Origin of the sequence: Caulobacter sp. RHG1, from assembly GCF_013181195.1 — a bacterium.
Lineage (GTDB): Bacteria > Pseudomonadota > Alphaproteobacteria > Caulobacterales > Caulobacteraceae > Caulobacter.
Genome location: NZ_SMZP01000011.1, coordinates 1 through 113,714, shown reverse-complemented (window position 1 = coordinate 113,714; position 113,714 = coordinate 1). Strand labels below are relative to the sequence as shown.

Sequence of the window (113,714 nt, the reverse complement as noted above, 5' to 3'; positions counted from 1 at the left end):
CGCTATCCTGGTCGCGGGGACTTTCGCGGGATGCTTCGCGACATACGAGGCCGTGCGACGCCTTCCGGTCGTGCGAGCCCTGTTTGGCCTCAAGGCCTAGTGCGAAATCCGGGGGCGCAGCTTGTAGAGGCCGTGGTCGAACGACTCGAAGATCACGGCCGTCTGCGGATGGCCGACCGGTTCGCCGCTGTCATCGGGCAGCAGGTTCTGCTCGGAAACGTAGGCCACGTAGCTGTTGTCTTCGTTCTCGGCCAGCAGATGGTAGAAGGGCTGGTCCTTGGTCGGCCGGATGTCTTCCGGGATCGACTCCCACCACTCCTCGGTATTGGCGAATACCGGGTCGACGTCGAACACCACGCCCCGGAAAGGGAAGATGCGGTGCCTGACGACCTGGCCGATCGCAAATTTGGCGAGTCTCGAGTTCATGGCGTCAAGGATACCCAGCGCACCTGACTGAAACCTGAACGGTGAGACTTCCGCACCCGGATGACAAGCGGGCGCCTTCCGGCAGGCGAGTGGCATGTTATGGTCGAGTCGAAGTGAGGCTTCGCGATCGTATGCGAGGCCTGCGAGACAGGTAGAGACCATGTCGGAGGCGCCCCGCGCGCCCGGCGCCCCGAACGCGCGGCGCCGGCGGTCTCAGGACGATGCCGCATGCTATGCGGCGCTCGATCTGGGGACCAACAACTGCCGCCTTCTGGTGGCGACGCCTTCGCCGCGCGGATTCCGCGTCGTCGAGGCCTATTCCCGCATCGTGCGCCTGGGTGAGGGCCTGTCGCAGACCGGCCAGCTGTCCGAGGCGGCCATGGACCGTTCGTTGGCGGCCTTGAAGGTCTGCGCCGAGAAGATCCGCCGCCGCAAGGCGCTGCGCGTCAAGGCCGTGGCCACCCAGGCTTGCCGAGGGGCGACCAACGGCGCCGAGTTCGTACGCCGGGTCCACGAGGAAACTGGTCTTAAGCTGCAGATCATCAGCCCGCGTGAAGAGGCCCAGCTTTCGGTCGCGGGCTGCATGAGCCTGTTCGATCGCCAGCAGGATGCGGCCCTGGTGATCGACGTCGGCGGCGGCTCGACCGAGCTGTCGTGGGTCGACCTGAAGGGCGGGGGGCTGGACGCCAAGCCGCGCCAGTTCGCCGCCTGGAAGTTGCCGATCAAGGCCTGGCTGTCGATCCCGGTCGGGGTCGTCACCCTGTCCGAGCTCTTCCCCGAGGGCGAGCGCGGCGACGAGGCCTGGTTCCGGGCCATGGTCGACGACGTGAAGAGCCGGATCGACGGTTTTCCGCACGCCGAGGCCATGCGGCCGATCTTCGAGGAGGGCAGGGCGCATCTGGTCGGCACTTCCGGCGCCATCACCAGTCTGGCGGGCCTGCACCTTGGCCTGCCGCGCTACGATCGCAACGTCGTCGACGGTCTCTGGATGAACCGCACCGACTGCGATGCCGCCTCCGACCGCCTGCTGGGCCTGACTGCCGCCGAGCGGGCCCTGGAGCCCTGTATTGGCGCCGATCGTGCCGATCTGGTGCTGGCCGGCGCGGCGATCCTGCAGGCCGTTCAGGAGCTTTGGCCATGTTCGCGCGTGCGCGTCGCCGATCGAGGGCTTAGAGAAGGCCTCCTGATGTCCCTGATGTCCGACCAGCAGAAGCGCCCGCGCCGGCGCCGTCGCGGCGGCGCATCCAAGAAACCGGTGCCCGCATGAGCGACGAAGAGCCCCCCCGCAAGCGTATGGTCAAGCCGCCGGCCGGCGGCACCGAAGGCGGCCGCGCCAAGCCGGCGCGCCTGAAGACCGCCTATGGCCGCACGCCCAGCCAGCAGGCCTGGCTGGAGCGCCAGATCAACGATCCGTTCTCGGCCAAGGCCCGCGCCCTGGGCTATCGCAGTCGTGCGGCCTTCAAGATCAGCGAGATCGACGAGAAATACCGGTTCTTCAAGAAGGGCGCGAAGGTCATCGACCTGGGCTGTGCGCCCGGCGGCTGGCTGCAGATCGCCGTCGAGCGTGGCGTCACCGACCTTGTGGGCATCGACCTGCTGCCCGTTGACCCGGTCGCGCCGGCGCATCTTCTGGAGATGGACTTCACGGCCGACGACGCGCCGGGCAAGATCCTGGAGCTGCTGGACGGCGCGCCGGACCTCGTGATGTCGGACATGGCGCCCAATACCGTCGGCCACCGCGAGACCGACCACCTGCGTATCGTGGGCCTGATCGAGATCGCCGCCGAGTTCGCGATCGACACCCTCAAGCCCGGCGGCAGCTTCGTCGCCAAGGCCTTCCAGGGCGGCGAGACGGCCGAGGTCATCGCCCGGCTGAAGAAGCACTTCGAGCGCGTCCAGCACTACAAGCCCAAGGCCAGCCGCGCCGACAGCTCGGAGGTGTTCCTAGTCGCGACGGGGTTCAAGGGGCGGTAAGGCTAGGAGAGGTCGGTGATATCCTGCGCGCCGTCCAGTATGCGCACGATCGAGATTCGATCGACCTCGACCCGATAGAGAATGAGGTAGCGGCTGCAAGGCGCGCGCCTGACGCCGTCGGCCTCACGGCCTTCGACGAACTGATACACATAGGGCTGTTTCCCGAGCGTGGCGCATTTGGCTTGCAAGGCTCGGATGACCTTGCGGGCCGCGTTGGGTCTATCTCCAGAAATCCAGACCGCGATCGCGTGAAGATCGCGATCAGCCTGTTCTGAGAAGATGACCTTCATTCCTCGGCGAAGCCAGCTGGGCGGGCCAGCAGAAGATCGAGTTCGGCCTCGACGCTGGCGAATGCATCTTCCATCGATATCGTCCGTCCGGCTTCGAGGTCCGCCAACCCCGCATCGATCGCCGCGTGAAACACTGCCAGCTTGGCTTCACGCTCCTGCACAAGGCGCACGCCCTCGCGCAGCACCTCGCTCTTGGAGCCGTAGCGGCCGTTCTCGATCAGATCGGTGACGGCGGCTTCCAGTTGCGGACCTAGATCGACGCTGATGGCCATGGGCTGTCTCCTGAATCCAATATCTATTATTGGTCGCGCTCAGGCAAGGTTCCGAGCTGTCACACGGCCATCGCAAAATTCCTTGGCGGTTCCCGTCTCCAGCGGCTCGACAACCGGCGGCCTCGCGGCTATATCCGCGCCGCAAAATGGAGACTCCGATGGAGATTCGCGAAGGGCTCACCTTCGACGACGTTTTGCTCGAACCCGGCCCGTCAGACGTCATGCCTACCCAGGTGACGACCGAGACCCGGTTCACGCGTGAAATCAGTCTGAACATTCCGCTCGTGTCCGCCGCCATGGACACGGTGACCGAAAGCCGCCTGGCCATCGCGATGGCCCAGGCCGGCGGCATGGGCGTCCTGCACCGCAACCTCACCAACGAGGAGCAGGCCGACCAGGTGCGCGAGGTCAAGCGCTACGAAAGCGGCATGGTCATCAACCCGCTGACCATCCACCCCGACACCACGCTGGCCGAGATCCGCGAGATCACGGCCCGCCGCAAGATCTCGGGCTTCCCGGTGGTCGAGCGCGGCAGCGGCAAGCTGGTCGGCATCGTCACCAACCGCGACATGCGCTTCGAGGGCGACGCCAACGTCCCGGCCTCGGCGATCATGACCCGCGAGAACCTGATCACGGTGGCCGAAGGCGTCGATCAGCGCGAAGCGCGCGAACTGCTGCGCAAGCACAAGATCGAGCGTCTGATCGTCGTCGACGAGGCCTACCGCGCCGTCGGCCTGATTACGGTGAAGGACATCGAGAAGGCCCAGGCTCACCCCCTGGCCGCCAAGGACGACAAGGGTCGCCTGCTGGTTGGCGCGGCCTCGACCGTCGGCGACGCCGGGTTCGAGCGCTCGATGGGCCTGGTGGACGCCGGCGTCGACGTCGTCGTCATCGACACCGCCCACGGCCACTCCAGCCAGGTCGCGCAAGCGGTCTCGCGCCTCAAGCGCGAAGCCAACCGCGTGCAGATCGTGGCCGGCAACATCGCCACCTACGACGCCGCTCGCGCCCTCATCGACGCCGGCGCCGACGCGGTGAAGGTCGGCATCGGCCCAGGCTCGATCTGCACCACCCGCATCGTCGCGGGCGTGGGCGTGCCGCAGTTGACCGCGATCATGGAAGCCGTGCGCGCGGGCCGCGAAAGCAACACCCCGATCATCGCCGACGGGGGCATCAAGTACTCGGGCGACCTGGCCAAGGCCATCGCCGCCGGGGCCTCGACCGCCATGATGGGCTCGATGTTTGCCGGCACCGAAGAGGCGCCGGGCGAGGTGTTCCTGTACCAGGGGCGCTCGTACAAGAGCTATCGCGGCATGGGCTCGGTGGGCGCCATGGCCCGCGGCTCGGCCGACCGCTACTTCCAGAAGGAAGTGACGGACAGCTTCAAGCTGGTGCCGGAAGGCATCGAGGGCCAGACCCCGTTCAAGGGTCCGATCTCGCCGGTGCTGCACCAACTGGTCGGCGGCCTGCGCGCGGCCATGGGCTATGTTGGCGCGCCGACCATCCCCGAGCTGCAGGAGCGTGCGCGCTTCGTGCGGATCACGGGCGCGGGCCTGCGGGAAAGCCACGTCCACGACGTGATGATCACGCGCGAAGCCCCCAACTATCCGAGCGCGGTCTAAGCGATGCGGATGGCCTTCGAGCTCCAGATGGTGGCGGTGGCGGTCCTGATCGGGATCGTCAACCTGCTGTGGGCGGCCGGCGCCGCCCAGCCCCAGCGGGGCTTGAAGTGGAATGTTGGTCCGCGCGACCAGGCGCTCGAACTGACCGGCATGGCCGGCCGGCTCGAGCGCGCCTTCGCCAACTTCCGCGAGACGTTCCCGTTCTTCGCGGCTCTGGTGGTGATCGACTATCTGGGTGGCCGCCTGGGTGAGATCACCACGATGGGCGCGCTGATCTATGTGATCGCCCGCGCGGTCTACATCCCGCTTTATGCCTTCGGCGTGCCCTATGTGCGCAGCTTGACCTGGGTCGCCTCGATGGTCGGGATCTTGATGTTGCTCGCGGCCCTGGTGGTCTGATGCGCGACGGTGGACGGGTTTCAGCAGCGATCGAGGTTCTGACCGAGATCGAGGCGCGGCATTTTCCGGTCAAGATGGCGCTCAAGCGCTGGGGCGAGGCCGCGCGCTACGCCGGCTCCAAGGACCGGGCGTTCGTGTCTGGCCTGGTGCTCGACGCGATGCGCCGCAAGCGCTCGCTGGGCTGGAAGATGGGCGATACGAACCCACGCGGCGTCATGCTGGGTGTGCTGGCCTTCACGTGGGGCTGGACGCTTGAGCGCATCGCCGAGGCGGCTTCCGAAGAGCACGGCTTCGGCGCGCTGACCGACGCCGAGCTTGAGCGCCTGGCCAATCCAGTGTCGCTGGACGCTGCGCCAGCCCCAGTAGCCGGCGACTATCCCGACTGGCTGGAGCCACACCTGGCGCGCGCCCTGGGCGCCGACCAGGCGATCGAGATGCAGGCCCTGGCCGAGCGCGCGCCGGTCGACCTGCGGGTCAACACCCTGAAGGCCGACGCCGAGCGCGGCGCCAAGGCCCTGGCCCCGATCCACGCCGCACCGGCTGGGATCCTGCCCAACGCCTTCCGCATCCCGGCTCCGGCCGCGGCCGATCGCACACCGTCCGTCGAGGCCGTGCCGGCCTTCTCCAAGGGCTGGTTCGAGGTTCAGGACCTGGGCTCGCAGATCGCCGCCGCCGTAGCCGGTGAGGTCAAGGGCAAGCAGGTGCTGGACTTCTGCGCCGGCGGGGGCGGCAAGACGCTGGCCCTGGCCGCCGCCATGGGCAACACCGGCCAGATCTTCGCCCACGACAGCGACGCCCGCCGCCTGGCCGACACCATCCGTCGCGGCCAGAGGGCAGGGGTCCGCAACCTGCAGATCCGCTCGCCGATCGAGGCCCAGCCGCTAAAGGGCCTGGAAGGCAAGATCGACGTCGTCTTCGTCGACGCCCCCTGCACGGGCGCGGGCACCTGGCGCCGCCATCCCGATGCGAAATGGCGGCTGTCGCCCGACCAGCTGGCCAAGCGCCAGATCGAGCAGGACAGCGTCCTGGAGGACGCCTCGACCTTCGTGAAGGCCGGCGGCCGCATGGTCTATGTCACCTGCTCGCTGCTGACCGAGGAGAACGAGGACCGCGTCGCCGCCTTCCTCGAGCGCCATCCTGAATTCACCGCCAAGCCGATCGCCCTGGACGGCGTCACCCACGTGACCCCCGAAGGCTATCTGCGCCTGACCCCGCATCGCGCCGGAACGGACGGCTTCTTCGCCGCCGTGCTGGAGCGATCCTCCTACACGCCCTGACCGCAATCGACCGACCGCTGGAGCCTTGCCGATGACCACCGAAACCCACCACCAGCGCGTCCTGATCGTCGACTTCGGCAGCCAGGTGACCCAGCTGATCGCGCGCCGGGTGCGCGAGGCCGGCGTCTATTGCGAGATCCATCCGTTCGACAAGGCCGAAGCGCTGGTCGACGCCTATGATCCGTCGGCGATCATCCTGTCGGGCGGCCCGGCCAGCGTGCTGGAAGCCGACAGCCCCCGCATCGGCCGCAAGCTGTTCGACCTGGGCGTGCCGCTGCTGGCCATCTGCTACGGCCAGCAACTGCTGTGCGACGTGCTGGGCGGCAAGGTCGAGGGCGGCCACGCCGGCGAGTTCGGCCGCGCCGAGCTGACCATCGGCAAGCAAAACCCGCTGTTCGAAGGCCTGGCCGATGTCGGCGGTCTGGAAACCGTCTGGATGAGCCACGGCGACCGCGTCACCGCCATTCCGGAAGGTTTCGAGGTCGTCGCCACGTCGACCGGCGCGCCGTTCGCCGCCATCGCGAACGATGAGAAGAAGATCTACGCCGTCCAGTTTCACCCCGAGGTGGTTCACACGGTCAATGGCAGCAAGATCTACAAGAACTTCCTGGGCCTGGCCGGCCTGAAGGGCGACTGGACCATGGCGGCCTTCCGCCAGGAGATGGTCCAGAAGATCCGCGACCAGGTCGGCGACGGCAAGGTGATCTGCGGCCTGTCGGGCGGCGTCGACAGCTCGGTGGCCGCCGTGCTGATCCACGAAGCGATCGGCGACCAGCTGACCTGCGTGTTCGTCGACACGGGCCTTCTGCGCAAGAACGAGGCCGACCAGGTCGTCACCCTGTTCCGCGACCACTACAATATCCCGCTGGTCCACGTGGACGCCGGCGACCTGTTCCTGGGCGAGCTGGCCGGCGTCAGCGACCCGGAGACCAAGCGCAAGACCATCGGTCGCCTGTTCATCGACGTCTTCGACAAGGAAGCCGCCAAGATCGATGGCGCGGCGTTCCTGGCCCAGGGCACCCTCTATCCCGACGTCGTCGAGAGCGTCTCGGCCCGCGGCGGCCCGTCGGCGGTGATCAAGAGCCACCACAATGTGGGCGGCCTGCCGGACTACATGAAGCTGAAGCTGGTCGAGCCGCTGCGCGAACTGTTCAAGGACGAGGTCCGCGCCCTGGGCGTCGAGCTGGGCCTGGCCCCGGCCTTCGTCGGCCGCCACCCGTTCCCCGGTCCAGGCCTGGCCATCCGCATCCCCGGCGAGATCACGCCCGACAAGGTCAAGGTCCTGCAGGACGCCGACGCCATCTACCTCGAAGAGATCCGCAACGCCGGCCTCTACGACAAGATCTGGCAGGCCTTCGCGGTGCTGTTGCCCGTCAAGACGGTCGGCGTCATGGGCGACGCTCGCACCTACGAAAACGTGCTGGCCCTGCGCGCGGTCACCTCGACCGACGGCATGACCGCCGACTTCTTCGAGTTCCCCTGGGAAATCCTCGGCAAGACCGCCACGCGTATCATCAACGAAGTCCGCGGCGTCAATCGCGTCGTCTACGACGTGACCAGCAAGCCCCCCGGCACGATCGAGTGGGAGTGACGGGGCGTCTTTCAGGAGCGTTCGGCTGTGATTGAGAATCTGGCGTAAGTTTCTGAAATAAAAAGTGTTTTCATTCGTTTAGGAGCGCTGGCAATCGCCAGCGCTCTTTTCGTTTGTCGGCACGGGCGACGGCGTTGCGCTGGGGTTGTCCAATTGACCTTAGCGGTTATACCGTCAGCCAATCACGTCGTGACGGCATTTTTTCTCAACTTAACTCTCTGAAATCGTTGTTGAAAGATCGATCTCGGCAGGCCCAAGTGGCCTGACGGCATTTTCGCTCGCTTTCAAGCGCTTTTCAGGGGGCTCGGAGGACCGTCCATGCTGACTGAAAGCAAACTCAAATCTCTGAAACCTAAGCAGAAACTGTACAAGGTCGCTGACCGTGACGGCATTTACGTCACGGTCTCCACCACGGGGGCGATTTCCTTCCGCCTCGACTACCGCCTGAACGGCCGGCGCGAGAGCCTGACGCTGGGTCGATACGGCGCGGACGGCATCAATCTGGTGCGCGCCCGAGAGCTGGGAATGGCGGCGCGGGCCACGGTCCGCGAGGGCCGTTCGCCCATGATCGAGAAGCAGCGGACCAAGGCCAGGGTGAATGACGCCAAGACCTACGGGGAATGGGCCGAGAAGTGGCTCGAGAAAGCGCCGATGGCCGACAGCACCCGCGCCATGCGCAGGAGCATCTACGAGCGAGACATCAAGGCCATCTTCGAAAACCGCCTACTAATCGAGATCGAGCCGCAGGACATCCGGCTGGTCTGCGAGAAGATCGTCGCGCGCGATGCGCCGGCCACAGCGATCCACGTGCGCGAGCAGATGAAGCTCGTCTTCGCCTATGCCCGCCTCTACGGCGAGAAGGTCGACAATCCCGCCACCGATGTGGCCCCGGCCTCGATCGCCAGGTTCGTTCCCCGCGAACGCTCCTTGTCGCCGCGCGAAATCCGCTTGTTCTATCCGCTGCTGGAGCAGGTGCCGACCCTGCCTACCATCCGGCTGGGCATGAAGCTGATCCTGCTCACGCTGGTCCGGAAGAGCGAGTTGACTTTCGCTACCTGGGACGAAGTCGACTTCGTCAACGCCATCTGGCGCATCCCCGCCGAGCGCATGAAGTGCGGCCGGCCCCACAATATCTACCTCTCGCGCCAAGCGCTCGACATCATGATCGCGTTACGCACCTGCGCCGGGAACTCTCCTTACCTCCTGCCGTCGCGGTACGAGGCCGACCAGCCGATGTCGCGCGCGACGTTCAATCGAGTGACCACGGCCATCACCGAACGGGCAAAGCAAAACCAGCAACGCCTTGAGGCCTTCACCGTCCACGACCTACGTAGGACGGGCTCTACGCTGCTGAACGAGGTGGGGTTCGACGCCGACTGGGTCGAGAAGTGTCTGGCCCACGTAGACCGCAGGACCTCGCGGAGGGTCTACAACGTGGCCGAATACGCCCACGCTCGGATCCATATGCTGCAGGAATGGGCCAACATGATCGATGCCTGGGTGGCGGGGGAGAAGTACACGCCCACCCTTCAGCCCTCCGTGACCCATGGGGTCGTTCTGGACCCGGCGGCATGATCGGCTACAACTGGCAGTTCAGCTTCGCAGTTGGTGACCGCGTACGGAGATTGCGTTGAGCGTCACGATCAAAAAAACGGCGGCCTATACGCTTCGGGAAGCGCTCAGGAGCCTCTTTCCAAGGGGTTACCTCGACCACAAGGGCTATCAGACGCGCCTTGAGCTCACGGACACGAAGCGGCTGCCGCCGAAGCTGCACAAGACCTTTGAGAACCCGCCCTATTTGGCGGTGGACCTCTTCGCGATCGCCGGCTTCCTACTTCTCAAAAGTGGTGGCTATCATCATGTCAGTCCCGAAGTCGGTGGGGCTGCTAGCCCCAGGATGATCACCGTCACGGCCGCTCAACGAGAAGCTTGGAAAGCAGCCGGACGCCAGTGGCGAGAAGCGACTGGGGGTGTCGTTCCGCCTCCACCGCCCGAACTCATCGCGGCGTGGGATGAGCTCAAAGAGTGGTTCCGCAACGACCTCTTCCGGGAAAAGCTGCCGTCGGCCAAGCCGCGACCGTGGTGGCCCGCATGCGTCGCGCTGTTGGCGATCGCCGATGAAGCCGCGGCCAATGTCGGGTTTGAAGCCAGTGCGTCCAACGCCCAGGCGTTCACCGCCGACGTGCAGATGCGCAAAGAGATCGCCGCCAATCGCAAGGTCTACACGCTGTCGAGCGCCGACCCCGACCACATCTGCGTCCTGCCCAAGAGCCGTACACCGAAGGTCGGTTGCACGTTGCGCTCGCTCTCGCATCATCTGGCGCTGTTGCCTTCGCGGGGCTTGGCGCGCGCCTATTGGAGTCCGGCCCCGCAGATCAGCGGCGAGAGCGCGACCATCGCCAACGCGCCGTTCAACCTCGTGATCATTCCCTCGCCGTTCAAGGTGAGGGCCGAGGCTTTCAGGGGAACACCGGCGACGGACGCCACTTGGGGATGGTTCCACATCAAGTCCCATTGGTGTCCAGCGAGCGGAGCGAAGAAGGGCAAGGCCTTCAAGGATGGGTTCGAGCCGTTTCTGAAGTTCGTGACCGATGTGCTCGACGAAGCCGCGCGCGACGTGGGCACTGTTCATGGCCTTGTCTTCCCAGAAGCTGCGCTGAGCTACGAGGTGTTTCAGAAGCTTTGCCTCGAACTCCAGCAGCGGCCTGGATTGGAACTCTTGGTGGCAGGACTGTTCGACGCGCGAGACCCGACGGGCGGATACCGCGAGGGCAACTTCGCGGCGATGGCGCGCTTGGACGAGGACGCAAAGGGCAAGAAGAAGTTCGACATCGCTACCCGCGAAAAGCACCATCGGTGGCGCATAGAGAAGTCGCAGATCGACGCCTACGCCTTGGGCTCCGCCCTCGACGCCAATTCAGGCTGGTGGGAGAAGATCGACATTCTCAGCCGCAGCCTCGACGTCTTCGTGCTGCGCGGCGGTGCTACGGTCACGACCTTGATTTGCGAGGACCTCGCGCGCAATGACCCTTGTCAAGAGCTGGTCCGGGGCGTGGGTCCCAATCTGTTGATCGCGCTCCTGATGGATGGACCGCAATTGAAGGATCGCTGGCCAGCGCGTTACGCCACGGTTCTCGCCGAGGATCCGGGTTCGTCAGTGCTGTCGGTGACGTCGAAGGGCCTGATCGCCAGGTCCAACGCCACCAAGCGCTTCCCGGCTTCGGACAAAATTGCATTGTGGCGGGACGACTCGGGTCGCACCGAAGAATTATCGCTGCCCGACGGGGCGCACGGCTTATGCCTTACCCTTCAGCCGGGCGCCGTCAGCGAACGCAGTCTCGATGGACGCCTCAACAGCAACGCGCAGTCCTGGCGGCTGACCGGCATTGTACCCGTGACGGCCACGCCCGATGTCGATATTCTCGCGGGAGAGTGGCCTGGTGGGCTGTAGCCGCGTTACGCGGCTACAAGCTCCTCTTCGTCTTCGTCGACGACCTCAGCTTGGTGGGGCGCCATTTCGGCGGCCACGGCGAAGGCGGCAGGCGACATCGCTTCGAGAGCCTTCAGGGCTTCGCGATTTTGTTCAAGGAATGCGTCGCCATATTCCAACATGTTTGGCTCCTCAATCCCGTGATGGAATCACACTGTGAATTCCAACGTTGAAGACGATACTAATTTGGCCCCTCGTGTCACGACGTACAAGAGCGACCAAACATCCAACGCGATGTTCACGTTGGATGTTGCGAACATAATCCAAGTTGGTGTCGGAACGCGCATTAAATCGGTTTCAAATTTCGTATCAAAACCCTGGCGAAAATAGTTCGTGGCCAACGACGAAGAAGTTCGCGGCAATTTCGAACCGGCGTCGAAGCGTACATGGCGACCGTGTCGACATCGCTGGCGAGGGCCTCGTTCTGATCTACCGGTGAACAGGACGCGTGCGGCGTGTACGCACGTCAGGGCCCTCGGCGGGCTCTGCCGAGTCGTGTGCGGCCTTTTTGCGCTGGGCCAGCCAGGTTTCGATCTCGCCCAAGTCCCACACCACGCAGCGGCGGGTGAGGGGAAAGCGGCGGGGGAACTCCCCGCGCCTCTCCATTTCGTAGATCGTGGTGTCGGCCAGAGGCACCATTTTGCGCAGTTCCGGTCGACGGATGGCGCGGGTGGTGGGCATAGAGCCGAGCGAGCGAGAAGGCGACACGGTATCCTGCGGCATGGCGTACTCCTTCGCCATCAGTAGCCACCGCAGCCGATAGGCCCGCAAGCGTCAGGCCTGCCGGGGCGGGGCCTGGCGTAGAAAGACAGGCATTCGGCGGGCCTTCGGGTTGTAGGGCCTCGGCCGCGATCTCTGGCGAAGGGCCTGTTCAAATTACTCGGCTGGGAGGCTGCTAGAGATCAGGTAACGGTCGCTGATGACCACGGCCGGCACCCACCCATAGCGGACGTTCAAATATCGCCGGGCATTCGCTTAGCTGTGCGCGGGTTGTCGCATTTCGTCTTCCAAGTGTTCCACCAGCCAATCGATGAATACCCTGACGCGGGCGTTTATTCGGCGAGCGGGAGGATAAAGGACGGAGATCGGGTCGGATCCGGCAACCCAGTCGTCGAGCACCCGCACGAGAGCGCCTGAGGTTAGATGCGTCCTTACAGTCGACAGGTAAGTTTGCCCGACGCCCAACCCATTCAGGATCATGTTGACCTGACCAGTGCTGTCGTTCGCCATGAGATCCTTGGCCTCAATCAAGACGCGCTTACCGTCCTTCTCGAACGTCATGGGTTTGGCCTCTCCCGTTGATGCCGAGAAATAGCCGATACATTGGTGCCGCTCGAGAAGACTGGACGGCTCTGTTGGCACGCCATGGCTTGAGAGGTAGGCGGGGCTCGCGCACGTAATACGCTGGTCCTCGTAGATCGTGCGCGCGATCAGCGAAGAGTCCGCGAGGCGGCCCAGCCGGACAACGCAGTCCACCCCTTCGCCGATGAGGCTGACGGGTTTGTCGCTGATGCCCAACGCCACTTGAATGTCAGGGTAGCGGTCACGGAAGTGAGCCAAGGCCGGGATTAGGATCATGTTCGCCATTGAGGAATGCACGTCGATCCGGATGCGACCGCTGAGCCCGCCACCTCGCTGGCGAAGGTCGGCCTCTATGCCCTGGAGATCCGCGAGAATGGCGCCAGCACGCTCGTAATACTCGCTTCCTTCGGCGGTCAGCGACACGGCTCGGGTCGAACGCTGCAGCAGCTTGAATCCGAGATGCGCCTCGAGTTGGGCCAATTGTTTGCTGGCTGTCGATTTCGGCGTGCCGAGTTGCGCTGCGGCTTTGGTCAAGGAGCCGGTTTCGACGGTCCGTAGAAATACCCTCAGCGCCGACAACTGATCCATTTCGCCACCATATGCGCGCCAGTCACATTGTCCACACGTGTGAACACTGACTTCGCGGACGACCGTCTTCCAAGCAACTCAGAAGGGCCTAGCTGAAGGGGCGAACAAGGACGGAGTCCCATCATGCATGATCAAACAGACCGCCATACAACCCTTCTGGATCAGCGCTACGGCAACCAGGAGAAGCCGCAGAACCTTGTCTGGAACCCCGTGGTGGAGATCCAGTTGGCGCACAAGTCAGTCAGGACCTTCCTGCCGGAGGCGCTGCCGGAAGGAGCTCTCGAAACCATGGTCGCAGCGGCGCAGTCTGCATCGACGGGCTCTGCTCTTCATCAGTGGAGCGTCATTACGGTCACGGATGGGGCGTTGAAACAGCGCATCTCAGACACGATCGCCCGCACCGTTCCAACCGACCGCATTCCGTGGATCGAGGAGGCGCCTACCCTTCTGCTCTGGGTGGCCGACTTGTCGCGATCTGCGGCGATTACCCGAGAACGGGGCGCGGAGCCCGTGGTGCACGACTATCTCGACGCCTTCCTCATGGCCACGGTCGATACGTCTCTGGCCGCCCAAAACGCCGCGCTGGCGGCGGAATCCATGGGCCTCGGCATCGTCTTCCTGGGTGTCGTACGCAACGCAGCTCAAGAGATCGCCGAGTTCGTGGGTCTACCGCCCCATACATTCTTCACCTTCGGCATGGCGGTCGGGCATCCAGACCAGTCGCGCCAAAGCGTCCCCAGGCCGCGTCCGCCGCAATCGGTGATGCTGCATGAGAACCGCTACGACTCCGAGGGGTTCAAGGCAAAGCTGGACAGTTACGAGGACGCCTACAGAGCCTTCCGCGAAGGCCAGAACATGCGTCCGCGCTCGTGGCAGGACGCGGTCCACGAGTCGGCGACGAGCATGGCCTACATGAGCGGCCGGGCGGATCTGAGAGACATGGTGACCGCACGCGGCCTCACGCTTCGCTGAGACGCCCCGTCCGGGGGGGGGCAGGGCAGTCGCCGCAGCGACCCGACAGTGATCATGACCTTTTTTTGGATTTATCAAGATGACGACACTCTTCGACAGTTTCGACCTCGCTGGCCGGCGATTGCGGAACCGGATCGCCATGGCGCCGCTGACGCGCGCCAGGTCTCCCGAAAACATCGCGACTGAACGGAACGCGCTCTACTACGCTCAGCGTGCGACCGCCGGCCTGATCATAAGCGAAGGCACGCCCATCTCCCGAGAAGGACAAGGATATCTGTTCAATCCTTCGATCTACACGCTTGAACAGATCGAAGGCTGGCGCTTGACGACGAATACCGTTCACGCCTTGGGAGGAACGATCTTCGCGCAGCTCTGGCATGTCGGTCGAGTGTCCCACATCTCGATCCAGGAAGGCGGCAAGAGCCCGGTCGGACCTTCGGACAAGATTGCGCAGAACGCCTGGAGCTACGCCTACCGGGACGATGGTTCACCGGGCAGGATCCCGGCCTCGCCCCCGCGCGCTTTGACGACGGAAGAGGTTGGCCGCGTCGTTCAGGATTTTGCCCAAGCCGCCGCCAACGCGATCGAAGCCGGTTTCGACGGCGTCGAGATCCATGGCGCCAACGGCTATCTGCTTGAGCAGTTCATGAACCCCAAGGTGAACGATCGGGAGGACGAATACACCGGCGCGACACTGAAGGGACGCCTACGGTTTCCCTTGGAGGTCGTGGACGCGGTGATCGCCCGGATCGGCCGGGAGAAGACCGCGATCCGGATCTCGCCCTATGCGCAGGACTTCGGCATGCCTCTGTACAACGGCGTCGAAGAGACCTACGCCGCCCTAGTTGAAGCCCTAGGAAGCCGCAGCATCGCCTATGTCCATGTGATGGACCATACGGAGGCCGGGGCGAAGGCGCCGGAACCGTCGCCCGTCGCAGCCCGGATAGAGCCGATGCTCCGACAGTTTCGCGGTCAGCTTCCGAACACAGGCCTAATGGTCGCGGGCGCCATGTCTCGCAAACGTGCTGACCGTCTGCTGGCCGAGGGCGTCGTGGACATGATCGTGTTCGGTCGCTGGTTCATCTCGAACCCAGACCTGGTCGCGCGCTTGCAGAACGACTGGCCGCTCGCCGATGCGGACCCGGCGTCATTCTATCCGAACCCCGAAACGCTCAAGAACAGGGATGTCGAAGGCTACATCGACTATCCACCACACTCCATCGCCTAGATTTCTGGTATGAACGTCGAATCGCGTGCCCGCCTTCAACTCTTGTCGGACGTTCAGTTCGACTGCTGACGGGCTATCCGCCTGAGCGACGCGGCCGTTTCCACGCACGCAGCTGCCGCCTCGCGGCCCTTGTTACCGGCGTCGTCGCGGGAGCGAGCCTGAGCCTGTTCGTCGGTGTAGGTGGTCAGCACGCCGAAGGCGATTGGCGTCTCCGTCGCCAGGCTAGCGCTGACCAGGCCCCAGGCAGCGCCGGCACTGATGAATTCGAAGTGCGCAGTGTCGCCCTTGATGACACAGCCTAAACAGGCGACCCCGGCATATCGGCCCGTGCGTGCCAGAGCCTGGGCGATCAGCGGCAGCTCGAAGGCTCCGGGCGCTTCGAAGATGTCGGCGTCTTCGACCGGTGCGCCGTGTTCGGCGAACTCGGCCAGGGCACCAGCCAGCAGGCCGCCGGTGACCTCGGGGTTGAAGCGGCTGATGGCGATGGCGAAGCGTGGAGCGGTCATGCGGAGATCCGGGAAGGCGGCAGGGAAAGGCGGTGGCCCAGCTTGGCGCGCTTGGTAGCCAAATAGTCAGCGCGGTGCGGATCGGGCGGGGCAACCAGCGGCAGGATCTCGCGTACCGTAATGCCCAGGTCTTCCAGCGCTGTGACCTTGCGCGGATTGTTGCTGAGCAGCCGGACCTTGTCGGTGCCCAGCGATCGCAGGATGTCGGCGGCCGCGGCGTAGTCACGTGCGTCGTCGGCGAAGCCCAGGGCGTGGTTGGCTTCCACGGTGTCCAGCCCTTGGTCCTGCAGGGCGTAGGCGGCGATCTTGTTGGCCAGGCCGATGCCGCGCCCCTCATGGCCGCGCAGATAGACCAGCACGCCGTTGCCCGAAGCATCGATCGCCGCCAGCGCTGCGTCCAGCTGGGCGCCGCAGTCACAGCGGCGCGACCCCAGAGCGTCGCCGGTCAGGCATTCGGAATGCACCCGCACCAGTGGCGCGCCGGTGAGGGGGCCGCGCACGAGGGCCAGGTGTTCGCTGCCCTCTAGGCGGCTTCGAAAGGCCCGGACCTCGAAGGTTCCGTGGCGGGTGGGAAGCTTGGCGGCGCCTACCGCCTCGACCGGCGGATCGGTGGCGATCAGGTGCGCGCGCAGCTCGGCGATGCTGAGGATCGGCAGGTCATGGCGGGCGGAGAAGGCGATCAAATCGCCGCCTCGCGCCATGGTCCCGTCTTCGTTCATGACCTCGCAGATTACCGCCGCTGGCGTCAGGCCCGCCATACGCGCCAGCTCCACCGAGGCCTCGGTGTGGCCGGCTCGCGCCAACACCCCGCCGGGTACGGCGCGCAGCGGGAAGACGTGGCCGGGTGAGACCAGATCGGTCGAAGTGGCGTTTGCCGCGACCGCCGCCTGGATGGTCAGCGCCCGGTCGGCGGCCGAGATGCCGGTGTCGATCCCTTCGGCCGCCTCGATCGAGACGGTGAAGGCCGTGCCGCGACGGGTGCGGTTATCGGCGACCATGGGCGGAAGGCCCAGTTGGTCAATGGTCGGAGCGTCCATGGCCAGGCAGATCAGGCCGCTGGCCTGCTTGGCCATGAAGGCCACCGTATCCGCGTCAGCGAACTGGGCGGCCAGAACAAGGTCGCCCTCGTTCTCGCGGTCCTCGTCATCAACGAGAATGATCATGCCGCCGGTCTTCAGGCGTTCGATGGCAACGTTTAGGCGTTCAGGGAGGCGTGGCATAGCCGCTCCACATATTTGGCCAGCACGTCGACCTCGACATTGATCGGGTCGCCGACGCGGGCGTGCTGCAGGTTGGTGTGGGTCCAGGTGTGGGGGATCAGGGTGATCCCGACGGCGAAGCGGCCAGCATCGACCGGCTCTATCGAATTGAGGGTCAGACTGACGCCATTCAGGGCGATCGAGCCCTTCTCGACGCAGTAGGGGGCGAGTGACGCCGGCAGATCGAAGCGGACGCTCCTGGCCCCATCCTCTTGGATGACCGAGGCCAGGCGGGCTTCGCCATCGATGTGGCCCTGTACGAGGTGTCCCGACAGCCGCGTGGCTAGGGTGACGGCCCGTTCCAGGTTGACGAGGTGGCCGGCCACAAGAGTCTTGAGGTTGGTGCGCGCGAGGCTTTCGGCGCTGACGAACACCTCGGCGTCTCCAGTCTCGTCGCTGGCGACGATGGTCATGCAGGCGCCGTTGACCGCCAGGCTTTCGCCCTGGGCTAGATCGGGAAACGCCGTCTGTAAGGTCAGGCGCATGGCCCCGTCGGCCACCGGCTCGACAGCCGTTACCTCGCCCAGGCGCTCGATGATTCCGGAAAACATCGGCTTTAACTATTCTAGGCCAGCCGACGGCTGACGGTGTCGCCGCCCGCGCCCTGGCGAATGATCACGTGCTCGTCCCACAGGCCGGCCTCCAGAAAAGCGGACAGCAGGGTGGGACCGCACTCGACCAGGGCCTCCATGACCCCGTCCTCGGCCAGGGCGGCCAGCATTTCGGACATGTCGCCGTGCAGGCTGGGGGCAAAGCCTCGCTCCCGCGCCGCGTCGAGATAGGCCGGGGCGGTGCGCCCGCGACGATCGAGGATGGCCAGGCGGCGCGACTGACGGCGCGGATCCTCGACGTGCCGGACGGTGAAGAGCGGCGCGTCGGCCAGGATCGTGCCCGAACCGGTGATCACCGCGTCGGCCCGTCGGCGCAGGTCGTGGGCCAGGGTAAGCGAAGTCTCGTTCGTGAAGGTCTTGGCACCGACCGGCGGCAGCATCGAGCCCTCAGCGTCCAGGGCCTGCTTGATCGTCAGCCATGGCCGCGCCTTGGTCAGGCGGGTGGCGAAGGGTGCGATGAGGCGGGACGCTCGGGCGGCAAGTGCGCGTGCGTCGCGGTGATCGAGGTCGATGATTGGACGGGTGGCCACGCCCATGGCCTCCAGCCTCGCCGCTCCGCCGGCGGCCGTTGGGTTTGGGTCGATCGCCCCGTACCAGACCGCCCGAGTGGGACTGGCCAGGATCGCCTCGGCGCAGGGCGGGGTGCGGCCGCGGTGCGTGCAGGGCTCCAGGGAGACGACCAGCGTATGAACGGCGTCGAAGCGTCCTTTGGCGTGGCAAGAGGCCAGTGCAGCACCTTCGGCGTGGGGCCGCCCTGCGGCCTCGTGAGCGGCGACTGCCAGCACCATCCCGTCCGCCGCCAACAAGGCGCAGCCCACCGGCGGGTTGGGCGCGGTGGCGCCGGTGAAGCGGTCGGCGGCGTCCAGGGCTAGCCGGAAGCCGGTCGCGATCTGAGCTGGGGTCGGGGAGGGGGCCGTCATGGGCCGTCTACTAATGACGGGATCGGCCGCGTCTCAAGCAAGCATCGCCAATCTCGCGCCTAACATGTTAGGTGGCATTGGGAATGACGATCGCGCCGTTTTGGCTTAACTGCCCCGTATGATTGACGATGTCAGAGCGCCGCGATGAAGGGGCCGCGCAACAGCGTGCAGCCGCATGGCGCATGGTCGCCGGGGCTCCAGAAGGCCCGACTCTACGAGGCGATCCTGCAGGATATCCTCTTGGGCGATCTCGCCCCCATGCAGGTGCTGGAGGAGAAGGCGCTGGCCGTCCGCTACGCTGGCGGGGTGGCTGGGGTGCGAGACGCACTGGGGCGTCTGGCCATAGAGGGGTTGGTTGTGCGCCGGCCCCGCGTGGGCACTATCGTCGCGCCCCTGGACCTTGCCGAGATCGAACACGCCTTCCAGGTCCGACGCATGCTGGAGGCCAAGGCCGTAGGTCTCGCGGCACGCAACCGTCGCGAGGATGACCTGCCCGGCATCCTGGGCGCCTTCGACGGGGCCGAGGACGCCATCGCCGCAGGCGACTTTAGGGCCATGCTGGCCATGGATCTTGCGTTTCACCGCGCGGTCGCCTTCGCCGGTCAGAACTCGACGCTGGCCCGCTTCGTCGTCAGCCTGCAGAACACCGCCACCCGGTTTTGGGTCTGGCAGATGGAGCGGCAGACGCCCGAGGCGCAATTGGTCGATGTAGGCCTGCACAGGCGGATGGCGGACGCGATCGCCGCACGCGACGTCGTTCGCGCTGAGGCCCTTTGCGAGCAGCTGATCGGCCTCCCGCCCGCGCTTGGCGCTCCAAGTGAAAGGCGCTGCTTTCACTAGTCGGTTGTTTTCGGCGCGCAGCCAAGCAAAGGCAGACTTCCGGAGATGCGCTAACGTCTCCTAACGACCCGTTGCGGACGTTCCGTTCGTGGTGGCAATGTGTCCGCCATGAAGGTTGGGGCGGTAATCATAGGTTTGACGTTATCCGCCACTGTCGCTGCCTGCAGCGATGTGCCGAATACATTTAACGTTAAGTCAAATCGCATGGTGACTTCTGCAGATCTGAGGCTTTGCGGTAAGGAGAAGCGTCTCCATAAACTGGGCGACAGTTTCGTTGGAGCGCAGCGCATTACTTGTGAAGGCGAGGGCCAAATCATCGTCCGGTCTGACCGCGCTCCAGTCACCTGTGTCGTGGGTTACGTGACGCCGGGCGCGGTCCAAGATTTCAGCTTCCTTGTGGAAGCTGGAAGTTGCCGCCCGGTCTAGGCCTGTTTCCCACCCATGGTGGACATGCCATCGCCACAGCTCATGTCCACAACGGGTGGCGGGCGAACCTCAGCGTTCCTGCTGGAGAAAAATTACCCACTGTAAAACGGCGACGAAGGCGAAGACGAAGAAGGCGACCCAGCCCCAAACGGGCAGCGCGCCGTCTTCAGGCGCAGCCGCAATCCCAAAGACCATCGTGACCCACGCAGGAACCCCGACGAACCACATCAGCCAGCGCGACCAGCGCGGCTGAGCGGCCCTGAACCTCGCAGCAAAGCTCATGCAGTCACTCCGGCTACTATCTCTATGGACCGTTTTCAGTAAATAGCGTCGAACGTCCTCGCTGTAGCGTAACGATAGCCGGCTGGCGACTTCCCGCAAGGAGCGCATGCTGGTAGCGTGACGCTTGCCCATCAACGGTCAACGTCCGCCCCCACCCGTTGCGGGCTCACGTTCATTGCGACCCCGCGGGCTGAGCTAACCAAAATGTCCCCAATGAACGGCGTCCCACCATCATCAGGTAGGTCATTGACGTGGAACTGGCGGAAGACTTGGCCAGCCCGCCTTGTTCTGCTGTTCGCTCTCGGTTTCGCCGTCACAGCGTTGCTGTTCTGGGAACAGAAACCCTGGCTCGCTCGTCGGAGCGCTGAGATGGGCTTTATCATCGGCGGGTTAGGCGTCGTGTTGATGCATCGCGCCGGTGCGACCCGGAGGAGCATCGGCAGGCCGAACGGTGACCAAGACTAGGTTGCGCGGGAGGTCGTAACCTTGCTCCCGACCCTGAGCAGACGTGGGTAATTTCAGTGGAACCTGCGCGATTTCGTGATGTCGAACAGCACTAACCCGATGTGCGAAGCCACAGTAATTATCAAAAGGGCTATCTGGATCCATTCCGGCCAATTGAGTGCGCCAGAAAGAGCATATATCGCCGAACCGACCAAAACTACGATGCCACGCCTAAAGAAGCGACGCCGATAGGCAACGTACAGATGATCCATATCGCCCATCCATTCGAACCTGATCATTCCGATTGAAGATGGTGCGAAGTAGTCTTGTAAAAGCAAGAGTGCAACTAACGCGACGAAGTATGCGAGTGCTTCCATGGCGCAGGATACCAAGGCTTAGGTCCGTTCACCACCCTTCACTGACCCTTGCGATGTCCGCTTGCGGGGCGAAGGTCTAGTGTCTGGTTTCGGGCGGTGGCCCGATTTCAGCACCCGGCCCTAGTCGGACATTCAGTCGAACTCGGATATGCGCCGCAAATGGATCGCCGAGGCCATGCCGATGAAAAGGAATTGCGGCTCTAGGTCGGAGCAGGAGAGGATGAACGTGTCGAGATAACCTCGATAGTTTCGCCCGACCCAGCACCAGCCTAGGGCCGTCCCCACGACCGCTTGCATCGGCGCGATCGGAATCCATTCCGCCCCACCGGGGGCAGCCTCCAGCGTTGCGGAAATCTCGTCGCTATCGGGATCGACACGTAACACCAACGCTCGCGCTCCGAGTACAATGGAGACAACCGACCACCGGCCGTCGACGCCGTCGGCGCGCCCCACCACAGCGGTTATGGCCTCGCCATCGATTGCTTCGTAGTCGAACTGCAGCATGGTCTTTTGCTTCATAGCGGCAGGGTAGGCGCCAGTCTGGAGAGTCTGCAAACCACCCTTAGCGGACCTACGGATTGTCCGCTTCGCCGCGATGTCTGCTTAGGCGGCGAGCCTCCAACCGATGTCGGAGAACAGGGTTCTCGCCGAGCGCTTGCGCGCCCAGCTTCACCCGAAATCGAGAGCGCCCGGCGGTCACGCTCGGTCCCGCAGCTTTCGCTGCTCCTACGGGCGCGACCCTGCGGGCAGGCTTTGGCCTGCCGCCGGGCCCTCAACGCCGCTTCCCACCACGCGCGGTGCGCGGGCTCCTGTGCAGGCTTCATTGTTACAGGGCGTCCGCTTCTCGGCCGCGTGGCTTAGGACTCCGCCCTCGGCGCACTTCGGATCGCCTTCCGCCCAGCTTCGGGCGTGATGACAGGCGGGTAGGGCGACAGGGCGCGCCCTGCAGCCGGGTCCCCGCGAAGGCGCCCCTCCGTTTGCACACCCGGTCTCGCCGACGGGCGTCGGGGTCAGGCGAGCTTTTCGCCCTGACCCCGGACCCTGAACTGGAGACCAAGATGACCGAAGCCGAACATGTCGCCGCAATCGCGGCCCTTAACGACGCCCTGCGCGCCGATCCGGGCGCCCGTTGGATGCTGACCCCTGGCGTGCGCGCCATGCCGTTCGCCAAACAGGCCGTCGCCTTCGCCCTGGTCAGCGCCTTCTGCGTGTTCAACGCCGACAACGACCCTCATGGCGAGCGCGACTTCCGCGCCTTCGAGGCTGATGGGCAGCGGCTCCTCTGGAAGATCGACTACTACGATCTCGACATGACCCTGGCCTCGCCCGATCCGGCTGATCCGGCCGTCACCAAGCGGGTCCTGACCTTGATGCTGGCCGAAGAATACTAAGGCCTGGGCGCGGCTGCGCTCTATGGGGGCGGCGGCGGACCCTGGCGCGATGCCAGCGACGCTGGTGAAGGGGGGCGATCTTTCGGGATCGGCCCGCCTTTTTGGCAATCAGAACTGGGCGGTGGGAGGCGATCCGCTGATCGGGACGAGGCCATGGGACGTTGGGACATGTCGGCCGACAGCGCTTTGATGGCGTTCGAGGCGTTTTCCGCGCCCGAATTCTCCATCACGATACCCCCTAAAAAACTCCACGATTTCTCAAAAATTCTTTATGACAAACCAATGGTTGCTCTTGCAGAATTTCTACCTTGAGTAATGATCCCTCCTAGGTAGAGTTTGGGAGGGCTTCATGGCGACGATCAACGGCACCAACGGCGACGACACGCTTACCGGCACGGCAGTAGCCGATATCATCAACGGCCTCGCCGGCAACGACATCCTCAATGGCGGTGACGGCAACGATGTCCTGTCTGGGGGATTGGGCGCGGACGCGTTGTTTGGGGGCGCAGGGACCGACACCGCCGTCTACAGCTCCGCCGTGACGATCAACACCGCGACCGGCGTTCATATCGGCGAGGCAGCTGGCGACACGTTCGATAGCATTGAGATTATTGCCGGCTCCAATTCGACGGACACCTTCGTCTCCGGCGCGGGCGCCGACAACTTCGATGGCGGGGGCGGGACCGATATCCTGAGCTACGCGGCCTCAGATGCGGCGGTGAACGTCAATATCGGCACAAACACCGCGTCGGGCGGCTACGCCCAGGGCGATGTTATCAAGAACTTCGAGCGCCTGGTGGGCTCGGTGTTCGGCGACACCCTGGGGTCCAGCGGCAATGGGCACGTTCTGGATGGTGGGGCGGGGGATGACCTCTACATCGTCAGCGGCGCCGGCGTCGTCGTCAGTGAGGCGGCTGGAAGCGGTGACGACACCGTCCAGACCGCCCTGGCCACCTACACTCTGGGCGTGAACCTCGAGCGTTTGACCTATTCGGGGGCGGGCGCCTTCTCAGGCATCGGCAACAACGACGCCAACGTCATGACCGGCGGGGCCGGCAATGACACCCTTCAGGGCATGGGCGGCGATGACACCCTCTACGGCGGGGACGGCAATGACGTTCTGATCGGCGGCGCTGGCGTAGACAAGCTCTTCGGCGGCGCGGGGATCGACTCGGTCGCCTTCGCGGGCTCGGTCACCATCAACACCGACACCGGCGTACACACAGGCGACGCGGCGGGCGACATCTTCGACAGCATCGAGATCATCCAGGGTTCGGCGTCTTCCGACACCTTCATCTCCGGCGCAGGCGCTGACAACTTCGACTCCGCCGGTGGTGTCGACATCCTCAGCTACGCCACCTCTAGTGCGGCCGTCAGCGTCAACATCACCACCAACACCGCCTCGGGAGGCTACGCCCAAGGCGACGTGATCAAGAACTTCGAGCGCGTGCAGGGGTCGGCCTTCAGCGACACCCTGGGTTCGACGACCAGTGGCCACGTGCTCGAAGGCGGCGCGGGCGATGATCTCTATATCGTTGGCACGGGCGTCACCGTCATCGAGGCGGCAGGGGGCGGCGACGACACCGTCCAGACCGCTCTGGCCACCTACACCCTGGGCGTCAACCTCGAGCGCCTGACCTACTCGGGCGCAGGCGCCTTCTCGGGCCTCGGCAACAACGACGCCAACATCATCACCGGCGGGGTCGGGAACGACACTCTGCAGGGCATGGGCGGTGACGACACGCTCTACGGCGGGGACGGCAACGACGCGCTGATCGGTGGCGCCGGCGCCGACAAGCTCTTCGGCGGCGCGGGGATCGACTCCGTCGCCTTCGCCGGTTCGGTCACCATCAATATGGCCACCGGTGTTCACACCGGGGATGCGGCTGGCGATATCTTCGACAGTATCGAGCTCATCCAAGGCTCGAATGCGGACGACGTTTTCGTCGCGGGCGCCGGAGCGGACAATTTCGACGGCGCCACCGGCTTCGACATCTTGAGCTACGCGGCCTCGGACGCGGCCGTGAACATCAATGTCGTAACCCAGACCGCGTCTGGCGGTTACGCGACCGGAGACACCTTCAAGGGTTTCGAGCGCTTCGTCGGCTCGGCCTTCGACGACACGTTCACCGCCACGACGGCGAGCGCGCCCCTGGAAGGCGGGGCGGGCAACGACACCTACTTCGTCACCAGCGCGGTTGCCCTCATCGAATCGGCTGGCGGTGGCGAGGACAGCGTGGTCACGACTTCGGCGTCCTATACCTTGGGCAACAATCTCGAGCGGCTGACCTATACCGGCACGGTGGCCTTCACCGGCACAGGTAACGCGGAGAACAACGTCATCACCGGTGGGACCGGCAACGACACCCTTCAGGGGCTTGGCGGCGACGACACTCTCTACGGCGGGGACGGGAACGACGTCCTGATCGGCGGAGCCGGCGCGGACAAGCTCTTTGGCGGCGCTGGGACCGATACGGCGAGCTACGCCAGCGCCGTCACCATCAACATGGCCACCGGCGCGCACGCCGGCGACGCGGCCGGCGACACCTTCGACAGCATCGAACTGATCCAGGGTTCGGCTGCGGCCGACATCTTCATCGCCGGCGCGGGCGCGGACAATTTCGACGGCGCGGCCGGAACCGACACCCTCAGCTATGCCGCGTCGGACGCGGCCGTGAGCGTCAATCTCCTCACCGGCGCGGCGTCGGGTGGATATGCCGCCGGCGATACCGTCGTGAACTTCGAGAAGGTCGTGGGCTCAAGCTTCAACGACACCTTCACATCGTCCAACGCGACCCTGGAAGGCGGCGCCGGCGATGATACCTACGTTGTCAGCCACCAAGCGGCGACCATCATCGAAGCGTCCGGCGGCGGCAATGACCTGGTGCTGACCTCGACCGTCTCCTTCACGATCGCCGACAACATCGAGCGGCTGACCTATACGGGCACAGGCGCCTTCTCCGGCTATGGCAACGCTTCGAACAACATCATCACGGGCGGTGTCGGGGTCGATACCTTGCGTGGCCTGGAGGGCGATGACGTCCTGAATGGTGGCGACGGCAACGACATCCTGATCGGCGGCCTGGGCGCGGACGTCCACAACGGTGGCGCGGGGACTGATTTGGTCACCTACGGCGCCGCCGCCGCGGCGGTCACCGTCGATCTTGTCGACGGCGCCAATGCCGGCGAGGCGGCAGGCGACACCTACAGCGACATCGAGAACTTCACCGGTTCGACCTTCAACGACACCTTCGTCTCGGGCGCTGGCATTGACCGTCTCGACGCCGGGGCTGGCACGGCCGACATCATCAGCTACGCAAAGTCGACGAGCGGGGTGAACGTAAACCTCACCACCAAGGTGGTTTCGGGCGGCTTTGCCGAGGGCGACGTGCTGACCAACTTCGAAAGCGCCGTCGGATCCAACTGGAACGACACCCTGGCCAGCAGCACGTCCGGCCACGTCCTGTCGGGCGGCAAAGGCGACGACACCTATGTCGTGGGCCATCAGTTCGTCACGATCAACGAAGCAGCGGGTGAGGGCGATGACCTCATCATCACCACGCTGGCGACCTGGACGCTGGCCGCCAACTTCGAGCGGCTGAGCTATTCGGGGACAAGCGCCTTTACCGGCATCGGCAACGGCGACGACAACGTCATCACGGGCGGCGTCGGGGCGGACACCCTGCGCGGGATGGTGGGCGACGACACCCTGAACGGCGGCGACGGCAATGATATCCTGATCGGGGGCGCGGGCGCCGACCACCTGGTTGGCGGGGCTGGAACCGACACCGTCCGCTACGAAAGCCAAGTGACGGTCGACATGGCGACGGGGCAGCACGAGGGCGACGCCGCGGGCGACACCTTCGATGGCGTCGAGCTGATCCAAGGCTCGACCAGCAACGACGTCTTCATCTCCGGGGCCGGTGCGGACAAGTTCGACGGTAACACCGGCGCCGACACGCTGAGCTACGAGGGTTCCGACGCAGCCGTGGACGTCAATCTGACGACGGGGGCGGCGTCCGGCGGCTACGCGCAGGGCGACGTCATCACCAACTTCGAGCGCGTGGTCGGCTCGGCCTTCGGCGATACCCTGCGCTCCAACACGACCGGCCAGACGCTGGCTGGCGGCGCCGGCGACGACGTCTATTACATCAGCGGCGCCACGGTGACGGTCGAGGAGGCGGTCGGTGGCGGTATCGACACCGTCATGACCACCGGCGGTGCATCCCTGTCGAGCATGACCAATGTCGAGAACCTGGTCTTCATCGGCACAGGTAATTTCAACGGCTTCGGCAACGGCGGCGACAACACCATCACCACCGGCGACGGCAACGACAATCTCAATGGTCGTGACGGCGATGACGTCCTGAACGCCGGCGGCGGCAACGACGAACTGCTGGGCGAAACCGGCGACGACATCCTCAACGGCGGGGACGGGGACGACAGCCTCTACGGCGGCGCTGGCGCGGATCAGCTCAACGGCGGGGCCGGGACCGACACCGCACGCTACCAGACCGCCATCACCATCAACATGCTCACCGGGGTGCATACCGGCGACGCCGAAGGCGACACCTTCAACAGCATCGAGGTCATCCAGGGCTCCAGTCTCGCCGATACCTTCGTGGCCGGCGTGGGCGCCGATGGCTTCGCGGGCGGGGGCGGCGTCGACATTCTGGACTACGCCGCCTCGACCGCCGGGGTGAACGTCCATCTGACGGCCAACACCGCCGCCGGCGGCTATGCCGAAGGCGATACGATTTCGGGCTTCGAGACCCTGATCGGAACAACCTTCGCCGACACGCTGGGCTCGGCGACCGCTGGCCATAGCCTGCAGGGCGGAGCGGGCGACGACACCTACGTCATTGGCGCGACCGGTGTCGGTATCGTCGATACGTCCGGGGACGACACCATCCAAACGACCCTGGCCACCTTCAGCCTGGCGGCCCTCCCGCAGATCGAACGTCTCAGCTACGCGGGTGGCGCCAGCTTCTCCGGTACGGGGAACAGTCTCGACAACGTCATCACCGGCGGTGGCGCGGCCGACACCCTCCAAGGCGGGGGCGGCGACGACGTGCTCAACGGTGGCGGCGGCAACGACACGCTGATCGGGGACGCCGGCGCGGACACCTTCAATGGCGGCGACGGCATCGACACGGTCAGCTACGCCAACGCCACGAGCGCGGTCAGCCTCGACCTGGCGGCCGGGGTCGGCAGCGGCGATGCGCAGGGCGACACCTTCAATTCCATTGAAGGGTTCATTGGGACCGGATACGGCGACACGATCGTCTCCAGCGCGGCGGCCGAGCGGCTGGACGGTGGCGCTGGCCCGGATCTTCTAAGCTATGCGGCGTCGACCGCAGCTGTGAACGTCAATCTGACCACCAATGTGGTGTCCGGCGGCTACGCCGAAGGCGACGTCATTAAAAACTTCGAAGTCGTCCTTGGTTCGGCGTTCAACGACACCCTGACCTCGACCACCAGCGGCCACTGGCTGCGGGGGGGCGATGGCGACGACACCTATGTGATCACTTCCACCGGCATCACGATCACCGAAGGCGCCGGCCAAGGGGACGATCTCATCAGCACGACCCTTGCGAACTACTCCTTGGGCGCCTGGGTGGAGATCGAGCGGCTCACCTACACGGGGAGCGCAGCCTTCACCGGGACTGGCAGCGCCGGCAATAACGTCCTGACCGGGGCCAACGGTAGCGACATGCTGTACGGCATGGCTGGGGACGATGAGCTCAACGGGGCCGGCGGCGCCGATCAGCTCTTCGGTGGCGACGGCGACGACACCCTCAACGGCGGGGCCGGCGACGACATCCTCTATGGCGGCGCGGGGGGAGACGCTTTCTTCGGTGGCGATGGCACGGACACGGTTTCGTTCGCCGACTCGGCAAGCAGTGTCGTGCTAATTTTCGACGGCTTCCAAGGCGGGTTCACCGGCGACACCTTCGACAGCATCGAGATTTTCGCCGGGTCGAACTTCAACGATACTTTCATCGCGGGCGCGGCCGCCCACGCCATTGACGGGGGGCAAGGCGTCGATCTTGTCAGCTACCTTTCTTCGGCGTCCGCTCTAACGATCTCCGTCAGCGGAACGGGAAGCTCGGGGATCGCGGCAGGCGACACCTACGCCTCTATCGAAATTTTCGAGGGGTCTTCCTTCAACGATGTCTTTCTCGGCGGGACAGGCGACGACACCTTCATCGGTGGCGCTGGCGCCGACAGCTTCTTCGGAGGTGGCGCGGGTAGGGATATGGTTTGGTATCTGACCAGCGCCGCAGCAGTCGAAATCGACCTATCCACAGGCGCGGCGTTTGGCGGAGACGCCACCGGCGATAGCTTTGATCATATCTTCGGGATCATCGGTACGAATTTCGCCGACAAATTGATTGGCAACGGCAACGACAACACCCTTGAGGGCGGGGCTGGCGATGACGAGATCCGTGGTGGGGCCGGGAACGATATCATCTTCGGCTATCTCGGCAGCAACACGGGTCCAGTTGGGGCGGCGCAAGCAGGTGCGCAGGCGGATCTGCTCTACGGCGGAGACGGTAACGACCAGATCACTACGTCAGTCGACGACATCTTCAGTATCGCAGATGGCGGAACGGGGAACGATATCCTGACGGTTTACGGTGGCGTGGCCCTCGGTGGGGCTGGCGCAGATCGATTGGTTGGTCTCGGAAGCGCCTATATTCTGGATGGGGGAGATGATGGCGATCAGTTCGAGCTTCGTGGGGCGGGGGAAGCCCATGGTGGAAATGGGGGTGATCGCTACTACGTCGAGACTTCGGCTCGAACCTATATTACCGACACTGGCACGTCTGGAATGGATGTCGTGTACTTGAATACGTTCAATTCCGCGTCTGAGGTCGCTGCGGTCGCTGTAGGTTCAGATCTTTATATTTCGACCTTTAACGACCTGAATGACAACGGGCAGATAGATTCAGGTATCGTCGTAATCGGTTACTTTGGTGCGGGCGGCTCGAAGGCAATTGAGCAATTCTACACGCTAGATGGCATTGGTTTCACGATTTGAGGTTACCCGGCGGCGCTTCGACCCTTGAAGCGCCGCTTTTCTTTTTCCGTAACGCGGCCTGCTAGTTCAGCTGGAAACATTCTGCCCACCGGGTTGGAATTGCCGGTCAGGATTGAGCGTTAGTTCGCCAATCTCTTTAAAAATTCATATAATATAGTGCGTTATGCCGACGACGAGTTGGCTCAATTTTTGCGGGAACCGTGTCGTAGTCTCACGTCACGGTGCCGTCATGAATGTCAGCAACAGGGATATCGCGGTCACGATCCGCGCAAACTATCCGACGCCAGCGACCGCCGATACCGGGGCGGTAGGTGTTCGACTCCAGCCCAAGGAACTTCCGAGCCAATCCCAAGCGCAACGGCGAGAGAGTCGCCCAGACCCGTTCATTGATGCGCACGAGGCGATAGCGCGTGCGCAGGCCAATCGATCATCTTCGGGTATGCGCCTTGGCGACGTCTCTGGCTTCTCCGAAAAGGAGGCGAAGGGTTCTCTCGCCACAATCGAGAAACTCATTTCTCTGGGGGGTGCGGAGCGCTGGGCCGTCAGCGCATCGAATGGTGACCAGAGCACCAACTCTCTGAATACATTGGCAGATTGGTTACGCGAACGCGTGGGGGCAGGTACCACTGACCCATCAGAGGTAAACGCTGGAGCCCTGCTCGACGTCTCTGCATAAGCGTCGCTGGCGGCGGCTAGCGACCCAGGCAGGCTCGGCGCCGCGACGTCCAGAAATCCGACTAGTCGCGGGCATTGCGCAGGCGAACTTCGCGGTCCTCGCGCTCAGCCGTGCCTCTATAGGTCTCGGCGATGGACTCTAGAATCTTGACCGTTCTGGGATAGCCGCGCGCGGCTTTAGCCCAGGCTTGGTAGCGCTCGACGAGCGTCCATTCCTGGGCGCCGCCGTCGTCCATGCCCCGGGATGTGACGCCGCGCTGGTTGAATCGACCAACCTCGACGCCGGTGTCGACATCTTGGTTCTGCGCGCGTTCAATCTCGGCCGCGACGATGACGCCGGGCCAGAATGGCTGGACCTCGTGGGAATTGGCCAGGGCCTGGCCGACATACTGGTCGGTGATCGGGCCGCGGGCATTTTCCCGACCGAGCTGGCGCACCCCGTCGACCCAGGCGGCGAGCGCGGCGGCGTCCACGCCGTCCTCGCCAGAGCCGGGGAGGGTGTCGAACTTCATCAGAAGGCGGAAGCACAGGGTCGCGACGTTGACCTCCTGCTCCGACGGCTCCTCGCGCACCGGATCGCCCTCACCGCGGAAGACGGTTTGGATGAGGCTGAAGAAGAAAAACGGGTCAGTGGCCATCAGGCGTTGCAGCGCCAAGTGGCGCGAGCCGTACTCGATCACCGACAACAGGGAAAATTCCCGCCGGGCGATGTCGTGTGCGTCGGCGTCAGCGGCCTTGTCGAGCGCGTCCAGGGCCCCTTCGACATAGAAGCCGGTCATGGTGTCGGGCTGAACGCGGCCGGCATTGATCTCCAGGACCAGCGTGTCGAGCATGTTCAGGATCAGGGCGGCGGGGACCTGGTCGCGGTGATTGTGGGCGACCCGCAAGGCCGCGCTGCCGCGTTCGACCGCCAGATAGAACAGGATGGCGGCGATCAGATGTTCGAGAGCCACGGATACGGCGGGCTTTTCACGCCAGTAGGCGAGGGCCACTTCGCCGTCGAGATCGATCAGGAACGACCAGGTCTCGGGCGTGTCGGGCCAATGGAAACACACGCTGGCGATATCAGGTGGGGGGGCGCCGAAGTCATGCATCGTACGAACGACGTCGCGCCACGCGATCTGCCGTTCGGGTCTGTCGCGCCAGCTATTGTAGCTGATGCCGCTGAGCATGATGGCGAACGGACGCAGCGCCGGATCGTGACGCGCGGCTTCGAAGAGCTCGAATACGGCCTCGGGCGTTTCCAGGATTTCGACGGCCGCTACGGCCACATCGTAGCTGACCTCAACATTGATACGCGCCAGCGCCAGGATGCCGGGGACACCCAACGCGGCGTGGAGCTCCCTCAAGGCGTCGCGGCGCTTGATCTTAAGGTCGGCCATGGCCTGGTCGAAGTCGTTCATCGCCAGCGGCAGCTCGGTGAACAACGTGCGCGTCGTCACCAGGATATCCTCGACGCCGAAGCGTTGGGTAACCTCCTGATAGGCCCGCAATTCCTCGGCGGGGATCGCCCAGGCCGTCGAGGCAAACGCTTCATGACGGCGCAGCTCCTTGCGCAACGCCTCCCAGATCGCGGCCTTGGCGTCGGCGGGCAGCTGCGGACGCGCCGCGTCGAGGCCCTCGAAGACCTTGGCGCGATACTCAGGGGGAAGATCGGTGAGGCGGCGGATCAGCGCCGTCCAGCGCTCGGCGTCGAGTCCGGCATGGTCGATGAGCAGATCGGCCACGTGGCGCGCACCCTGGCCGACCATGGCGTTGGTCACGTGTTCACTGCGGCCGCCTCCGTCGCGGAACCGTGGGCGTACCGTGGCCAGGGCGGACTCGTGGCGGCCTGGCAAAAGGCTCAGCAGTAGCGTCCAGCCGACCGCGGGGTAGGTTTCCACCACGATCGACAAGGCGTCCTGGCGCTCTTCCCAGGTGGCGTTGGTTCCAGGATTCCAGAGCAGGAAGATGGACCGCAGGGTGCTCTTGGGGCGGTTGGCGTATCGACCGCCCGGGTCGATCTCGGCGAGCCGCGCCAGCACCAGGGCGACGCGCGGGAAAAGCTCACTGGGCCAGGCCAGGGCTTCGAGAGCCCAGAGCACGTTCGAGTAGGGGCCCGAGCGGCCGAAGATGTCGGGGCTTTCGTCAAAAAGGGCTAGGGCCTTGGGCTGTTTCCCCTCGAGCAAGTGCTCGAGGGCCGAGAGGAAAGGGTCGGGGGCGGCCTCCGCCAGGACGATCAGTTCGTCGCGCAGGCTGGCCATCAGCCGGGTGTCCGTCCGCAGGCCCGGCAGATTGCTGATCAGGTCGTTGACGAAGGCCTGAGGCGTCTTGTGCGGCACCGTCAGGCGGGCCTCGTCGTGCAGCATCGCGATCTGCAGCAGCGTCTGGGCCAGACCTTGTCTCAGGAAGTCGCTGTGGGCGTAGCCGTCGTTGTGAGGCGCGAACGGCGCGTCCGAGGGCGCGACCACCTCGGAGAACACGGTGGTGGCGATCTTCTCCAGGCGTTCCAGGTCTTCCAGGGTCAGAAGGCTGCCAAGCTGGATGAAGGCGTCGACGGGCGCGCGCGTCAGCCAGATCGGGTGTTCCTGCTCGATGAACGGATCCTGCTCTGCGGTCAGGGGCTGCAGGGTCCTGAGCAGTTCGAGGTAACTGCCCGGGGCGTTGAGGTCGGCCAGGCGTTCGCGGTCGGGTTCGAGGTTGGCGTTCCAGGCCCCGGCCAGCATGGCCGGAAGCAGGGCGCGTCCCAGCTTGGCCCAGCGCGGCCGCTCGACATTGGCCGAGGCAATCTGGCGTTCCAGGATCGTCACGCTCCGGCCCACGGCCTTGCCCAGCGCCCGGCTCTTGGCGCTATCGAAGCCCATCGTCTCCAGCGCCTTGGCCATTTCGTCGGCGCTCGGGCGGGGCAGGGTGCTCTCGCGGCGGCCCTTCTGGTCCTGGCCCAGAGCCACCACCGTTGGACCGTCGTTGGACAGGAGGCCGGCCAGGCCGACGGCGCTGCCCATGGGCAAGAACACCAGGTTTTTGTAGCCCGCCAGGTCCGCGGCGACCTCCTCGTGCTTCAAGACCAAGGTGCGCGCCTCGAGATGGTCGCGCTCTTTGGCCGGCGCGCGCCGGATGGCCGCGACGGCGAAGGCGATGACCTCGGTGGGGGAGTCGGCCATCAGCGGATAGCGGCCGGGATCTCCCAGCAGCGCCTTCACCAGGTCGGCGGCGGCGGCGTCTCGGCCGGCCAGGAGGACGTCCTCGGTCAGCTGCGGGTCGAACCGGCGAGAATAGGCCTCCCAGAACTCGTCGGTGCTCAGGGCGCCGGACTTGGGGTAGTTGCCGATCACCTCGCGGGCCCAGCGCGAGGCCACGGCCGGGCGCTCGTCCAGCCATGTCTCCAGCTGCGAGCCGTCGATCAGGCGAACGTCCTTCCAGACATAGGCCGCCTTCATCTCGTCGATGAGATCGTGCAGCTTTTCCCTGGGGGTGTCCCAGGTCTGGGGCGTGACGAAGACAAAGCTCAGGTCCTTGCGCTCGTCCTCCGGAATCGCCTTCGAACGCTTGTCGAAGTCGGACCAAGCCTTGGTCGAGATGGTCTTCTCGACCCCAAATTCCCAGATCGAGCGACCGTCCGGTACGAAGGCGCTGGTGGTGATGGTTTCGACCACGCCGTCGAAGCCGCGCACCTTGCCCTTGTCGCCTTCGGGGAAGCGGTAGTGGGAGAGGTTGGTGACCGTGGCGCGGATCAGGGCGCCCACCAGGCCCGGCAGATTGATCGGGCCTTGGGCTGTGCCAGCCCAGGTCTCCAGGTTCTTGGCGTTGATCCACTTCATCGACGATCGCTCCACAATCTAAGCGTGGCCATAGCAGGCCTGTCGCGTACCGGTCGAGATCGCCGGACCCACCTTGAGGTTGCCGGCGTGGTGGCGATGGCCGCGGCCAGATCGTAACCTCGGGGCTGAGGCTTGGGCCACCACCCCACCGGCTGGGGACGACCGGATCTGTCGTGCCGCCCGATGACTTTTGCATCGCGGCGACGACTCGGATTTTGATCCGCGCCGCAGCGAGGATCCGATGACCCCTGACGATTTCACCGCCCTGGCCCTGGCCCTGGGACCGAATATCCAGGCCAAGGCCATCCTCGAGACCGTGCAGTTCCGGGCGGGCGGCAAGGCCTTGGCGACCCTGGGCTGGCCGGTGCCCGGCTGGGCGGTGGCCAAGATCTCCCCCGCGCGCCAGGCCTGGGCGCTGTCGCTGAGTGACGGCATAGCCTGCGAGCCGGGGCGGCGGCGCAAGTCGGGCATCGTCCTGCTGCGTCTGGCGGCGATCAACGAGGCCGTCGCCGCCGAGATCCTGGCTGACGCTTGGTCGTTCGCCCAACGCGTGGAGGCCAAGCGCGCCAGGACGACCGCCGCGCCCATCGTCAGGCCGGCCGCCGCCGCCTGACGGCGTCTAGGCCTGCGACCGCTCTGAGGTCGATCCTTTCACGACGAGCCATCGCCCCCCGGGGGCCGCGCGAGGGACCATCTCTGCGACGGCCGGATTCGGATGGGCCGCGCCCCGTGCTGTTCCAATCCGGCGTTTTGGGTGCTGCAAAAGCCATCACCGCGCGCTGGGCGGCGGACGCCTTTTCTTTCTTCAAGCCGCTTTTCGCGGCCGGGCTTAGGGCTCCGCCCTCGGCGCGCTTCGGATCGCCTTCCGCCCAGCTTCGGGCGTGACGACAGGTCGACACCGCGACAGGGCGCGCCCTGCAGCCGGGTCCCCGCGAAGGCGCCCCTCCGCTTGCACACCCGCGCTCGCCGCTTGGCAGGGTTTCAGGCGCGCCTTGCGCCTGCAACCCAGCCCCAAGGAGGCACATCATGTCCACCTCAGCAGCATTTGCGAGCCTCAAGGCCTCGCGACCCGCGCAGGTCGTCGTGCAATACGGCGAAGTTCGCGACATCCCCCTCAATCGTCTGAAGGCCTCGCCCAAGAATGTCCGCCGGGTCGGCCACAGCGCCGAGGTGATCGAATCCCGCGCGGCCTCGATCACCTACAAGGGCGTCCTGCAGCCGCTCGTCGTCGAGCCGGAGGTCAAGGACGGCCAGGAGACCGGCTACTATCTCGTCAGCGCGGGCGAAGGCCGCCGCCAAGCCTTGCGCCTGCTGGCCAAGCGCAAGGCGCTGGCCAATGGCGCGCCGGTCCGCTGCGTGGTCGACACCACCAACGACCCGGCGGAGGTGTCGCTGGACGAGAATTTCAGCCGTGAACGGCTGCATCCCGCCGACGAGTTCGAAGCCTTCAAGGATATGGCCGAGCGCAAGGGCTACGGCGCCGAGGAGATCGCCGCGCGCCACGGGATCAAGCCCGACGTCGTGCGCCAGCGGCTGCGCCTGGGGGCGGTCGCCCCCGCCTTGCTCGACCTTTACCGCGAAGAGACCCTGACCCTCGAACAGGTCACGGCCTTCGCGGTCAATCCCGACCCTGTCCGCCAGATGCAGGTCTATGAGCAGATGGCGCCGCATAACCGTCAGCCCTTCGCCATCCGTCGCGCCATGACGGAGATGAAGGTCGGCGCCGACGACCGCCGGGTGCGCTTCGTGGGCCTGGACGACTACGTCGCAGCGGGCGGTTCGGTGCTGCGCGACCTCTTCACCGACACCTTCAACACCTACATCGACAGCGGCTTTGGGTTGCTGGGCGGTGAGGTCGCGTTTCTCTCGACCACCCTGGTGGCCATCGATGTGACCCTGGCGGCGCTCTTCTGGGCGTGGTCGCAGGGCGAAGACATCCTGGCCCGGCTGATCAAGAAGACCCTGTACGTCGGGTTCTTCGCCTTCCTGATCGGCAACTTCCAGACCCTGAGCAGCATCGTGATGCGCAGCTTCGCGGGGCTGGGGCTCAAGGCCAGCGCCGCCGGCGCTTCGGCCGAAGACTTCCTGCGGCCGGGCAAACTGGCCGCGCTTGGGATCGAGGCGTGCAAACCGATTTTGCAAGCGGCCGCCGAATTGGGCGGGTTTCCCGGGTTCTTCGAGAACATCGTCCAGATCGTCATTCTTCTGGCCGTGGCGCTGCTGGTGATCGTCGCCTTCTTCATCATCGCCGTGCAGGTCTTCGTAGTGCTGATCGAGTTCAAGCTCGTCAGCCTGGCCGGCTTCGTGCTCGTCCCCTTCGGCCTCTTCGGCCGCACCGCCTTTCTGGCCGAGAAGGTGCTCGGCAATGTCATCGCCTCGGGCGTGAAGGTCATGGTGCTGGCGGTGATCGTCGGCATCGGCTCGTCGTTGTTCTCGGAATTCACCAGCGCCTCTACCGGCCAGCCGACCCTGGAAGAGGTCCTGGCGATGGCCTTGGCGGCTCTGACGCTCCTGGGGCTGTCGATTTTCGGACCCGGCATCGCCTCGGGTCTGGTCTCGGGCGCGCCGCAGTTGGGCGCGGGTGCGGCGGTCGGTACGGGACTGGTGGTCGGCGGCATGGCCATGGCCGGCGCGGCCGCCGCCCAGATGACCGTCGCTGGAACGACGGCTCTAGGCAAAGGCCTGGCTGGCGCGGGGGCGGCCGGTGGCGGTGCGCCGCTGGCAGGCCCGAGCGGTGGAAGCCCGCCATCGCCCTCCGGCCCGCCCGGTCCCTCGGGGCCATCCTCGCCCAAGGGCGGCGGCTCTGGCGAAGGCGCGGCCAGCACCGTGTCGCCCTCCAGGTCCGGCGGTGGCGACACCGGCGGTGATCAGGGCGGCGGCGGTTCGACTGATGCACCCGCCTGGGCGCGCGATCTTCACCAAAAGCAGGCCCTGGCCCACGGCGCGGGCATGGCCTTGCACGCCGTCGGCAGCGGCGATGGATCCAGCGGCGGCGCCGCGCCCAGCCTCAAGGAGGACTGATCATGAACCCCTTCAAGGGATCGGCGCGCTACGGTGCGACCCCTCAGCCGGAAACCCCATACCAACGCGCCGGCCAGGCCTGGGACGATCGGATGGGCGCAGCGCGTGTACAGGCCGCCAACTGGCGGTTGGCGACCCTTGGCCTGCTGGCGTCCAATCTTGCCCTTGGTGGTGGCCTGACCTGGCTAGCCACGCGCGGGTCGGTGACCCCCTGGGTGGTCGAGGTTTCGCGCGACGGTGGGCCGCGGATCACCGCCCCGGCCGTGCAGGGCGCCCGACCCACCGATCCTATGATCGCCTGGACCCTAGCGCGGTTCATCGCCGATGTGCGGACCATCTCCACCGACCCGGTGGTCATGCGCCAGGGATGGCTACGCGCCTACGACTTCGTCGACACCGCGGGCGCGACCGTGCTGTCTGACCATGCCCGTCGTCAGGATCCCTTCGCCCAGGTCGGCCGTGCTCAGGTGACGGTTACGGTGACCAGTGTGGTGCGCGCTACGCCGTCCAGCTTCCAGGTTGCCTGGGTCGAGAAGCGCTACGCCGAGGGCCAACTGGCCGCGACCGAGCGTTGGACGGCGATCCTGACCGTGGTGATCAAGCCGCCGCGCACCGCCGAGGCGCTACGCGCCAATCCGCTGGGCGTCTTCGTCTCGGCGATCGCCTGGTCGAAGGAGTACGGCGCATGACCAGGCGGCGTGACCTCATGGTGGCCGTGGTCGCCGCGGCCTGGCCGCTGGGCGTACTGGCCGCGACGCCGGCCCAGCTGCAGGTTCCGGCCGGGCCCAAGCGCTTCATCTATGATGAAGAGACGGTCTATCCGATCATCGCCACGCCCGGCCGCATCACCGACATCGTCCTGGAGCCTGGAGAAGCCCTGGTGGGCGAGGGCGCGATCGCCGCCGGCGACACCGCCCGCTGGGTGATCGGCGACACCGTCAGCGGCGTGGGCGCCACGCGGCGGGTGCACGTTCTGGTCAAGCCGACGGCGGCGAACCTGGCCACCAACCTCCTGATTAACACCGACCGGCGCACCTACCACCTTGAGCTTCGAGCCTCGGCGCGCACCTGGCTTTCGCAAGTGGCCTGGGTCTATCCGCCGCCGCCGATCGTGCTCGTGGCCGCGCCGCCGACCCCGGCAAACAGGCCGCCGACCGAGCCGTCGGAGCGCCGCATCAACATCGGCTATAAGATCGAAGGCACCCACCCGCCCTGGCGTCCGATCCGGGTCTTTGACGACGGCCGCAAGGTCTTCGTCGCGTTCGGCCCTGGGATCGATGTCTCGGACCTGCCGCCGCTCTATCGCCTGGGCCCGGACGGCAAGACCGCTGAGCTGATCAACTACCGCATCGAGGGCCAGCGTCTGGTCACGGACCGTCTGTTCGACCGCACGGAGCTGCGTCTGGGCGCCAAGCGGCGCGCGATCGCCGTGCGCCTGACTCGTAAGGCTAAGCCTCAGTACGTCATCCAGGAGCCGGCCCCATGAGCGAGGACCGCGACGCGCACGAAAGCCAAGTCGCCAAGACGCTTCGACTACGGACCGCTTCGGCCCCCGTCGCGCGGGTGTCGCGGCGGGCCTTGATGGTGGCTTCGGTCGTGCTGGCGGTGGGGCTTGCTGGGGCGCTGGGTTGGTCGCTGATGGAAAAGCGCAAACCTGCCGAGCGCGAACCGACCTTCACCCCACCTCAGCCGCCCGAACAGGTCAGCGCCTTGCCTGGCGGCTATGTTGGTCCCGCGCACGTGCCGGCGCTGGGGCCGCCCTTGCCCGGCGACCTGGGGCGGCCGATCCTGGCCGCCAGCCGGGCTAAGGCCGGTGGAACGCCCACGATACCGCCGGACCTGATTGACGCCTCGCCGGGGTCGGCCACGACACCGCTGGCGGATCCGCGTCGGGCGGCAGAAAGGGACGCGCGCCAGGCGGCGATCGTCAGCGGTCTCTTCCTGCCCGCTTCGTCGCGCCGGACAGTCACGGCGTCAGGGGCAGCGGTGGCGGCGACGCCGACCGCGGAAGCGAGAGGCGATGCCCGCACGACCAGCGCCGAGCGCCTTCAGGCTCCGGCCTCGCCCTATATCCTACAGGCCGGCGCGATCATTCCGGCGGCCTTGGTTACGGGGCTCCGGTCGGACGTCTCGGGTCTGGCCATCGCTCAGGTGACCCAGGACGTGTTCGACAGTCTCGGGGGCGGCGTCCTGCTGATCCCGGCCGGGGGCCGCCTGATCGGCGAGTACGAGGCCGGCGCGCGCGGCGGACAGACCCGTTTGGCGGTGACCTGGACGCGGCTGATCCTGCCGTCGGGGCGCTCAATCGTGCTGGACAAGCTACCGGGCGCCGATGAGCAGGGCATGGCCGGCCTGCAGGATGGCGTCGATCGTCACGGCCGCCGGGTGCTCGCTGCCGCCGGCCTCAGCACGCTCCTGGCCATCGGAACCGAGATCGGGTCGTCCCGCCAGGATGACGATCTGCTGCGGGCCTTGCGGCGGGCCCGGCGCGACACGGCCAACAGCGTCGGCCAGCAAGCGGTGGGTCGATCTCTCGATCTGGCGCCGACCCTGACCATCCGCCCCGGCGCGCCCCTGCGGGTGCTGCTGACCCGCGACCTGATTCTTGAACCCTATGTCGAAAGGAAGGTCCCATGAGCAAACTGAAGCTTGGTCCCCTGGAGGACGAGACCCCGATCAAGATCACCCTGGACCTGCCGGCCGCCATCCATCGCGATCTGCTGGCCTATGCCCAGGCTCACGCGGCCGAGACCGGCGGCAAGGCGCCCGAACCGGCCAGGCTGGTGGCGCCGATGCTGGCGCGGTTCATGGCCACCGACCGGGCGTTTGTACGGGGGCGGCGTAGGGGCGGGAATTGAACGCCGCCGCTCGTCGCCAGGCTTAGGCGCGGTAAGGGCGATAGTTCTGGCCGGACACGAAGCCGGCCTGGATGACGCCCCATCGTTTGAAACCTGCGCCCGTGCCGTTCGAGTAGACGACGCCGTCAGGCCGAAGGTTCAGGAACGAGGGCCAGGCGATGGGGCGCGGCGCGTTCGGCACAACGCGGATGAGAATCTCTCTGCCGGGTTCCAACGTCTCACGGTCCTGGACATCGTAGCGAGCGCCCCAACCATCCCGGTCAGCCAGGACGGCATGATGCACGGTATGCGGCGTGGAAGGCCGGTAGGGGGCCGCCCTTGAGGCTTGTGCAGTAACAAGCGGACGGTCTTCCCAGCGGCGAAAGTAGAGGTTGCTCATACAGTTTAGGACTTGGTGGGCGTTCAGAGCCTCCACGTCTGACCGTTTGACCAGGTCGACGACGCCTCCGCGTTCAGGAATAGCGTAAACGTCCGCGTCATAGAGCATTGCCAGGCGATCTGGGGAGAGTGGCAGCAGGAAGATCGCACCGGCGCTGCCGGCTCCAAAGCCCCGACCAGCCGTACGGGGGTCTTGCAGGTGCCAACGATTGGTTTCGATGGCCGGATTGTCCGACGTGATGAACGGTGATCCGCTGGAGTTCCGGATGATGCAGACCGCCAGATCGTCGACCATTCGCATGGTGTCGCTGTAGGCCAGCATCGACGAATGAACCGCTTGCCGCGCAGCATCCTTTAAATTCGGCGTAGGCTCAGTTTGGCCGGGGATATCGTACATCGCCAGCAGCATTTTCGCCGCGTTGCGCGACGAGAGCTCCGTCCGCAGATGCTGCAGATAGATAAAGCGCTGGAGAACGATCCTGAGCCGGGCGTCGACCCGGGCGTTCACGTTCAGCATGTCCGGTAACAGCCCTGCGTAGCCGTTTTCGACAGAGTTGATCGCCGATTCCAGCTTTTCGTCGGCGCCATAGAAGTAGTCGCCCGAGCATTGGTTCTTCACCGGAGCGTCGGCGATTGGCGCACTTCGGGGCAGGTTGAAGAGGTTGATGCAACGCCCCTGCCCATCGACCGTGAAGGGCTTGAGATGGCAGCGGGGGACATAGTGCTGATTTTTGTTGTTCGGCACGCGGGAGTCTTAGGCGAATGCCGCGCCAGAGGCGGAACGGTCAGCGGCGCAGCTGGGGCAGTGGGGTGTTTCGGTCTCGTGGATCTCGAACTGGCGGAAAGGGTCCTTGAGCGCCTCGGGATGGTAGTGTCCGACAATCATCTCCGGCGGCAGGTCGACCTGCACAGTGACGGTGAAGTCCAGCTTGGGAATGAAGGTCGGCGCATTGACTGTGACGCGCACCCATTCCTGGAGAAGTTTACGCGCGAACTCTCGCCGGGTGTTCGCCGCCGCTGTTCTGAACGGCAGGTCGACCTCAATCATGGTTGGTACGCCCCGGCGTCGCAAGGCGCGGTGAGCCGAGAAGCCTAGCAGGGCGGTCACCCACTCGCTGCCATAGAGCATGTAGTGGCCGATACGATCGAGTTGTGGCTGGTCATCGGCGCAGACATAGAGACGACCCGTGTCGCGCTCACGGCTGCCCCACTGGGCTAGCTTCTCGTCGATCGTGGGCCTTAGCCAGGCGAGTTCCTCGTCCTCCGCCACCATTCTGCGGACCGCTTCAGCGCGCTGGGTCGGATCGTTCAGGCGAAGTCCATCCCGGTGATAGACGCCGGCGTCGGCAACGCGACAACCGTGGAAACTCCGCAGAACCGCACCTTCCAGGGCATTGGCAAGCAGGTCCAAGGCGGTGTCGATCTGAACCAGCAGCTTTGGGGCAAGCACGACGTCGAGCCAGTCGTAGTCGTCCCAAGGCAGATCCCTCGGTCTCGTACGCTGCAGACGTTCCCACGCGCCCTTACGAAAGAACGGACGGACCCAGTCACCCAGCGGGCCGAACCAGGTCGCGCGATCCTTCCAATGGACAAGGCGGCCCAGCCAAATAGCATCCGCGGACGTGACGGTGGCGACATCCTGCAGCATGGCCGGTCCCTACATCGCCGACCCGTAACCGGTCAGGGCTGGCTTGCGGTCCTCGCGGGTGACCAGGCTTTTGATCCATCCCATCGCCGTCTCGACCACCCACTTCAGCTGCGCCGCGCTCAGCGGGGCAGGGGGCGCTGAACCGCCTCCATGGCTGCGCGGATTGCGGATGTCGCGATAGAGCGCCCGCAGGGCGTCGGCCTCCCAGCGGGCGATAAAGGCGCTGCTGCGCTCGCCGGCCAGATTGTCGATGAAATTGGCCGCGCCGCGCTCCTTGCCGGTCGACCAGCCGTGATCGTCCGACAGGATCTTGATCGCGCTCTCCAGCGCGCACAGGGCGTGGACCACCGCGTCCTGGTCGGTGCGGTCCAGATGTTCCACCGCCGCCTTCATCTCCTCGTCCACGACCCGCCAGCGGGGCGCGGCGACGATCTCCCAGAACGGCGCTGTGGTCCGCGCGGTCGACAGGGCGTCGTCCGCGAGGTGGAGAAAACCATTGTGGTAGGCCAGACCAGTGCGCTGATTGCGCAAACGCTGGTTCAGTTCGGTCAGCGCGGCGTTGAGCGCGCGACGCTGGCTTTCGAGCGACGGGGTCATGGCCTTCGGCGCGGTGAGGCGAAACAAGCCACGCGGTCGGTCGGGCGGGACGAAGGCCGCCTCGCGCGCGGCCACGGTCTCCTCGGCGGCGCGGAACAAAAGCTCCAGCAGGCTGAACTTACGCTTCAGGAAGACGTCGGCCTCGTCATAGGGCTCGTTGGTCAGGCCGCGAGGGCGCACGAGATAACCCCCGCAGGCGTAGGTGTAGTTGGGCAGACCGTCGATCAGCCGGCCCACGCCAAACTCGCGCGCCAACCGGTCATGGACGTTGCGGAAGAACGCCTCGTCCAGACCGAGCGCTGGGGCCAGATCCTCGAGAATGTGGGCGCATTGGATGAAGAACGGCTGCAAGCCGTCCGTTTGAAACTCGAAGAACACCAGCGAGGACCGGTCGTAGCGGGCCTGGAAAATGTCGGTGATCATGAGCGCGCCTCCGCGGCGTGTCGGGCCGCGGCCGGTGAGCCCTTGTACTCGGCGATGAAGTCCGCGGCCGTCTTGGTCATCTGCAGCTCCAGGCCAGGCCGCCGCAGCTTGTAGACCCCGGGAAGGAACATCGGCGCGGTGGCGCGGCGCAGATAGATCGCGCTTTGGAACTCACGGGCGCGCAGCTCGCAATTGTCGGCCCCGCAACGGTCGGCCAGGGCGTCGTCCCAGACCTTGCGCGCCTGTTGCATCAGCGTCTCCTGGGCCTCGGCCGTATCGCGCTGGCGGAAGGACTCGCGCCAGGCCCAGGTCTGCAGCGGCGTCGACAGCGCCAGGAAGAGGACGAGATCCGGAGTAGGCAGCTCTTCGACAAGCCCCACAGCCGCAAGCACCACAAACACCCCCAACGCCAGAACGCGAATGGCGGTGGCGTAGGAACGGCGAAGCTCGACATCGTAGAACAGGCTGCTGCGCTGGCAGATCAGCCGGGCCAGATAGATGGGCGCCTGGTCGACGACCGGCGCGTACCAGTCGCGCAAGCGGCGGACTTTCTTTTGCCGCTGGAACGTCTCGTCAGCCCCATTGATGTCTTCGGGCCGGGGGCGTTCACCCACCGTGAACCCGTCCCACGGCATCTCGAACACCGTGGTGTCGAACACCTCGGAGATCTTGGCCGCGCGCTTAAGCAGCACCTTCTGTTGGCGATCCAGATAGGCCACGTCGGCAATGGTCAGGCCCATGGCCAGCGCCACCGCGTAGGTCTTGGTCTCGGGAAAGAGCAAGGTGGCGATGGCGCTGAGGATGGGGACCGCGACGGCCAGGGCGACCTGGCAGACGACGAGGGCCTGGGCCGTGTCGTAAATGACCGACACGGCCCGCCGCAGCTTCAGCAGATCGTCCTGGTTCTGGCGAACCGGGATGGCGTTCAACGGCGCGTTCATCAGGCGATCACCACATAGAACGGCGCGCTCTGGGCCACCAACTGCTGGTCGCGCTTGCGCACCACGAAGCCCTCGACCGTGTGCACCCCGCGATAGGACAACTGCTCCCAGCGCGCGCTGCCGTCGTTGGACCGCTCGAAACCACCTCGCAGGCAGCCGGCGCGGTTGGCCTCCTGGTCGGTGTTGGTCACCCGCCAGTGGATATCGTAGTCGCCGGCCAGCGGCGTGCCGGTGCTGGTGCGCAGCTGGAACTGCATCCAGTAGTGCTTGGGCAAGGGAGAGCGGCGCTCGCCCTCGACCGTCTCGACCCAGCGTCCGCCACGCCCGTCGTGCAGGCTGGCGGCCACGGTCACGTTGAACGTGGAGGTCGCGGCCACCTTCCAGCGCGGACGCTGCTTGTGGGGCAAGCGGTCGAAGTTGTCGGGCAGGGCGGTGCGACCAAACTGGGCGAAGCGGGCCACCAGGTCGGTCGCCGCGGCGATCGCCGAGTGCGAAGCCTCCTTGAACAGGTCCGCCGACTTGGAGACCGAAGCGGCCCGTTCGATCGCCACCGAGGCGGCGAACTCCTCGCCGAACACGCGCTGCCACTTGCCGATGCTCTCGTCGCGATCAGCCTCGTTATAGGCGTCGTCGATCCACTCGCGGTAGGTATGGATCTTGTCGCGGAAGTTGGCGTACTTGGTGTCGTCCCAGGCCGCGCTGAACACCTCGCTGGTCAGGACCGGGTTGACCACGGTAGGCAGGGTCGGGTTGCCCTGCAGCCAGTCGTCCAGCCGGCCGACGATCGTCTTCAGGGCGGTCGGCGTGTCGGTGAAGGCGCTGGTCGAATACTGGTCGAAGATGTTGATCTGGTTGCCCAGCAACGTCGTCAGCAGCACCGACGGGCAGGTGAAGGTGGTCTTGATGTCGCGCAGGTACTTCAAGAGCCGGGTGACCTTGCGCAGGCCATTGCCACCGGTCCAGCCGTTGCGCTCGATCAGCCAGTTCGTATAGAGGCCCGGCTCGGTCCGCTCGAAATTGTTGCTGTCGACGTTGCAGACCTCAAGGCGCGTGACGCCGTCGCGGTCGACCACGACCGGGGCGATGTCGATCTTGCGCTCCTTGGCGTACTCGATCGTGATGCAGTGGGAGCTGCGCGACACCTTGTCCTTATAGGTGTTGCTCGCCAGGAAGATCGCCTTCAGCTCGGTGATGTAGCGCTTGGCGTCCCAGCCGGCGACCGGCTTGACGAAGACCATCACGTCGGCGTCGAACGGGCGCTCGTTCACCGGCTTGATGATCGTCTTGTGGGCCCAGGACCCCTGTTCGGCCCAGCTCGTGATGGTCGGATCCCAGCTCGATCCGGAAATGAACGTCTTCAACGCCGCGACGCTGCTGTCCAGCTGCGTCAGCCGCGTGGTGTTGAGGTTCACCGTGTCGTTCAGAAAGTCTTTGAAATGCTCGACAAGCTTCATGGCGTTTCCTTCGAAGCGCCCGACCTTTTGTCGGCGCGCTGTCTGTCCTGTCGCCGCGCCGTTGAAGCCGGAGCGGCTTGGTTTCCAAGGACTCGAGATCGCCACGCGAACGCACAGCTGTACGCGCGCACATCGGCGACATAGGATATCGCCGTCGGCTTTCACGAGTCGGCATTCCGGAGGGGGCGACCTCATCGACCGGCAAGTCAGCGGTCGTCCCCCCGGTCCCCGGCGGCCTTAGCCGCCAGATGCTCCAGGATATTTAGATTGGACGTGGGCAGGCCCACTTCCGTCCGGAGCGGCAAATGCTGGCTGAACCCAGCAGGTCACGGACAGAATCATCCCCTCCGCCCGATGAGTATGGGCTGCTTCGCTCAAAGGTGAAGGGGCAGTAAACGGGCTGATGACCTGAATCTGTCGATTCTCGACATGGGTCCATAGGATTCCTACATGTTGTGGCTAAAAGGTCGCTAGGGGCGAGATAGGGTGTGTGCGGCGCCCTCGGCGGGAAATTGTCGTCAGTCGCGCGGATTGCGGCGGCGATCTCGCTCGGCGCGCAATACCTGGCTTCGACTTGAGGTCCGTGGTCGCCGATCTCATTGTGACCGGGCGGCCCGATCGCGGTGGCTCAAGGCGCGGGAGGGGGCCCATGGGCTGGCATCATGACGAGGAGGAGACCAAGGCCGGTTCTCGGCCTTGGCGCGAGCTTGTCGCCTGGCTGGGCTGCCTCCTCGCGGTGGTTATGCCCACCGCGGCCTTGTCGACCCTGGTCCAGGCGGTGGATCGTGACATCTCACCGCTCTTTGGCCCGGCCCTGTTCGTGGGCCTCTTTACGGTCATGGTCCTGATCGTGCGGCCTTGGACGTTCCGCTAGGCAGCTAGACGAGGGCGGCCTGGACGGCCGGCGGCGCGCTGGCGAAGCTGGAGACGGTCACGCCCAGAAGGCGCACGCCGGCCCGCAGGGGATAGACCGAGCGCACCAGATCCCGGGCCAGCTGGCGCAAGGTCGCGGCGTCGACGATGGCGTCGGCCAGCGACCGGCGGCGGGTGGCCTGCTCGAAGTCGGCATACTTGATCTTGACCGTGGCGGTGCGCCCGTAGGCCTGGGCCGTCTCGCACCAGGAAAACACCTTGTCGGCCAGGGCCGCGACCTCGGCCTCGATCCGGGTGGTGTCCAGAAGATCGGTCTCGAACGTGGTCTCTGAACCCGAGGACTTGCGCTCGCGATCGGGATTGACCGGACGCTCGTCGATCCCGCGCGCGACGCCGTAAAACCAGGGACCCGAGCGGCCGAAATGGCGGACCAGCAACTCCAGGCTCTGGCGGTGCAGGTCTTCGCCGGTCTCGATCCCGAGGGCCTTCATCTTGCGCTCGGTGACCTCGCCGACCCCGTAGAACCGGCCGATCGGCAAGCTGGCGACAAAGGCTTGGCCCTTGCCCGGACCAACCACGAACTGGCCGTCGGGCTTGTTCTGGTCGCTGGCCAGCTTGGCTAGGAACTTGTTGTAGGAGACGCCCGCCGAGGCGGTCAGGCCGGTCGCCTCGTGGATGCGCTGGCGGATCAGCCGGGCGGTGTCGGTGGCGTTGCCCAGAGCGGCCTTGTCGGCGGTGACGTCGAGATAGGCCTCGTCCAGCGACAAAGGTTCGATGAGATCGGTGAAGTCAGCGAAGATCGCGTGGATCTGGCGCGAGACGGCCCGGTAGACCTCGAACCGGTGCGGCACGAAGATCAACTGCGGGCATTTGCGCAGCGCCGTGCTGGAGGGCATGGCCGAGCGCACCCCAAACTGGCGCGCCTCGTAGCTGGCCGCGGCGATTACCCCGCGCGCGGCCGGCGAGCCGACCACAACAGGCTTGCCGCGCAGGTTGGGGTCATCGCGCTGTTCGACCGACGCATAGAAGGCGTCCATGTCGATATGGATGATCTTGCGGGGCGGCGACTCCATGGCCCGGCCTTCTATCACGAATGCGAACAAAATTGGAACATTGACGCGTGGCGCTAGGCTCGCACCGTGCGGAAGGTCACCGAGTAGCGCAGGGCCTCGACGGGCGGGATGCTGTGCTGCCAATCCCTGCGGGAGGGGCCAGACATCAGATAGGCCGAACGCGGCTCTGCCTGCAGCGTCGCCCGCGCCCAGCGCTCGCCGGTCTTGCGGCGCAGGCGAAAGGCGCAGGGCGAGAGGAGCGAGACCCCGGCGATCGCCACGGCCGGCGGGCGATCACGATGCCAGCCGATCCCCGCGCCCGGGGCATATTCGGTGACCAGCGCGTGGCGGAAGCTGCTGATGGCCAGGCCGGTGAAGCCGGCGACCTTGGCCAGCAGCGGCCGCAGGAGGTCGGGGATCGGCTCGCCCGTCTCGACCATGTGGCCGTGGGCGTCGCGTCGCCATCCGAAAGCGGCCACGCGGCGATGGCCCAGATAGCCCTCATGCTCATAGGGCTGGAAATCCAGATCCTGGAAGCGACCCACCAAGTCGCGCTCCTCGTCCTCGCCGATCAGGTCGGGCTGGTAGCGAAAGCCCTCGGGCATGGCGGGCGGCGCGGGCGCGAACAGGCTGAGCTGACCGCTCATCGCCTGGGCGCCTCGACTTGGCGGACGGCCCGCCACCAGGACCAGGGAACGCCGGCCACCAGCTCCATTTCGAACCAAGCCTCATCCCCCTCGAAGTCGGGCGCGTGCTCGGTCGACACGAAGGTGACCTGGCTGCGCAAGGCCCGGCGACTGCCCGGGAAGGTGAAATAGAGGGTGCGGGCAGTCGGATCGCCGTGTCGCTCGCGGTGACGGGTCAGCTTCTCGACGGCGCGGCGATAGACGCGCGGCGGCTTGTCCGCAGACGCGATGCGCCCGGGGTGGGAGGAGGTCGGCACGGAGATTTCCTTAATGTTCTCTAATTGTTCTTTTTGGGGCCGCGGAGTCAATCGACCAGGGCGCGAATCTCGGGACCGACGGCCAGATCCCTCGGCCGCTAGCGCAGGGCGCCGTCTTGGGGCTCCGCCCCCAGCGCGCTGCGGATCGCCTTCCGCCCAGCTTCGGCCGGCCTTGCCGGCCTGCAGCCGGGTCCCCGCGAAGCCGCCCCTCCGCTTGCACCCCCGGTCTCGCCGACGGGCAAGGGTTCGAGTGATCGAACCCCTGCCTTGAAGGATGAGCATGATGGGACAAGCTGTTGATGACCTTGGCTTTGGTGTTGTGGCGCCCCGCATCTATGTTGCGTGTCTGGCCGCCTATAATGCTGGCGTTCTGCATGGCGCCTGGATCGACGTGGAGAGCGACGCCGAAGCGGTGTGGGCCGCGATCCGATCGATGCTGGAGGCCTCGCCCGAGCCAATGGCCGAAGAGTTCGCGATCCACGACCATGAGGGATTTGGCGGGGTCGAGATCGCCGAATATGCGGGGATCGCGCGGGTGGTCGAGATCGCGGGCTTCCTGCGCGCCCGTGGGCGGCTTGGCGCCTTGGTGCTGGCGGAGGTCGGTGGCGATCTGGAGGCGGCAGAGACAGCGCTCGAGGACCAGTATCGCGGTTGCTTCTCAAGCCTCGCCGACAGCTTCCAGGAACTGACCGAGGAGACCGTCGAAATCCCGCAGGCCCTGCGGCTTTATATCGATTACGAGGCCATGGCCCGCGACGCGCGGCTGAACGGCGAGGTCTTTACCGTCGAAACCGCGCCGGACGCGGTGCATGTCTTCTGGACGCGCTAGGCGCGCGTCACGACCGTGACCATCGCGGCGGCCAGCAGCGCCACGGCGGCAAGGGCGGTCCAGCCGGCGGGGGTGAGCAGGCGGGGTGTCGGGCGGAGGCGAGGGGGCATGGCCCAAGGATAGGGCGGGGCCTGCGGCGACGCTAGGCCTCGTCAGTTAAAGCTAAGCTCTACCTCTATGGGGTGGCGCCGGGTTTGGAAATCAACCTATCGTGAAGCTTGACTATTCGAAGCGGGGCATGACGCATGGTGATGACAGACGGCGAGATCAAAGCCACCTCAAAGCAGTTGTTCGACCAAAGCCGCCAGCAGCGGCAACAGACGACCGAGACCACGCCCACGAACCTGACGGGCCAGATCCTGGCGTTCTGCCAATCTCTGGGAGGCGCGCCGGCGGCATTCCTTCCGGTGACGCCCGACCCCCACGGCCTCTTTGGGTTCTGTAGTGATGGGGTCCGGCTGAAAATCGCGGCTGACGGTGGCGCGCCGGTCTACGGCTGGACGATCTGGGAATGGCCGCCGGCGATCGTCACGGCGGAGTTCCATTGCGTCTGGCGCAGTCCCCAAGGCGATCTCGTCGACATCACGCCCAAACCCGCCGACGAGAAGACCATCCTCTTCGTCGAGGATCCCAGCTACGGCGTGGACTTCGATTTTGACCTGCGCCCGCGCAATCGGCGCGTCCGCATCTACGAACCGACTTTGCCCGATCCTGCGGCTCTGATCGCCGGCTTCTCCGAAACCCAGCGCGCCTACGAGACGCGGCGCGCGACCAAGGCGAACCTGAGCCTTGAGGACTGGCTGGCGCAAAAGGCGCCCAAGGATCCGCTGCCCGACGAGATCGACGCGTTTATCGCCCTGTGCGCCGAGTATGACGTACGGATCGACGCGGCCGGATCCAACGAAATCATCGACACCGACCCGACCTTCAGGGCCCTCGTGCGGCACCGCATGGAGGTTGAGGGGCGCATCCGGACCTGGGCGCGCGCCTACCTCGCCGGCCGAGGTGGCGTGTAGTTTGGTTGCGGCGGGCTTGGCGTCCCAAGCCCGCCGCAAGGCCTAGCCGGTCACGACGTGCAAGGCGTGGCCGAGGACGCAGGACGCCGTCGTCCGATCGATCAGCTGTCCTGTCTGGGCGGCCCTGATGCTGGGCGTCGTGGCGTTGATGAAGCCGTTCAAGTCGTCGGGCTGGCACCGCTTGACCGTGAAGCCGGCCGAGATCGCCGCGGCGATGAATACCCCGTTGGGCACGTAGTTGCCTAGGTGCGCGGCGATCCCCCGGTCGCGCGACAGGCGCTCGGCCTGGTGCTTGAGGCCATAGGTGCTGAAGTCGCGGTTCAGCGTCTTGCGTGGGACCAGTTGGTCGACATAGAGCCGCGCCAGCTCGAACTCGTCGGCCGAAACATCGTGCAGCAGGTCCGCGCGCCACTGCCTCTTCTTCTCCCGACGCACCGCAGCCGTCTCGCGCCGGTCCCAACCCACGCCGAAGCCCGCCGTCGTCAGGTCGGCCTCGCGGTCCATCGCCCGCCGCAGATCAAGCTTGGCTAAGGTTCGGCGCAGAACCCGTTCGTTCGGTGGGTCGCCGCGCGCGGCCAGATAGGCCTGGAACGCCAGGTCGTCCGGTGCGACCAGGACGCCGCCATTGGTCAGCGCCGCTCTCATGGCGGCATAGGTGTTGTAGCCCAGGCCCCGGGCCAGGGCTTCGATGCGGTCGGAGGCGCGCGCGCCGGGCAGGGCGTGGCGCAGGTCTTCTTTCAGCGCCGGCAGCGCCGCAAGGTCGAGAAACGTCTTCATCACAGCCTCAATGATCGGCCGCAGATCGTCGATTATGCCGCGACCGTGCTCATCAAGAGCTGCGGTAGAAAACTGTCTGAAGCAGTGTTTGACCCGACGACTCGTCTGGAACTGCGATCCGCGTTCAATTTGAGCGCCGGCGGGCCAGGCGTCAATGTGGCCTGGCGTGGCGGGGGACGAGCGTCGCTAAGCCTGGATGAGGCCGGCCCACCAATCGGCATAGGGCGTGGTCTTGGCCATGTGGCGATTGAGATCAGGCGCGCCATCGGTCCACCAGACCGGCCCACGCTCGCCCAGGCCAACCTTGGCCGCGTCGACCTGGGCGCGGGCCAGAGCCAGCTGTTGGGGATTGTCGGCGGCCAGGGCCGCGCGCACCGCCCGGCGCGCCGTCATCAAGGCGTTCACCAGCGCCTGACGGTGATCTGGCGGCAGCGCCGGGTTGCTGGCCCGCCACAAGCGGCCACGAACGACTAGATAGCGTCCGTCGGGCGTGACCGGGGCGGCGGGCTTCATCGTCAGACCACGATCCAGGCGGGGGCGTGGTCGCTGGCGCCGTCCAGGCCCCGGACCCACCGGTCGACGCCCGCATCCTGGAGTCGGTCAACCAGGCTAGGCGAGACCAGGAGGTGGTCGATCCGCAGACCCTTGTCCCTGGGCCAGCGCTCGCGCAGATACGACCAATAGGTCCAAGGCGGCGCATCGGGATGGAGTGTCCGCACAGCGTCGGTCCAGCCCTGATCCAGCAGGCGCTGAAACGCAGCCCGGCTTTGCGGCCGCAGCAGCGCATCGTCGCCATAAGAATGGCGGGGGTAGATGTCGGCCTCGGTCGGGACGACATTGTAGTCGCCGGCCAGCACGACGGGCGCGCCGCTGTCCAGCAGGGTCTGGGCATGAGCGTTCAGGGCTTCGAACCAGGCCAGCTTGTAGTCGAACTTGGGGCCGGGATTGGGATTGCCGTTGGGCAGGTACAGGCAACCGATCAGCACGCCGTTCACCGCCGCCTCGATGTAGCGGGCTTGGCTCTTGTCGGGATCGGCCGGCAGGGCGGTGCGAGTGAGAACCGGCGTCATGCCGCGCGCCAGGATCGCCACGCCATTCCAGGTCCGCTGACCTTTCCAAACCGCGCCATAACCCATCTGCTCGAGGGCCTCGACCGGAAAGCCAGCTTGCTCGGTTTTTAGCTCCTGCAGGCAGACGACATCCGGCTGGGCCGCGTCCAACCACTCCAGCAGGATGTCGAACCGGCTGCGCACATTGTTGATGTTGAAGGTCGCGATCCGCACCCAAGCTCAATCGGGTTCAAGCCGAAGGCGTTCCAGCGGGCGACGAGGGCGCTGGGTGGGCGTTCAGCCCGATGGCTTGCGTCAGGCGACATGCGATGGGGTGTCGCAACCCACGCAAACGCTTGATGTAAGTCTATCCAAGGTCTGAAAATCAGACGTTTTCAGTCTTCGCGTCCGCGAAGAAAGACATGATGGGGTGTGATTATGTAACATGTAATTAAATAACGCATTTCGAAGGCCTCATCGTGGCGGTATAGGTTCGGTGATGGCGGCTATGGCTTTCCATGCTCGGGCACTTGGCGGCGAGACCGCTTTGCGGATTTCACGCCGTGGGGGAGCCGTGCGACGCGCCGTCGCCAAGCTCATGGTCATGCTTGTCGCGATGGTCTTTGTTTTCGGCGTCGTGGTCTGCGGTCCAGCCGAGCACGAGGCTATGGAATCCCTGCGCTCGACGGCGCCGCTAACGCTCACCATCGAGGGGAATGCGCCAGCTGTCCTGAAGGACTCTGGAGAACGCCAAGCGCCTGCCAAGAGCACCGCCATTGCCTGCACGGGCCACTGCGTGACCCACGGCTTGAGCCTGCCGACGTCCTTCGCCGCCGAGGCAGTCGCCGTCGCCAGCCCCGCCGACTGGCGGCCAGAGCAAGATTCGCGACCGCTGACCGCGCGCGCCGACTTGCTGGATCGCCCACCTAGGGCCTGACCCGCGCCTTCCGCCGATCGGCGGATTGACCGCGTTTAAGGCTCTAGGGTCCAACCCCCATGCTGTTCGTCCTGCGTGACCGGTCGCCTCAAGCGGCTGCACGCCGGCGCGTTGTGAGACTTCGCGCCTGAACCGCTCTGGTTTCAGCCCCAGCGCCTCATCGCACACCCGATCCTCCAACTGGGCCCCGGTCGCCAGACCCCAGTTGAGGAACCGTCAGCGTCGCTGAGCAGAGCGTCGCTGGTCGGGGCGCCGGCGTGATCTCAGCCCCCTTGCATCACGCCGGCGCTAAGCCTTCCAACCCCGCCGTCGCGCGCAGAGCCTGCGACGGGCGTGACGAGACTGGAGACACTCCATGCAGATTCCCGGACAAGCGGTCCTGCTGCGCATCTATACCGACGACAACGCCTCGGTCGGCGACCGCTCCTTGCGGGACGTCATCGTCCAACGCGCCCGCGAAGCGCGCTTGGCCGGCGCAACCGTGCTGCGCGGCAATAAGGGCTTTGGCGAGTCGGCCCGCGTCCACGAACCGCGCCCCTTCGAGTTCAACGACAATCTCCCCATCGTAATCGAGATCGTCGATGAGGAAGCGCGGTTGCGCGCTTTCCTCCCGGCCCTGGCCGATCTGAAGGACATCGGCCTGATGACCTTCGAGAAGGTCGAGGTGCTGCGCTACGGCGGCCATCGCGCGCAGCCGCACGCCGAGTAGGAGACGCGCCATGTCCGACAAGCTCCGCCTAGCCCTTCCCCTGGTCTTGCCGCGTGACGCCGACGCCTGCGGGGCCTGCGTCTCGAGTCTGATCACCGTGCTGGCGGGGCGACCCGGCGTCCTCGACGCCCATGTCGATCACGAGGCGCCCGGGCAGGGCGTCTTATGCATCCACTACGACGACACCCAGATTGCGCTGGGACAGCTTCGCGCCTTCGTGCTGCAGGCGGGCGGAACGATCAGCGATCGCTTCGGCCACTTCACCTTCAGTCTAGCCAGCACCCTGACCGTCGCCAATGCGCGACGACTGGCCGCCGATCTTTGTGCGCTGCCGGGCGTGGTGACGGCCGAGGTGGCCGCGACAGGGCGCGGCTTTGTCGAATTCGATCGCGAACAAACTAACGAGACCGCTTTGCGCGCGGCCATCCGGTCGGCCGGGGGCAAGCTCCAGAGCGATCAAACGACGACGGGCGCAGGCGTGTCGTCATCCAAGGTCCATGGCCGTGACCACGATGGTCACGCGCATGGCGCTGGACACAAGCATGCCAGCGGCGGCGCAAAGTCGGAAAAGCCCGGCGCCCACGACGGCCACGACCATGGCCAGGATCGGCCAGGATCGGGCCAGGACCACAACCACGCGCATGGCGGCCTGCTGGGCGAGAAGACCGAGCTGATCTTCGCGATCTTGTCAGGGGTGATGCTTCTGGCCGGCTGGTTGATCAGCCTGAAAAGCGACAGTTGGATCTCGCTGGTGTTCTACGGCGCGGCCTATGTCTTTGGCGGCTGGTTCACCCTGACCGAGGCGGTGGAGAACCTTCGCAAGCGACGCTTCGAGATCGATACCCTGATGCTCGTGGCCGCCGCCGGCGCCGGGGCGCTGGGGCAATGGGCCGAAGGCGCGTTGCTGCTGTTCCTGTTCAGCATCGGTCACGCCCTCGAACACTATGCCATGGGGCGTGCGCGCCGGGCGATCGAGGCCTTGGCCGAACTAGCTCCGGAGCGGGCTCTGGTGCGGCGTGAAGGCCGTGTGGAAGACGTCCCGGTCGAGGCCTTGGCGATCGACGACATCGTCTTGGTGCGCCCCAATGAGCGCATCCCCGCCGACGGGGTCGTCGTCAGCGGCGAAAGCAGCGTCAACCAGGCCCCGGTAACGGGCGAGAGCATTCCCGTCGACAAGCGCGCCAGCCAGGAGACCGGCTTGGACTTCGCCAAGGCCGGCGCCGAGCACCGCGTTTTCGCCGGCACGATCAACGGCGCGGGCGCGCTCGATGTGCGCGTGGCGCGTAAGGCCGGCGAAACCACCCTGGCGCGCGTGGTGCGCATGGTCGCCGAGGCTGAGGCGCAACGCTCGCCAACCCAGAGGTTCACAGACCGGTTCGAGAAGGTGTTTGTCCCGCTGGTGCTGGTCTTCGTGGGCCTGCTGATGCTGGCGTTCCTGGTGATCGACGAGCCGTTCAGCGTCAGCTTTTACCGGGCTATGGCCGTTCTGGTCGCCGCCAGCCCCTGCGCCCTGGCCATCTCTGTGCCCAGTGCGGTCCTGAGCGGTGTCGCGCGCGCGGGGCGGGGAGGGGTCCTGGTCAAGGGCGGCGGGCCCTTGGAAAACCTCGGGACCCTGACGGCCCTGGCCTTCGACAAGACCGGCACCCTGACCGAAGGGCGGCCCAAGTTGACGGACGTGGTTCCCGCCGAGGACGTCGAGGACCATGAATTGCTAGCGGTCGCCGTGGCCGTCGAAGCGCTCAGCGACCACCCCCTGGCCGCGGCCATCGTCCGCGACGGTGAGGCCAGGCTGGAGGGGCGACCGCGTCTGGAGGCCACCGATATCAAGAGTCTGACTGGCCAAGGCATTCAGGCCCGGGTCGGCGGGTTGGCGACGGTGATCGGCAAGCCCAAGTTCTTCGAGAGTGGCGAGGGGCAGCGGCCGCCAGAGGCGGTGTGGGCTGATGCCCAGCGCCTGGAGGCGAGCGGCCGCACGGTGGTGATGGTGCGCCAGGGAGAGCGCTATCTGGGCGTTCTGGGCTTGATGGACACCGCCCGGCCGGCGGCCCGCGCGGTGATCCTGCGTCTGCGGGCGCTGGGCATCAAGCACATGGTCATGCTCTCGGGCGACAATCAGTCGGTGTCGGACGCGATCGCGCGCGATCTTGGCCTGGACGAGGCTCGCGGCGGCCTGATGCCGGAAGACAAGGTCGAGACCATCAAGGCCTTGCGCCAGAAGTTCGGCAAGGCGGCCATGGTCGGTGATGGCGTCAACGACGCCCCGGCGATGGCCAACGCCACCGTCGGCGTGGCCATGGGCGCGGCCGGCTCGGACGTGGCGCTCGAAACCGCCGACGTGGCGTTGATGGCCGACGATCTCAACCATTTGCCGTTCGCGGTCGGTCTTAGCCGGCGCACCAGCGCCATCATTCGCCAGAACCTCTGGGTCAGTCTCGGTGTCGTGGCGTTCCTGATCCCGGCGACGATTTTCGGCATGAAAATCGGCGAGGCCGTGATCTTCCACGAAGGCTCGACGCTGTTGGTTGTGGTCAATGCGCTACGCCTGCTCGCTTTCCGCGAGCGCGGCGCCCAGCCCGCCCAGCTGGCCGTGGCGAAAACGATGCGTGCGCCATGACCGGGCCTGATCGTGGAGAGGATCTCGCGACGGCGTTAGCCAGGCGTAGCGTCCGGCGCGCCTGGGTCGATCTCGGGGCGGCGCTGGCGTGCATAGCACTAGCGCTCGTTCTGCTGGGTATCGGTATCGGTTACCGCGCGAGCGATCCGGGTCACCCGGCGCCCATCTCCGCCTCCAGCCGTCAACCCCAGACATCCCACGTCGCCCCTCACCCGGCGTCCGCCCCTTGAGCATCGCCATTCCAGAGCCCCCGCCTGGGCGGCCAACATTGCAAAGGTAGGCCATGATCCTTCAGACTGAGACCGACATCGCAGCGCCAGTGCCGAAGGTCTGGCGCGCTTTGACAGAGTTTGGCTGCTATCCGAACTGGCATCCGCATTGGGAGATTTCCGGCGTGCCGGTGCTCGGCGCGCGCGTACATCTCGGCGTCGGCGTCAATCCCGACAAGCGGGTTAGGATGCGCGCTAGGATCATCGCTCTGAAGGACAATGAGGAACTGGCCTTCTCGTCTGGCGTGTTCTTCGCCAGGGCGCGAGAATACTTCCTGCTGGAGGCGGCTTCGAGCGGAACGCTCCTCTATCATCGCACCGAAATCACCGGGTTGGCGGCGCTTCAGTTTCGCAATCAGGCCGAGCGGGACAAGCTCCAGGCCGTGTATGCGCGGCGCATCGACGCGCTGCGCAAGTATGTCACCGCCGGCGCCGCTCTGAAGCTGGTGAGCCGCGGTCGCCCCCGCACGCGGATTTGATCCAACCGAAGTCTTGATCTGACCTTTCGCAGACGAACTGCGCCAGAAGGTCGCGTGATTTTGTAACATATTTCCTTGCTGCGGCGCGAAAGCTATACGGCTAATCGATGTTGGATTTGAGCACATGGCTGAAGACCTTCGCGGGGGCGCTTATCGCGTGCCTGCTGGTGATCGGCTTGACGGCGCCTTCGGTGCGCGCCGGCGAGTGCCTGGGCGACACCTACGTCGCTGCCCAGCAGTTCGAGGCGGGTGACACGCCCGTCTTCGTCGCGTCCGATCTCGGTGCGGATTCCGACAACCATGGCGCCGGCAAGATCAGTGGTGGGGAAGTCTGCCACAAGGGTCATTGCCATCACGCGCCCGCGCCGGCGCCGCCGACCGGCGCGCTGATCGCTGAGATTCCGCAAGGCAGTGTTCGTCTCGTTCCGCCTGCGTCGACCATTCCGCCGTCGCGGATTCCCGACGGCGCCAAAGAGCCCCCTCGAGCCTGACCCCGGCCGCGCCATCGCGCGCGTGATCGCCATCGTCAGTTCGTAAGCAGGGACTTCCCATGCACTCCCGATATGCCCGGCCCGCCGCCATTTTTGGCGCGGTCCTGGCGCTCGCCGGCCTCGGCGCGCCTTTGCGCGCCGCCGCCGAGCCGCTCACCCTGAGCGCCGCCACCGCGCGCGCCCAATCCCAGTCACCCCTCGTCACCGCCGCCGAGGCCACGGTAAGGGCGGCCGAAGGCCGCGCCCGCCAGGCCGGTCTTATCCCCAACCCCGAAGCGGGCCTGCAGACCGAAAACGTCGCCGGCTCGGGCCAGTACAGCGGTTTTGGTGTGGCCGAGACCACGGCCACGATCAGCCAGCGGCTGGAATTGGGCGGCAAGCGGCGCACTCGCGTGGCCGCGGCCACCGCCGAGGTCGACGCTGCGCGCATCGGCTTCATCATCGCCAAGGCCGACCTCACCCGCGACGTCTCGGTGCGCTACGCCCAGGCCATCGCCGCCGAAGATCGCTTGATCTTGGCGCGCGAGACCGCCGAGCGGGCCCAGGGGCTCTCTCGGGTCGCCGGCACGCTGGTTGAGGCCGGGCGCGAACCGCCGCTTCGAGCGATGCGCGCGGAAGCCGCCAGCCGCGAAGCCGCCGCCGCCGTCGTCACCGCGGAGGCCGATGCGGCCGCCGCCCGCCGCGCCCTCGCCACCCTGTGGGGGGAGGCGGACGACGCGGTTGAACTGACGCGCGAGGCCCCGATCGCCGAACCCGCGCCAGGCCTCATCGACCCGGCCGAAACCCTCGACGTGCGTCTGGCGCGGGCCGAGCGAGAAACGGCGCGCGCCGTCATCGACCGCGAACGGGCCATTGGCCGCCCGGACGTCACGGTCCAGGCCGGTGTTCGCCGGTTCGAGCAGACCGGCGACTCGGCGTTGATCGTCGGCTTCACCGCCCCGATCCCGATTTCGAATCGCAACCAGGGCACGGTCGCGGCCGCGCGCGCCGACGCCACGGCGGCCGAGGCGCGAGAGCGTCTAGCCTTGGCCAACTCGGTTCGAGCGGTCCGCGACGGGGAGGCTTCGTTGCGGGCGGCCAACGCCCGGCTCGAGGCGCTTGAAACCAAGATCGTGCCCCAGGCCCAGACCGCCGTGGACTTGGCGCGTAGCGGCTTCGAAGCGGGCAAGTTCTCCTTACTCGACGTGCTCGACGCCCAGACCGCGCTGACCACTGCTCGCACCGACCTCATCGCCGCGCGCCTCGAGCGCGCCCAGGCGCTGGCCGCGCTCGAACGCGCCGCAGCGCAATAGGAACCTCATCATGAAGTCCAACGATAGAAAGACCCTGTTGACGGCCGTGGCGGTCAGCAGCCTGCTGGCCGCGGGCATCGGCGCTTTCGCCGGTAAGGCCCTGCTGGCCCCCAAGGCGGCCCCGGCCGCTGAAGCCGGCGAAGACCACGCCGGGGAAAAGCCCCACGTCAACATCACCCCCGAGCGCATCACCGCCGACGGCATCAAGCTGATGACCTTGGCCGGCGGCGGTCTCGACGCCGCCGTTCCGGCCCAGGCCACGGTGGTGGCGACGCCCCATGGCGCGGCCACCTTGGCCGCCCGCGCCGATGGCGCGATCGTGCGCATCAACAAGCGCCTGGGCGACCCCGTCGCCGCCGGCGAGGTGATCGCCACGATCGAGAGCCGCGACGCGGCCACCATCAGCGCCGATCGCAGCGCCGCGGCCGCCAAGGCCGCGGCCGCCCGCCAGGCCCTGGCCCGCGAACGCAAGCTGTTCGACGCCAAGATCACGGCGCGTCAAGACCTGGAAGCCGCCCAGGCCGCGGCGGCCATCGCCGAGGCTGAACTGGGGCGCGCCAGCAGCGCCAGCGCCGCCGCTGGCGTCAGCGGCAACGGCCGCACCCTGGCCGTGACCAGCCCGATCTCGGGCCGGATCACCGCCGCCACGGCCACCCTCGGCGCCTATGTGACCGCCGGCTCGGAGCTGTTCCGGGTCGCCGACCCCGGCAGCATCGAGATCCAGGCCGCCTTGCCGGTCGCCGACGCCCAGCGCGTCAAGCCGGGCGACCCGGCCGTGGTCGAGACGGCCAATGGTTCGATCCCGGCCGTCGTGCGCAGCGTCACGCCGGGCCTCGATGCAGAGAGCCGTTCGGCCACGGCCGTGCTGGCCCTGGCCGGTCCGTCGCAGATGCTGACGCCGGGCCAGGCCCTGCGCGCGCGCATCACGCCCCGCAACGCCACGACGGGCGCGAGCGACCGCTTCGCCGTGCCGGACGAGGCCGTCCAGTCTGTCAACGGCAGCGACGTGATCTTCGTGCGCACCAAGACCGGCTTTGAGCCGCGTCCCGTGCGCGTCGGCCGCCGCGGCGGCGGCCAAGTCGAGATCGTCTCGGGCGCACGCGCCGGTGACCAGATCGCCGCCAAGGGCGCCTTCCTGCTGAAGGCCGAACTGGGCAAAGGGGAGGCGGAACATTGATCGGACGCGTCCTCGACCTTTCAGTCCGCTTCCGCTGGGCCGTCATCGCTCTGGTCACGCTGGTCGCGGCCCTGGGCGTCTACAACCTCGTGCGCCTGCCCATCGATGCGGTGCCCGACATCACCAACAAGCAGGTGCAGATCAACACCGTGGCCGGGACCCTGGCCCCGGCCGAGGTGGAAAAGCTGGTCACCTATCCGGTCGAGACGGCCATGGCCGGCATCCCCGGCCTGGAGACCACCCGCTCGATCTCGCGCAACGGCTTCTCGCAGGTGACCATCGTCTTCCAGGAGAAGACCGATATCTACTTCGCCCGCCAACAGGTGGCCGAGCGCCTGACCCAGGTTCGCCAGAGCCTGCCGGCGGGCGCCGAGCCGGCCATGGGTCCGATCTCCTCGGGCCTGGGCGAGGTCTTGATGTGGACCGTGGCCTTCGAGAATCCCGGCGGCAAGGGCGCCAAGATCACGGAAGGCGGCACGGGCTGGCAGGGCGATGGGTCCTATCTCACCCAGACCGGCGAGCGGCTGTCGGATCCCACATCTCAAGCGGCCTATCTGCGCGAGGTTCAGGACTGGATCGTTCGGCCGCAGATGCGCTCGGTGCCCGGCGTCGCCGGCGTCGACTCCATCGGCGGCTTTGAAAAGCAGTTCATCGTCCAGCCCGATCCCACCCGCATGGCCTCGCTGGGCGTGTCTTTCAGTGAACTGGCCAAGGCGCTGGAAGCGGCCAACCTCGCGGTCGGCGCCAACTTCCTGGAGAAGGGCGGCGAAGCGTTCCTGGTCCGCGCCGACGCCCGTGTGCGCACGGTCGACGAGATCGCCAACGCTACGGTCGCCGCGCGCGAAGGCGTTTCGGTGCTGGTGCGCGACGTCGCTAGCGTCAAGATCGGCGGCGCTCTGCGCACTGGCGCAGGCTCGGAGAACGGTGAAGAGGTCGTCGTCGGCACCGTCTTGATGCTGACCGGCGAGAACAGCCGCACCGTCGCCGGCGCCTCGGCCGAAAAGCTGGCCGAGGTCGCCAAGTCCCTGCCGCCCGGTGTGAAGGTGCAGGTCGTCTATGACCGGTCCAAGCTGGTCGGCGCCACCATCAAGACGGTGGAGAAGAACCTGGTTGAAGGCGCGCTGCTGGTCATCGTGGTGCTGTTCCTGCTGCTGGGCAACTTCCGCGCCGCCCTGATCACCGCCCTGGTCATTCCGCTGTCGATGCTGATGACCGCCATCGGCATGAACAAGCTGGGTGTTTCGGGTAACCTGATGAGCCTGGGGGCTCTGGACTTCGGCCTGATCGTCGACGGGGCGGTGATCATCGTCGAGAACGCCTTGCGGCGCCTGGCTGAGCGCCAGCACCACGAAGGCCGCCTGCTGACCCTGTCCGAACGCCTGACGGAAACCCGTGAGGCCGCCCGTGAGATGATCTCGCCCACCGTCTATGGTCAGGCGATCATCCTCTTGGTCTACGCCCCGCTGCTGACCTTCACTGGCGTCGAGGGCAAGACCTTCTCGCCGATGGCGATCACGGTGATGCTGGCCCTGGCCGGCGCCTTCGTGCTGTCGCTGACCTTCATCCCCGCCATGATTGCCCTACTGATCACCGGCAAGGTGGCGGAAAAGGAAGTGGCGCCGGTGCGATGGACCAAGGCGCGTTATGAGCCGCTGCTGCACAAGGTGGTGGCCCGTCCCTGGCCGGTGATCGGCGGCGCCGTGGCGATCTTCATCGCGGCTGTCGTGACCTTCGGGTTCCTGGGCCGAGAGTTCACCCCGCAGCTGGACGAGAAGGACATGGCCGTTCAGGCCCTGCGCATTCCGTCGACCTCGCTGGAGCAGTCGCTGCGCATGCAGCGGCGGATCGAGCGCGTCGTCGCCAGCTTCCCGGAAGTGAATTTCGTCTATTCCAAGACGGGGACCGCCGAGGTCGCCAGCGACCCGATGCCGCCCAACGCCTCGGACGCCTTCATCATCCTCAAGCCGCAAAAGGAATGGCCCAACAAGGGTGAGACCAAGGCCGAGCTGATCGGCCGCATCGAAGCCAAGCTTGAAGGGCTTACCGGCAACGCCTTCGAGTTCAGCCAGCCGATCCAGATGCGCTTCAACGAACTGATCGCCGGCGTGCGTGGCGACGTGGCCATCAAGGTCTATGGCGATGATCTGGACGCCATGAGCCGGACCGCCGAGGAGATCGCCACGGTTCTGCGCACGGTGCCGGGGGCCGCGGACGTCAAGGTCGAGCAAACCTCGGGCTTCCCGACCCTGGACGTCCAGCTCAACCGCGACGCCATCGGGCGCTTTGGCCTCACCGTCGAGGAGGTCGCCGACACCTTGGCGGTGGCGATGGGCGGGCGCGAGGCGGGCCTGGTCTTCCAGGGGGACCGCCGCTTCGACGTGGTAGTCCGTCTGCCGGACGCCAGCCGCAACGACCTGGACGCCGTCGGCGCCCTGCCGGTCATGCTGCCGGCCGGCGCTGGCGCCCGCACCTCGGTTCCGCTGCGCGATCTGGCCCAGTTCAACTTCTCGGAAGGCCTCAACCAGGTCAGCCGGGAAGCGGGTAAGCGCCGGGTGGTGGTCCAGGCCAATGTCCGCGGGGCCGATCTCGGCTCCTTCGTGACCACGGCCCAGGAAAAGATCGACGCGCAGGTCAAGCTTCCGTCCGGCTCCTGGCTGGTCTGGGGCGGTCAGTTCGAGAACCTGAAGGCCGCTCAGGCCCGCTTGGCTCTGGTGGTGCCGCTTTGCTTCCTGCTGATCTTCGGCCTGTTGTTCATGGCCCTTGGCGGCGTCGCGCCGGCCGCGGCGGTGTTCTCGGCCATTCCGCTGGCTCTGGCCGGCGGGGTGTTCGGCTTGGCGCTGCGGGGGATCCCGTTCTCGGTCTCGGCCGCCGTCGGCTTCATCGCGCTGTCGGGCGTGGCGGTGCTGAACGGCCTGGTGATGATGACCGCCATCAGACAACGCCTGGCCACTGGTCTTGCGTTGGAGAAGGCGATCATCGATGGGGCCATGGAGCGCCTGAGGCCGGTGATGATGACTGGCCTCGTCGCCTCTCTGGGCTTCGTGCCCATGGCCCTGGCGACCGGCACCGGCTCGGAGGTCCAGCGGCCGCTGGCCACCGTGGTCATCGGCGGCCTGATCACCGCCACCGCCCTGACCCTGTTCGTGCTGCCGGCGATCTGCCGCTTCGTCCTGCGCAAGAGCGAAAGGAGCGCGGCGACCGAAGCCTAGGTGAAACGCGGCGCGTCGGATCGTCCGGCGCGCCGCCTCTTTTCTTCAACCCCAGAGCGGAGCCATCCGATGAGCAAGCCTGGAATAGAAGGTGGAAGCACGGCCATCGCCGTGTCGGGGCTGCAGGCCCAGAAAAAGCGTATCCAGCTCCTGGCCGAGAATATCGCCAACGCCAACTCAACGGCGCGCACCGCGGGTGGCGAGCCCTACCGGCGGCAGATCCCCGTCTTCAAGGTCGAAGAACTGGGGGACGGCAAGGGCGTCGCCTTGAGCGGAGTTCGGCTGGATCCCAAGCCGTTTCCGCAGGCCTACGACCCAGGCCATCCGGGCGCCAACGCCGCCGGCTACGTCCTGCTGCCGAACGTCAATTCCCTGGCCGAGAGCCTGGATCTCAAACAGGCCATGCGCGCCTACGAGGCCAACCTCAACGTCCTCGAAAACCAGGACGCGATGGACGCCAGCACGCTATCGATTCTGAAGAAGTAAAACCGCAAAGGCTGCTTGCCGCGGTCGTCAGTACGCTTTGACCCTTTTGATCTGATCAACGCGGCGGCCTCTAGGCCGCCCCTGGAGAACCCATCGCATGGGAGCCGGACACGACCACGGAGCAGGCCAGGCCAATGGCCGCCGGCTCGCCATCGCCCTGGCCCTGACCTCCACCTTCCTGGTGGCCGAGGTCGTGGCCGGTGTCGTCTACAACAGTCTCGCCCTGTTGTCGGACGCCGCCCACATGTTCACCGACGCCGTGGCGCTGGCCATCGCTCTGGCGGCCATCAAGGTGGGCCAGCGCAAGGCCACCGAGGACTTCACCTTCGGCTACCGGCGGTTCGAAATCCTGGCCGCGGCCTTCAACGCCATCCTGCTGTTCGCCGTGGCGATCTACGTGTTGGTCGAGGGGATCAAGCGTATCGTCGAACCCGAGCCCGTGCAGTCGCTGGGCATGTTGGTGGTGGCCTCTCTTGGCCTGATTATCAACCTGATCTCCATGCGTCTGCTCTCCAGCCACAAGGATAAGAGCCTCAACGTCAAGGGCGCCTATCTGGAAGTCTGGGCCGACATGCTCGGCTCGGTCGGCGTTATCGCCGGGGCCCTGGTCATCCGCTTCACCGGTTGGCGCTTCGTCGATCCCATCGTCGCCATCGGCATCGGTCTGTGGGTCCTGCCCAGAACCTGGATCCTCCTGAAGGACACCACGCGCATTCTTCTCGAAGGCGCGCCTTCGGGTTTGGCCCTGGCCGGTGTGCGCAAGGTCATCGCCGAAACCCCCGGGGTGGCTGGTGTTCACGACCTGCACATCTGGACCAGCGGCGCCGACCAAGCCATCTGCACCGCCCATGTCGTCCTGACCGAGGGCGCGGACGGCGAGAGCGTGCGCCTGGCGATCGCCGAACGGCTGGAGACCGATTTCGACCTTCATCACGTCACCATCCAGACCGAACGCGTCGAATGCCTGGAAGAAGGCGGCCACACCTAACGGTGAAGATTCTCCTGAGGGGAAGGACATGTATCCAGCCGATATCCGCTCCCTGACGGGCCTGCGTATCGTCGCGGCCGCCTGGGTGTTGGTCTATCATTTCCGAAACCGTCTGGGCCTGGATCTGGAGCGGTTTGGACTGGTGGCCAAGGGCTACCTCGGGGTCGACCTGTTCTTCATCCTCTCCGGCTTCATCCTGACTCATGTCTATCTGCGCGCCTGGGAAGAGGGTCGGTTTCAGTACCGCGCCTTTCTCTGGGCGCGACTGGCGCGTCTCTACCCGGTGCACCTGTTGACCCTGGCGGGCACGATAGCGCTGTGGGCGCTCGGACGTTGGCAGGGCGCCAGTTTTGATCCCATCGCCTTCGACCCGTCCGTACTGCCCCAGCAAATCCTGCTGATCCACGCTTGGTGGACCACGCCGACGGTGCAGTGGAACTTTCCGTCTTGGTCGATCTCAGCCGAATGGTTCGCCTACCTGGCCTTCCCGGCTGCGGCCGTTGCGGCGATGGCGCTGCGCGCCCGACCGGTGCTGGCGGTTCTTCTGGCCGCCGGCCTGTTCTTCCTTCTCGACGCTCTCGTTGGGAGGGGAGGTGGCGACCTGACCCAGATGACCGCCCAAGGCGGGGCGCTACGTATCGTCCCTTCGTTCGCCATGGGTGTGGCCCTGCACCGGCTTGGCCAGACACGATCAATGACCCTGGGCCTCGCCCGGATCGGGACGGGCGCGGCCTTGGCCTGGATCGTCGTTTCGACAAGCCTTGGCCTGGCCGACATTTGGATCTGGCCCGCCCTGGCGGCTTTGATTTTCTGCCTGGCTGAGCGCGATAAATCTGGCCGCGTCGGGATGCTGGCCGTGCCTCTGGCCGTCTACCTCGGCGAGGTCTCCTACGCGGTCTACATGACTCACCTACCGGTCGACATCGCCTATTTCGAACTGCTCGGCCGTCTGCCTGTTCAGCCGGTCGGAGCTCTGGCCTGGGCGGCCTGGCTCGGCGTGATGGTGGCCTGTTTCCTGGTTTCGGTGATCGTCTATCACGCCGCCGAACGGCCCGCGCGGCGCTGGCTGCGAGCCCGCGATCCCTTCGCCCGTCGTCCCCACCCCGGTCAGGCGACGATCTAGGCCAGGATCATCCGTTTTCACGGGCCAACTTCGATAACCCATGCGCGTCGCCGAAGGCTTCGCAAAGAGAGGCTGGATGCCGCCGACCACGACGCCGCATTTCGTAGACCTGTACGTGGGCGCGCGCCTGCGGGGACGACGCAGAAGCCTGGGGCTTAGCCAGGCCCACGTCGCCAAGGCCGCTGGCGTGACCTTTCCGCAACTTCAAAAGTACGAGCGCGGCGCCAACCGGATCAGCGCTTCCAAGCTCTATGCGCTCGCCGCGGTGTTGAGGTGTGGTGTCGCCTGGTTCTTCGAGGGCCTGCCGGACACAGCGCCGGACGCGTCCGCGGCGTCCGCGCCTGGCAATGGGTGGGGCAGAACGGTCTATCCCCTTTTAATGCACCCCGAGGGCCTGGCGCTTGTCAGGGCCTTTCAACCGCTGCCGCCCAATTGTAAGGCGCAGGTTCTGGCGCTGGTCCGCGCCCTCGTCGACGAGGGGAGCTGACGTCCACGCTGCCAACGCCACGCGATTAATTCGCTCTTTGGAAGGCCTGCCCGACGCATTGCAAGGCAAAGGGAATGTCGAATGCCTGGGCCGTCTGTTCTGTAGCCGGGCGCACGGCACCCCCTGTGGGGGAACTGAGCAGGATGGCGACCTGCAGTGTCGAGCATGTTTGTCACACCATCGAACGGCCCGTGCGACGCTGGCCTTGGGCCCGTGGCCCCACCCATGTCCGCTCATTAGCGGCAGCCGTGAGGGAAAGGGGGAGCCAGGGCTGTTTTGCAGGCCGAGCCACGGCCCGGCCTGCAAAGTTCCCACACTTAGAGAGGTGGCGTGCCGGCTTGGTCAGTCCTCCGGCCTGGGCTTGACCTTGGAACGGCGAGCGACGTCGTGGAGCCCGCCACGCGCACGATCTCCACCGAACGACACGACGAACTCTCTGCTTCGTTCGGCGTGGCCGACCGACAGATGCGCCACAAACACGTGGGGGAGGTGAACCTTCGTGATCGACAAGAAGTCGCGTCCGCGTTTTTCGAAGGTGAAGGTTTCGCTTGAGCCGTCCGGGCGAAGCGTCACGATGGTAATGTCCTCGACCTGAAGAAGGCCCAGGAGTGGCTTGACGCGAAACCGCCAGGCCGCACGCCGACGGATGATGTCCAGCCGCAGCGTTCCATTGTCGAGATATATGCAGCGAGTTTCCGGATCCGGGTCTGTATAGAGCGCGGCGATCTTGTCCGCGCGCAGTTGCCAGCTCCAGATCATTGCGCCGATCACGCCACCGGCGATGGCGAAGAAGGCGATGGTGAGCACCCAGGGATAGGTGAAGACGTAGGTCGCGAAGGTGAGGGTCATGCGAAAGCCCCCCCTGTGCTTGGTCGAGCGTGCTGGAGGTGGAAGCGCACGCGTAGGCAGATCCGCGCGAAGCGGATGTTGAATCTCATAGACATGGAGAATCCTCGAACAGGCGGAGCGACAAAAGTCGCGCAGGTCTAGGCAGCGCGTTCGAGAAGAGATCTGGGCGGCCGGTCCTGTGGATTGGCCCCTAAGCCTGGCCGATCGTCGTTTTCCAGCGGGAAGGCCGTGATCGGCGCTTCCTTCCAGGATGGCGTTAATGCGTCCGTCGCCACCCGGTAGAGGGAGCCGCCGTCGGTGTGGTGGTGATGAGCGCCGGGCGGGGCAGGAGCCGCGGTTTGGGGCTCACTCGACGCCTGGACCCTGACGGTCGGAACAGGGGTTACCTCGAGGAGCAATCCAGGCTGCTCCCGCGCGTCCGCGGCAGGATCCGCCAACTGATGTGTCTCGGCGCTCGCGGTTATGTGGAGCTCGGCTCCATGGCTCAGGATGTCCATCTGGGCCTGCAGCGCCACAAGCATCGTCAGCATGGTGGCAAAGGCCACCATCGCTTGCCGAACTGTTTTAGGGAGGCGGAAGGCCACAGCGACTCCGAAAGGAATCCAACGCCGCCATTGTCGCGATTTCGGCCGCCATCGACAACGCCGCAGACCCATAGTGAGGGGGTATAGTGCGATTGGTGGTTTGGCCTGTTGAGCGGATCACCCGATCGGGAGCTTAGACGGGCGTTTCTATGGCTTTGCGCGCTTCGTTGCGCGCATCCTGGAGGATTTCGATACCGCCCTTGACGGCGACGAGGGCAGTAGCCAGGCCCACAAGAAGATCCGGCCAGTTAACGCCCAACCAAAATACCATCGCGCCGGCGATCAGGATGCCGCCGTTGGAGATGAAGTCGTTGAAGCTGAAGGTCGTCGCGGCGCGAAGGTTGACGTCGGGGGCTTCCAGCCGCTGCAGTCGGCGCAGGCAGTAGAAGTTCACCGCAGCGGCGATCGCCGACATCACCATCATGGTCGGGCCGATCGGTTCGCTACCTTGGAAGAAGCGGCGCGCGACGTCGATGGCGATGCCGACAGCGAACACCAGAAGCATGAGGCCCGAGACCGTCGCGGCCCGGCGCTTCCACAGCTGTCCGCGCGTCAGGGCCAGCAAGCTCAGCGCATAGACTGCCGCATCGGACAAGTTGTCGACGCCATTGGCGATCAGGGCGCTGGAGTCGGCGATCACGCCCGTCATGAAGAAGCCGGCCGCGATGGCCCCATTTAGGAGCAGCACGACCCACAGGGTGCGCCTTTCGGCCTGATCTCTCGGCTTGCCCGACGCGGTCATGCTGGCTCCTTGAACGCCTGGGCGAACCGGAACTAAAGCGAGCGATCGTCACCGAGTGTTCCCGGGCGGATCGCCTCAATCTGCGCGGCCTTCTTAAGGGGCTGGGACCAGCGCAGTGTCAGGAACGTGGTCAGGGCCAGCACCACGGCGATGTCGTAGAGGCCATAGCCTACCGCCGCGCCCAAGGCGCCTGTCGCCCACAGGCTGGCGGCGGTCGCAGTGCCCGATGCTCGACCGCGCTGCTTGAGGATGGCGCCGCCGCCGATGAATCCGACACCCGTGATCAGACCTTCCATGATCCGGGCCTGGCCCATGGATTCTCGGCCCAGAACGGCGATGCCGACCAACACGAAGCCGCAGGCGGCGATCGCCACCAGGGGAAAGGTGCGAAGCCCCGCGCTCCGGTCGCCGCGCTCGCGATCCCAGCCCACCGGCAGGGCCAAGGCGAAGGCCAGGGCCAGATTGAAGATGTGATTGGCCGCTTCCCAAAAGCTGGCTGAATTGAAGGTCATCATGCCTGGGGTCTCCGGCGCGTCCAGCCCCTGTGGCCGAGGCCTTTGGGGGCATGTTGCGCTGATCTTTCGAAGCGACAAGGCCTGGCGCCGCGCATACGATCACCGTGTGTAGCGCGGCGGCCTATTCTTCGGAAAACACCAGGAGCGCCACTATGTCGCCGCCTGTGGGACGTACTGTCAGTCAAGCGCGTCGAGCTTCGAATTTCGCCGGCTTTGCGCCCGCCCGCGTCTGGTCTCCCCAAGGAGAATGCGAATGACCGACTCCACCTTTGCTCCGGCCGCCCACCACGAGGGAGGACTGCCTTGCCCGGTCTGCCGGGTTGATCTGGTGATGACCGATCGCCAGGGTATCGAGATCGACTATTGCCCGAAATGTCGAGGAGTTTGGCTGGATCGCGGTGAACTCGACAAGATTATCGAGCGAAGCCTCGCCTATGAGACCGCGCCTGCGCCGCAGGCCGCGCCGGCGCCGCGCCAGCCCGCGCCGGAGCACGGCGGACCATGGGAGAGCGATCACCAGGGCAGCCATGGCGGCAAGCACGGAAGCAAGCATGGCGGAGGGCATGGCGGGGGACGCCACGGCGGACGCCGGGGCTTTCTCGGGGGACTTTTCGACTAGGGTTGGTGTGGTCCGCGTTCTCTCTCGCTAAGCGCTTAAGAGCAGGGCGCCCCGCGTGCTCGTGGCGGTGATGACAACGGCGTGTCGTCCGTCATTGTGTAAGCGTTCGTCCAACGAGTTAGCCATGTGTGGCAAAGATGCGTGTGCGTCCGGCGCGATCGAGAACCAGCAAGGTGCTAAAGCGCTGGCGGGCGCCGTCTGGTTGTTCCATCCCGGGCGATCCCGCCGGCATGCCCGGTACGGCTAGACCCAACGCCTGCGGCTTATCCTTCAGCAGCCTCAAGATATCTGCGGGAGGAACGTGACCTTCGAGCACATACCTGCCGACAATGGCCGTGTGGCAAGAGGACAGCGTCTCGGGAACGCCGTGCTTGGCGCGGATAGGCGCGAGATCATCTCGCTCTATCACGGTGGGCTGAAAGCCGGCGCGCCGCATGTGGGTGATCCACCCAGAGCAACAACCGCAATAGCGCGTCTTGTAGACTAGCAAATTGCGGGTCTGAGCACCTACCGGTGTTGCAGTCAGAGCCGCGCCTGCACCGAGAACGAAGCGGCGAGTAACCATCGACGTCGTCCCTTGAGCGAATGTCATGGAAGGGTCCCAAGGAGCCGGCAAAGCGGCGCGGTGCAAAGAGCTGCCGGTGGCGATAGTTCAGGCCCTTAGCCTTACCCTAGACATAGATCGACGCGGTAGGTTTTGAGGAAAATCAAAGAGGAAAGGCACTGGGAAGCTGGTTGGGAAGCGCTCCGTCGTCGATGGAGCGGAAAATTCCTGGAAGTGCGCCTCTTGGTGAAATCACGCCAAGTTTACCGCCAAAAAAGTCTGTAAAAACAGTCGGTTATTTGGCGGCATTTCTGACGGCGCTTTGGACGGCATCGCGCGAAATGTTCGTGGAAATGTCCTTTTCATTCAACAGCTTGTGCGATTGATTGATGATCGAGTGGGAGAATGATTCAGGCCTCTCCGGCGACGTTCGCGATCTATCGCGGATGTCGCCTAAGTCACTGAAATAATTTGTGATTCTCGCCGCCAAGTATCGACAACTATCGGCGGGCACAGTTTCAAATGTCGTCTAATTGACGGGCCGGAGCGCACCTTGCTCCTGCGCCGGGTCGGCTGGTACCGTCAGCTCACGTCGGGCCTGACGGTACTTTTCCAGCAACAAGCTCCTGAAATCACAAAAGAAAATCGCGATCGGCATCCCGAAAACGAGGTGGCGGTATAGCGACGGATTTTGCCTGCTTTCAGGGGCGCGGAGACCGTCCCCATGCTTACCGACGCGGCTCTCAAGAGCCTGAAACCAAAGAGAAAATCCTACAAGGTGTCCGACCGTGACGGTATGTACGTCGTGGTCTCTTCCGCGGGGGGCATAACCTTCCGCCTCGACTACCGCCTGAACAATCGACGTGAGGACTCTGACCCTGGGTCGCTACGGGCCTGGCGGCGTCAGCCTGCTGAAGGCGCGCGAGCTCGTCATGGAAGCTCGCAGGCAGGTGCGGGAGGGGGTGTCTCCCGCCATGGAGAAGCAGCGGGCCAAGGCGAAGATCAAAGCCGCGAAGACGTTCGGCGAGTTCGGCCGCAAATGGCTGGAGGAGGGGCGCATGGCGGAGAGCACGCGCGCCATGCGCCGCAGTATCTTCGAGCGCGACATCGCCAAGGCGTTCGAGAACCGGCTTCTGACCGAGATCGAGCCGCAGGACGTGCGGGCGCTCTGCCAGAAGGTGAAGGATCGATCCGCGCCGGCGACGGCCGTCCACATCCGCGATCAGATCAACCTGATCTACGCCTTCGCCAGGCTCCATGGCGAGAAGGTGGAGAATCCGGCCAAGGAGGTCAGCCCGTCTTCGATCTGGACGTTCACGCCGCGTGAGCGCGCCCTGTCGCCTCGAGAGATCCGGCTATTCTACACGCTGCTGGAGCAGGTCGCGACTTTGCCGACGATCCGTCTGGGCATGAAGTTCATCTTGCTGACCATGGTGCGCAAGAGTGAACTCCAAGACGCGGTTTGGAGCGAGGTCGATTTCGTCAACGCGGTCTGGCAGATTCCGAAGAGCCGGATGAAGTGCGGGCGAGCCCACAACGTCTACCTGTCGACCCAAGCTCTCGACATTCTGATCGCGCTGAAGACCTGCTCTGGCGGGTCGCGATATGTTTTGCCGTCGCGCTACGACGCCAACGAACCGATGTCGCGCGCGACGTTCAATCGGGTGACGACGTCGATCGCCGAGCGAGCCAAGGCCAATGACCTGGCGCTGGCGCCGTTCACCGTCCACGATCTGCGGCGGACCGGATCGACCCTTCTGAACGAGATCGGCTTCGACGAGGACTGGATCGAGCGCTGCCTGGCTCACGTTGATCGGCGCACCTCTCGGCGGGTCTACAATGTCGCCGAGTACGCGACGCAGCGCCGCCATATGCTCCAGGAGTGGGCCGACATGATCGATGCCTGGGTCTCTGGCCACAAGCACGTCCCGACGCTCAAGCCAACGTTGGAGCATGGGGTCACCTTGGATCCGGCCGCATAGTTGCCGAAAGCGGTAGCGCTACTGTCGGCAGCGCTACCGCTTTCGGCCCGTTGCGGAACTTGATTGTGTCCATAGGGCGGTGACGCACCTGAAGTCATGCTCGACTGCGAACATTCCACCGCGTCACGTCGGCGCCGCTGCGGACACCCGAAGCGGGCTAAATGCGTCTCATTCCACCGTTGATGTGGCAAACTCCGATCGAATCCTATGAACGCCCTGCCGCCACAGCATCCCCCCTTCGACGCCCTTGAGGCGATGGCGCGCCAACTTGAAGCCAGTGGTCGCTACAAGATTCTGCGCCAGTTCGAGCGTAACACTGTCGTCGCACCCACTAATGCCGCGACACTGCGCTGGGGCATCTATCTCGACACCGAGACAACGGGCCTTTCAGCGCAGAAGGACGAGATCATCGAACTGGCGATGATCCCGTTCCAGTACGATGAAATCGGTCAAATCTGCTTCGTCGGTCAGCCCTGGGTTCGGTTGCGCCAGCCGAGTAAACCCATCCCGCCCGAGATCACGCAAGTCACGGGTATCACCGACGCCATGGTCGCGGGCCACGTAATAGATCCTGCTGAGGTCGCTGCTTTTATTGGTCCAGCCGTAATCGTCGTAGCGCACAACGCAGCCTTCGACCGCCCGTTCGTCGAGCGGTTCTGTGAGAGTTTCAAGTTGAAGTCTTGGGCGTGCTCGATGCGCGAGGTCGACTGGGCCGCCTTCGGGTTCGAAGGCACAAAGCTCAAGTATCTGGCCGCCGAGGCCGGCTTCTTCTTCGCTGGGCACCGCGCTGAAAACGATTGCTACGCCGGCATCGAGATCCTGTCGCACACCTTGCCGACAGGCCAGACTGCGCTGCGTCACATGCTTGAGACGGCCCGGACCACGACTTGGCGTATCGCCGCCGTCAACGCGCCCTTCCATCACAAGGAAGCGCTGAAGGCGCGTGGCTATCGCTGGAACGACGGTGAGAACCTGGCGCCAAAGGCTTGGTGGATCGACGTTGCCGAGGACGCCTATCACGCCGAGATGATTTATCTGGCCCAAGAGATTTACGGTTATGATCCGCAGCTCTCCCCGCGCCGGATTACCGCATTCGAGCGGTTCTCGGAGCGGATTTGAGGTGTGGCCGGTCGGGATGACCGGTCACGATTGCAGTGCCCGCGTTTGCGGCCAATCGGCTCAACGCAGGCCACGCCCGAAACGGGCGTCGCCACCTATGCGGGCGAGGTGGACGCGTCTACTGTCGATTAAGCTTCACTTGGACGACCTTGACGTATGCCAAACTGGGCGACCGACGCACCCGACGCCAAACATCTGCGCTTGTTCTTGCCTGGCGAGGGGTGGCGATCCTACGCTGACAGGGTCGGTGGTGACGGAAGAACGGAAGCTGGAAGCCAGCGCCTGATCGAGAGCGCGTTTCTCAACGCTCTGAACGCTACCAATCTCGTCATCTTGACTGGCACCGGCTCCTCATTTGCGGCCAAGAACCCGGTCGGCAAACCCGAACCCGCCGGAATGGCGGCGCTCTGGATCGCCGTCGAAGCGGCGGTCGGCACAGCGACCTTCGAGGAAGTCGGCAAGCGCTTTACCTCCGCCAACGTCGACAAGAACATCGAAAAGCTGCTCACGCTCTGCAAGCTTTTCCTGGAACTCAACGAGACGTCCACCGACGCGACGACCGAGCAGATGCGCAAGTTCGTCGCCGACGCCGAGCGGTGCATTCTGGCGACCGTCGACTTCGTGGACGCGGACACCAACTTGGACGCCCACGCCCTGGTAGTGCAGAAGGTTGGCCGGCGCGGGCACCGTAAGCCGCGCGCCAAGTTCTTTACTACCAACTACGATCTTTGTTTTGAGGAGGCCGCGCGGCGTCACCGCTTCACGATCATCGACGGGTTCTCCCACACCTTGGTGCAGACCTACGATCGTGGGCATTTCGACCACGATATCGTGCGGCGCGAGGCGGGAAAGGACGCTCCCGACTATATCGAGAACGTCTTCCACCTCTACAAGCTGCACGGCTCGATCGACTGGCGGCGCATGCCAGACGGCGAGATCATTCGGTCGCGAAACGACGTGGGCGAGCCGATCTTGATCTATCCACGCTCAAGTAAATACCAGGAGGCGTTCGACGCCCCTTATCTCGACATGATGGGCGCGCTGCAGGCGGCGTTGCGCGAGCCCGACACGGCGTTGGTGATTTCGGGCTTCGGCTTCAACGACGATCACCTCAGCCGGCCGATCCTGTCGGCCATCGAGTCGAACCTTTCGATGCGCCTGGTGATCTGTGATCCGGCGTTTCTGTCGGCCGGCGCCCTGGCCCTGGACGAGCATGCCGTCAACGCGCCGTTGGCGACGACCAACAAGTTCTACGCCGCGTTCCACCGCCTCGCCGCCAGCGGCGACGCGCGTCTGCATCTGATCAACGGGCGGTTCAGCGACATGGCGCACGCGCTGCCCGATCTGATCGGTGAGACAGACCGCGAGCGCCATGCCGCGCGAATCCGTGTGCTGCGTGGCGAGGAGGGCAAGGCGCCGTGAAGCTGGCCAGTCCCGTCAATCCAGATCTTTATCTGGGCACAGTGACCCTGGTGACGGCCTCGCAGGTGCAAGTGAATCTGCCCAAGGCGACCGCGCGCCCAGAGCGGCGCGGTTTGTCGCGGGGTGCGGTCGGAGACTTTGTTTTCGTCGACTGCGATCGCATCAAGATCCTTGGCCGCGTGATCGAGACCCGAATTCCCGATGGTGAGCGGCTCTCGGTCGAGCCTAAGCTTGGGGCTACGATCGAGCCCAATCCAATTGGGCATGTGCAGCTTCTGGCGACGGTCGAGCAGGGAGCAAACACGCTCAAGCGCGGCCTCCCTGCTTTCCCTCGTATCGGTGACAGCGTCTATCTGGCCGATCCAAAGTTGATGGCCGAACTCATTCGAAACGCCGTGGCCAAGCCTGGCGAGGCCACGCTCCGGGTTGGGCGCATCGACGCCGCAGAAGGCGTCGACATTCACCTACCGCCGGAAAAGGTCTTTGGTCGTCATACCGGCGTCTTCGGCGCCACGGGCGGAGGCAAGAGCTGGACGCTGGCCATGCTGTTGCAAGAGCTGAAAGCCAACGGCGGAAAGGCGATCCTTCTCGATCCTACCGGTGAGTTCGTCGACATCGACCCCGTTGACGAGGTTTTCGCCTTCGAAGAAATCCCGGGCCATAAGCACGTTCATTTCCCGTATCGCCGGGTCACGGAAGACGATCTTTTCACGGTCTTCAAGCCTGGCGGGCAGAGCCAAGGTCCGAAGCTTCGCGAGGCGATCAAGAGTCTGAAACTGGTGACCGCCACCAACGTCGTCGCGCCCAACGGCGTCACATATTCCAAGGGTCGGGTGGTCAAACGCGGCAAGCCGCGAGGACCGTTCTACGAAGCCCTAGAGGTCAACGCCAAGGCCCTACACGCACCCCATTGCGATTTCGACATTCAATGGCTGCCCGACCAGATCAAGGCTGAATGCATCTACTCTTCGGATCGTGACAATCCAGCCAACTTCGGCGGTCCCGACAACAACACGCTTAGCTATTGCGAGGCCCTTGTCGCGCGCATCACCACGCAGATCCAGTCGCCGGAACTCCAGTGCTTGTTCCAACAGAAGGGCGTTTCGCTGGTTGACGAATTGGACGCGTTCATCGCCGACGATCAGCGTGGCGTCGCGGTGATCTCGTTCCGTGAAGTTCGCTTCGAGCATCACACCCGGGAGGTGCTGCTCAACATTATCGGACGCCACCTGCTGGCTCTGGCACGCGAGGGGCGCTTCAAGGATCGTCCCTTGGTCGTGATGCTCGACGAGGCTCACCAATTCCTCGGTCGCAGCGTTGGCGACGAGTACGGCAGCACGCAGTTGGATGCGTTCGGCTTGATCGCCAAGGAGGGGCGGAAGTACGGGCTCACATGCGTGCTGGCTACCCAGCGGCCGCGCGACATCCCCCACGACGTCCTCAGCCAACTAGGGACGCTCTTCGTTCATAGGCTCACCAACAAACAGGACCGTGACACGGTCGAGAGCGCCTGTGGTGATCTCGACCGCGGCGCGGCTCAGTTCATTCCCATGTTGGCGCCGGGCGAGGCCGTCGTTATCGGGCCTGACCTGCCCGCGCCGGTGCCCATTTTTGTCACGCCCCCGACGAGTCCGCCGGACTCTCGTGGTCCCGCCTTCCAAGCATCCTGGGCCAGGCGCCGTGAAGCCGTCGCCAATAACGCCCCTGCCGCGCCGCTCGATGATGTTCTCTAGCTGGACGTTGTCGCCTCGTACGCACCGGTCTCGCGCACATGGCAGGGAGAATACTTCAGCGACTTTGCTGGCAGTGGGTCCCTGCACTGAGCTTTAGAGAGTTCGAAAAGCAGTACGGATTCACTTTCGATGTTGAGCCCGGGCCATGCTTCCACCCTTGGGGGCGGCGCTGGCGACATCGTGGCGCAGGTGGCCTGCGATATCCCTCAAGGAAGGCCAGCATCATCGCGCAGCTGGCGCATTGCCGCACGGATCGCCTGCCGATGCTCGTTCATGAACTGCTCGGTGACTGGGTCGCGGGACCGCAGGTATCCAGAGATCGAGGCAATCTTCCCTTGTTTGATGGCCACAGCGTAGGTCTTACGAAGCAGCGCGACCTCGTCATAGAGGTCATCCAGCGCTTCTCGCCATCCGTCCCTCAGGACGTCACTGCGGCCTCCATGAGCCGATTCAAAGGTATGGCGACTGCGACGATCGATGAGTTCGCCCGTGTTGAGGGCGTGCACTGTATCCTCCAACGCCTGTTTGAAATCATCACCGTGCTCATTGTTGATGGGGTCTTGGAAGGCCGGACGATCGAAAGCTCGGGTGACGACATCGATGATCTTGCGGTCCTGGTCGTCAGGCGACCTGATCTGCAGCACGTTCTCGTAGTAGTGGCGAGCTAGTTCATCGTAGTTGTTCAGATGGGTGACGAACTGTTCCCAGAACCAGATCGTCACGCCGCAGAGCTTTAGTGCGGCACGCTCTTCGCTCAATTGGAAGGCGGCCACCTGCAGCTTCACGTCAGCGGAAGCCGTCGTCGCCAGGATGAATTTTTTGAGCCGCCATGGACCCTTGTCGGCTTCCTCGACGGCGTCGCGAAGAGTCTTTGGCGTTAGGGGGCCGCCGGGGCGAGGAAGGCCATTAGCGCCTAGTTTCAGATGGCGCTTGCACTGGATGCCGATCCTAAGGTCGGGAATGTGGACATCCAGGCCGTGCTGCGTTTGGCCCGCTATGCCGACGGTGTCGACGAAAGGCGTGGAGAAAACGCGCTGGGCCGTCGAAGCCGTCAAGGTTTCGAAGTCGGTCCAATTCTGAGGTGGCAGGAAGAACAGTCTGAGCGGAGGCATGGGCCAAGCTTACGACCTTATGCTCTTACCGCCTAGGTTGTTAGCGGCGTCTGGCGGCAGCTATTGATCGTGCGACGGGGCGAGATCGGCGCAACCGAACGTCGGGGCCAGGAGCCCGCTCATCGTTGACGATCGGATCGGCCTTGCGTTTGGCCAGCCAGGCTTCGACCTCGGCCCGGTCCCAGACGACGCAGCGGCGGGTTAGGGCGAAGCGACGGGGAAAGTCGCCGCGCTGCTCAAGATCGTAGATGGTGCTGTCGGCGAGTGGCACGAGCTTGCGCAGTTCGGTGCGCCGAATTGGGCGGACCGGGGCGGTGGGGTGAGTATTCGCCTGGGCGGCGGGGGTTGGATCCGACATGGTCTGCTCCTCTGGTCGACGCGCGATCGTTGGCGATTGTCGGCGGCGAGCGAAAGCGCGGTCTTCGGCGGAGTGGGTCTTGGCGTAGGTGTGGAGGGTAGATCGGAGCCATGGCCATAGGACGCCACGCCGCTGGGCACCGAGTGACAGCAATGCTGGTTGTGCATCGCCACCGCGCTGGCCAACCAGAAACTTCGAGAAGTAAGCCATGGGCCCGGTTCCCAGCGGCTGGCGGATTTCTATTCCCGATCGGTTGCTGATGTTCAGCTCTCGATCGCTTAGTGTGCGAGTTGAAGCATCGCTTCGACACCTCATTGGAGACGCCTCACGGTGTCGTCAGGCGAATGCTCAAGCATATTCCTCCCACGAAAAGCGCCCGGCAGGGCCCGTAGGGGTCTCTGACGGCGAGGTTGTTGCGAGGCCCAGCGCCCTAGGGTCACGGCCAGCAGCAGGGGGCGCCCAAACGTCAAGTTCCTGGAGAGGACCCAATGTCTGCTCCTGGCGCAAAGTGGAGATCGCGGGAATAATCGCACAGGTTGAGCTGGCGGGCCGTAGCCACTTCAGCCATATGACACACGCGCAGCGCCTTGCGCCGCTGGATCCCTACCAATGCGCGTCACCTTCGATACCAACGTCCTCGATCTGGCCTGCCGTCCTGAGCGATTTCCTAAGGATCCTCGGCAGCCCGGCCTGGTTCGGGTGCGTCAAGCACTGGAAGCCGGTGAGATTCACGGCTTCTATCCAGTCACAATGCTGACCATCGAAGGTATCCAGAACCCTGACCGGGCTGGGGTCTATGGCGGAACGAAGACGGTGATCACAGAGAGCCCCCCTGTGATTACCCCGAGCAACGATCTCCCAGCTAAGCTCCGAGCGGAGATCGGCGACGGCAACCTGGAGACCTACAACGTGACGTTGACAGTCACGCAGGACGACCGAAAATCCCTGCACCCCGAGGTCGCAAAACGCGTGGCGGCAGCTAAGGCTCTCGGGGTTCGAGCACTGAGGGCCGTGCCGCGCATTGGCGCATTCGACATTACCGACGAAACGGGAGAGTACTATCTCGCCATTCCTGATGACGATCTCGGTCGTTGGATCGATGCCGCCCATGCTGCTTGTCGCGCCATTGAAGCGCGGGGTGTCGGTTTTGCGCAGGTGAAGGCGCTGGGCGAGCGGCTTGCGATCAACAGTCCCCACGACCTGTGGTTCCGAGCGCTGAAGGAAGCGAAGGACATCCACGAAGAGAATGGGGTGAAGCGTGCCTTCAGCGAGTGGGCTGATGGAGATGCTCTGGGCTCTCACATCGCCTACGGAATCGACGTGTTTTGTTCGGCTGATGTGGGCAACAGCAACGCCCGGAACTCCGTCCTCGATCCTATCAACCGCGCCTGGCTGACGGAGACTTACGGTGTCCGATTCATGACGTTCGATGACCTACTAGCGGTCCTGACCTAGGTGGCGCCACCATGAGGACCCCTCGGTCGTGGCAGACCGATGGTCCTCGCAGCGGTGGATGGAACTCTGTGTGCGCCTCAGCTTTGGCGCGGTCTGCGTGGTAAAACTCGCATCAGCCCAAAGTCGTGTTCCCGAAGGTGCGCCAATGTCCGGTAGTGGCGCGGAGCTGTACCGCACAAAAGACTGTCTGCGGCACTGGGACGACGCGGAGCGACGGGGCGGAGTTGGGCGCTTCAACGAAGATGGAAAGCTGCGAGCGGGGAATGGCCAAGCTCGGAAGCTCGCCGCATAGTTGCCGCATGCCCGGCTTCGCAGATCTCCGGCACCTCATTCGGTCCACCACCCACGACGCGCTCGAAGGGTTGGTGGTCGATCTACTGACGGGCCTGATCCCCCGAGTGGCGCGGTCGCGCCGCCTGGGCGCGTTGGACTGCCTGGGTATTGACGTGTCGCAATACGACGAGTCGACCGACGCGATTACGATGGCGATCCAGTGCAAGGGCTTTGAGCTAGCGATCAGCGAGCAACAGGTCGAGGCCTGCGTCGAAGAGATCCAGAAGTTCAAGCGCGTTGGCCCACCCGTCGCGAGCTATTGGCTGATCGTCAACAAGCGCATGGGCCAGCCGGATCGCGCAACGGTCGAACCCCATCTCGATGACCTGGTCGCGAGCGGTAAGGCGACCGAGGCGAAGCTTCTCGATCTAAACGCCTTCGTCGACCAGCTTCGAATTCTTGCCCGGGATCGCTTGGCCGATTGGGCGACCGAATCCCGGGCGCGGCTGCTCGCAGAGTTCGTCGAGCGGCTGGAAGTCGTCCGCTATATCGCCGACGTCCCGTTTGAGCACCGCGGCGTTGCACGAGAATGGCCCGCCGATTGGACCAACAAGGCCGTACGTCAATATCTGGCCGCGATCCATGCCGAGCATGTTGGAAAGGACCGCTCTCCGCCCCGCTTCCTCTTCACGGCGAGCTTTGGCTTCGGAAAGACCAGCGCCCTGCACGCGATTGCGGAAGACTGGATCGCGTCCGCCGGTCACGTCATCTACGTGCCCGCGGCGCTGCTGTCCGACAATGCTTTTGTCAACGGCGCGGGGCTTACCGAAAGCCTGCTCGAGCAGATCATGCCGTCCGGGTGGGAAGCCCCGCAGCACGTCCTCTTCACGCTTCGCGAGACTTTGCGCAAGGAACTCGCCCGATCACGCGACTGGTTGCTGTTGATCGACGGTTTGGACGAATGCGCCCATTGGGCCGATCCCCAGCGCATGTCGGCGCTCTGGGGTGGCGTCGTGGATCTGGGGCTTCCGCTGGTCGCCTCGATCCGGGACGAACTGCTCCAACTGCGTCGGCAGGAATTCGAGGCGGGGGACGGTCGGTCTTTCGGGCGGCCGTTCTTTGAGCTCGTAGCCTTGGGCGACTGGCCGGACCCCCTGATCGATGAATTCCTGCGCCGCTACGAAGCGGCCCAATCCAGTCCGCCTCCTGCGGCTTTCGAACGCTTCCGACAGCTGGTGCAAAGCGGCGGCTATGTCTCGGTCTATGGTGATATCCCCAGACGGCCCTTGTTTCTGGGCATGCTGGCCCACGACGCATGGCGCGATGCAGAACCCGAACGGGAGTTGCATCGGCTCTACGGCAAGTACCTTCGGCGGAAATTGTACTTGGATCGCCACAGCGCCGGAGCGGCGGCCGTTGTCCGAGCGGGCGAACTCGCGAACCGGCTCGGGCGGGAGGAGGAGGGGGAGCGCCTGATCTTAGCGATGCAGGACGTCGCCAGCGAAATTGCCGCCGCTGGACTGCGGGATGAGGCGGCGGTCATAACGGAGGATCGCTTGAGAGAAATCCTCCGCATGGTCTCGGCGGAGGTCGCGAGGATCGAGGAAATCGCGTTGAACTCGCTGCTGCTTCCGGCCGGCCGGGGCCCTGTTAGTCGCCAACGCATGTTTCGGTTTGCTCACCAGTCGTTTCAGGACTGGTTTGTCGCTCGGCGGCTGGCGATGATGGGAACGCCGTTCGACGCTGAGATCCACAATGACGCCGTACGTGGGTTCGTCGCACGGATGAGCGCGGATCTCGCCACGGGGGGTGTATTGCCGTGAACATGGCGCGGGGCACCGATCCAGACTCGAGGTCGCAGTGAAAATCCGCTGGGCACCGGAAACTCAAAGGCCCGCTTTCCGCCGACGAGCAAGGGTCCGCTTCTGGCGCATACTGCTCGTAACGACAGTCCTCGTGAAGGTCGGCTTGGCGGCGCAACGTGTGTCAGGCGTAACAGTAGTGGATCAGGTCGCGGATCACATGGAGCAGGCCTGAGAGTGGTCCGCCTTCGATCGGCGAGCCGTGGGCGTGACGGTTGCGCATCTCTGCGAGGGTCGGGCGATCAGCCAAGGGGCCGATCTTGCGCAAACGGTTGATGACGCGACCGCCACCGATCAGCGCGGTGGGGAAATCCAACTCGCGAATGCCCTGGTGGGTGACCAGGTGGTCGAGGAGGTCTGAGAGCGGCGGCGTGGCGATCATGCCTGTAGCGGACGGTTCCTTCTTCTTCCTCGGCGGCGACAGGGCTTTGACCAGGAGGCCGAAGCGATCGTTGAGCGCGAGCTCCAGAGCGGTAAACGCCACTATTTCTGCAGCTAACATCACGTCGGCATCGGCCCATGCCAGCAGGTAGAGCTTCTGAGCTCGCCGATATTTGACGCGCACGACGGCGGGTGCGGCGCAGGCGGAATCCAGATCGAGCGCTTCCAGAGCCCGACGCCAAGCGTCGATGGTCGGAAAGCTGGTAAGGGCGGCCGGGCTCGTGGGGCTGGGCCAGAAAATACAAACGCCGCCGGGAACGTCCGCGAGCCATGTGGCGAGTGCGTTCATGGCCTCGTCCGCTTCGGCGAGAGGATCGAACGGCTCAAGCGGGAGGTTGGTCATGGCGCAAGATCGAGGAGCTTGGCCAGGCGGATCCGGAAGCTGCGATCGGTGCGCGTGCCAAGAACCTTTTGGTCGAAATAGAGCGCACAGATTTGTTCGGGCAGGCGTCGGACATCGATCCGATAGACACCGTCCGCGTAGCCGATCATCTGTTCGGTGACGAGGTCGTCGATGATGTCGACTTCCTCATGGGCATCCAGTCGGGGCGCATGGAAGGTTTCCTCCCATTCGCGCAGGAACTCGACGATGTCACGTTCATCCAGGTCCGGCCCGTTCTCAAATGCACCACAGACCAGGGCGATGACGGCGTAGGCCTGGGCAGGCGGCATGTCGGCGACGTAGGATTCCGCCGCTTGAAGCGTACGGTCATCCTGACAGATCAGGCGCGTGGCCTGGATGAAGGTGTCCAGGCCGCCGAGCTGCAACAGGCCCAGTGCTTCCTTGGGTTTGACGATCGTGCAGTTGGCGAACGTTTTCAGGGCCGAGGTGATGCTGCGGATCCGGCCACGATGTTTGGCGGCGTCGGTGCAGAGCACAACGAAATATTCCTCAGTACGGACCGTGTGCATGGCGGTCGCATACTGCGCCTTGAGCGTCTTGAGGACGTCGAGCTTCTCCTTGGCCCACAGCTCGAACTCGTCGTAGCTTTTGATCTGGAGGCCGATCTTGTGCTCACCGTCGTCGGCTCGATAGCGCAGGAGCACATCGATGCCCTCGTCCGAGAAGCCTTGAATGTCGTGGACGTCGGTGTGGTAGCTGCCAAAGACGCCAAGCACGCCCTCCAAAATCTCCGTGAACGAAGGGCAGAGGTCCTTGTCGTGTTTGAAGTTCTTGAACTGGACTGTTTCGGAATCTGTCACGGCATTGCGGCGCAGAAGTTCGGTGAAGATCTCAATTGGCGAGAGTGGATTGGTGATCCGCATCGATCTTGCTCTGGTCTCGTAAGAGGGGCTGGCGTCGCGTGTCGCTGCTGTTTGGGAAGGGCTAGAGGGCGGCTTTGCGCCCGGTCGCGCGGGCCGCGAGCCGCTCGACGGCGGAGGCGGCGTTGAACACCGCGACGTAGTCCTGCTTTAGCCAGCGCTCGGTGACGACCGCGTTGGGCGCGCGCTTTGCGATGTCGAGTTGTTCATCACGCTTGGCGCTGATGTCGGCAATCACGCCCTGTAGGGTCAGGACCGCCGTCGCCAGCTCATGGTCATCGAGGTCGCCCAACCTCAGCTCGGCCAGCACCTTGGCGGCCGTTGCAAATGCCCCTTGGCCATCGAGATTGACGAAGTCCCGCAAGGGCAGGCTGCGACCATCAACGGCTTGATGAATGCGTTCGTAGGTCTGCAGCACCCAGCGCGCAGCCGATGCGGCGTTGTGGATCTTCTGGTGACGTTGCTCTTGGGATTGGCGGCGCAAGTACCGTTCCTGGAGCCAAGCCGCGGCGAACACGGCCGCCGCGGCGAAGATCGCCTGGGCCCAGGCCGCTACGGTCTGACCAAACAGCGAGCGATCCTTGGTCACCGCGCCGACAACGACGAGCGTGGCCACCGCGCAGGCGGCGCCAAGGGCGAGAATGGGGCGAGACGGCTTCCACATAGGTAGAGCTTGGCCCAGATCACGGCGGCTCAAAAGCCCCATCGATGCTGTGTCGCGAGGTATAGGGGGCGGGGGTTGGAAACCTCGAGCAAGTGCAGAGGCCCGTGACTTCAGCGCGCGCGCCGCGATACTTCCGCGCTACGCGGCCCTGATCGCATCGGCTCGCGGCCTATATAACGGCCCCCGCCGCCTACGACGGTAGGCGCCGTCGCCGCGGGCGGCAAGCTCCTACTGGTTTTCGTCTGATGGACCCAGGCCGCCCTGCAATCGCGCCGCCAGGTCTGCGCGGCGCCGGACTTCCTCGAGCAGGCGTTCGAAGGTCGCGGAGAACTCCGAGACGATGGTCAAGGTGTCGAGCCGGCGCAGATCGTCGCCAGCGGCCTGGTCGAAGGTCTGTAGCTCGATCAGGAAGGCGGTCATCAGCTTGTTGTCGGCTACGCGGACGGCGAACTCCGGCGAGCCGATGAGCAGCGAAGTGATCAGGCCGTTGGGGTCGGCGTCGGTCGCATGCGCAAAGCGGTGCATTCGCTCGAAGTTCGGCCGAGCCTGTCCACTTTCGAAGTGTTCATAGGTGCGGACCTGCAGTTCCATGGCGTCGGCCATGTCGCCGACCGTCGCGCCGCGCGCGCGTCGAAGGAGGCGCACCGCCTTCGAGAGCAGGGCGCTCCAGGGCGGCGGATTGCTACTCCCTCTGGTCATGAACTCGATACGGAAAAATCAACCTGGGGGCGACCCTCTCGCGCTTCGTGGTCAGGATCAACGGTCATGTGCGGATGATCCGCCAACGAATGAGTTCGGGCGGGAGGCGCTCAAGGTCTGCTCGAAAACGAAGCTGGTCAAACGATCGCGAATTGTTGTTAGCGATCCGCAAGTTTCTTGCGGTATTTTAGCAAGTATGTGTGGTGAATTATATATTTAATATATTCTCATGTTTCGGTTGTTCGTAGTCTTGAGGGGTGGCTGGACAATTGTGCGTATTTCAGGAGGGGGTATTTGGTGAGGTGAACGGTGGTCCGAGAGCTTGATCCATTCAGTCGAGCGCTGGAGGCGCTGCGCGAACGCTTACGCGGAGGCGATTTCGTTTTGGGAGAGCCCCTTCCGATCAGCGACCTGGCCCGCGAGTTGGATTTGAGTGCAACGCCGGTTCGAGAGGCGCTGTCACGGCTGGCAGGCGAGGGGCTCATCGAGGACCGCCGTGGGCGCGGCTACTTCAGCTGGCGTGTCGATCCGTTGGACCTTGTCGAGCTCTACGACCTTAATCAGCTTCAAGTCGGCGCGGCGCTGACGGTCCTGGAAGGCGCCGAGGCCTCGGGCATCCGCGTGGAGCAGCCGCGTGAAGCTCTCTTGGCCGACCCGGTGCTCTGGAAGGCCGACCCGGTCCGCGCGGGTGAGCGCCTGTTTGCTGTGATCGTGCGAGCTGGCGGTGGTCGAACGCTTGTCGCAAGTCAGGCCTCGCTCGCCGACCGGCTCGCTCCCGCGCGCCGCACCGAGCCGATGGTGCTCACCGGCATGGTCGATGAAATCGGCGCCCTGATCGAGCTCTACGACGCCCGAGAATGGCGCTCACTGACCAGCGAGATTGGCGGCTATCACCAGCGCCGGCGTGCCGCGGCCGGTCACATCGTTGCGCTGATCCGTCGACAAGGAGAGCGGTAAATATCTTGAATATAGACCTTCAATAGGTAGCCTATATCCCTGGTGTCGTAATTGATGAGCGCGGATATGGGCGCTCAAATATTCTAGATATAGTTTGAATGCCTGTTTCTGCGGGCGCTTCCTGAGGTTGTCGCAATCACGCGACGCTTCTCAAGGGAGATCCCGTCATGGGCAAGACCCGCAAGACCAAGCTGATCCGACTGGCCGACGCCAAGCGCCGGACCCTCGGGTTCGACGGCCCGAACGAAGAGACGCTGGTGATCAGTCAGTACGATCTGCCGGCCTGAACGGATCGTGACCGGGCGCGGCGTAGGTGCGCCCGGTCACGTCTTTCGATGCACGGGTGAAGCATGAATTGGTACTGGGGTCCTCGCGTTCACGCGGTCATGCATGGCCGAGATCTTGTCGTCCTAGACGCCGATCGCAACGACTATGTGGTTCTGCCGCTAGCTGAACGCTCGGTTCGCCTGGAGCCGTCGGGTGTGGGAGCCACCATCGATGATGCTGATCTGATCAGTGAGCTCGCGGACGCGGGTCTCGGGACGAGAGCGCGGGGCGCGGACCGTCGGCCGTCGCTGGCTTTGCTGCCCGCTGATGCAGACCTCTACGATCGACCCGACCCCACCGTGTCCGTGGCGTTCCGAGCGAAAATGGCGATCCTTTCGGCACGGGTCTCTGCACGGCTAAATTCGACGCAGCTCTCGACGATCGTGGAGCCGCGGCTGAGCAGTGAGGGGCAGGGCGCGGCGGCTGACGTCATTGAGCGGGCTCTAGTCTTACGCGCCGTTCTGCCTTGGCTCCCATTTCAGGGCCAGTGTCTCTACCGTGCTGCTCTCCTACGCGCCCATCTCAAGAACTTGGCGCCCCGAACTCGCTGGGTGTTCGGCGTTAGCACTTGGCCGTTTGCTGCCCACTGTTGGGTGCAGTTCGATGGCCTAGTGCTCAACGATCGCCTGCTACGTGTTCGGCGCTACACGCCAATCTTGGCGGTATGATCGTGGCGCGAGACCAGTTTGTGGCCCTTGCCTGGCTTAACGGTGAAGTCTCCGGCGCCGGCACCACCGCGATCGTGAGGGTAAAGGCCGATCTCGAACGCGAAGGATGGCGCCTAGCCTATGAACGGCCGGGCTTATGGGTCTTTGGCTTTGGGGATTCCGCAGCTCGGGTTGTTCCCTGGGGAACGCGCGGTGGCGTGGTGATCGGCGATGTGTTCAACGCTGATGGCGACCTTGTAGACGGTATTGCCGAGCTAGCAGGCGATGTGGATCTGGCCACAGCCTCCAGGCATCTTAGCGACCAATACTGGGGTCGTTATGTCGCTCTATTCCCGGCCGTGCAGCGGGACGTTTGGGGTGTCTATCGTGATCCGATGGGCGGCATCGATGCTTTCGGTTTGCGCTATGCCGATGTGGTGGTTGTCGCCTCAAGCCTACCTCACGCGGTGCTGCGCCATTTCACCGACGGTGTTGCGATCGATTGGGTGATGGTGCGCCGGGTAGTGACTGCACCGAACATGGCGCAGACCTGCAGCCTCCTGCTAGGGGTTGAGGCTATCGAACCGGGTGAGTTGATCGCGTTCGAGCAGTCTGGCCCGCAGCGCAGGCGCATCTGGGCGCCGGGCGAGGTCGCGCGGCGTCCGCCACCTTCTGGAGACCTGGAAGGAAAGCTTCGCCAAACTGTCGATCGGTGTGTCGGCGCCTGGGCTGCAGCCTACGGGCCGGTGATTGCCGAAGTCTCTGGCGGCCTGGATTCTTCGATCGTCGCGGCGGCCCTCGTTTCGCAGGGCGCAGACGTGAAGTCGTGGCTCAATCACTTCATCGACGACTGGGTGGGCGATGAACGGCCATATGCGCGGGCTTTGACCGAGCGGCTTGGCGTGGAGCTGACTGAAGTGCCCAGAGCTGAGTTGGTCGTTCGGCCGACAAGTTTCCTTGATGTGGCAGATGGGCCCAGGCCGACCTTCAACGCCGCTGACATCGGCTTCGATGAGGCGATGGGGAGCGCTGCTCGTGCGGCTGGAGCTAGCGCCATCATGACAGGCCAGGGCGGCGACGTGGTCTTCTTTCAGATGGAAACGCCGACGGTAGCAGCCGACCGATTTCGCCGGTTGGGGTTCAAAGGACTGTCTTGGGCGTTCCTGCGAGAGATCGCGGTCTGGAACCAAGTCTCGGTTTGGACAGTCCTGCGCCAAGTTTTCGGCCACGCCCAGAGCGCGAAAGCGTCGTCCCACACGCTCACCTCAGCTCACGACAGGCTGTCTGGTTCAGCGGTGGCGAGGCACACTTGGATCGAGATGGCGGATGGCTTGCCACCGGCCAAACGCCTACAGATCGCGAATCTCGCCTACATCCAGCTAGTAAGGGGGCGAAGTCGGCGGGGACGGGAGGCTGCGGTCCTTCATCCGCTTCTGTCTCAGCCGGTCGTGGAGCTTTGCCTGTCGATTCCTGCAGATCGACTTGTCCAAGGCGGCCGATCACGCGGCCTCGCCAGAGATACGTTTGCCGAGCGCCTTCCCGGCGTCGTCGCCAACAGGCGAACCAAGGGGGACATGACCGCCTTTTACGGCCACGCCCTGGCCGCCGGTCTGGACGAGATAACGCCGTTTCTCCTGGATGGGCGGCTCGTCGCAGCCGGTATTCTGGATCGAGACTTGCTCGAAATCCGCCTTTCTCTTGAGGAATTGGCCCACGTTGGGAGGTATGGCGAAATCTACGGTTTGCTCGCCATTGAGGCTTGGGTTCGGTCGTGGGAGGAGCGGCTGGCGAGGCTATCGCCGCCCGAACTAGCCGTCGGACCGATCAGCGGCGTGAGGAAGGAGAAGACCTCCGACCAGTAGGCACGGATGTTGGCCGGACTTTCGAGCCCATGTGTCTCGCCCCAGAAGGTCAGCAGCTTGGCGTCTTTGTTCTGGCGCCACAGCGCGTAGAACATTTCCTCCATCTGCCCGATCGAGCCCCATTCCTGATCAGCTCCAACGAGCAGTAGCGGGGTTTCGACCGCACCAGCTCCGTAAACAGGGCTGTTACGGATATAGCGTTGTGGGGCGTCCCAGGGCGCTGCGCCTAGATTGCCTTGCCCGGTTTCGCCCCAGCTGTAGGGGACGGCCGCAGGCATGCCGTCCTCCGGCACGCTGCGATAGTGCGGCAGCGCCGTCAGCATATGTGACGTCAGATCCGAAATGCCCATGTTCGCAATTGCCGCTTTGAAGCGGTGCGTGCGCGCGACGGCGATCATCGTGGCGTAGGCGCCGAAGCTATGGCCCATCAGCGCCATGCGGTTTGGGTCGACATGGCCGGTCGCGATCGCCGCGTCCGTTGCATCGACCAAAGCCTGAGTGAAGCCGTCGCTGGGTTCAACCGAAGCGGGGTTCCGCTGATAGGAAGCGTCCAGGACGGCGTAGCCGGCGGCAGTGAGCAGGCTCGTGCTGAACATCGAAAAGGAAGAACTTGGGAGGCCGCCACCGGGGGGCTCTGGTTGATCCAAATTCGGGTAGGTCTTTACGATCAGCGGCGCCCGTTCGTTGGGTTTGAGACCGGGCGGTGTGTAGAGCCAGCTCGTCAGCTCCCGCCCGTTGGGGGCCTTGTGCTTGAGCGGCTGCCGGTTCGGCAGCTCAATATCGGAGAGCCCCGCGTTTAGCGTCAGAAGGGGCACGATGTGGTTGGCTCGGGTTATGCTGATCGTTCGCACGCCATGGTCGTTGGTCGTACTGCTGATCGATCCATGGCGGGTTAGGAGCAGGGGGCGCTCGCCTGGGGCGGCCGGCATGACTGCTTGGTCCACGTGATCGCCGAGCCGTCGAATGACTTGACGATCCTGCTTGCCCGTTCGGATCCAGGCGGCCGAAGTTGTCAGGTTGATGAGCGGGGCACGAGCGCCACCGTCGGTACGGGGTGTGAAAGTTAGGCGAGCCTCCTTTCCAAGCCGCTTGGGGCGGCCAGGCAAGATCCGCCAAACTTCAGCTCCGGCCTGAACCAAGAGCCCTTCGACCGAGGCGGCTGCAGCCGCGGTTGGCGCGGTTGGGATCGCCCTCGTCAGGTTGATCGCCTGGCTGGGCGCTAGCTCAAACCAGTCGGGGCGTTGGTCGCCGGCGCGACGGGCTAGGATGATCGGCGCCTTGCCGTACCAGCCCGCTTGAACGACGCTGTAGCCGAGCTCCCTCACAGGCATGGCGACATCGGCCCTAAGTTGGGTATTCGTCAGGGGCCTGATCACGCCAGTTCTTGCGTTGACCTCCCGCAGATCGCCATCGGCCCAAACGTGGCCTTGGTCACGCGTAAAGACTAGCAGCCGATCATCCTGCGACCAGGAGAGCAGTGTGGGCAGGATCTCCTGAAGTGTCGGTCGGATCGCCCGACCGCTCGACAGCTCGAAGATCGCGACGGTCGGGCGCCGGCCTTCGAAGTCGATCATGCGGGGCGGTGTGGCCGCGTCAGGCTGGGTTGGGATTTCGGCTTCGACCAAGGCGACGAAGCGGCCACTGGGCGATATTTCGAGGTCCTTGAATTGGCCCTTCGCCACGGCCTCAATGTTGCCGGTGTCGACGGCGATCCGCAGTAGGGCTTTCGGTGGTGGCAGGTCCCTCACGCCCGCGTAGCGGCCGCTGCCGATCCGAGTGTAGCTGGCGGCTTCACCTTCTAATGCCGTCGCCCAGTTGGACTTGAGGCGTTCCATGGCTTGGCGTCCGCGACGGATCTTGGCTGGGAGATCGCCGGGAGCGAGGCCTAGTGCGACCAACTCGGTCGCCGAACGCCATTGCAGGCCTGATCCCCACAAGGGGATGTCAGTCGAAAGCCCGAGCCAACGTATCTGGCGATTGGCGAGCGTGACGACGCCGAGCTCCCACAGCTCATCCTTGTGGCGATAGACCGCAATCCGCGCGCCATCCGGAGAGAAGGGACCGATCGTGTATCCCATGCCCTGAATGTCGGGCAGAAGGGGTACTGCGGCGGCTGGTTTCGTCAGGTCGACCAGAAGAGGGCGTCCGCGAGCTGGACCCGAGCCTTGCAGGTAGTCGTACCGACCTGCTTGGTCCAAGGGCTTCAGCGTGTCGATCAGCAGCCAGTGCTCGGTGGGGTCTACCGACACGCCGCTGAACACTTCCAGTCCGACCAGATCGTCCACTGTGTACGGACGCGAGGCGGCGCAGGAGCCAATCAAGACAAGGCCAAGCGCCGCGCAGGACAAAAGCTTGCGCATTACGAAAACTCTGATGCCTTTTAGGGAGGGGGCGGCTACCAGCGCTTGCTCAGCTGGACCGAAACGAACCGGCCAAGCGGGTCAGCGTTGGCCGCGTCATAGCCAACGCCCAAGGCGCTGCCGTAAAATGGCGGGTCCGTGTCGAAGAGGTTTTGGGCGGAGATCGCCAGTCCCAACCCCTTTAGCGATCCGGTCTGGTCGGGCGCGGTCCAAGTCAGCTGCAGATCGATTGTGGTCCAACTGTCGACCCGTTTCGAGGCCGTCGCAGCATAGTCGTCGACATAGTTGATCGTGAGATTGGCGCTGAGCGGACCGCGCGCCCATGAGGCGGAGCCACGCAGCCGCAGATCCACCGGATTGCCCGCCGTGTCGACCAACTCGGTGATCGGCGCTGTCGGGGTCAGGCGGCGCTTGAAATCTAGCAGATAGGTTGCGCTGCCCCCGAGGGAAAACCGATTGGCCTCATAGATGAAGCTATAGGCGGCGCTGACGTCGACGCCACGAACATTGAGCTCGGCGGCATTGACGATCCGCGCATCTATGATCGCCCCGAACGACGTGAGCGGATAGAGCTTGATGCTCGTGTTCGTTGAGGCCGCGACCAAGGCTTGGACATCGGCCAAGTCGCCCGTGTTGCTGGCCGGAACAACGCGTCGAACGAAGGGGGTGAATGCCGGATCAGTCAGGACCTTCTGGAAGTTCTCAAGCACGGGCCTGCCGATACGGTTCTTGAAGCGCGTGTCGAAGGCGGTTGCGTTGATCGTCACACCTTTGGCGAAGGCGGGAGTCCAGTCGAACCCAAAGGTCCATGATCTGGCGGTTTCGGGCTTCAGATCCTTGTTGCCGCCATAGCGAACCACGGCCAGGAGCTGGCCGTTCGGTGCGGTCAAGGTCGACGAGGAGATGGAGCCTTCTTCGTTGACCTCGGTCAGGCTGGGCGCCCGATAGGACTGCCCGTAGGTCCCCCGGATGGAGAGGTCGTGAACCGGCGACCAGAGAAGACCGATCTTCGGCGTCGCGCTGGAGCCGGCGTCTTCATAGTGCTCGACCCGGCCTGCGAGGGAGAGTTCCAAGCGCTGGATGCCGGGCCGAGCATTGCTGTCGCTGACGAGAGGAGCGCGCAGTTCAACGAAGGCGGCGGAGATGTTGCGCATGAACGTGCGGCCGCCATAGGTCGCCGGTGCGTTCGCCGACGATGAGATGCGCACCGCGTTTTTGAACTGCTCCTGACGAAACTGCGCCCCGACTGCGAGCTTCAGGGCGCCGCCAGGCAGGTCGACGAGCGAGCCGTCTAGTTTGATGTTGGCGGTGCCGACGCGGCTGATGGTGTCGATCGTCTGCCAGCCGGATCCGATGAAATCGAGGATGGCGGCGTTGTTGGCGCGGCCGCCGCCGAACGGATTGAAGAACCCGTCTTTGGCCGTACTGAAGGCGGTCGCCGGGTTGTCGGGTGAATTGCCGAGAGCTTCGTTCAGAAACGTGCTGCTGAGCTGACGGGGGAGGGCGAGATAGCTCTGCTGCTGGGCGTAGGCCAGATAGGCTTCGCCGCGCCAGTCGCTCCATAGTCTCGATTCAAGCGCCTGGCTGACGCCAAAGCTCTTTGACCGGCCGGAAGAGTGAGATGCGCCCAGCTCGTTGTAGAAGTTGTAGGCGACGAGTTGGCTGGTCGCTCCGTTGGGCGAGAGGAAGTAGGGGTTGGCGGCCGTGATCTGAAAGATCGACGGCGCCCCCTGGCCGCTGTAGGCGAAGTCTCGACGGGTGAACCGAAGGTCCCCGGCAAGGGTCAGGCGGTCGCTCAGTTCCTGCCGAAAATCCAGGAAGCCGCTGTATCGCGTCTGCCGGGGCAAAGCTGAGTAGCCCTGACGCTGGTTCTGTAGATTTCGCCCGCCTGCTATCAGGTCCGATACGCCCTTGGCCCCCGTGGCGGGAACGGCGTAGGTCGGCACGTAGGCCCCCACGCTGGCGCTGTAGGCCACGATATTGGCCGGGAAGCTGTAGATGGTTCGATAATCGGCGCCGCCGAATGCTCGCAGGTCGGAGGTGGCGGTATAGGGGCGCTTGGCCGATGAGAGCTCGTTGTCCCTTTGGTATTCGAGCGCCAGGAGCAGATGGCCGTGATCCCAGGTGTGACCAGCCGCCTGAGACACCTGCACCTGTTCGGCGCCACCGCGTGTAGCGCCCAGTCGAAGCCGCAGTTCACCACCGTTCCAATCTCGGCGCGGGATCAGATTGACCACGCCGGCCACCGCGTCCGAGCCATACAGCGCCGAAGCGCCGTCGAGCAGGACTTCGACCCTTTGAACGGCCGCCGTGGGGATGGCCGAGATATCGGCGATGTCTCCCCTAGAACCCGAGCCGGCCATCCGACGTCCATTGACGAGCACCAGGGTGGCATTGGCGCCCAGGCCCCTCAGATTGACGCCGCGGGCCAGAGATCCGTTGGAGCCGCTGGTGTCGGCTAGCCCCAAGAGCGCCGTCGGCGACGCGGCGTTGCCGTAGTTCTGGGGCAGGGCGGCCAGCACGTCGGCGACGCTGGCGCGGCCCGAGCGGTCGATGTCATCGCGACTGACAGTGACGATGGGCGAGGAGGGCGAGGCGCCGCGAATGAACGACCCGGTGACGATTAGTTCCGCCAATTCGGTCGTGGGCTCGGCGACGAGACGTTCGGGCTCGACCGCGCTCAGCGGCGGGTTGGCGGCGAGCTGGCCGATACGCTTGAGCACATAGACGCCGGGGCGGATCTGCTCGGCGGCGATATCGCTTTTGCTCAGCAAGCGCCTGAGGCCGTCCTGGGCCGTGAACCGGCCCTGCAGGCGCACGGCCCGGCGCCCTTGGACGGTTGCGTCATCGTAGAGAACTTGCAGTTTGGACTGGTCGGCAAAGGCCAGCAGCGCCTTGTCCAACGGTCCGGCGGGAATGTCGAAGGCGAGCTGTTGGGGCTGCGCGACCACCACGGTGGGCGCGGCGAGAGCGGCCAGCAGGGCCGCGTGGGTCAGGCTGGAGGCTAGGCGGCGACGAAACGGATGCGACATGGCGAGCGGTAATCCCCCTTCGACACCGCTGCGCCTGTCTCAGGACAGGTTTGTATGACGCGGGATGGTGTCGGAGGGGTAGACTTCGAAATCAGGGGGTGACCCTCGCGATCGTGACGATTTTTCTTCAATCAGGCGTCGGGACGTTGACGCAGAAGGATCGAGCCGTCGGGCCGATGCTCGACGCTGAGGCCTCGCAGGCTGGCCACAGCCGCGACCATGGCGTCGGTGTCGGCGCTGTCGAAGGCGCCGGTGAGCGTTTCGATCTGGTCGTAGGCGGGGTCTAGCCGGATGGGTTTTCGGCTGTAGCGGTTGATCTCGACGAGCGCCTGCTGAAGCGGCACACCGCGGAAGACCAGCCGCCCGGTCGTCCAGCTGGTCGCCACCTTGGCGTCGACCTTTTGAACTGGGCCAAGCGCCTGGGTCGCGATGATCTGCTCTCCGGCGGTCAGGAGGCGCGGCGAGGCGTTGTGGCCGTCGCGTACCTCGATGCGGCCTTGCACCAAGGTCACCTTGGTTGTCGCGCCGTCCTCTCGAACCGAAAACCGTGTGCCGATCGCGCGTACGCTCGCCTGGGGCGTCTCGACCAGGAACGGGCGGGCAGCGTCGTGCGCGACCTCGAAATAGGCCTGGCCGCGGGCCAGGGTGATCCGCCGCGCACCCTGGCTATAGCGGACGGTGACCTTGGAATTGGTGTCGAGGCGGACGCTGCTGCCGTCGGACAGTTGAACCAGGCGCTGCTCGCCCACGCCCGTGTCGAAGTTGGGTGCGGCGATGCTGCGCCAGGTGACGTATCCGCCGATGGAGACGGTCACCATGGCGGTGGCCACGGCCAGACCAAAGCCGATCCTGTTCGCACGCCTGGGCGCCTTGCGAGCCAGGGCGGCCTCGAGCGCGGCCTGGACGCCGGGTTGGGTCTTGGCTTGCGCGGATTTGGCCCAGAGCTGTGCGACCTCGTGGAAGGCCTCGTGATTGCCCGGCTGCGCGCGCCAGTCGCGAAACTCGTCCATCGTCTTGGCCGACACAGTGGTCGTGTTCAGACGGGCCAGCCAGTTGGCCGCGGTGGTGGTTGGCGAGCTTTCCAACGTGTCCTCGGGCATGCTCAATCTTTCGCCGCCATCTGAGCGGCCAGAATGGCCAGGGCTTGGGTCAAGAGCGCTTCGACCCGTTTGACCGAGAGGCCCATGTGGTCGGCGGTCTGCTGGTTGGAGAAACCGGCGAAACGGCTCAAGACAAAAACATCCCTAAGCTTTGCCGGCAGCTTTTCGATCAGCTGACCCAAGAGGACCGCTTCGTCCTGCGCCGGTGCGAAGACATGTTCCTCTCTTTCGAGGGTTTCTTCAATCAGGACTGGCGCTGCTCCACCTCGCAGCAACCGGCGGCGGTGGTCATGGACCAGGTTCGTGGCGACCTTCAGCAGCAGGGCGCGCGGGTGCTGGATGACGCCGCGCGCATGGTAGGGCGCAACACGGACGTAGGTTTCCTGCACCAGGTCCTCGGACGTGGCTGGATCGACGTCGTGAAACCGCCTGCGCAACATGTGACCCAGCCATCGCGCGTAACGGCGATAGAGGGCGTCCAGCGTGACCGCGTCCTGAGGCGCTGTCGGGACAGGTTTCCCAACATGCGTCATCGACCTTCTCCCGGGTTCAAGGAAGGGGCGAGCGGTCGAACCCGAGCCCGCGGAAACGGCATGAGAGAGCAGGCCGCGAGACGCGCAGGCGCTCGCGATCGTTCCGCACAAGAACGCATGCCCCCGACGCGGTCGTCGGCGGCCTATGTCACCAGATCTTGCTCAGGGGTTTCCACGCCCCTGCCGAAGCTCGCGCTCCGGCAGGGGAATCGTGACCGATTTGGATTTCGCAGGCAAGCGAACCTTGTTCGGTGCGCGGAAGGAAAAGGGGCGGGGGTGGAAACTCCGAGCAGAACCAGGAGCCCGCGCGTGCCGAGCAGCGCCCATGCCGCCGCGCGAGGCGCGGCCCCTGGCATGTCGGACGCAGGCGGCGGCGCGCGGCCCCGCACAATCAATCTACGGGGCGCGCGCTCGCATCTCAACGGCGACGTCGGCGTCTAGGTCCGTGACGGCAGAAGTCCAGGATAGGGAATGGTGTAGCCGGCCGTGACCGCCGCCTCGTTGGCGCGAGCTTTGAGGACCGTGAGTTCGTCGTTGAGGCGGGCGCTGGCGGTCGGGTCGGGCGTCCCGCTCAGCCCGTCGATCTCGCGCTGTTTGGCGCCGACATTGTTGATGGCGGTGACGTAGGCGGTGTCGGTGGCGCTCCATTCGGGCGTCGGCGCCTTGGGGGTGAGCTTGGCGGTGACGGCGGTGCCGACCTCGGCCGCATGGCTCTTCAGCGCCGCGCCGATCGCCAAGCCGAACTTGTTGGCGTCCTTGATCACCACAAAGCGCAGTTGGGCGTTGGTGGCGCCGACCCGCGGGGCCGTGAGGGAGCCGACTTCCAAGGCGGAGGCCTGGGCAGCCTTGACCTTGGCAGCTTTGGTTTCCTCGGCGACCGTAACCGCTTCCTCGTTCTCCGCAGTTTTGGTCTTGGCGAGCTTGCGCTGTGCCGCGACGAGGGCGGAAGCGGCTTTCTCGGCCTCGGCGTTGGCCGTGGCTGCGGCCGTGTAGACGGCGTTGGTCGCTGACAGGGCAGTATCGGGGCTGCCGGCCGTGGGGCGGGAGGGAAGGCTGATCACGTCATAGCCGGCCAAGGCGTCAACGCCGATCGCCGTGCCTGGGGCAAGCTTGGGCAGGCGGATGCGGCCCACGGCGAAAGGGGCGCCGAGGCTGGTGGTCGAGGCGGCGTTGCCGGGTGTGGCCAGGGTGACGTGGAGTTCGGCGGCGGAAGGCTTGGCCGGCGGCGCGCCGGGCAGGGGGGTTTGGTACCAGACCAAAACCGGACGAACGATCAGGCCGTCGGGCGAGGACCACATCATCGCTTCGACATAGACCGCCGGCGCGCTAAGGGCCCCGACCGAGGCCAGTTCGGCGCTGAGGTTGGCTCCGTCGTCGAGGTGGCGCAGGCCTCGGCCCTGCTTGCGCGACACCGCGTCCAGATCCTTCAGCGCCTGGGCGCTGACCGTGGTGACGGGATTGGCGGCGGTGCTCGGCGCTACCAGGATGAGGCAGGCCTGGGGTGTTTCCAGATCGGCGTTTTTGCGCCCGTCGGCGGCCAGGCGAACCTGATAGGCCGAATAGTGGCCGCTGCCTTCGGCGATGAAGCCCTGCTCTTGGGAGGCTTTGACCAAGGCGTCGCCGGCGGCGTTGATCGCGCTGGTGGCCAGATCGCCAACGACCTTGGCCCCGACCGTGGCCAGAGCCAGTGCGAAAGCTGACTCGCGCTTGTCGGCGTCGACTTCTGCATTGACCGCGTTTGACGGCGTTAGGATGCAGGTGTCGCGCACGAACAGCCGCGCGCTCGACGTCGTATCGGTGCGCTGGGCGTTGGCCAGGCTCGGTGCGGCAAGCACGAGGCCGATGGCCGTGACGGCCAAGGTTGAGATCTTCATGACGGTCCCCCCGGGTGGTTTAGCCGATCCCCTCGGCGCTAGCCGCCAGCGTGATGGAGCTGGCCGATGTACTGCAGGCGCCGGCGTTGACGGTGGCCGGGCGGCTGACGAAACCGATCACGGTCGGCTTGGACTGGCCGGGGGCGAGGCTGAAGATCGGCGCCCCCGAAAAGCCTTCGACGGTCTGGCAGGCCATCTGCAGACAGCCGGGCTTGATCTGGATGACCTGACACAGGCCCGGCTTTGGCCAACGCACCCCGCGTTGCCAGCCGTTAGCGCTGCCTGGTGGCGGCGGGGTGGCGGTGTGGCCGGTGAAGTAGCCAACGACGGTCGCCGCTCCCGGCTTGGACGGCGAAGCCAGGGACAGATCGGCCGCGCCGATCGCCGCGGTCGTGTCGATGGCCACGATCGCCCAATCATCCTTGGTGAGCTTGCCGCCATCCGCGCCTTGCTTCTGGATCGTGGCGGCCAGCGTCCAGGCCTCGCCGCGACCGTCGATCGGATGGACCGTGACCTGGCCGGCGGCGAGATAGGCGCCGCCACGTCCGTCGAAACAGTGGCGAGCGGTGACGATGGTGCGGTCGTTGCGTAGCAGGGCGCCGCAAAAGATTTTGCCGCCGGCTTCGAGCAAGCCGATCGAGCGCAGCGCCGAGACTTGACCGGGCGCCGCGGTCGTCAGGAGGGTCGGATAGGGATCAGCCAATAGTGCTTCGCGTGGAACCGACGCGGCCAGGCAGGCCTGGTCGTAGGTGCGCTGGATCAGGGGGGGCACCGGCCGGCGCGGATAGTAGGTCAGGTAGCTGGAGACTGCCGCCGAGCAGTTCGGATAGGCCGTGTTGGCCGATCGGAGATCGTTTGCGACCTTTGTCAAATCAGGGATCTGGCCGCACTCGCCGGTGGTGCGGTTTCCGCAGAGCTCACGCAGTTGTTCCTTGATGCCGCCCACGATGTCGGCGGCCGCGCCAGGTGATGCGGGGGTCTGGTTGGTCGGGTCTGGTCCGGGGAAGCGGATCGTCCCGGCCAGGAGGTCGCCAAATGGGCGATCAGGGGCATCCAGCCCTGGTGTGATGTTGATGTAGGGCGCCTTGTTCTTGAGATCGTCGAGGGTGACGGGCTCAGCGCCGTTGGGAAGCGTGATCTTCGGTTTGAGGCCCTTGAGCCCGCCCAATGATGCGGGTTTGCCCAGTCCAGTTCCATCACCGGTCGCAGCGATCTGCGAGGCGGCAGGCCCCGCGGCGAGAATGATCAAAGCAGCACAGACGCTTTCGAAGCCTCGGCGCATGACCGTTCCCCCTCAAACTCTCGGTAACGGCCAAGCTAGCACAATATGGTCAAGGTTAACAATCGGGGGTTGGTATTTGAGAATTTACTCTCGCCGATCGTCCGTTGTCTGCGCGCCACCAGCTTGGCTCTGATTCACGAACACAGGGATGGGAATGATCGGCCAAGCGCGACCGGACGCGAGGTCGGGGTGACGGGGGTCATACTCGGGCGAGCCGTGCTCGTCGCGGGCCAGGTCGATATCGGCCAGGCGCCGGGCCGCCGCATCGCGCGATCCGCCGTCCGTGACCATCGCTAGCAGGCTGGCGCGCAGCGCCGCGGCTGGACGAGGGACGATGTCATAGGCGTTCTGCATGCCCTCGTAGGGACGACGCTCGGTGACGGCCTCCTCGATCGCATGCCGGTCGAGAAATCCACGACCGAGCGCGTTTTCCAGCCGAACCAGGATCAGTACGCCGGTATCGTCGGCGCATTCGGCGACGATACCGGCCAGGCTGTCCAGACCGGGAAGTTCCTGGACCCCGTCGAGCCGCCGATAGAGGTAGGCGCGCAGATCCGGCCTTTCGGCGACCAAGCCAGCGATGGTGCGCACCATGTGCCAGTGGTCGCCGGCGTCGCCGAGGTCGGTCCCGTCAGCGATCAGGTCGATAAGCCTGCAATGGGCTGAGTGCGCGTCGAAGGCCAGCACGGTGTCGCGCCACTGGCGCTCTTGGTAAAAGGCCGGATCCTGCTGCGGCAGGGCGAAAAGCACAGCCTCGGTTTCGGGGGACGGCGCCTGGGCAAGTCCGCTGACAACCTCCTCCAGGAACCGGGCGCGACGTTGCGCTTGGGGCAGGTCCGCAACCAGAGCCGGAATCTCGAGCGGGCGATCGACGAAGGGCAGGAGGCGAAGCCAATCTCTCAACGCCCAGGCGTTGTTGTCCGTCAGGATCCAGGTTTGTGTTTTGGCCGCCTCAAAAGTCTCCGCCAGGCCAGTGGCGACATCGTCAAAGGCGATGGTCTCGCCCGAGAGCACCAGGGCAAGCAGTAGGTTGGCGCGGTGTTCGCGCGGCGCCAGATCGATGAGGCTCCGCACGAGCGTGGGCTTTTGGCCATGTGGAAGGCGCAGCGCGATTGTGGCGAGCCTGACGGCCAAGCGTTGCTGGGCCTGGTCGGGATCTGAGGCCAGGATCTGCTCGGCGGCCGCCAGGATGGTCTCGGCCGCTGGGCTGGTCGCCTCGGGGTTGGCAGCGCGCTCGGCGCGCTTGTCGGCGACCCGGGAGAAATCGACGATCGCGAAGTGATGCGGTCGAGGCGGATCGTTGGCCCGACGCCAGATGTCGGCGAGGATCAGGGCCGCCTTGTCGCCGAACTCCTCATCGGTCAGGTAGTCGGCTGCCAGGGTGGCGACATTCGGCGTCCCGATGGCGGAGAGCGCGGTCTGGTAGTCACGAGACAGCGGGCTTTGGGCTTCGTGCAAGACCTCGGACTGACGCCAGCCTGACGCCGCAGCGGCCTCCCGGAAATCTCGGTAGCGCTGAAGTTCGTCGTCGAGCAGCCGCTTGATGATGGGCAAGATTCCGGGCGATGGCGCGGCCGCAGCGAGCTGGGCCAAGCTCGCGGTTTGCTGGCGGCTGGCCTCCGTGGCGAGCATCTGGTCGGCCCAAGTCGCGATCAGCGCCGCGACCGTCGCTGGGACGTCGCTGGTCAGAGCCTGTCCACGCTGCGGTGGCTGAGTCAGTCGTCGCCGGAGCAGATCGGCCAGACGCGACAGCCCCTCGTTGTTTGCGCCCTCGGCACGCGCCATGACGATCGCCAACAGGTGATCGATTGGGGCCCAACTGAGCCGGTCCTGAAGGTCGCTGTATCGACGTGACGCCTCGAGGTCAGTGCGGACGGTTGGAACGGTTTCCAGGTAGGCGTCGATGAGCCGCGCAATGCCGGCCGGGCCAAGGACGGATGTGGCCGCATGGGCGTCGCGGCCATGGTCGCGCGTAGGGCTCAGCGCGAGCGCCAGCAGCGCGTCGTCGTTATCGATATTCAGCTGGGCGGCGGCCAGGATGTCGTCGCTGCCGTAAGGCAAGGGCCTTCCGGCTCGCACTCGCGCCAGGAGGCCTTCGGCCGCAGCCTTCGGGTACATGCGAATGGCGTCATGAACGAGCGAGGCGACGAAGTCGTTGGCGCGCAGGTCCTCGGTGGCGATGATCGCGATCAGGTCGTCGGTGAGGTCCAGGCCAGGCGTTGGATTGACGATCGCGCGTAGCCGGTTGACCAGGCTCGGCGGTTCGGCGGGCAAGCGCCCGCGAGCCCGGGCGATCATCTCGCGCACGCCCTCATGTTCGACGATGTCGATGATGTTGCGATCCGCGGCCAGGGCGATGGTTTCATCAGTCGCGCTGCCCAGGACGCGCGCGACGTGGTTGTCGCCCCGGCGGAACGACAGGGCCTCGACGACGCGGATTTTCACCTGTGGATCGGGATCGGCGATGGCGATGTCGGTCGCCAGGTCCATGCCGTCCATGCCGCTGCGCGCCGCCAGCTCGTAGAGCAGGGTGAGCCGCTGTTCGATAGGCAGCGCGGTGATCCGGGCGGCGGCGTCCGGACCGAGGATCCCAGGCCGGAACCGAACCCGTTGCCGCATCGCCCAGAGGGCATTCTGTCGATCCTCGCTGGCCAGCACGGGCCAGAGGATGTCCTGGAACTCCGGTCGGCCCGAGGTCAGCATGAAGATCAGCGCGCGATCGGTCTGGCCGGGCCGATGCCAGCGCCTGACCCGCGGCTCGAGCGTGGGCGCCGCCAGGACCCAGACCGCGTCGGTCGCGCGGTAGACCATCTCGGCGGCCAGCATCGGGTCGACGTCCCAGGCGGCCAGGATCGCGTTGGCGCAGGCGCGGCGAGCGGCCTGGTCGCCGCGGGCCAGCCGGTCGACCGCGAAGAGGATGGCTTCTTCCCACACCGGCAGATCGAAGACCCGGGCGAGGAGATCGGTCCGTCGCGCAGAATTTTCCAAGTCGTCCAGGATACGGCGCTGCACCCAGCGCGCGGCGTACCACTCCTGGAACTGCTGGTGTTGGAAGGTGAAGCCGGCGCTGTCGCCGCTGCGGATCAGCAAATGGTCGCTGACGAGGGTGTCGAGCACAAGGTTGGGCGCAGGGCGCGCGCTGATCTGGCCGTCGTCTTCCAGCGCCCTGGCGGCCCGGGTGATGCAGGGGCGGGCGTCGGTGTCGGCCAGGGTGGTGTTGCCGGTCGTGGTGGCCGCGACGGCGAGGGCTTCCAGATAGTTCGATTGGAAGCCATCGAGCACAGCGCGAAGGGTCTCGGCGTGCTGGGGCTGGTGCTCATGGGCCGCGACGAAGAGACAGATAACGGCGTCCTTGGTCTCGGGAAACGGCGTGCCGTCGGGCAGGGAGAGCAGGGCGGTCAGATAGAGCGGGATCGTGACCAGATCGCGGACGCCGGCGGTGCGCCAGGCGCGATCGATGAGGTCCACGCCGACTTGGCCGCGCATGGTTCGCGCGATCTTAGCCTGGAGGTCCTCGTTGAGGGGCATGATATCGAGGCGAGCGCCCGAGAACGGCACGTCCAGGGCCTGACGGCGGGTCGAGACGATGAGGCCCAGGGCCGGAAGTTCGGCCTTGAGGTCTTCAACCTGAATCCGGGCGCGCTTGGCGGCGGCGGCGTCCAGCTCGTTCCAGCCGTCCAGCAGCAGCCACACCCCTTGGGCGCCGGCCGCCTCGCGCAGCGCCTGGTCGGACAAGCCGGCGAAGGCGGCGCGCCGCAGGATCGATTCCAGAAGCGTCCCGTCCTGGGCGGCCCATTCGCCAAGGGCGACAAAGAGCGGTGTGCCGGTGGCGTTGGCGAGCAGACCCTCGGCGATCTGCAGCAGGGTTGTCGTCTTGCCCATGCCAGGCGGCGCGACCAGGATCATGTCCTGCAGGGCGGTCCCAGCCTGGGCCAAGGCCTGGGTGGTCAGCGGCGCGTCGAAGCCTTGCAGTTGCAGAGGCAGGGGAAGAGTGGTCGCCGGCCACTTGCCGCCGGTGCGCAAGCGTTCGAGATCGGCCTGGGCCGCGGCTCGAACGCGTTCGGACACCGGGTTGGTGGCGGGCTTGGGGGCGACGAGCTCCTGCGGGTTGTGGCGAACGACGCGATGCCACGAGTCGTCCTCGGCCTGGCGCTTCCAGGCGCGCAGCATCTCCACCGGAAAGGCTGCAGGATCGGAATCGATGGCCTTGCCGTGGTCGCGGCACATCCAGATGCCGTTGTCGGCGGCTTTGCGCTCGTCGGCGGTCTGGGTGGCGTCGTAGCGTGGGCCGCCGGGCGCTGCGGCGCAGATGTGGGCGGCGGTGCCGATGTTGATCTCGCCCTGGCCGTCCTGGGTCGCGCCGATGGTGGGCGCCCGGCAGTTGGGGTCCGAGCAGAGCCAGCCGGCGCGCTTGGCGATCTGCAGTACGATCTTGCTGGAAAAATCGTCGCGCTTGGTCACGTGCTCAGTCAGGCGGCAGATCAACGGGGAGTCGCGTAGCTATACCATCGGACGCAGCTGGAAGAAGCTGATGTTGGCGCAACCACACCCATTCGCGGGCTTGGGTTTTTGCCGGTCGTGGCCGTCAGCGCCCGACTCCCGGTAGAGATTCAAGTCCTTGTGAATCCAGGCGTTGGATCAAGCCTTGCAACCTGAGCTCGAAGCGTGAAACTGGGCCGAATGAATAGGCGTCTCGACCATCTGCCCTCCGCCAAACGGCGTCAGTTGAAATGGGTGGTGGACACCATTCGCGAGGGCTTTGCCGAGGCGATCGCCCAACGGACAGCGCCGCGTCTGCGCGACGGCAAGCTGCTGAAGATCATCCTGTTCGGAAGCCACGCCCGCAACGACTGGGTCTCCGACCCCATCGGCCGCTACTTCTCCGATTTCGATCTCCTGATCGTGGTGGATCACGTCGACCTGACGGATTTCCCCGAGTTCTGGAGCAAGACCGATGGCATCCTGGTGGATGCGCTGATCGCGGGCGATTTCCTCCGCACGCCGGTCAGCCTGATCGTCCACGACATCGACGACGTGAACCAGCAACTGGCGCTGGGCCGATACTTTTTCATGGACATCGTCCGTGAAGGGATCGTGTTGTTCGAAGAGCCGGACCATCCGTTCGCGGAAGCACAGCCGCTGACACCGGAGCAGGCCCTGGACGAAAGCCAGCGCTACTATGAAGACTGGTTCAGTAGCGCGAACGGATTCTTCAAGAATTTCCGTTTTTCGCGGGATGAGGGCGAGGCCAATATCGCTGCGTTCATGCTGCATCAGGCGACGGAACGCTACTACCACGCGCTCTTCCTAGTCCTGACGCTGTACAGCCCGAAGACCCACAACCTTAATCAGCTGCGCAAGCTCGCCGAAGGGTTGGAGCCGTCCCTGGCCGAGATTTGGCCAACCGACACCAAGTTCCAGAAGCGCTGCTACGAGCTGCTGCGTGAGGCCTATGTGAAGGCGCGGTATTCACCGCACTACCGGATCACCACAGCAGAATTGGCGTGGCTGGAAGAGCGGATCGGCATGCTTCGCGACCGCGTCCAGGCTCTCGGCGAGGCCCGGCTGGCCGCGCTGCGCGCCGATATCGGCTGAGAGGACCCGCGGGCGTGGGGGCGATGTTCGAGCCGTTCAACGCCAAGGCCTGTTCGCTATGCGGCTCGACCGCCGAGCCGACGGGGGAGCACAAGCTCAAGGCCTCCCAGATCCGTGCCGAGTTCGACGGCCACAAGATGTTCATCCGCGAGCAGGGCGGGGTAGCTCGACCCGTGCGGGGCCCCAAGTCGCAGGAACTGTGTTTCGACCGGCCGATGTGCGGCCCCTGCAACAACGCCACGACCCAACCTGCCGACAAGGAGTTTGACCGCCTCGTCGCGGCGGCGCGGGCGCTGATCGCCGATGGTCAGGAGCCGGGCCTGGCCCTGATTGATCCACGCTATGCGCCGGGCAGCGAGCCCTACCTCAATCTCTTCCGTTTCTTCGCCAAGATGCTTTGCGCCCACCTCGCCGAGGTCGAGGCGCCGCGGCCAGTGCACATGTCCGCTTTTGCTCTCGGCCTGAACGCGACCAACTGTGTGTGGCTGCAGGTCGATCATGACTGGGAATATGCGCGGGCCAGCGAGGCCTTCGGCGATCACCCCTATGCCGCTCACGGCGGGTTGGTGGTCTACGGCCATATCGCCAGCGGTGAGCCGCGGGCTTTTCACTCGACGGTTTCCATCGGCGCCCTGCGGTTTGTCTTCTGGTCGCGCCTGACCCTGTTCGAACGGTTGGCGCTGCGCTGGCGCCACCCGAAGTTCTTCGCTTGGTGTCGGGCTCAGGTCATCGCCGCCAGCGCCAAACCGATCGAGCACGATCTGATGTTGAAGCTTGGCCTGGGGCGAGACGCCGGCCAAGTAGACCAAGAAGGGTAGGGGCTGGTCATGGATCCGGCGCACAACGCGTTACTCGAGGCGCTGATCACCAGCCCGCGCGAAGACCTACACATCGAGATCAAGTCGTGGCTGGACCTCACCGACAAGGCCCACCAGGCGACCCTGTCGCGCGCGGCGATCGCCCTGGCCAATCATGGCGGCGGGTTCATCGTCATTGGCCTGGCCGACGAGAAGGGCGTGTTCACGCCGGCCCCGGGACGCCCCAAAACGCTCGATGGCTTTGCGCCCGACGTCATCTCCAGGATCATCGCGACCTTCACCGAGCCTGCGCTCCACGTGCTGGTTCACCATGTGCCGTCGCCGATCGGGGTCCATCCGATCATCCAGGTCTCTGGTGGGCACCGCACGCCGATCCAGGCCAAGCGCGGGAGCCCCTGCGGCAAGACGCTCAGCGTCGGCAAGGTCTACATCCGTCGCCCGCCTATCGAGAGCGCTGAGCCGGCAACGGCGGCTGAGTGGCGTGAGCTGATCGACCGCTGCGTGATGGCCGGGCGCGACGCCATGCTGGATGCGATCCGGGGAATCATGACGGGGGCAGCGACGGCGGCCGAGCCCGTGGAGCCCTCCGCCAGCGCCAAGCTGGAAGCCTGGGGCCAGGACGGCATGCAGCGTTGGGAAGCGATCTTGCCGCACACGCCGACCGGCGCCCTGATCCGGCCGCCTGGCCACTATCAGGTTGCATATCGGCTGACACCAGAGCCGGCGCCGCTGGCCAAGCCGCAGTTGCTGGAGGCGATCGGCCGGGCGACGACGCGGTTCACGGGCTGGCCCCCGTGGTGGGTGCCGACCCGCGATGAGCTCCGTCCGTACGTCAAGGACGGGGCGATCGAGTGCAATTTGGCCCAAGGCGACGAGATCACCGCATACTCGGATTTCTGGCGGGTTTCGCCGCAGGGCGAGGCGTTGTTGATCCGCGGTTACAACGAGGATGAGATCCCGCACCGCTACAAGCCGGGCACGGTCTTCGATCTCACCGTGCCGGTCTGGCGGATCGGTGATTGCCTGATGCAGGCCTCCGCGTTCGCAGCGGCCCTGGGCGTTCCCGATGCCGAGGTGAACTTCATGGTCCAATGGCGCGGCCTGGCAGGACGCGAACTGGTGCACGTCCAAGGTACGCGGTTCGTCCATGAGGGGCGGGTCTGCCGGCAGGACGCGTTCGATCACATGATGAGCGCGGTCGCGTCGTCCATCCCCGAGCAGTTACCGGAACTGGTGTACGGGTTCATGGTGCCGCTCTATGGGCTGTTCGACTTCCTGGACCTGCCCAAGGCGCTCGTCGACGATGAACTGAAGAAGATGCTTAGCGGTCGAATCTAGCCAGTCGCGTGCAGGGGCGCAGGCCTAGAACAGAACCTCGCCGACATAGTGGGCGGCCTGGTAGGCCAGGTGGTCGTCGACCGTCAGTGAGACGACATAGCCGCCATCGGCGAGCGGCGTGCGCGTGACCCAGGACCCGCCAGTGTCGGTCAAGGCGGGCATGTCCGGATAGGTGATCTCGAACACGACTTGGCCGTCGGGCCGCGTGATGCGGACATGGACCTTGATGTTCTGTCCGTCGCGTCGCGGATTGAGGGTGAAGAACACACCCTCGTTCGAGACCGCGACCCGGTTGGCGAAGGGGAAGTTCTTGTCGAAGACCTTGAGGTCGTCGGAGGCGACCAGTCTTTCCCGATAGGGGAGGATGGCCGGCCCGGCCTGGTAGGCCAGCGTTTCGCGCTCGGCTTCTGATCGGCAGATGATCCCACGCAGATGCTGGACCAGGGGCAGCGGCGAGGGGCACAGCACCTCGGCGCACCTATGGTCCTTGATCGAGGCGTCGGTGTAGGCGCCTTCGTGATAGACCTTGGCGAAGTCGATCTCGTTGAAGAACGCCTCGTCCTCGCCATCGCGGGCGGCGTTGAGCTGCATGTTGATTTTGGAAAATCGAACGTTGGGCATGCTCAGGATGCTGCGCGCGTCGAGCACGAACATCACCAGGACCGGCGCGTGGCCGTTCTCGTACCGGCAGTCGATGGGCCGGCGGATGCCTTCGATATTGAACTGGGTGGGCGTGCGCGGCCGAAAATACAGCCGGACGAAGTCGTGCGCCCGGTCGCGGTTGTCGATGACGCCGCCGGCGGCGACGTCGCGGCCGCGCACGCCGTTGGACCCGTTGCGCGACAACAACTGACCAGAGTTGATGATCCTGATCGCGTTCTCGAGCGGCGCGTGATGAAACAGCAGCTCAGGCCATAGGCGGCGATGCGGGAAGAACCGGCTGTCGAGATTGCCGGCCCAGCGTTGGATGTGTGCGTCGATGAAGGCCGCGCTCAGGCCCACGACAGCTCCCGCTGCGAGCCTGAGGACCAGTCGGCGGCGGGCGAGGGCGTCTGGCGACGCAGCTCAAGCGCCAGTTCGGGCTGATCGCCAGCCCGGCGCTGGATCTGCAGCGCTCGCACCTGGGGCAAGACGCTCAACAGCGAAAGCAGCGGGCCGCCATTGGTGGTTTCCGACCAGCCTGCTTCCCGCGCGGTCAGGAGGCCCGACTTGAGGCTCAGCCACACGCCGCGCAGGTCTTCGTCGTCTAGGAGCGTGACGCCGGCGGCGGTCTTGATCTCAAGGCTCTCGCCGACCATCCGCGCATGGAACGGTGCATCGGTGGTCATGTCGTGCAGATCGCCGCCGGAAACCGTGAGGGCTTGATCCAGCGCGTTCATGAAGTGGTCGAACGAAGCCCACGGGGTGTCGGCGGTGCGCAGCTGCTGGGAGAGCGCCTCCAAGTGCTCGGGCAGGCCGATGGGCTGTTCGAAATCGTGGATGAAGACGTTGATCGGCAGGTTCGCCAGATAGCGCTCCATCAGCGGGCGCACGTCTTCCCAATCCAGGCCGCCATTGCCGCAGCCCAGGCGCGGGAACGAGATCTGATTGATGCCGCGGTTGGCGTACTCGGCGCGGAACTTGTCCAGTCCCATCTCAATCCATTCCAAGCGCGAGGGATTGCGCCAGTGGACCTTGGTGGGGAAGTTGAGCACCCACTGGTCGCTGCTGTTCCAGAGCCACAGCTTGCCGGGTTCCAGCATGCCCGCGTCGCAGATGCGCTTGTAGGCGGAGAACATCTCCGGGTAGCGATCCTTAAAAGCTTTGGCGATGCCTTTGCCCATCACGCCGACACAGTTGACCGTGTTGACGAGCGTCTGTGCAGGCGAGTCTAGGACGCTGGTGCGACGATAGATCAGCATGGCTTGACGGTATCTCGATTCTCGAAGCAGCGCGTAACAGCGCCCGAGGCACCTTGGCTCCGCGAAAGCCCGGCGGCATCATGCCACAGGCGCGGTGGGGCCGTCACCTGAGGCATAAACGCGTGGCGTCGCGGTAGGGCTGCGCGCCTCAATGTTCTACTTATGTTCTCATGACTTCGAGGTCAAGCTGACCCGCCCCAAGCAGGGTGGGCCTAGTAGGTCGCTGGCCCGAAACCCAGGTCGTAGCTGGCCTGGCGCAGATAGAGCCGATTGATGCAGGTGACCGCGACGCGGCCGTCGGCGATCGGCCGGTCGAAAAGGGCGATATTCTCGACGATCTTGACCGCCTCGTACTCGGCCGCGCCCGCGAACACTCGCGTGGAGAGGCCGTAGATGGTTTCCAGGAACGGTTGGCCCGTGCGCAGCAGGCTGAAGTAGGACGGGAACAGCACGCCATCTAAGCCGGCCCGGTGGGCCGCCGCAGCGATGTCGCGACTGATCGGATAGGAGTGGCTTGCGGCCAGGAACAGCAGGTGGACGGCCATGTCCAGGCTCTCGAACGAGGTGGTCCCGTCATCGATCAGGGCCGTCAGGTCCAGGAGGCTGAGCGGGCGGGTGGCCTTCAGGGTGGCGACGTGGAGCTCGTCGGCCACCGTGACGCGGCACTCATGGATGCAGAGTTCGAGGTCGGCTGAGCCGTAGAGGATCGGCAGGTCGGGCGTATCGAGTCGGCCACCGCCGCAGAATTCGTCGGGTGGACTGTCGTACTCGCCGGGGTCCTGCGGTCGAGCCGCAGCCTTGCGCAGGCGATAGAAGGTCTGATCGGGCGACAGCGTAAATCGGGGATACTCGGCCAGGATCCGGGCGATGATAGGCGCGCGGGTCTGGGGATCCTCCAGCGCCTTCAGGGGCTCGATCTCGCCGACCGCCCAGATGGGCGGGCCGTGGTAGAAGAACCCGATGCCCAGGGTTTGGCTGAGGAGCTGGGCGTCATCGCCGTGCAGCGGGTTCGGATCGAGGCTGGTCTCGACGCGGCTGTTGAACTGGATGACCGAGGCGCCACCGTACTCTGTCTTGACCAGGCTGCCGACCACAAAGAACCGGTGAGCTAGGTGTCGGGCGCGCTCATCTGAGAGCTTGGCGCCGTCGGTCGCTCCGCAATGGGGGCAGGGCTCATCGCTGGCCCAGCCCAACCTGACCGCATCGAGCCGCAGGCCCTCGTTGCGAAAGCAGGCCGAGCATAGAATGGCTAAATCAGCCTGACTGTTCGTTTCGGTCACTGCCAATCTCCCCCTGGTCGCTCAAGGCCAAGTCTAGCCGCGATGCGACGGGATGAGGCTAGGTCGCGCGGGGCTGATCGGCAGAAGTTGCGGTTACGGCCACCGAGCAGAGGTCGTCGCTGTCTATTGGCGACCTATTTTCCAACTATATGCTGGCTCAACGCGGCGTTGTGCAGATCATTGACTGATAGGGTCGCTTGAACGCGGCGTCATCAGGCGGCCAGGCTTAATGTTCGGTCCTGCTCGACATGGTGCTGATCCCGATAGCCAAGGCTTGGCGCGGCGTGGTCCAGACCGTCTGCGCGGCATCAAGCTGCACCAGGTTCGCTATGTGGTCAGCGCCGCCGAGCATCGGTCGTTTCGACAGGCCGCCGCAGCCTTGCATGTCGAGCAGTCCACCGTCAGTCGCCGTGTCCGGGACCTCGAGCACCAGCTGGGAGCGGCGCTTTTCGAACGATCGGCGTGCGGCGTCCGGCTGACGACGATCGGCGAGCGCTTTCTTGTCGAGGCTCGTGCGGCGATGGATCAGCTGGAGGGCGCGGCGGGTCTGGCGCGCGAGTTGGGCGCGGCGGAGGCCAGCCGACTGCGCATCGGCGTCTCGGCGCCGGTGGGCGAGGGCGGTCTGGGCGACTGGCTGCGCCGGGCGCTCGGGGCGTCCGGCGCGCCCATGGTTCAGGTCGCAGAGGCTTCTCCAGCCGAGCTGCGGCGAGCGCTGGACCTTCAGGCGATCGACCTGATCTGCGAGTTCGGCGGTCGGCCCCAGGGCCATATCAAGGCTCATCGGCTTTGGCGCGAAACGCTGATGGTCCTGGTGCGCCGAGACCATGAGCTGGCCCGATCCGAACGCCTGGCGTGGGCCGATCTGGTCAATGCGCCTTTGATCCTGGCGCGGGATCACGCCGGCGTCGTCGAAGATGCGCTGCGGATGCACGGCGCCCGGGGGGAGCAGGCCCAGACGCGTCGGGAGGCGGTCGGTTTGGCGACGCTGGTGAGCTTGGTGGCGTGGGGCCAGGGGCTCACGATCTTGCCTGCGTCCCTGGCCCAAACCAGTCATCCCGAGGTGATCGCCATTCCGCTCGATCACGAGACGGTCGATGTGATGGCGCTGTGGTCCAGCCGAAACAACCGGCCGGCGCTGGCGCGGTTTCTGCGCCTGCTGGTCAGGGGGCAGACGCCCGAGCGCTCATAGGCTCCTGCGCGCCTTGGCGAAGGCCCGGTCGGTGGCGATGAAGCGCTGGAGCATCGGCGCCACCAACTTGGCGGGCTCGACAGGGGGCGTGCCGGTCTCCTTGCTCAGGACTGCCGCGTAGGCCGCCAGGTCGCGGTTCAGGCTCGCAGGGATTTCGAGCGTGATGCGTACGGGCCGGTCGTCTTCGAGGCCAGCGAGCTTGAGCTTCATGGCGTTGGCTCCTTGGCGACGGGATCAAGAACCAGGTCCTCGGTGAGGATGAGCCGCACCGGATGCCCTGGGCGGATTGTCAGCGTGGGGCGCACGTCGAGTTGGCGGCGCACGATCTGCTGACCGGCCTGGTTGACCGTGTCCTGCATGCCGCGTCGCAGGGCCCTGGCGATGTCGCCCTGGTCGTCCGCACCCAGCTCGGCGCCCACGCCCAACAGCGTCGAAAGGCCGGCGGCGCGGGCGATCGCGCCCCAGTGGCTGTCGACTTGGTCCGCCAGGCCCGCAAAGCCCTGCAGGTCCGACGCCGTCTGGCGTGCCAGCCAGATCGAGGCACCGTCGGGAAACACCAGGCGCGTCCATGTGACGTGGATACGCCGTTGACCGAACGCGACCTGAGCATCGTAGGCGCCGATCAGGCGGGCGCCCGCCGGAATCAGGCGGATGCGTCCGGTCACCGTGTCGTGGACGTCGGCGGTGACCTGGGCGATGGCCTGCCCGGGCAAGTCGCTGTTGAGCCCGGTGATCAGCGCCGCGGGAATGATCGAGCCGGCCAGCAGGGTGTAGGGGGAGCTCATCGCGGTGAGTTTGACGGACGCTCGCGCCGGGGGCGGCGTCGCAGCCGGGGTGGCCGATGCGATCAAGGCCTCGGGCGCGGCGCTGAAGATCTGGTTCTGGCTGGCGGCGGCTGGGCTTGAGCGGCCCTGGCCGACATCGGCCAGGATCGCGCTGGTCAGGGCGGCCTGACGGGCCTGCTCGGCGGGCGAGGGTTGTGTCGGAGCGTGGACGGCTGGCGCGGGGGGCGGGGCTGAAGCTGGAACGAGGGCGTCGTCACGGGCCTGAGCCGCTAGGATCGGCCGTCCAAGATCGCCAGGCAGGGGCGGCCCGAGCCTTGGCGTGGCCGCATAGTCCTTGGGCGCGGCGGTGACGGCTTCGGCAGGCTGTCGTGCGTCCGAGGTCGGCGGCGGATCCTGGGGCGCTGGAACATGCAGGCGCGGCGTCAGGGCGAAGGTCAGAGCCGCGCCGACCGCGGCCGCGCCGATCCCGCCAAGGACCGCCAGGCCCTTACGCGAGAGCCGGGCCACGGGCGGAGGAGACCCTCGCAGGCGAAACGCGTCCTGCGCCGGCGGGGCGTTGTCTTCGGTGTCGGGCGGCGTCATCGCGACGTCTCCTGGACCCGGTCGATCCGGACGGTCTTGGCGCCACGTTTGCCGCCCATCCGCAGTTCGGCGGCGTCGAAGAGCTTGTCGACGACCATATAGCCGTTGTGGACGCGGTAGTTGACGAGTTCGCCGCCGCCTTCGGGGCCTCGCACGAACAGCGGCGGCAGCTGGGTCTGAGCGGCGTTCGGCGGGAGGGCGACATAGACACGCTGGCCGTCGTCGAAGGCCAGGCTAGGACGCCAGGCGACCTTGGGTCCGGAGATCCGATAGCCGAACCGCAGGCTGAGCGGATCGAACGGCGTCGCCGTCGCCGCGAGGGGCGCGGCCAGGGCCGGCGCCGGATCGACGCGGAGCGCGATCAAGGCGTCCTCGGGGTATCGCCACTCGACACCGGCCATGTAGCCGCGCGGCGCGGTGCGAAGCTCCAGGCGGTAGGTTCGCCGATCGGTATTGATCAGCAGGTTCGTGGCAAGTCCGGTTTGGGTCGGCTTGATCAGGATGTGCGCGCGGCGCGTCGGGCCCGCGCCGCTTTCGGAGCGGCCGATGATCCAGCGGCTGGTGTCGCCCGCCGCGACGGGACCTGAGCCGGCCAGTTGCTCGCCGGGTTCGAGCGCGATGTCGGTGACCTGGCCGGGGGCGACGTAGACCTGGTAGAGCGCGCCCTGGGTCCAGGCATAGCGCTGGATGGCGCCCAGAAAGCTGTCGGAGCGAGGTTCCACCCGGGCGGCCAAGGCGGCGCTGGTCAGGGTTTCCTGTGTTGGATCGCCCGCAAGCGCAGTGGGCGCGCGCGGCGGCGGCTTTGGTCCGTCGGCCTGAGGCGAGCCGTCGATGGTGACCAAGATGAGCATGGCGAGGGCGAGAGCGTCGTTCACGAGGCCATCTCCTTGGACCAGTCGATCGCGTCGACTGCGACGTTGAGGGGGTTCTTCTTGAGCCGGTCGCGGGTGGGCTTGGGCAGTTTGGTCAGGGTGAAGATCGCCGACCATCGCTCGGTCGTGGCCAGGGCGCCGTTCTGGTAGCGGCGCTCGGTCCAGGCCAGGCGGAAGCTGGTGGGCGAGGCGCGGACCACGCTGGAGACTTCGAGCGAGACCTGGGCCTTGCCGACCTGGATGAATGGCGCGGTTTCGCCGACATAGGCCGTCAGGGCCTTGGCGCCGTTGGGGCTGACGAAGTCGTAGGCCGTCAGCAAGTCGTTGCGCAGGACCACCGGATCGGCCGGAATCGAGCGAACCTGTTTGACGAAACGCTCCAAGCGCTCGGCGATCATGGCGTCGGTCGGCTGGAAATCGGCGATGGCGGGGCCGACGGCGCGAGCCTCGCCAAAGCGATCGACCTCGACCACCCAAGGCACCACCGAACCGCGGGCGTTCGTCCAGACCAGAGCCAGGCTGAGGACCACGATGACGCCGCCCTCCGCGAGGGCCAGGGCCCAGACGCGGCGGCCCGTCACGGCGACGGCGCCGATGCGATCGTCCCAGGCCTGACGGGCGCGGTGATAGGGCGTCTCGGGGTCGGGCGTTCGCCCGTAGTGGCTTTGTGCGCGTCGGAACATGGCGATCACGATCCTTCCGAAAGGTCGACGGAGCCGCCGCCGCCGCCAGCGGCGTCGCCGGAGTTGACTGCGGCGGCGGTGGTGGCCGCGCCATGCGACAGGTGCTGGCGGGTCTGCATGCGTTGAGCCCAGGCTGGTGGGGCTTGGCTGGCGTCGCCTTGGCCGGGTGGTGTGGGCGGGGCGCCGTGTTGGGCCTGGCGCGCGGCTTCGAACCGCGCCTTCAGACCCTGGGCTGCGGCTCGCAGCGGGCTGACAGCCGCGCCGCCGGCGGCCTTGGCCATGCCCAGGACGCCCCCGGTCTGGGCCGCGCCGGTGGCCGCCCCGGCCAGGCCTG

Annotated in this window: 98 protein-coding genes and 4 pseudogenes (1 of these 102 running past the window's edge); 52 read left to right on the top strand and 50 right to left on the bottom strand. The window is 65.4% G+C overall.

All coding sequences use genetic code 11. The features are described 5' to 3' along the window. A protein-coding gene (locus E1H18_RS25360) for an acyltransferase family protein (RefSeq protein ID WP_172274744.1) crosses the window boundary here: on the top strand, positions 1–100 show its 3' portion. The gene continues 1,070 nt to the left of window position 1, outside the view; 100 of the gene's 1,170 nt are visible here — the last part of the coding sequence; its start codon lies off the left edge, out of view; it ends in the stop codon at positions 98–100. Here E1H18_RS25360 and hspQ read toward each other — a convergent pair. Continuing rightward, complete coding sequence (gene hspQ / locus E1H18_RS25355) at positions 97–426, bottom strand: heat shock protein HspQ (RefSeq protein WP_172274741.1); 330 nt, start codon at positions 424–426, stop codon at positions 97–99. The two genes, E1H18_RS25360 and hspQ, sit on opposite strands and share 4 nt — an antisense overlap. Positions 427–586: 160 nt before the next feature. On the opposite strand from hspQ, the gene E1H18_RS25350 reads away from it, so the two are divergent. Both E1H18_RS25350 and E1H18_RS25345 read left to right on the top strand, forming a co-directional pair. Further along, entirely contained in the window at positions 587–1,693 is a 1,107-nt protein-coding gene (locus tag E1H18_RS25350) for a Ppx/GppA phosphatase family protein (protein ID WP_172274738.1), read from the top strand. Continuing rightward, on the top strand, positions 1,690–2,400 hold the full coding sequence (locus E1H18_RS25345) for an RlmE family RNA methyltransferase (protein WP_172274736.1): 711 nt from the start codon (positions 1,690–1,692) through the stop codon (positions 2,398–2,400). The genes E1H18_RS25350 and E1H18_RS25345 overlap by 4 nt, the downstream gene beginning before the upstream one ends. Before the next feature lie 2 nt (positions 2,401–2,402). On the opposite strand, the gene E1H18_RS25340 is transcribed toward E1H18_RS25345, so the two are convergent. Together E1H18_RS25340 and E1H18_RS25335 are read right to left on the bottom strand one after the other, a co-directional pair. Beyond that, the gene (locus tag E1H18_RS25340; RefSeq protein WP_172274733.1) at positions 2,403–2,690 is read right to left on the bottom strand and encodes a type II toxin-antitoxin system RelE/ParE family toxin; all 288 of its coding nucleotides are present in this window, start codon (positions 2,688–2,690) and stop codon (positions 2,403–2,405) included. Next, the gene (locus E1H18_RS25335) at positions 2,687–2,962 is read right to left on the bottom strand and encodes a type II toxin-antitoxin system ParD family antitoxin (RefSeq protein WP_172274730.1); all 276 of its coding nucleotides are present in this window, start codon (positions 2,960–2,962) and stop codon (positions 2,687–2,689) included. The genes E1H18_RS25340 and E1H18_RS25335 overlap by 4 nt, the downstream gene beginning before the upstream one ends. A 158-nt stretch (positions 2,963–3,120) precedes the next feature. On the opposite strand from E1H18_RS25335, the gene guaB reads away from it, so the two are divergent. From guaB to E1H18_RS25305, 6 genes are all read left to right on the top strand, one after another. Next, positions 3,121–4,584, top strand: coding sequence for an IMP dehydrogenase (gene guaB, locus E1H18_RS25330; protein WP_172274727.1), 1,464 nt, complete (start codon positions 3,121–3,123; stop codon positions 4,582–4,584). A 3-nt stretch (positions 4,585–4,587) separates the two neighbouring features. Then, positions 4,588–4,983 carry an MAPEG family protein gene (locus E1H18_RS25325; RefSeq protein ID WP_172274724.1) on the top strand — a complete coding sequence of 132 codons (396 nt, stop codon included), beginning with the start codon at positions 4,588–4,590 and terminating at the stop codon, positions 4,981–4,983. After that, on the top strand, positions 4,983–6,260 hold the full coding sequence (locus tag E1H18_RS25320) for an RsmB/NOP family class I SAM-dependent RNA methyltransferase (RefSeq protein WP_172274721.1): 1,278 nt from the start codon (positions 4,983–4,985) through the stop codon (positions 6,258–6,260). The genes E1H18_RS25325 and E1H18_RS25320 overlap by 1 nt, the downstream gene beginning before the upstream one ends. Before the next feature lie 31 nt (positions 6,261–6,291). Continuing rightward, a complete protein-coding gene (guaA, locus tag E1H18_RS25315; RefSeq protein ID WP_172274719.1) occupies positions 6,292–7,851 on the top strand; it encodes a glutamine-hydrolyzing GMP synthase in 1,560 nt (519 codons plus the stop codon). 318 nt (positions 7,852–8,169) lie between these two features. Beyond that, the gene (locus tag E1H18_RS25310) at positions 8,170–9,426 is read left to right on the top strand and encodes a site-specific integrase (protein WP_172274716.1); all 1,257 of its coding nucleotides are present in this window, start codon (positions 8,170–8,172) and stop codon (positions 9,424–9,426) included. 55 nt (positions 9,427–9,481) lie between these two features. Beyond that, a complete protein-coding gene (locus E1H18_RS25305; RefSeq protein WP_172274713.1) occupies positions 9,482–11,302 on the top strand; it encodes a hypothetical protein in 1,821 nt (606 codons plus the stop codon). Positions 11,303–11,307: 5 nt separating this feature from the next. On the opposite strand, the gene E1H18_RS25300 is transcribed toward E1H18_RS25305, so the two are convergent. From E1H18_RS25300 to E1H18_RS25290, 3 genes are all read right to left on the bottom strand, one after another. Beyond that, a complete protein-coding gene (locus E1H18_RS25300; protein ID WP_172274710.1) occupies positions 11,308–11,463 on the bottom strand; it encodes a hypothetical protein in 156 nt (51 codons plus the stop codon). A 307-nt stretch (positions 11,464–11,770) separates the two neighbouring features. Further along, positions 11,771–12,064: an AlpA family transcriptional regulator gene (locus tag E1H18_RS25295; RefSeq protein ID WP_172274707.1), complete on the bottom strand. Its 294-nt coding sequence runs from the start codon at positions 12,062–12,064 to the stop codon at positions 11,771–11,773. A gap of 252 nt (positions 12,065–12,316) precedes the next feature. Continuing rightward, positions 12,317–13,231, bottom strand: coding sequence for a LysR family transcriptional regulator (locus E1H18_RS25290; protein WP_172274704.1), 915 nt, complete (start codon positions 13,229–13,231; stop codon positions 12,317–12,319). Between the two features lie 123 nt (positions 13,232–13,354). Between E1H18_RS25290 and E1H18_RS25285 the strand changes: the two genes are divergently transcribed. Both E1H18_RS25285 and E1H18_RS25280 read left to right on the top strand, forming a co-directional pair. Continuing rightward, positions 13,355–14,203 carry a nitroreductase family protein gene (locus tag E1H18_RS25285; RefSeq protein WP_172274702.1) on the top strand — a complete coding sequence of 283 codons (849 nt, stop codon included), beginning with the start codon at positions 13,355–13,357 and terminating at the stop codon, positions 14,201–14,203. Positions 14,204–14,282: 79 nt separating this feature from the next. Further along, on the top strand, positions 14,283–15,431 hold the full coding sequence (locus E1H18_RS25280; protein ID WP_172274699.1) for an alkene reductase: 1,149 nt from the start codon (positions 14,283–14,285) through the stop codon (positions 15,429–15,431). Positions 15,432–15,484: 53 nt separating this feature from the next. On the opposite strand, the gene ribH is transcribed toward E1H18_RS25280, so the two are convergent. Genes ribH through E1H18_RS25260 form a run of 4 tightly spaced genes read right to left on the bottom strand, consistent with a single transcriptional unit; the run spans position 15,485 to position 18,727 of the window. Continuing rightward, entirely contained in the window at positions 15,485–15,937 is a 453-nt protein-coding gene (gene ribH / locus E1H18_RS25275) for a 6,7-dimethyl-8-ribityllumazine synthase (protein ID WP_172274697.1), read from the bottom strand. Continuing rightward, complete coding sequence (ribB, locus tag E1H18_RS25270) at positions 15,934–17,157, bottom strand: 3,4-dihydroxy-2-butanone-4-phosphate synthase (protein WP_172274694.1); 1,224 nt, start codon at positions 17,155–17,157, stop codon at positions 15,934–15,936. The genes ribH and ribB overlap by 4 nt, the downstream gene beginning before the upstream one ends. Then, positions 17,133–17,747 (bottom strand): riboflavin synthase, encoded by a 615-nt coding sequence (locus E1H18_RS25265; RefSeq protein WP_172274691.1) that lies wholly within the window; start codon positions 17,745–17,747, stop codon positions 17,133–17,135. The genes ribB and E1H18_RS25265 overlap by 25 nt, the downstream gene beginning before the upstream one ends. Before the next feature lie 14 nt (positions 17,748–17,761). Then, positions 17,762–18,727, bottom strand: a complete 966-nt coding sequence (locus E1H18_RS25260) for a dihydrofolate reductase family protein (protein WP_172274688.1) — start codon at positions 18,725–18,727, stop codon at positions 17,762–17,764. Positions 18,728–18,871: 144 nt separating this feature from the next. Between E1H18_RS25260 and E1H18_RS25255 the strand changes: the two genes are divergently transcribed. Then, positions 18,872–19,567 (top strand): GntR family transcriptional regulator, encoded by a 696-nt coding sequence (locus E1H18_RS25255; RefSeq protein ID WP_172274685.1) that lies wholly within the window; start codon positions 18,872–18,874, stop codon positions 19,565–19,567. Positions 19,568–20,062: 495 nt separating this feature from the next. On the opposite strand, the gene E1H18_RS25250 is transcribed toward E1H18_RS25255, so the two are convergent. Together E1H18_RS25250 and E1H18_RS25245 are read right to left on the bottom strand one after the other, a co-directional pair. Beyond that, positions 20,063–20,275: a hypothetical protein gene (locus E1H18_RS25250; RefSeq protein WP_172274682.1), complete on the bottom strand. Its 213-nt coding sequence runs from the start codon at positions 20,273–20,275 to the stop codon at positions 20,063–20,065. Between the two features lie 953 nt (positions 20,276–21,228). Continuing rightward, on the bottom strand, positions 21,229–21,600 hold the full coding sequence (locus E1H18_RS25245) for a DUF6334 family protein (protein WP_172274680.1): 372 nt from the start codon (positions 21,598–21,600) through the stop codon (positions 21,229–21,231). 554 nt (positions 21,601–22,154) lie between these two features. On the opposite strand from E1H18_RS25245, the gene E1H18_RS25240 reads away from it, so the two are divergent. From E1H18_RS25240 to E1H18_RS26560, 4 genes are all read left to right on the top strand, one after another. Continuing rightward, on the top strand, positions 22,155–22,487 hold the full coding sequence (locus E1H18_RS25240; protein ID WP_172274677.1) for a DUF3768 domain-containing protein: 333 nt from the start codon (positions 22,155–22,157) through the stop codon (positions 22,485–22,487). Positions 22,488–22,640: 153 nt separating this feature from the next. Then, a complete protein-coding gene (locus E1H18_RS25235) occupies positions 22,641–22,799 on the top strand; it encodes a hypothetical protein (RefSeq protein ID WP_172274674.1) in 159 nt (52 codons plus the stop codon). Between the two features lie 37 nt (positions 22,800–22,836). Next, the gene (locus E1H18_RS25230) at positions 22,837–29,532 is read left to right on the top strand and encodes a calcium-binding protein (RefSeq protein ID WP_172274671.1); all 6,696 of its coding nucleotides are present in this window, start codon (positions 22,837–22,839) and stop codon (positions 29,530–29,532) included. Between the two features lie 229 nt (positions 29,533–29,761). Continuing rightward, a complete protein-coding gene (locus E1H18_RS26560) occupies positions 29,762–30,208 on the top strand; it encodes a hypothetical protein (protein WP_206679134.1) in 447 nt (148 codons plus the stop codon). Between the two features lie 61 nt (positions 30,209–30,269). Here the strand turns inward: E1H18_RS26560 and E1H18_RS25225 are convergent, their stop codons facing one another. Continuing rightward, positions 30,270–34,007, bottom strand: coding sequence for a hypothetical protein (locus tag E1H18_RS25225; protein WP_172274668.1), 3,738 nt, complete (start codon positions 34,005–34,007; stop codon positions 30,270–30,272). A gap of 241 nt (positions 34,008–34,248) precedes the next feature. Here E1H18_RS25225 and E1H18_RS25220 point away from each other — a divergent pair, with 241 nt between their 5' ends. The 7 genes and pseudogenes from E1H18_RS25220 to E1H18_RS25195 all read left to right on the top strand — a co-directional run bounded on the left by E1H18_RS25220 (position 34,249) and on the right by E1H18_RS25195 (position 39,886). Beyond that, positions 34,249–34,620: an MmcQ/YjbR family DNA-binding protein gene (locus E1H18_RS25220; RefSeq protein WP_172274665.1), complete on the top strand. Its 372-nt coding sequence runs from the start codon at positions 34,249–34,251 to the stop codon at positions 34,618–34,620. Between the two features lie 413 nt (positions 34,621–35,033). After that, positions 35,034–35,399 (top strand): annotated as a pseudogene (locus E1H18_RS27030) (ParB/Srx family N-terminal domain-containing protein); the annotation flags it as partial. A gap of 318 nt (positions 35,400–35,717) precedes the next feature. Beyond that, a complete protein-coding gene (trbL, locus tag E1H18_RS27025; RefSeq protein WP_370526599.1) occupies positions 35,718–37,028 on the top strand; it encodes a P-type conjugative transfer protein TrbL in 1,311 nt (436 codons plus the stop codon). A gap of 2 nt (positions 37,029–37,030) precedes the next feature. Further along, on the top strand, positions 37,031–37,717 hold the full coding sequence (gene trbF / locus E1H18_RS25210; RefSeq protein ID WP_172274659.1) for a conjugal transfer protein TrbF: 687 nt from the start codon (positions 37,031–37,033) through the stop codon (positions 37,715–37,717). Then, positions 37,714–38,514 (top strand): P-type conjugative transfer protein TrbG, encoded by an 801-nt coding sequence (gene trbG / locus E1H18_RS25205; RefSeq protein ID WP_172274656.1) that lies wholly within the window; start codon positions 37,714–37,716, stop codon positions 38,512–38,514. The genes trbF (E1H18_RS25210) and trbG (E1H18_RS25205) overlap by 4 nt, the downstream gene beginning before the upstream one ends. Then, positions 38,511–39,665: a TrbI/VirB10 family protein gene (locus tag E1H18_RS25200; protein WP_172274653.1), complete on the top strand. Its 1,155-nt coding sequence runs from the start codon at positions 38,511–38,513 to the stop codon at positions 39,663–39,665. The genes trbG (E1H18_RS25205) and E1H18_RS25200 overlap by 4 nt, the downstream gene beginning before the upstream one ends. Further along, entirely contained in the window at positions 39,662–39,886 is a 225-nt protein-coding gene (locus tag E1H18_RS25195) for a DUF2274 domain-containing protein (RefSeq protein WP_172274651.1), read from the top strand. Before E1H18_RS25200 ends, E1H18_RS25195 begins: the two co-directional genes overlap by 4 nt. 22 nt (positions 39,887–39,908) lie before the next feature. Here the strand turns inward: E1H18_RS25195 and E1H18_RS25190 are convergent, their stop codons facing one another. Genes E1H18_RS25190 through E1H18_RS25170 form a run of 5 tightly spaced genes read right to left on the bottom strand, consistent with a single transcriptional unit; the run spans position 39,909 to position 45,327 of the window. Further along, a complete protein-coding gene (locus E1H18_RS25190) occupies positions 39,909–41,009 on the bottom strand; it encodes a DUF4238 domain-containing protein (RefSeq protein ID WP_172274648.1) in 1,101 nt (366 codons plus the stop codon). 9 nt (positions 41,010–41,018) lie between these two features. Next, positions 41,019–41,912 carry a hypothetical protein gene (locus E1H18_RS25185; protein WP_172274645.1) on the bottom strand — a complete coding sequence of 298 codons (894 nt, stop codon included), beginning with the start codon at positions 41,910–41,912 and terminating at the stop codon, positions 41,019–41,021. 9 nt (positions 41,913–41,921) lie between these two features. Beyond that, entirely contained in the window at positions 41,922–42,932 is a 1,011-nt protein-coding gene (locus E1H18_RS25180) for a hypothetical protein (RefSeq protein WP_172274642.1), read from the bottom strand. Beyond that, positions 42,929–43,873: an S-4TM family putative pore-forming effector gene (locus E1H18_RS25175; protein ID WP_172274640.1), complete on the bottom strand. Its 945-nt coding sequence runs from the start codon at positions 43,871–43,873 to the stop codon at positions 42,929–42,931. The genes E1H18_RS25180 and E1H18_RS25175 overlap by 4 nt, the downstream gene beginning before the upstream one ends. Beyond that, entirely contained in the window at positions 43,873–45,327 is a 1,455-nt protein-coding gene (locus tag E1H18_RS25170) for a cyclic GMP-AMP synthase DncV-like nucleotidyltransferase (RefSeq protein ID WP_172274637.1), read from the bottom strand. Before E1H18_RS25170 ends, E1H18_RS25175 begins: the two co-directional genes overlap by 1 nt. 649 nt (positions 45,328–45,976) lie before the next feature. Between E1H18_RS25170 and E1H18_RS25165 the strand changes: the two genes are divergently transcribed. After that, on the top strand, positions 45,977–46,201 hold the full coding sequence (locus E1H18_RS25165) for a hypothetical protein (protein ID WP_172274636.1): 225 nt from the start codon (positions 45,977–45,979) through the stop codon (positions 46,199–46,201). 4 nt (positions 46,202–46,205) lie between these two features. Here E1H18_RS25165 and dinB read toward each other — a convergent pair whose 3' ends face one another. From dinB to E1H18_RS25150, 3 genes are read right to left on the bottom strand one after another with little or no spacing between them, the layout of a single operon-like run. Then, complete coding sequence (gene dinB / locus E1H18_RS25160) at positions 46,206–47,273, bottom strand: DNA polymerase IV (RefSeq protein WP_172274633.1); 1,068 nt, start codon at positions 47,271–47,273, stop codon at positions 46,206–46,208. 53 nt (positions 47,274–47,326) lie between these two features. After that, complete coding sequence (locus E1H18_RS25155; protein WP_241736201.1) at positions 47,327–47,899, bottom strand: alpha-ketoglutarate-dependent dioxygenase AlkB; 573 nt, start codon at positions 47,897–47,899, stop codon at positions 47,327–47,329. Beyond that, positions 47,896–48,195 (bottom strand): hypothetical protein, encoded by a 300-nt coding sequence (locus tag E1H18_RS25150; RefSeq protein ID WP_172274631.1) that lies wholly within the window; start codon positions 48,193–48,195, stop codon positions 47,896–47,898. The genes E1H18_RS25155 and E1H18_RS25150 overlap by 4 nt, the downstream gene beginning before the upstream one ends. A gap of 283 nt (positions 48,196–48,478) precedes the next feature. Here E1H18_RS25150 and E1H18_RS25145 point away from each other — a divergent pair, with 283 nt between their 5' ends. Both E1H18_RS25145 and E1H18_RS25140 read left to right on the top strand, forming a co-directional pair. Then, a complete protein-coding gene (locus E1H18_RS25145) occupies positions 48,479–49,024 on the top strand; it encodes an antirestriction protein ArdA (protein WP_172274826.1) in 546 nt (181 codons plus the stop codon). A 245-nt stretch (positions 49,025–49,269) separates the two neighbouring features. Beyond that, entirely contained in the window at positions 49,270–50,040 is a 771-nt protein-coding gene (locus E1H18_RS25140) for a hypothetical protein (protein ID WP_172274628.1), read from the top strand. A gap of 42 nt (positions 50,041–50,082) precedes the next feature. Here E1H18_RS25140 and E1H18_RS25135 read toward each other — a convergent pair whose 3' ends face one another. The 3 genes from E1H18_RS25135 to E1H18_RS25125 form a co-directional block, all read right to left on the bottom strand. After that, positions 50,083–50,817 (bottom strand): hypothetical protein, encoded by a 735-nt coding sequence (locus tag E1H18_RS25135; protein ID WP_172274625.1) that lies wholly within the window; start codon positions 50,815–50,817, stop codon positions 50,083–50,085. Positions 50,818–51,003: 186 nt separating this feature from the next. Continuing rightward, positions 51,004–51,330, bottom strand: coding sequence for a hypothetical protein (locus E1H18_RS25130; protein ID WP_172274624.1), 327 nt, complete (start codon positions 51,328–51,330; stop codon positions 51,004–51,006). Between the two features lie 2 nt (positions 51,331–51,332). Then, complete coding sequence (locus E1H18_RS25125; protein WP_172274621.1) at positions 51,333–52,100, bottom strand: exodeoxyribonuclease III; 768 nt, start codon at positions 52,098–52,100, stop codon at positions 51,333–51,335. Between the two features lie 340 nt (positions 52,101–52,440). Between E1H18_RS25125 and E1H18_RS25120 the strand changes: the two genes are divergently transcribed. From E1H18_RS25120 to E1H18_RS25065, 12 genes are all read left to right on the top strand, one after another. Beyond that, positions 52,441–52,803 carry a hypothetical protein gene (locus E1H18_RS25120; protein WP_172274619.1) on the top strand — a complete coding sequence of 121 codons (363 nt, stop codon included), beginning with the start codon at positions 52,441–52,443 and terminating at the stop codon, positions 52,801–52,803. Positions 52,804–53,158: 355 nt separating this feature from the next. After that, the gene (locus E1H18_RS25115; RefSeq protein ID WP_172274616.1) at positions 53,159–53,512 is read left to right on the top strand and encodes a DUF190 domain-containing protein; all 354 of its coding nucleotides are present in this window, start codon (positions 53,159–53,161) and stop codon (positions 53,510–53,512) included. A 10-nt stretch (positions 53,513–53,522) separates the two neighbouring features. After that, entirely contained in the window at positions 53,523–56,126 is a 2,604-nt protein-coding gene (locus E1H18_RS25110) for a heavy metal translocating P-type ATPase (RefSeq protein WP_172274614.1), read from the top strand. 283 nt (positions 56,127–56,409) lie between these two features. After that, on the top strand, positions 56,410–56,874 hold the full coding sequence (locus tag E1H18_RS25105) for an SRPBCC family protein (protein ID WP_184719113.1): 465 nt from the start codon (positions 56,410–56,412) through the stop codon (positions 56,872–56,874). A 107-nt stretch (positions 56,875–56,981) separates the two neighbouring features. Beyond that, the gene (locus tag E1H18_RS25100; protein WP_172274610.1) at positions 56,982–57,365 is read left to right on the top strand and encodes a hypothetical protein; all 384 of its coding nucleotides are present in this window, start codon (positions 56,982–56,984) and stop codon (positions 57,363–57,365) included. Positions 57,366–57,424: 59 nt separating this feature from the next. After that, on the top strand, positions 57,425–58,657 hold the full coding sequence (locus tag E1H18_RS25095) for a TolC family protein (protein WP_172274607.1): 1,233 nt from the start codon (positions 57,425–57,427) through the stop codon (positions 58,655–58,657). 10 nt (positions 58,658–58,667) lie between these two features. Beyond that, positions 58,668–59,834: an efflux RND transporter periplasmic adaptor subunit gene (locus tag E1H18_RS25090; protein WP_172274605.1), complete on the top strand. Its 1,167-nt coding sequence runs from the start codon at positions 58,668–58,670 to the stop codon at positions 59,832–59,834. Then, positions 59,831–63,043 (top strand): efflux RND transporter permease subunit, encoded by a 3,213-nt coding sequence (locus E1H18_RS25085; protein ID WP_172274603.1) that lies wholly within the window; start codon positions 59,831–59,833, stop codon positions 63,041–63,043. The genes E1H18_RS25090 and E1H18_RS25085 overlap by 4 nt, the downstream gene beginning before the upstream one ends. A gap of 69 nt (positions 63,044–63,112) precedes the next feature. Then, the gene (flgC, locus tag E1H18_RS25080; protein WP_172274600.1) at positions 63,113–63,529 is read left to right on the top strand and encodes a flagellar basal body rod protein FlgC; all 417 of its coding nucleotides are present in this window, start codon (positions 63,113–63,115) and stop codon (positions 63,527–63,529) included. A gap of 97 nt (positions 63,530–63,626) precedes the next feature. Then, complete coding sequence (locus E1H18_RS25075; protein ID WP_172274598.1) at positions 63,627–64,517, top strand: cation diffusion facilitator family transporter; 891 nt, start codon at positions 63,627–63,629, stop codon at positions 64,515–64,517. A 28-nt stretch (positions 64,518–64,545) separates the two neighbouring features. Beyond that, positions 64,546–65,640, top strand: a complete 1,095-nt coding sequence (locus E1H18_RS25070; RefSeq protein ID WP_172274595.1) for an acyltransferase — start codon at positions 64,546–64,548, stop codon at positions 65,638–65,640. Positions 65,641–65,680: 40 nt separating this feature from the next. Next, positions 65,681–66,127, top strand: coding sequence for a helix-turn-helix domain-containing protein (locus E1H18_RS25065; RefSeq protein WP_241736200.1), 447 nt, complete (start codon positions 65,681–65,683; stop codon positions 66,125–66,127). 342 nt (positions 66,128–66,469) lie between these two features. Here E1H18_RS25065 and E1H18_RS25060 read toward each other — a convergent pair whose 3' ends face one another. The 4 genes from E1H18_RS25060 to E1H18_RS25045 all read right to left on the bottom strand — a co-directional run bounded on the left by E1H18_RS25060 (position 66,470) and on the right by E1H18_RS25045 (position 68,817). Then, positions 66,470–66,976, bottom strand: a complete 507-nt coding sequence (locus tag E1H18_RS25060; RefSeq protein WP_172274592.1) for a hypothetical protein — start codon at positions 66,974–66,976, stop codon at positions 66,470–66,472. 137 nt (positions 66,977–67,113) lie between these two features. Next, the gene (locus E1H18_RS25055; protein ID WP_172274589.1) at positions 67,114–67,560 is read right to left on the bottom strand and encodes a hypothetical protein; all 447 of its coding nucleotides are present in this window, start codon (positions 67,558–67,560) and stop codon (positions 67,114–67,116) included. Between the two features lie 133 nt (positions 67,561–67,693). After that, entirely contained in the window at positions 67,694–68,302 is a 609-nt protein-coding gene (locus E1H18_RS25050) for a cation transporter (RefSeq protein ID WP_172274586.1), read from the bottom strand. Positions 68,303–68,334: 32 nt separating this feature from the next. After that, positions 68,335–68,817: an MgtC/SapB family protein gene (locus E1H18_RS25045; RefSeq protein ID WP_172274583.1), complete on the bottom strand. Its 483-nt coding sequence runs from the start codon at positions 68,815–68,817 to the stop codon at positions 68,335–68,337. A 253-nt stretch (positions 68,818–69,070) separates the two neighbouring features. On the opposite strand from E1H18_RS25045, the gene E1H18_RS25040 reads away from it, so the two are divergent. Further along, on the top strand, positions 69,071–69,436 hold the full coding sequence (locus E1H18_RS25040; RefSeq protein ID WP_172274580.1) for a zf-TFIIB domain-containing protein: 366 nt from the start codon (positions 69,071–69,073) through the stop codon (positions 69,434–69,436). Positions 69,437–69,554: 118 nt separating this feature from the next. Here the strand turns inward: E1H18_RS25040 and E1H18_RS25035 are convergent, their stop codons facing one another. Further along, entirely contained in the window at positions 69,555–70,028 is a 474-nt protein-coding gene (locus E1H18_RS25035) for a DUF411 domain-containing protein (RefSeq protein ID WP_241736199.1), read from the bottom strand. 676 nt (positions 70,029–70,704) lie between these two features. Here E1H18_RS25035 and E1H18_RS25030 point away from each other — a divergent pair. The 4 genes and pseudogenes from E1H18_RS25030 to E1H18_RS25015 all read left to right on the top strand — a co-directional run bounded on the left by E1H18_RS25030 (position 70,705) and on the right by E1H18_RS25015 (position 76,236). Then, positions 70,705–71,962 (top strand): annotated as a pseudogene (locus E1H18_RS25030) (tyrosine-type recombinase/integrase). A 207-nt stretch (positions 71,963–72,169) separates the two neighbouring features. Beyond that, positions 72,170–73,081, top strand: a complete 912-nt coding sequence (locus E1H18_RS25025) for a 3'-5' exonuclease (protein ID WP_172274577.1) — start codon at positions 72,170–72,172, stop codon at positions 73,079–73,081. A gap of 156 nt (positions 73,082–73,237) precedes the next feature. Further along, positions 73,238–74,503, top strand: a complete 1,266-nt coding sequence (locus tag E1H18_RS25020; RefSeq protein ID WP_172274575.1) for an SIR2 family protein — start codon at positions 73,238–73,240, stop codon at positions 74,501–74,503. Beyond that, a complete protein-coding gene (locus tag E1H18_RS25015; RefSeq protein ID WP_172274572.1) occupies positions 74,500–76,236 on the top strand; it encodes an ATP-binding protein in 1,737 nt (578 codons plus the stop codon). Before E1H18_RS25020 ends, E1H18_RS25015 begins: the two co-directional genes overlap by 4 nt. A gap of 206 nt (positions 76,237–76,442) precedes the next feature. Here the strand turns inward: E1H18_RS25015 and E1H18_RS25010 are convergent, their stop codons facing one another. After that, on the bottom strand, positions 76,443–77,348 hold the full coding sequence (locus tag E1H18_RS25010; protein ID WP_172274569.1) for a hypothetical protein: 906 nt from the start codon (positions 77,346–77,348) through the stop codon (positions 76,443–76,445). Between the two features lie 40 nt (positions 77,349–77,388). After that, positions 77,389–77,706 (bottom strand): AlpA family transcriptional regulator, encoded by a 318-nt coding sequence (locus E1H18_RS25005; RefSeq protein ID WP_172274566.1) that lies wholly within the window; start codon positions 77,704–77,706, stop codon positions 77,389–77,391. 609 nt (positions 77,707–78,315) lie between these two features. On the opposite strand from E1H18_RS25005, the gene E1H18_RS25000 reads away from it, so the two are divergent. Then, positions 78,316–79,161, top strand: a complete 846-nt coding sequence (locus E1H18_RS25000) for a hypothetical protein (RefSeq protein ID WP_172274564.1) — start codon at positions 78,316–78,318, stop codon at positions 79,159–79,161. Positions 79,162–79,424: 263 nt separating this feature from the next. Continuing rightward, positions 79,425–81,257 carry a hypothetical protein gene (locus tag E1H18_RS24995; RefSeq protein ID WP_172274561.1) on the top strand — a complete coding sequence of 611 codons (1,833 nt, stop codon included), beginning with the start codon at positions 79,425–79,427 and terminating at the stop codon, positions 81,255–81,257. A 163-nt stretch (positions 81,258–81,420) separates the two neighbouring features. Here the strand turns inward: E1H18_RS24995 and E1H18_RS24990 are convergent, their stop codons facing one another. From E1H18_RS24990 to E1H18_RS24975, 4 genes are all read right to left on the bottom strand, one after another. Then, positions 81,421–82,080, bottom strand: coding sequence for a hypothetical protein (locus tag E1H18_RS24990; protein ID WP_172274559.1), 660 nt, complete (start codon positions 82,078–82,080; stop codon positions 81,421–81,423). Continuing rightward, on the bottom strand, positions 82,077–83,003 hold the full coding sequence (locus E1H18_RS24985; protein ID WP_172274556.1) for a hypothetical protein: 927 nt from the start codon (positions 83,001–83,003) through the stop codon (positions 82,077–82,079). Before E1H18_RS24985 ends, E1H18_RS24990 begins: the two co-directional genes overlap by 4 nt. Positions 83,004–83,064: 61 nt before the next feature. Further along, entirely contained in the window at positions 83,065–83,616 is a 552-nt protein-coding gene (locus tag E1H18_RS24980; RefSeq protein ID WP_172274554.1) for a hypothetical protein, read from the bottom strand. Positions 83,617–83,892: 276 nt separating this feature from the next. Beyond that, positions 83,893–84,363, bottom strand: coding sequence for a helix-turn-helix domain-containing protein (locus E1H18_RS24975; protein ID WP_172274551.1), 471 nt, complete (start codon positions 84,361–84,363; stop codon positions 83,893–83,895). Positions 84,364–84,672: 309 nt separating this feature from the next. Between E1H18_RS24975 and E1H18_RS24970 the strand changes: the two genes are divergently transcribed. The 3 genes and pseudogenes from E1H18_RS24970 to E1H18_RS27020 form a co-directional block, all read left to right on the top strand. After that, entirely contained in the window at positions 84,673–85,320 is a 648-nt protein-coding gene (locus E1H18_RS24970; RefSeq protein ID WP_172274548.1) for a GntR family transcriptional regulator, read from the top strand. A 350-nt stretch (positions 85,321–85,670) separates the two neighbouring features. Next, entirely contained in the window at positions 85,671–86,315 is a 645-nt protein-coding gene (locus tag E1H18_RS27455) for a lasso peptide biosynthesis B2 protein (protein WP_370526595.1), read from the top strand. Beyond that, positions 86,312–88,000 (top strand): annotated as a pseudogene (locus E1H18_RS27020) (asparagine synthase-related protein); the annotation flags it as partial. The gene E1H18_RS27455 and the pseudogene E1H18_RS27020, both read left to right, overlap by 4 nt. A 29-nt stretch (positions 88,001–88,029) precedes the next feature. On the opposite strand, the gene E1H18_RS27450 reads toward E1H18_RS27020, so the two are convergent. From E1H18_RS27450 to E1H18_RS24930, 7 genes are all read right to left on the bottom strand, one after another. After that, complete coding sequence (locus tag E1H18_RS27450; RefSeq protein WP_172274543.1) at positions 88,030–90,516, bottom strand: prolyl oligopeptidase family serine peptidase; 2,487 nt, start codon at positions 90,514–90,516, stop codon at positions 88,030–88,032. Positions 90,517–90,551: 35 nt separating this feature from the next. Beyond that, entirely contained in the window at positions 90,552–93,470 is a 2,919-nt protein-coding gene (locus E1H18_RS24955) for a TonB-dependent receptor (RefSeq protein WP_172274541.1), read from the bottom strand. A 209-nt stretch (positions 93,471–93,679) separates the two neighbouring features. Next, positions 93,680–94,648, bottom strand: coding sequence for a FecR family protein (locus E1H18_RS24950; protein ID WP_172274538.1), 969 nt, complete (start codon positions 94,646–94,648; stop codon positions 93,680–93,682). 2 nt (positions 94,649–94,650) lie between these two features. After that, on the bottom strand, positions 94,651–95,181 hold the full coding sequence (locus E1H18_RS24945) for an RNA polymerase sigma factor (protein WP_255501131.1): 531 nt from the start codon (positions 95,179–95,181) through the stop codon (positions 94,651–94,653). A gap of 437 nt (positions 95,182–95,618) precedes the next feature. Beyond that, complete coding sequence (locus E1H18_RS24940) at positions 95,619–97,055, bottom strand: hypothetical protein (RefSeq protein ID WP_172274532.1); 1,437 nt, start codon at positions 97,053–97,055, stop codon at positions 95,619–95,621. Positions 97,056–97,074: 19 nt separating this feature from the next. Beyond that, positions 97,075–98,337, bottom strand: a complete 1,263-nt coding sequence (locus tag E1H18_RS24935; RefSeq protein ID WP_172274529.1) for a serine protease — start codon at positions 98,335–98,337, stop codon at positions 97,075–97,077. A gap of 84 nt (positions 98,338–98,421) precedes the next feature. Continuing rightward, on the bottom strand, positions 98,422–102,798 hold the full coding sequence (locus E1H18_RS24930; protein ID WP_172274526.1) for an ATP-binding protein: 4,377 nt from the start codon (positions 102,796–102,798) through the stop codon (positions 98,422–98,424). 219 nt (positions 102,799–103,017) lie between these two features. Here E1H18_RS24930 and E1H18_RS24925 point away from each other — a divergent pair, with 219 nt between their 5' ends. From E1H18_RS24925 to E1H18_RS24915, 3 genes are read left to right on the top strand one after another with little or no spacing between them, the layout of a single operon-like run. Then, positions 103,018–103,932 carry a HEPN domain-containing protein gene (locus E1H18_RS24925; RefSeq protein WP_172274523.1) on the top strand — a complete coding sequence of 305 codons (915 nt, stop codon included), beginning with the start codon at positions 103,018–103,020 and terminating at the stop codon, positions 103,930–103,932. Between the two features lie 23 nt (positions 103,933–103,955). Then, positions 103,956–104,750 (top strand): hypothetical protein, encoded by a 795-nt coding sequence (locus E1H18_RS24920; protein WP_172274520.1) that lies wholly within the window; start codon positions 103,956–103,958, stop codon positions 104,748–104,750. A gap of 9 nt (positions 104,751–104,759) precedes the next feature. Beyond that, a complete protein-coding gene (locus E1H18_RS24915) occupies positions 104,760–106,088 on the top strand; it encodes a helix-turn-helix domain-containing protein (protein ID WP_172274518.1) in 1,329 nt (442 codons plus the stop codon). A gap of 24 nt (positions 106,089–106,112) precedes the next feature. On the opposite strand, the gene E1H18_RS24910 is transcribed toward E1H18_RS24915, so the two are convergent. The 3 genes from E1H18_RS24910 to E1H18_RS24900 form a co-directional block, all read right to left on the bottom strand. Continuing rightward, complete coding sequence (locus tag E1H18_RS24910; protein WP_172274516.1) at positions 106,113–107,090, bottom strand: DarT ssDNA thymidine ADP-ribosyltransferase family protein; 978 nt, start codon at positions 107,088–107,090, stop codon at positions 106,113–106,115. Beyond that, complete coding sequence (locus E1H18_RS24905) at positions 107,081–107,989, bottom strand: macro domain-containing protein (RefSeq protein WP_172274513.1); 909 nt, start codon at positions 107,987–107,989, stop codon at positions 107,081–107,083. The genes E1H18_RS24910 and E1H18_RS24905 overlap by 10 nt, the downstream gene beginning before the upstream one ends. A 212-nt stretch (positions 107,990–108,201) precedes the next feature. Continuing rightward, positions 108,202–109,269, bottom strand: a complete 1,068-nt coding sequence (locus E1H18_RS24900) for an RES family NAD+ phosphorylase (RefSeq protein WP_206679133.1) — start codon at positions 109,267–109,269, stop codon at positions 108,202–108,204. Between the two features lie 274 nt (positions 109,270–109,543). Between E1H18_RS24900 and E1H18_RS24895 the strand changes: the two genes are divergently transcribed. Next, complete coding sequence (locus tag E1H18_RS24895; RefSeq protein WP_172274510.1) at positions 109,544–110,458, top strand: LysR family transcriptional regulator; 915 nt, start codon at positions 109,544–109,546, stop codon at positions 110,456–110,458. Here E1H18_RS24895 and E1H18_RS24890 read toward each other — a convergent pair. The 5 genes and pseudogenes from E1H18_RS24890 to E1H18_RS24870 all read right to left on the bottom strand — a co-directional run. Further along, on the bottom strand, positions 110,453–110,668 hold the full coding sequence (locus tag E1H18_RS24890; protein WP_172274507.1) for a DUF2274 domain-containing protein: 216 nt from the start codon (positions 110,666–110,668) through the stop codon (positions 110,453–110,455). The two genes, E1H18_RS24895 and E1H18_RS24890, sit on opposite strands and share 6 nt — an antisense overlap. After that, complete coding sequence (locus tag E1H18_RS24885; RefSeq protein WP_172274504.1) at positions 110,665–111,825, bottom strand: TrbI/VirB10 family protein; 1,161 nt, start codon at positions 111,823–111,825, stop codon at positions 110,665–110,667. The genes E1H18_RS24890 and E1H18_RS24885 overlap by 4 nt, the downstream gene beginning before the upstream one ends. Further along, entirely contained in the window at positions 111,822–112,700 is an 879-nt protein-coding gene (trbG, locus tag E1H18_RS24880; RefSeq protein WP_370526594.1) for a P-type conjugative transfer protein TrbG, read from the bottom strand. Before trbG (E1H18_RS24880) ends, E1H18_RS24885 begins: the two co-directional genes overlap by 4 nt. Continuing rightward, the gene (gene trbF, locus E1H18_RS24875; RefSeq protein WP_172274498.1) at positions 112,697–113,380 is read right to left on the bottom strand and encodes a conjugal transfer protein TrbF; all 684 of its coding nucleotides are present in this window, start codon (positions 113,378–113,380) and stop codon (positions 112,697–112,699) included. Before trbF (E1H18_RS24875) ends, trbG (E1H18_RS24880) begins: the two co-directional genes overlap by 4 nt. Positions 113,381–113,385: 5 nt before the next feature. After that, positions 113,386–113,714, bottom strand: a pseudogene (locus E1H18_RS24870) (P-type conjugative transfer protein TrbL); the annotation flags it as partial.

Excerpts from the sequence above, each read along its gene's own strand:
- E1H18_RS25290 (WP_172274704.1), bottom strand. The coding sequence starts at position 13,231 with ATGGATCAGTTGTCGGCGCTGAGGGTATTTCTACGGACCGTCGAAACC.
- E1H18_RS25165 (WP_172274636.1), top strand. The coding sequence starts at position 45,977 with ATGGGCTGGCATCATGACGAGGAGGAGACCAAGGCCGGTTCTCGGCCT.
- E1H18_RS25325 (WP_172274724.1), top strand. The coding sequence starts at position 4,588 with ATGCGGATGGCCTTCGAGCTCCAGATGGTGGCGGTGGCGGTCCTGATC.
- E1H18_RS27455 (WP_370526595.1), top strand. The coding sequence starts at position 85,671 with ATGAATTGGTACTGGGGTCCTCGCGTTCACGCGGTCATGCATGGCCGA.
- E1H18_RS25295 (WP_172274707.1), bottom strand. The coding sequence starts at position 12,064 with ATGCCGCAGGATACCGTGTCGCCTTCTCGCTCGCTCGGCTCTATGCCC.
- E1H18_RS24975 (WP_172274551.1), bottom strand. The coding sequence starts at position 84,363 with ATGACCAGAGGGAGTAGCAATCCGCCGCCCTGGAGCGCCCTGCTCTCG.
- trbF (WP_172274498.1), bottom strand. The coding sequence starts at position 113,380 with ATGTTCCGACGCGCACAAAGCCACTACGGGCGAACGCCCGACCCCGAG.
- E1H18_RS25265 (WP_172274691.1), bottom strand. The coding sequence starts at position 17,747 with ATGTTTTCCGGAATCATCGAGCGCCTGGGCGAGGTAACGGCTGTCGAG.
- E1H18_RS25025 (WP_172274577.1), top strand. The coding sequence starts at position 72,170 with ATGAACGCCCTGCCGCCACAGCATCCCCCCTTCGACGCCCTTGAGGCG.
- flgC (WP_172274600.1), top strand. The coding sequence starts at position 63,113 with ATGAGCAAGCCTGGAATAGAAGGTGGAAGCACGGCCATCGCCGTGTCG.
- E1H18_RS25260 (WP_172274688.1), bottom strand. The coding sequence starts at position 18,727 with ATGACGGCCCCCTCCCCGACCCCAGCTCAGATCGCGACCGGCTTCCGG.
- E1H18_RS25195 (WP_172274651.1), top strand. The coding sequence starts at position 39,662 with ATGAGCAAACTGAAGCTTGGTCCCCTGGAGGACGAGACCCCGATCAAG.
- E1H18_RS25335 (WP_172274730.1), bottom strand. The coding sequence starts at position 2,962 with ATGGCCATCAGCGTCGATCTAGGTCCGCAACTGGAAGCCGCCGTCACC.
- E1H18_RS25005 (WP_172274566.1), bottom strand. The coding sequence starts at position 77,706 with ATGTCGGATCCAACCCCCGCCGCCCAGGCGAATACTCACCCCACCGCC.
- E1H18_RS25140 (WP_172274628.1), top strand. The coding sequence starts at position 49,270 with ATGGTGATGACAGACGGCGAGATCAAAGCCACCTCAAAGCAGTTGTTC.
- E1H18_RS25235 (WP_172274674.1), top strand. The coding sequence starts at position 22,641 with ATGGGACGTTGGGACATGTCGGCCGACAGCGCTTTGATGGCGTTCGAG.
- E1H18_RS25245 (WP_172274680.1), bottom strand. The coding sequence starts at position 21,600 with ATGCTGCAGTTCGACTACGAAGCAATCGATGGCGAGGCCATAACCGCT.
- E1H18_RS25010 (WP_172274569.1), bottom strand. The coding sequence starts at position 77,348 with ATGCCTCCGCTCAGACTGTTCTTCCTGCCACCTCAGAATTGGACCGAC.
- guaB (WP_172274727.1), top strand. The coding sequence starts at position 3,121 with ATGGAGATTCGCGAAGGGCTCACCTTCGACGACGTTTTGCTCGAACCC.
- E1H18_RS24925 (WP_172274523.1), top strand. The coding sequence starts at position 103,018 with ATGAATAGGCGTCTCGACCATCTGCCCTCCGCCAAACGGCGTCAGTTG.
- E1H18_RS25090 (WP_172274605.1), top strand. The coding sequence starts at position 58,668 with ATGAAGTCCAACGATAGAAAGACCCTGTTGACGGCCGTGGCGGTCAGC.
- E1H18_RS25345 (WP_172274736.1), top strand. The coding sequence starts at position 1,690 with ATGAGCGACGAAGAGCCCCCCCGCAAGCGTATGGTCAAGCCGCCGGCC.
- E1H18_RS27450 (WP_172274543.1), bottom strand. The coding sequence starts at position 90,516 with ATGCGCAAGCTTTTGTCCTGCGCGGCGCTTGGCCTTGTCTTGATTGGC.
- E1H18_RS24885 (WP_172274504.1), bottom strand. The coding sequence starts at position 111,825 with ATGACGCCGCCCGACACCGAAGACAACGCCCCGCCGGCGCAGGACGCG.
- E1H18_RS25075 (WP_172274598.1), top strand. The coding sequence starts at position 63,627 with ATGGGAGCCGGACACGACCACGGAGCAGGCCAGGCCAATGGCCGCCGG.
- E1H18_RS24915 (WP_172274518.1), top strand. The coding sequence starts at position 104,760 with ATGGATCCGGCGCACAACGCGTTACTCGAGGCGCTGATCACCAGCCCG.
- E1H18_RS24890 (WP_172274507.1), bottom strand. The coding sequence starts at position 110,668 with ATGAAGCTCAAGCTCGCTGGCCTCGAAGACGACCGGCCCGTACGCATC.
- E1H18_RS25020 (WP_172274575.1), top strand. The coding sequence starts at position 73,238 with ATGCCAAACTGGGCGACCGACGCACCCGACGCCAAACATCTGCGCTTG.
- E1H18_RS25105 (WP_184719113.1), top strand. The coding sequence starts at position 56,410 with ATGATCCTTCAGACTGAGACCGACATCGCAGCGCCAGTGCCGAAGGTC.
- E1H18_RS25300 (WP_172274710.1), bottom strand. The coding sequence starts at position 11,463 with ATGTTGGAATATGGCGACGCATTCCTTGAACAAAATCGCGAAGCCCTG.
- E1H18_RS25040 (WP_172274580.1), top strand. The coding sequence starts at position 69,071 with ATGACCGACTCCACCTTTGCTCCGGCCGCCCACCACGAGGGAGGACTG.
- E1H18_RS25350 (WP_172274738.1), top strand. The coding sequence starts at position 587 with ATGTCGGAGGCGCCCCGCGCGCCCGGCGCCCCGAACGCGCGGCGCCGG.
- E1H18_RS25135 (WP_172274625.1), bottom strand. The coding sequence starts at position 50,817 with ATGAAGACGTTTCTCGACCTTGCGGCGCTGCCGGCGCTGAAAGAAGAC.
- E1H18_RS24920 (WP_172274520.1), top strand. The coding sequence starts at position 103,956 with ATGTTCGAGCCGTTCAACGCCAAGGCCTGTTCGCTATGCGGCTCGACC.
- E1H18_RS24950 (WP_172274538.1), bottom strand. The coding sequence starts at position 94,648 with ATGCCCGAGGACACGTTGGAAAGCTCGCCAACCACCACCGCGGCCAAC.
- E1H18_RS24935 (WP_172274529.1), bottom strand. The coding sequence starts at position 98,337 with ATGCGCCGAGGCTTCGAAAGCGTCTGTGCTGCTTTGATCATTCTCGCC.
- E1H18_RS25110 (WP_172274614.1), top strand. The coding sequence starts at position 53,523 with ATGTCCGACAAGCTCCGCCTAGCCCTTCCCCTGGTCTTGCCGCGTGAC.
- E1H18_RS25000 (WP_172274564.1), top strand. The coding sequence starts at position 78,316 with ATGCGCGTCACCTTCGATACCAACGTCCTCGATCTGGCCTGCCGTCCT.
- E1H18_RS25225 (WP_172274668.1), bottom strand. The coding sequence starts at position 34,007 with ATGAAGTGGATCAACGCCAAGAACCTGGAGACCTGGGCTGGCACAGCC.
- dinB (WP_172274633.1), bottom strand. The coding sequence starts at position 47,273 with ATGGAGTCGCCGCCCCGCAAGATCATCCATATCGACATGGACGCCTTC.
- E1H18_RS25155 (WP_241736201.1), bottom strand. The coding sequence starts at position 47,899 with ATGAGCGGTCAGCTCAGCCTGTTCGCGCCCGCGCCGCCCGCCATGCCC.
- E1H18_RS25255 (WP_172274685.1), top strand. The coding sequence starts at position 18,872 with ATGAAGGGGCCGCGCAACAGCGTGCAGCCGCATGGCGCATGGTCGCCG.
- E1H18_RS25185 (WP_172274645.1), bottom strand. The coding sequence starts at position 41,912 with ATGCTGCAGGATGTCGCCACCGTCACGTCCGCGGATGCTATTTGGCTG.
- E1H18_RS24990 (WP_172274559.1), bottom strand. The coding sequence starts at position 82,080 with ATGACCAACCTCCCGCTTGAGCCGTTCGATCCTCTCGCCGAAGCGGAC.
- E1H18_RS25095 (WP_172274607.1), top strand. The coding sequence starts at position 57,425 with ATGCACTCCCGATATGCCCGGCCCGCCGCCATTTTTGGCGCGGTCCTG.
- E1H18_RS24940 (WP_172274532.1), bottom strand. The coding sequence starts at position 97,055 with ATGAAGATCTCAACCTTGGCCGTCACGGCCATCGGCCTCGTGCTTGCC.
- E1H18_RS25145 (WP_172274826.1), top strand. The coding sequence starts at position 48,479 with ATGGGACAAGCTGTTGATGACCTTGGCTTTGGTGTTGTGGCGCCCCGC.
- E1H18_RS25115 (WP_172274616.1), top strand. The coding sequence starts at position 53,159 with ATGCAGATTCCCGGACAAGCGGTCCTGCTGCGCATCTATACCGACGAC.
- E1H18_RS25240 (WP_172274677.1), top strand. The coding sequence starts at position 22,155 with ATGACCGAAGCCGAACATGTCGCCGCAATCGCGGCCCTTAACGACGCC.
- E1H18_RS24995 (WP_172274561.1), top strand. The coding sequence starts at position 79,425 with ATGGCCAAGCTCGGAAGCTCGCCGCATAGTTGCCGCATGCCCGGCTTC.
- E1H18_RS25180 (WP_172274642.1), bottom strand. The coding sequence starts at position 42,932 with ATGATCACCGACATTTTCCAGGCCCGCTACGACCGGTCCTCGCTGGTG.
- E1H18_RS25280 (WP_172274699.1), top strand. The coding sequence starts at position 14,283 with ATGACGACACTCTTCGACAGTTTCGACCTCGCTGGCCGGCGATTGCGG.
- E1H18_RS25100 (WP_172274610.1), top strand. The coding sequence starts at position 56,982 with ATGTTGGATTTGAGCACATGGCTGAAGACCTTCGCGGGGGCGCTTATC.
- E1H18_RS24985 (WP_172274556.1), bottom strand. The coding sequence starts at position 83,003 with ATGCGGATCACCAATCCACTCTCGCCAATTGAGATCTTCACCGAACTT.
- E1H18_RS24905 (WP_172274513.1), bottom strand. The coding sequence starts at position 107,989 with ATGCTGATCTATCGTCGCACCAGCGTCCTAGACTCGCCTGCACAGACG.
- E1H18_RS25060 (WP_172274592.1), bottom strand. The coding sequence starts at position 66,976 with ATGACCCTCACCTTCGCGACCTACGTCTTCACCTATCCCTGGGTGCTC.
- E1H18_RS25285 (WP_172274702.1), top strand. The coding sequence starts at position 13,355 with ATGCATGATCAAACAGACCGCCATACAACCCTTCTGGATCAGCGCTAC.
- E1H18_RS25220 (WP_172274665.1), top strand. The coding sequence starts at position 34,249 with ATGACCCCTGACGATTTCACCGCCCTGGCCCTGGCCCTGGGACCGAAT.
- trbG (WP_172274656.1), top strand. The coding sequence starts at position 37,714 with ATGACCAGGCGGCGTGACCTCATGGTGGCCGTGGTCGCCGCGGCCTGG.
- E1H18_RS25130 (WP_172274624.1), bottom strand. The coding sequence starts at position 51,330 with ATGAAGCCCGCCGCCCCGGTCACGCCCGACGGACGCTATCTAGTCGTT.
- hspQ (WP_172274741.1), bottom strand. The coding sequence starts at position 426 with ATGAACTCGAGACTCGCCAAATTTGCGATCGGCCAGGTCGTCAGGCAC.
- E1H18_RS24945 (WP_255501131.1), bottom strand. The coding sequence starts at position 95,181 with ATGACGCATGTTGGGAAACCTGTCCCGACAGCGCCTCAGGACGCGGTC.
- E1H18_RS25170 (WP_172274637.1), bottom strand. The coding sequence starts at position 45,327 with ATGAAGCTTGTCGAGCATTTCAAAGACTTTCTGAACGACACGGTGAAC.
- guaA (WP_172274719.1), top strand. The coding sequence starts at position 6,292 with ATGACCACCGAAACCCACCACCAGCGCGTCCTGATCGTCGACTTCGGC.
- E1H18_RS25050 (WP_172274586.1), bottom strand. The coding sequence starts at position 68,302 with ATGACCGCGTCGGGCAAGCCGAGAGATCAGGCCGAAAGGCGCACCCTG.
- E1H18_RS25320 (WP_172274721.1), top strand. The coding sequence starts at position 4,983 with ATGCGCGACGGTGGACGGGTTTCAGCAGCGATCGAGGTTCTGACCGAG.
- E1H18_RS25070 (WP_172274595.1), top strand. The coding sequence starts at position 64,546 with ATGTATCCAGCCGATATCCGCTCCCTGACGGGCCTGCGTATCGTCGCG.
- ribB (WP_172274694.1), bottom strand. The coding sequence starts at position 17,157 with ATGCCACGCCTCCCTGAACGCCTAAACGTTGCCATCGAACGCCTGAAG.
- E1H18_RS26560 (WP_206679134.1), top strand. The coding sequence starts at position 29,762 with ATGAATGTCAGCAACAGGGATATCGCGGTCACGATCCGCGCAAACTAT.
- ribH (WP_172274697.1), bottom strand. The coding sequence starts at position 15,937 with ATGACCGCTCCACGCTTCGCCATCGCCATCAGCCGCTTCAACCCCGAG.
- E1H18_RS25065 (WP_241736200.1), top strand. The coding sequence starts at position 65,681 with ATGCGCGTCGCCGAAGGCTTCGCAAAGAGAGGCTGGATGCCGCCGACC.
- E1H18_RS25175 (WP_172274640.1), bottom strand. The coding sequence starts at position 43,873 with ATGAACGCGCCGTTGAACGCCATCCCGGTTCGCCAGAACCAGGACGAT.
- E1H18_RS25340 (WP_172274733.1), bottom strand. The coding sequence starts at position 2,690 with ATGAAGGTCATCTTCTCAGAACAGGCTGATCGCGATCTTCACGCGATC.
- E1H18_RS25230 (WP_172274671.1), top strand. The coding sequence starts at position 22,837 with ATGGCGACGATCAACGGCACCAACGGCGACGACACGCTTACCGGCACG.
- E1H18_RS25200 (WP_172274653.1), top strand. The coding sequence starts at position 38,511 with ATGAGCGAGGACCGCGACGCGCACGAAAGCCAAGTCGCCAAGACGCTT.
- E1H18_RS25045 (WP_172274583.1), bottom strand. The coding sequence starts at position 68,817 with ATGATGACCTTCAATTCAGCCAGCTTTTGGGAAGCGGCCAATCACATC.
- trbL (WP_370526599.1), top strand. The coding sequence starts at position 35,718 with ATGAAGGTCGGCGCCGACGACCGCCGGGTGCGCTTCGTGGGCCTGGAC.
- E1H18_RS25310 (WP_172274716.1), top strand. The coding sequence starts at position 8,170 with ATGCTGACTGAAAGCAAACTCAAATCTCTGAAACCTAAGCAGAAACTG.
- trbF (WP_172274659.1), top strand. The coding sequence starts at position 37,031 with ATGAACCCCTTCAAGGGATCGGCGCGCTACGGTGCGACCCCTCAGCCG.
- E1H18_RS25035 (WP_241736199.1), bottom strand. The coding sequence starts at position 70,028 with ATGACATTCGCTCAAGGGACGACGTCGATGGTTACTCGCCGCTTCGTT.
- E1H18_RS25250 (WP_172274682.1), bottom strand. The coding sequence starts at position 20,275 with ATGAGCTTTGCTGCGAGGTTCAGGGCCGCTCAGCCGCGCTGGTCGCGC.